The sequence below is a fragment of the Micromonospora sp. DT68 genome (assembly GCF_049847245.1).
GTDB lineage: Bacteria > Actinomycetota > Actinomycetes > Mycobacteriales > Micromonosporaceae > Micromonospora > Micromonospora profundi.
Genome location: NZ_JBNCNZ010000015.1, coordinates 1 through 115,343, shown reverse-complemented (window position 1 = coordinate 115,343; position 115,343 = coordinate 1). Strand labels below are relative to the sequence as shown.

At 71.1% G+C, this 115,343-nt stretch carries 88 protein-coding genes and 1 pseudogene (1 of these 89 running past the window's edge); 55 read left to right on the top strand and 34 right to left on the bottom strand.

Annotated features, from left to right (window positions below; genetic code table 11):
- On the bottom strand, positions 1-1,605 hold the 5' portion of the coding sequence (locus ACPXB1_RS24015; RefSeq protein ID WP_425735802.1) for an LLM class flavin-dependent oxidoreductase. The gene continues 699 nt to the left of window position 1, outside the view; the window shows 1,605 of its 2,304 coding nt (coding positions 1-1,605); it begins with the start codon at positions 1,603-1,605; its stop codon lies off the left edge, out of view.
- A 170-nt stretch (positions 1,606-1,775) separates the two neighbouring features.
- Here ACPXB1_RS24015 and ACPXB1_RS24010 point away from each other — a divergent pair, with 170 nt between their 5' ends.
- A complete protein-coding gene (locus ACPXB1_RS24010; RefSeq protein ID WP_355593357.1) occupies positions 1,776-2,306 on the top strand; it encodes a MarR family winged helix-turn-helix transcriptional regulator in 531 nt (176 codons plus the stop codon).
- A gap of 111 nt (positions 2,307-2,417) precedes the next feature.
- Here ACPXB1_RS24010 and ACPXB1_RS24005 read toward each other — a convergent pair whose 3' ends face one another.
- The 3 genes from ACPXB1_RS24005 to ACPXB1_RS23995 form a co-directional block, all read right to left on the bottom strand.
- Positions 2,418-3,245, bottom strand: a complete 828-nt coding sequence (locus tag ACPXB1_RS24005; RefSeq protein WP_355593359.1) for an SAM-dependent methyltransferase — start codon at positions 3,243-3,245, stop codon at positions 2,418-2,420.
- Positions 3,246-3,402: 157 nt separating this feature from the next.
- Positions 3,403-4,062, bottom strand: coding sequence for a response regulator transcription factor (locus tag ACPXB1_RS24000; RefSeq protein WP_355593361.1), 660 nt, complete (start codon positions 4,060-4,062; stop codon positions 3,403-3,405).
- Positions 4,050-5,342: a sensor histidine kinase gene (locus tag ACPXB1_RS23995; RefSeq protein WP_355593363.1), complete on the bottom strand. Its 1,293-nt coding sequence runs from the start codon at positions 5,340-5,342 to the stop codon at positions 4,050-4,052. The genes ACPXB1_RS24000 and ACPXB1_RS23995 overlap by 13 nt, the downstream gene beginning before the upstream one ends.
- A gap of 163 nt (positions 5,343-5,505) precedes the next feature.
- On the opposite strand from ACPXB1_RS23995, the gene ACPXB1_RS23990 reads away from it, so the two are divergent.
- From ACPXB1_RS23990 to gdhA, 5 genes are all read left to right on the top strand, one after another.
- Positions 5,506-5,736 (top strand): hypothetical protein, encoded by a 231-nt coding sequence (locus ACPXB1_RS23990; RefSeq protein ID WP_355593365.1) that lies wholly within the window; start codon positions 5,506-5,508, stop codon positions 5,734-5,736.
- A gap of 123 nt (positions 5,737-5,859) precedes the next feature.
- Positions 5,860-7,716, top strand: a complete 1,857-nt coding sequence (locus tag ACPXB1_RS23985; RefSeq protein ID WP_425735801.1) for a methylmalonyl-CoA mutase family protein — start codon at positions 5,860-5,862, stop codon at positions 7,714-7,716.
- Entirely contained in the window at positions 7,716-9,941 is a 2,226-nt protein-coding gene (gene scpA, locus ACPXB1_RS23980; RefSeq protein WP_355593369.1) for a methylmalonyl-CoA mutase, read from the top strand. The genes ACPXB1_RS23985 and scpA overlap by 1 nt, the downstream gene beginning before the upstream one ends.
- Positions 9,942-9,952: 11 nt before the next feature.
- Positions 9,953-10,960 (top strand): methylmalonyl Co-A mutase-associated GTPase MeaB, encoded by a 1,008-nt coding sequence (gene meaB / locus ACPXB1_RS23975; RefSeq protein ID WP_355628193.1) that lies wholly within the window; start codon positions 9,953-9,955, stop codon positions 10,958-10,960.
- Between the two features lie 280 nt (positions 10,961-11,240).
- The gene (gene gdhA / locus ACPXB1_RS23970; RefSeq protein WP_425735800.1) at positions 11,241-12,587 is read left to right on the top strand and encodes an NADP-specific glutamate dehydrogenase; all 1,347 of its coding nucleotides are present in this window, start codon (positions 11,241-11,243) and stop codon (positions 12,585-12,587) included.
- 79 nt (positions 12,588-12,666) lie between these two features.
- On the opposite strand, the gene ACPXB1_RS23965 is transcribed toward gdhA, so the two are convergent.
- Both ACPXB1_RS23965 and ACPXB1_RS23960 read right to left on the bottom strand, forming a co-directional pair.
- The gene (locus tag ACPXB1_RS23965) at positions 12,667-14,817 is read right to left on the bottom strand and encodes an MMPL family transporter (protein WP_355593454.1); all 2,151 of its coding nucleotides are present in this window, start codon (positions 14,815-14,817) and stop codon (positions 12,667-12,669) included.
- 179 nt (positions 14,818-14,996) lie between these two features.
- On the bottom strand, positions 14,997-15,434 hold the full coding sequence (locus ACPXB1_RS23960; protein WP_355593373.1) for an acyl-CoA thioesterase: 438 nt from the start codon (positions 15,432-15,434) through the stop codon (positions 14,997-14,999).
- Positions 15,435-15,944: 510 nt separating this feature from the next.
- Here ACPXB1_RS23960 and ACPXB1_RS23955 point away from each other — a divergent pair.
- The gene (locus ACPXB1_RS23955) at positions 15,945-17,267 is read left to right on the top strand and encodes a BTAD domain-containing putative transcriptional regulator (RefSeq protein ID WP_425735799.1); all 1,323 of its coding nucleotides are present in this window, start codon (positions 15,945-15,947) and stop codon (positions 17,265-17,267) included.
- 41 nt (positions 17,268-17,308) lie between these two features.
- Here ACPXB1_RS23955 and ACPXB1_RS23950 read toward each other — a convergent pair whose 3' ends face one another.
- The gene (locus ACPXB1_RS23950; protein WP_355593377.1) at positions 17,309-17,884 is read right to left on the bottom strand and encodes a sigma-70 family RNA polymerase sigma factor; all 576 of its coding nucleotides are present in this window, start codon (positions 17,882-17,884) and stop codon (positions 17,309-17,311) included.
- Between the two features lie 314 nt (positions 17,885-18,198).
- Between ACPXB1_RS23950 and ACPXB1_RS23945 the strand changes: the two genes are divergently transcribed.
- Entirely contained in the window at positions 18,199-19,380 is a 1,182-nt protein-coding gene (locus ACPXB1_RS23945) for a cytochrome P450 family protein (RefSeq protein ID WP_425735798.1), read from the top strand.
- Positions 19,381-19,614: 234 nt separating this feature from the next.
- Here ACPXB1_RS23945 and ACPXB1_RS23940 read toward each other — a convergent pair whose 3' ends face one another.
- The 6 genes from ACPXB1_RS23940 to ACPXB1_RS23915 form a co-directional block, all read right to left on the bottom strand.
- Positions 19,615-20,208, bottom strand: a complete 594-nt coding sequence (locus ACPXB1_RS23940) for a sigma-70 family RNA polymerase sigma factor (protein WP_425735797.1) — start codon at positions 20,206-20,208, stop codon at positions 19,615-19,617.
- 202 nt (positions 20,209-20,410) lie between these two features.
- Positions 20,411-21,097, bottom strand: coding sequence for an ABC transporter ATP-binding protein (locus tag ACPXB1_RS23935; protein WP_425735796.1), 687 nt, complete (start codon positions 21,095-21,097; stop codon positions 20,411-20,413).
- On the bottom strand, positions 21,094-22,098 hold the full coding sequence (locus tag ACPXB1_RS23930) for an ABC transporter ATP-binding protein (RefSeq protein WP_425735795.1): 1,005 nt from the start codon (positions 22,096-22,098) through the stop codon (positions 21,094-21,096). The genes ACPXB1_RS23935 and ACPXB1_RS23930 overlap by 4 nt, the downstream gene beginning before the upstream one ends.
- Positions 22,095-22,973, bottom strand: a complete 879-nt coding sequence (locus tag ACPXB1_RS23925) for an ABC transporter permease (RefSeq protein ID WP_425735794.1) — start codon at positions 22,971-22,973, stop codon at positions 22,095-22,097. The genes ACPXB1_RS23930 and ACPXB1_RS23925 overlap by 4 nt, the downstream gene beginning before the upstream one ends.
- Entirely contained in the window at positions 22,966-23,958 is a 993-nt protein-coding gene (locus tag ACPXB1_RS23920; protein WP_425735793.1) for an ABC transporter permease, read from the bottom strand. Before ACPXB1_RS23920 ends, ACPXB1_RS23925 begins: the two co-directional genes overlap by 8 nt.
- Positions 23,955-25,544, bottom strand: a complete 1,590-nt coding sequence (locus tag ACPXB1_RS23915) for an ABC transporter substrate-binding protein (RefSeq protein WP_425735816.1) — start codon at positions 25,542-25,544, stop codon at positions 23,955-23,957. Before ACPXB1_RS23915 ends, ACPXB1_RS23920 begins: the two co-directional genes overlap by 4 nt.
- Before the next feature lie 819 nt (positions 25,545-26,363).
- Between ACPXB1_RS23915 and ACPXB1_RS23910 the strand changes: the two genes are divergently transcribed.
- From ACPXB1_RS23910 to ACPXB1_RS23880, 7 genes are all read left to right on the top strand, one after another.
- Complete coding sequence (locus ACPXB1_RS23910) at positions 26,364-29,243, top strand: ATP-binding protein (RefSeq protein ID WP_425735792.1); 2,880 nt, start codon at positions 26,364-26,366, stop codon at positions 29,241-29,243.
- A gap of 151 nt (positions 29,244-29,394) precedes the next feature.
- Positions 29,395-30,423 (top strand): hypothetical protein, encoded by a 1,029-nt coding sequence (locus ACPXB1_RS23905; protein WP_355593394.1) that lies wholly within the window; start codon positions 29,395-29,397, stop codon positions 30,421-30,423.
- 132 nt (positions 30,424-30,555) lie between these two features.
- Complete coding sequence (locus ACPXB1_RS23900) at positions 30,556-32,826, top strand: TOMM precursor leader peptide-binding protein (protein WP_355593396.1); 2,271 nt, start codon at positions 30,556-30,558, stop codon at positions 32,824-32,826.
- A gap of 52 nt (positions 32,827-32,878) precedes the next feature.
- Entirely contained in the window at positions 32,879-34,330 is a 1,452-nt protein-coding gene (locus ACPXB1_RS23895; RefSeq protein ID WP_053660825.1) for a SagB family peptide dehydrogenase, read from the top strand.
- Positions 34,327-35,136, top strand: coding sequence for an HlyD family efflux transporter periplasmic adaptor subunit (locus tag ACPXB1_RS23890; RefSeq protein WP_053660823.1), 810 nt, complete (start codon positions 34,327-34,329; stop codon positions 35,134-35,136). Before ACPXB1_RS23895 ends, ACPXB1_RS23890 begins: the two co-directional genes overlap by 4 nt.
- Positions 35,133-37,316 carry an NHLP family bacteriocin export ABC transporter peptidase/permease/ATPase subunit gene (locus tag ACPXB1_RS23885; protein ID WP_053660821.1) on the top strand — a complete coding sequence of 728 codons (2,184 nt, stop codon included), beginning with the start codon at positions 35,133-35,135 and terminating at the stop codon, positions 37,314-37,316. The genes ACPXB1_RS23890 and ACPXB1_RS23885 overlap by 4 nt, the downstream gene beginning before the upstream one ends.
- A gap of 26 nt (positions 37,317-37,342) precedes the next feature.
- On the top strand, positions 37,343-40,375 hold the full coding sequence (locus tag ACPXB1_RS23880) for an ATP-binding cassette domain-containing protein (RefSeq protein ID WP_197281668.1): 3,033 nt from the start codon (positions 37,343-37,345) through the stop codon (positions 40,373-40,375).
- A 7-nt stretch (positions 40,376-40,382) separates the two neighbouring features.
- Here ACPXB1_RS23880 and ACPXB1_RS23875 read toward each other — a convergent pair whose 3' ends face one another.
- Positions 40,383-41,129: a MerR family transcriptional regulator gene (locus ACPXB1_RS23875; protein WP_053660819.1), complete on the bottom strand. Its 747-nt coding sequence runs from the start codon at positions 41,127-41,129 to the stop codon at positions 40,383-40,385.
- Between the two features lie 368 nt (positions 41,130-41,497).
- On the opposite strand from ACPXB1_RS23875, the gene ACPXB1_RS23870 reads away from it, so the two are divergent.
- The 12 genes from ACPXB1_RS23870 (at position 41,498) to ACPXB1_RS23815 (ending at position 59,990) form a co-directional block, all read left to right on the top strand.
- Positions 41,498-41,860, top strand: a complete 363-nt coding sequence (locus ACPXB1_RS23870; RefSeq protein ID WP_053660817.1) for a hypothetical protein — start codon at positions 41,498-41,500, stop codon at positions 41,858-41,860.
- A gap of 149 nt (positions 41,861-42,009) precedes the next feature.
- Positions 42,010-42,384, top strand: a complete 375-nt coding sequence (locus ACPXB1_RS23865; protein ID WP_053660815.1) for a class IIb bacteriocin, lactobin A/cerein 7B family — start codon at positions 42,010-42,012, stop codon at positions 42,382-42,384.
- Positions 42,385-42,411: 27 nt separating this feature from the next.
- On the top strand, positions 42,412-43,578 hold the full coding sequence (locus ACPXB1_RS23860; RefSeq protein ID WP_082377719.1) for a YcaO-like family protein: 1,167 nt from the start codon (positions 42,412-42,414) through the stop codon (positions 43,576-43,578).
- A complete protein-coding gene (locus ACPXB1_RS23855) occupies positions 43,571-44,968 on the top strand; it encodes a TfuA-like protein (RefSeq protein WP_355593403.1) in 1,398 nt (465 codons plus the stop codon). Before ACPXB1_RS23860 ends, ACPXB1_RS23855 begins: the two co-directional genes overlap by 8 nt.
- 10 nt (positions 44,969-44,978) lie before the next feature.
- A complete protein-coding gene (locus ACPXB1_RS23850) occupies positions 44,979-47,105 on the top strand; it encodes a B12-binding domain-containing radical SAM protein (RefSeq protein WP_053660809.1) in 2,127 nt (708 codons plus the stop codon).
- A gap of 472 nt (positions 47,106-47,577) precedes the next feature.
- Positions 47,578-48,720 (top strand): fatty acid desaturase family protein, encoded by a 1,143-nt coding sequence (locus tag ACPXB1_RS23845; protein WP_053660807.1) that lies wholly within the window; start codon positions 47,578-47,580, stop codon positions 48,718-48,720.
- Positions 48,717-49,724 carry a proline dehydrogenase family protein gene (locus tag ACPXB1_RS23840; protein ID WP_053660805.1) on the top strand — a complete coding sequence of 336 codons (1,008 nt, stop codon included), beginning with the start codon at positions 48,717-48,719 and terminating at the stop codon, positions 49,722-49,724. Before ACPXB1_RS23845 ends, ACPXB1_RS23840 begins: the two co-directional genes overlap by 4 nt.
- Before the next feature lie 49 nt (positions 49,725-49,773).
- Positions 49,774-51,948 (top strand): aminotransferase class III-fold pyridoxal phosphate-dependent enzyme, encoded by a 2,175-nt coding sequence (locus tag ACPXB1_RS23835; protein WP_157553022.1) that lies wholly within the window; start codon positions 49,774-49,776, stop codon positions 51,946-51,948.
- Positions 51,945-52,388, top strand: coding sequence for a nuclear transport factor 2 family protein (locus ACPXB1_RS23830; RefSeq protein WP_053660801.1), 444 nt, complete (start codon positions 51,945-51,947; stop codon positions 52,386-52,388). The genes ACPXB1_RS23835 and ACPXB1_RS23830 overlap by 4 nt, the downstream gene beginning before the upstream one ends.
- A 12-nt stretch (positions 52,389-52,400) precedes the next feature.
- Entirely contained in the window at positions 52,401-58,529 is a 6,129-nt protein-coding gene (locus ACPXB1_RS23825; protein WP_425735791.1) for an amino acid adenylation domain-containing protein, read from the top strand.
- Positions 58,526-59,764 carry a cytochrome P450 gene (locus tag ACPXB1_RS23820; protein ID WP_053660796.1) on the top strand — a complete coding sequence of 413 codons (1,239 nt, stop codon included), beginning with the start codon at positions 58,526-58,528 and terminating at the stop codon, positions 59,762-59,764. Before ACPXB1_RS23825 ends, ACPXB1_RS23820 begins: the two co-directional genes overlap by 4 nt.
- 28 nt (positions 59,765-59,792) lie before the next feature.
- A complete protein-coding gene (locus ACPXB1_RS23815) occupies positions 59,793-59,990 on the top strand; it encodes a ferredoxin (RefSeq protein WP_053660984.1) in 198 nt (65 codons plus the stop codon).
- A 15-nt stretch (positions 59,991-60,005) separates the two neighbouring features.
- On the opposite strand, the gene ACPXB1_RS23810 is transcribed toward ACPXB1_RS23815, so the two are convergent.
- The 5 genes from ACPXB1_RS23810 to ACPXB1_RS23790 all read right to left on the bottom strand — a co-directional run bounded on the left by ACPXB1_RS23810 (position 60,006) and on the right by ACPXB1_RS23790 (position 64,835).
- Positions 60,006-60,794, bottom strand: a complete 789-nt coding sequence (locus tag ACPXB1_RS23810) for an NAD-dependent epimerase/dehydratase family protein (RefSeq protein WP_053660794.1) — start codon at positions 60,792-60,794, stop codon at positions 60,006-60,008.
- Positions 60,706-61,128, bottom strand: coding sequence for a response regulator transcription factor (locus ACPXB1_RS23805; RefSeq protein WP_197281667.1), 423 nt, complete (start codon positions 61,126-61,128; stop codon positions 60,706-60,708). Before ACPXB1_RS23805 ends, ACPXB1_RS23810 begins: the two co-directional genes overlap by 89 nt.
- 79 nt (positions 61,129-61,207) lie before the next feature.
- On the bottom strand, positions 61,208-62,371 hold the full coding sequence (locus ACPXB1_RS23800; protein ID WP_053660792.1) for an aminotransferase class V-fold PLP-dependent enzyme: 1,164 nt from the start codon (positions 62,369-62,371) through the stop codon (positions 61,208-61,210).
- Positions 62,368-63,612 (bottom strand): MFS transporter, encoded by a 1,245-nt coding sequence (locus ACPXB1_RS23795; RefSeq protein ID WP_053660790.1) that lies wholly within the window; start codon positions 63,610-63,612, stop codon positions 62,368-62,370. The genes ACPXB1_RS23800 and ACPXB1_RS23795 overlap by 4 nt, the downstream gene beginning before the upstream one ends.
- Complete coding sequence (locus ACPXB1_RS23790) at positions 63,609-64,835, bottom strand: ATP-grasp domain-containing protein (protein WP_231640234.1); 1,227 nt, start codon at positions 64,833-64,835, stop codon at positions 63,609-63,611. Before ACPXB1_RS23790 ends, ACPXB1_RS23795 begins: the two co-directional genes overlap by 4 nt.
- 194 nt (positions 64,836-65,029) lie before the next feature.
- Here ACPXB1_RS23790 and ACPXB1_RS23785 point away from each other — a divergent pair, with 194 nt between their 5' ends.
- The 4 genes from ACPXB1_RS23785 to hisC all read left to right on the top strand — a co-directional run bounded on the left by ACPXB1_RS23785 (position 65,030) and on the right by hisC (position 69,480).
- Entirely contained in the window at positions 65,030-65,899 is an 870-nt protein-coding gene (locus tag ACPXB1_RS23785) for a LysR family transcriptional regulator (protein WP_231640233.1), read from the top strand.
- Between the two features lie 340 nt (positions 65,900-66,239).
- On the top strand, positions 66,240-67,139 hold the full coding sequence (locus ACPXB1_RS23780; protein ID WP_053660783.1) for a TauD/TfdA dioxygenase family protein: 900 nt from the start codon (positions 66,240-66,242) through the stop codon (positions 67,137-67,139).
- Entirely contained in the window at positions 67,136-68,431 is a 1,296-nt protein-coding gene (locus tag ACPXB1_RS23775) for an ATP-grasp domain-containing protein (protein WP_231640232.1), read from the top strand. Before ACPXB1_RS23780 ends, ACPXB1_RS23775 begins: the two co-directional genes overlap by 4 nt.
- The gene (hisC, locus tag ACPXB1_RS23770) at positions 68,428-69,480 is read left to right on the top strand and encodes a histidinol-phosphate transaminase (RefSeq protein WP_053660780.1); all 1,053 of its coding nucleotides are present in this window, start codon (positions 68,428-68,430) and stop codon (positions 69,478-69,480) included. Before ACPXB1_RS23775 ends, hisC begins: the two co-directional genes overlap by 4 nt.
- Before the next feature lie 12 nt (positions 69,481-69,492).
- On the opposite strand, the gene ACPXB1_RS23765 is transcribed toward hisC, so the two are convergent.
- The 4 genes from ACPXB1_RS23765 to ACPXB1_RS23750 form a co-directional block, all read right to left on the bottom strand.
- The gene (locus ACPXB1_RS23765; RefSeq protein ID WP_197281676.1) at positions 69,493-70,875 is read right to left on the bottom strand and encodes an FAD-binding oxidoreductase; all 1,383 of its coding nucleotides are present in this window, start codon (positions 70,873-70,875) and stop codon (positions 69,493-69,495) included.
- 112 nt (positions 70,876-70,987) lie between these two features.
- On the bottom strand, positions 70,988-72,358 hold the full coding sequence (locus tag ACPXB1_RS23760; protein WP_053660776.1) for an aminotransferase class III-fold pyridoxal phosphate-dependent enzyme: 1,371 nt from the start codon (positions 72,356-72,358) through the stop codon (positions 70,988-70,990).
- Positions 72,355-73,554: an aminotransferase class III-fold pyridoxal phosphate-dependent enzyme gene (locus tag ACPXB1_RS23755; RefSeq protein ID WP_197281666.1), complete on the bottom strand. Its 1,200-nt coding sequence runs from the start codon at positions 73,552-73,554 to the stop codon at positions 72,355-72,357. Before ACPXB1_RS23755 ends, ACPXB1_RS23760 begins: the two co-directional genes overlap by 4 nt.
- Positions 73,555-73,772: 218 nt before the next feature.
- The gene (locus ACPXB1_RS23750) at positions 73,773-74,363 is read right to left on the bottom strand and encodes a dihydrofolate reductase family protein (protein ID WP_053660772.1); all 591 of its coding nucleotides are present in this window, start codon (positions 74,361-74,363) and stop codon (positions 73,773-73,775) included.
- Positions 74,364-74,590: 227 nt separating this feature from the next.
- Here ACPXB1_RS23750 and ACPXB1_RS23745 point away from each other — a divergent pair, with 227 nt between their 5' ends.
- From ACPXB1_RS23745 to ACPXB1_RS23700, 10 genes are all read left to right on the top strand, one after another.
- Complete coding sequence (locus ACPXB1_RS23745) at positions 74,591-76,051, top strand: AMP-binding protein (RefSeq protein ID WP_197281665.1); 1,461 nt, start codon at positions 74,591-74,593, stop codon at positions 76,049-76,051.
- Positions 76,048-76,308, top strand: a complete 261-nt coding sequence (locus tag ACPXB1_RS23740) for an acyl carrier protein (protein ID WP_053660767.1) — start codon at positions 76,048-76,050, stop codon at positions 76,306-76,308. Before ACPXB1_RS23745 ends, ACPXB1_RS23740 begins: the two co-directional genes overlap by 4 nt.
- Positions 76,309-76,326: 18 nt before the next feature.
- A complete protein-coding gene (locus ACPXB1_RS23735) occupies positions 76,327-76,704 on the top strand; it encodes an ectoine synthase (RefSeq protein ID WP_053660765.1) in 378 nt (125 codons plus the stop codon).
- A 12-nt stretch (positions 76,705-76,716) separates the two neighbouring features.
- Positions 76,717-77,898, top strand: a complete 1,182-nt coding sequence (locus ACPXB1_RS23730; protein ID WP_053660763.1) for an acyl-CoA dehydrogenase family protein — start codon at positions 76,717-76,719, stop codon at positions 77,896-77,898.
- On the top strand, positions 77,895-78,608 hold the full coding sequence (locus tag ACPXB1_RS23725; protein WP_053660761.1) for a transglutaminase-like domain-containing protein: 714 nt from the start codon (positions 77,895-77,897) through the stop codon (positions 78,606-78,608). The genes ACPXB1_RS23730 and ACPXB1_RS23725 overlap by 4 nt, the downstream gene beginning before the upstream one ends.
- Positions 78,580-79,950 carry a TrpB-like pyridoxal phosphate-dependent enzyme gene (locus ACPXB1_RS23720; RefSeq protein WP_053660759.1) on the top strand — a complete coding sequence of 457 codons (1,371 nt, stop codon included), beginning with the start codon at positions 78,580-78,582 and terminating at the stop codon, positions 79,948-79,950. Before ACPXB1_RS23725 ends, ACPXB1_RS23720 begins: the two co-directional genes overlap by 29 nt.
- Positions 79,947-80,936, top strand: a complete 990-nt coding sequence (locus tag ACPXB1_RS23715) for a DMT family transporter (RefSeq protein ID WP_053660757.1) — start codon at positions 79,947-79,949, stop codon at positions 80,934-80,936. Before ACPXB1_RS23720 ends, ACPXB1_RS23715 begins: the two co-directional genes overlap by 4 nt.
- Complete coding sequence (locus ACPXB1_RS23710) at positions 80,936-82,168, top strand: ATP-grasp domain-containing protein (RefSeq protein WP_053660755.1); 1,233 nt, start codon at positions 80,936-80,938, stop codon at positions 82,166-82,168. Before ACPXB1_RS23715 ends, ACPXB1_RS23710 begins: the two co-directional genes overlap by 1 nt.
- Positions 82,169-82,211: 43 nt before the next feature.
- Positions 82,212-82,721: a hypothetical protein gene (locus tag ACPXB1_RS23705; RefSeq protein WP_053660753.1), complete on the top strand. Its 510-nt coding sequence runs from the start codon at positions 82,212-82,214 to the stop codon at positions 82,719-82,721.
- Between the two features lie 164 nt (positions 82,722-82,885).
- A complete protein-coding gene (locus tag ACPXB1_RS23700) occupies positions 82,886-83,557 on the top strand; it encodes a TetR/AcrR family transcriptional regulator (RefSeq protein ID WP_053660751.1) in 672 nt (223 codons plus the stop codon).
- Positions 83,558-83,609: 52 nt separating this feature from the next.
- Here the strand turns inward: ACPXB1_RS23700 and ACPXB1_RS23695 are convergent, their stop codons facing one another.
- Both ACPXB1_RS23695 and ACPXB1_RS23690 read right to left on the bottom strand, forming a co-directional pair.
- Entirely contained in the window at positions 83,610-84,626 is a 1,017-nt protein-coding gene (locus tag ACPXB1_RS23695) for an alcohol dehydrogenase catalytic domain-containing protein (RefSeq protein WP_053660749.1), read from the bottom strand.
- Between the two features lie 42 nt (positions 84,627-84,668).
- On the bottom strand, positions 84,669-85,907 hold the full coding sequence (locus tag ACPXB1_RS23690) for a cytochrome P450 family protein (RefSeq protein WP_053660747.1): 1,239 nt from the start codon (positions 85,905-85,907) through the stop codon (positions 84,669-84,671).
- Between the two features lie 413 nt (positions 85,908-86,320).
- Between ACPXB1_RS23690 and ACPXB1_RS23685 the strand changes: the two genes are divergently transcribed.
- The 5 genes from ACPXB1_RS23685 (at position 86,321) to ACPXB1_RS23665 (ending at position 91,834) form a co-directional block, all read left to right on the top strand.
- Positions 86,321-86,725 (top strand): SgcJ/EcaC family oxidoreductase, encoded by a 405-nt coding sequence (locus ACPXB1_RS23685; protein WP_053660982.1) that lies wholly within the window; start codon positions 86,321-86,323, stop codon positions 86,723-86,725.
- Positions 86,726-86,758: 33 nt separating this feature from the next.
- Positions 86,759-88,126, top strand: a complete 1,368-nt coding sequence (locus tag ACPXB1_RS23680) for an FAD-dependent oxidoreductase (RefSeq protein ID WP_053660745.1) — start codon at positions 86,759-86,761, stop codon at positions 88,124-88,126.
- A 16-nt stretch (positions 88,127-88,142) separates the two neighbouring features.
- Entirely contained in the window at positions 88,143-89,300 is a 1,158-nt protein-coding gene (locus ACPXB1_RS23675; protein ID WP_053660743.1) for an epoxide hydrolase family protein, read from the top strand.
- Positions 89,301-89,438: 138 nt separating this feature from the next.
- Positions 89,439-90,965, top strand: a complete 1,527-nt coding sequence (locus ACPXB1_RS23670; protein WP_157553019.1) for an FAD-binding oxidoreductase — start codon at positions 89,439-89,441, stop codon at positions 90,963-90,965.
- Positions 90,966-91,060: 95 nt separating this feature from the next.
- A complete protein-coding gene (locus tag ACPXB1_RS23665) occupies positions 91,061-91,834 on the top strand; it encodes an SDR family oxidoreductase (RefSeq protein ID WP_053660741.1) in 774 nt (257 codons plus the stop codon).
- A 197-nt stretch (positions 91,835-92,031) separates the two neighbouring features.
- Here ACPXB1_RS23665 and ACPXB1_RS23660 read toward each other — a convergent pair whose 3' ends face one another.
- The 4 genes from ACPXB1_RS23660 to ACPXB1_RS23645 all read right to left on the bottom strand — a co-directional run bounded on the left by ACPXB1_RS23660 (position 92,032) and on the right by ACPXB1_RS23645 (position 98,584).
- Positions 92,032-93,285 (bottom strand): acyltransferase family protein, encoded by a 1,254-nt coding sequence (locus ACPXB1_RS23660; protein ID WP_053660740.1) that lies wholly within the window; start codon positions 93,283-93,285, stop codon positions 92,032-92,034.
- Between the two features lie 365 nt (positions 93,286-93,650).
- Positions 93,651-95,231, bottom strand: coding sequence for an MFS transporter (locus tag ACPXB1_RS23655; protein WP_053660738.1), 1,581 nt, complete (start codon positions 95,229-95,231; stop codon positions 93,651-93,653).
- Between the two features lie 201 nt (positions 95,232-95,432).
- A complete protein-coding gene (locus ACPXB1_RS23650; RefSeq protein WP_053660735.1) occupies positions 95,433-97,034 on the bottom strand; it encodes a 4-hydroxyphenylacetate 3-hydroxylase family protein in 1,602 nt (533 codons plus the stop codon).
- A 173-nt stretch (positions 97,035-97,207) separates the two neighbouring features.
- A complete protein-coding gene (locus ACPXB1_RS23645; protein WP_053660733.1) occupies positions 97,208-98,584 on the bottom strand; it encodes a condensation domain-containing protein in 1,377 nt (458 codons plus the stop codon).
- A gap of 401 nt (positions 98,585-98,985) precedes the next feature.
- Between ACPXB1_RS23645 and ACPXB1_RS23640 the strand changes: the two genes are divergently transcribed.
- The 9 genes and pseudogenes from ACPXB1_RS23640 (at position 98,986) to ACPXB1_RS23600 (ending at position 109,462) form a co-directional block, all read left to right on the top strand.
- Positions 98,986-100,224 (top strand): acyl-CoA dehydrogenase family protein, encoded by a 1,239-nt coding sequence (locus ACPXB1_RS23640; protein ID WP_053660731.1) that lies wholly within the window; start codon positions 98,986-98,988, stop codon positions 100,222-100,224.
- Positions 100,225-100,273: 49 nt separating this feature from the next.
- Positions 100,274-101,662, top strand: a complete 1,389-nt coding sequence (locus ACPXB1_RS23635; protein ID WP_082377734.1) for an FAD-binding oxidoreductase — start codon at positions 100,274-100,276, stop codon at positions 101,660-101,662.
- Positions 101,663-101,795: 133 nt separating this feature from the next.
- Complete coding sequence (locus ACPXB1_RS23630; RefSeq protein WP_053660728.1) at positions 101,796-103,532, top strand: non-ribosomal peptide synthetase; 1,737 nt, start codon at positions 101,796-101,798, stop codon at positions 103,530-103,532.
- 29 nt (positions 103,533-103,561) lie between these two features.
- Positions 103,562-103,777, top strand: coding sequence for an MbtH family protein (locus ACPXB1_RS23625; RefSeq protein WP_053660976.1), 216 nt, complete (start codon positions 103,562-103,564; stop codon positions 103,775-103,777).
- Positions 103,778-103,814: 37 nt separating this feature from the next.
- Positions 103,815-104,891: pseudogene (gene pdhA, locus ACPXB1_RS23620) on the top strand (pyruvate dehydrogenase (acetyl-transferring) E1 component subunit alpha); the annotation flags it as partial.
- A 93-nt stretch (positions 104,892-104,984) separates the two neighbouring features.
- Entirely contained in the window at positions 104,985-105,938 is a 954-nt protein-coding gene (locus ACPXB1_RS23615; RefSeq protein WP_255353061.1) for an alpha-ketoacid dehydrogenase subunit beta, read from the top strand.
- A 2-nt stretch (positions 105,939-105,940) separates the two neighbouring features.
- Positions 105,941-107,290 (top strand): dihydrolipoamide acetyltransferase family protein, encoded by a 1,350-nt coding sequence (locus ACPXB1_RS23610; RefSeq protein WP_197281664.1) that lies wholly within the window; start codon positions 105,941-105,943, stop codon positions 107,288-107,290.
- The gene (locus ACPXB1_RS23605; RefSeq protein ID WP_355593439.1) at positions 107,284-107,979 is read left to right on the top strand and encodes a hypothetical protein; all 696 of its coding nucleotides are present in this window, start codon (positions 107,284-107,286) and stop codon (positions 107,977-107,979) included. Before ACPXB1_RS23610 ends, ACPXB1_RS23605 begins: the two co-directional genes overlap by 7 nt.
- A gap of 139 nt (positions 107,980-108,118) precedes the next feature.
- A complete protein-coding gene (locus tag ACPXB1_RS23600; protein WP_053660724.1) occupies positions 108,119-109,462 on the top strand; it encodes an extracellular solute-binding protein in 1,344 nt (447 codons plus the stop codon).
- Between the two features lie 251 nt (positions 109,463-109,713).
- Here ACPXB1_RS23600 and aroH read toward each other — a convergent pair whose 3' ends face one another.
- The 5 genes from aroH to ACPXB1_RS23575 all read right to left on the bottom strand — a co-directional run bounded on the left by aroH (position 109,714) and on the right by ACPXB1_RS23575 (position 115,202).
- The gene (aroH, locus tag ACPXB1_RS23595; protein WP_053660722.1) at positions 109,714-110,124 is read right to left on the bottom strand and encodes a chorismate mutase; all 411 of its coding nucleotides are present in this window, start codon (positions 110,122-110,124) and stop codon (positions 109,714-109,716) included.
- Positions 110,125-110,233: 109 nt separating this feature from the next.
- Positions 110,234-111,031, bottom strand: coding sequence for a TIGR03084 family metal-binding protein (locus ACPXB1_RS23590; RefSeq protein WP_053660720.1), 798 nt, complete (start codon positions 111,029-111,031; stop codon positions 110,234-110,236).
- 73 nt (positions 111,032-111,104) lie between these two features.
- On the bottom strand, positions 111,105-112,322 hold the full coding sequence (locus ACPXB1_RS23585; protein ID WP_053660718.1) for an acyl-CoA dehydrogenase family protein: 1,218 nt from the start codon (positions 112,320-112,322) through the stop codon (positions 111,105-111,107).
- 91 nt (positions 112,323-112,413) lie between these two features.
- Positions 112,414-114,144 carry a DHA2 family efflux MFS transporter permease subunit gene (locus tag ACPXB1_RS23580; RefSeq protein ID WP_053660716.1) on the bottom strand — a complete coding sequence of 577 codons (1,731 nt, stop codon included), beginning with the start codon at positions 114,142-114,144 and terminating at the stop codon, positions 112,414-112,416.
- The gene (locus tag ACPXB1_RS23575) at positions 114,141-115,202 is read right to left on the bottom strand and encodes a carboxymuconolactone decarboxylase family protein (protein ID WP_231640231.1); all 1,062 of its coding nucleotides are present in this window, start codon (positions 115,200-115,202) and stop codon (positions 114,141-114,143) included. Before ACPXB1_RS23575 ends, ACPXB1_RS23580 begins: the two co-directional genes overlap by 4 nt.
- Positions 115,203-115,343 lie beyond the last annotated feature (141 nt).

Sequence of the window (115,343 nt, the reverse complement as noted above, 5' to 3'; positions counted from 1 at the left end):
GGCGGCGTCGCTCGCGTCGACAGTGAGCTGCGCGAAGACGACATCGCCGACCTCGTACGCCTCCAGTTCCAGTGCGGTGACCACGCCGAAGTTGCCGCCGGCGCCGCGGATCGCCCAGAACAGGTCGGGGTGGTGCTCGGCGTCAGCCCGGACCAGTGTGGCGTCCGCCGTGACGATCTCGGCGGCGACGACGTGGTCGATGGTCAGCCCGTACCTGCGGACGAGGTACCCGATGCCGGCGGTGGTCGCGAGGCCGCCGACGCCGACGTCGCCGTAGTCACCCGAGCTCATCGCCAGGCCGTACGGGGCGAGCGCCTGGGCGACGTGCCCCCAGCGGGCACCCGTCTCCAGCCGGATCCGGCGGGTGGCCCGGTCGAGCACCTCCACCTTGTTCATCCCCGACATGTCGATCACGATCCCGCCGTCGTTCGTCGACCGGCCGCTGATGCCGTGGCCGCCGCTGCGCACCGACAGCGGTACGTCCTGCGTCCGCCCGTACGCCACCGCATCCACCACGTCAGCGGCGTTGGCCGGGCGGATCACCAGGGCTGGCGCACCCTGCCGGATGTAGCTGTGGCGCACACGCTCGTACTGCGGGTCGCCGGGCTCAACGGCCTTGGCGGCCAGGGACTCGGGCAGTGCGTCGTAGTCGACGCCGGGCTGGCGTCTGGCGAGGGCGACGGCCGACCGGACCGGTCCCGGTTCGGTGTGATGTCCCGTGCGCTCCTTGGCGACGGCCTCGCGCAGCGCGGGGGCGATCTCCTGCCCGAAGGTCTGGATGAGTAGTGGGTCGTCGCGGCCGATCAGGAAGGAGCTGAACCCCTCTTCGAGGACCAGCGGAAGGAGTTGGTCGACCCACTGCTCGGGTGGACCCTGGAGGAAGCCACGGTTGTGCGACGACGCGCTGACCTGGAACAGGTTGAGCAGTCGCCGGATCTCGCGTGGATCCCGGCCCGCCTCGACCGCCGCCTCGTCGATGAGCCGGTTGGCGGTGACCCGGTCCGGCGACCGGAGGTACTCCAGGGTCGGCAGCCAGCCGTCGGCCTTCTGGCCGGTCAGTTTCAGCATCTTCGGCTGGTAGGCGCCGAGCCAGATGCCGATGTCGTGCGCCGGTGTCGGGCCGCGCTGCATGCCGGGGATCGGATAGTACGTCCCGTCGCGGCGCAGCGGCTCCGACGTGTCTTCCCATACGCCACGCAGGACGTCGATCGCTTCGCGCAGCGCCGCGACGCCCTGGCCGGCGGTCAGTCGGCGCCCACCCATGCCCTCGATCCCGTCCCAGAAGGCGCCGGCGCCGAGGCCGAGTTCGAACCGGCCGTGGGAGAGCCGGTCCAGGCTCGCCGCGGCGCGGGCCAGGACTGCGGGCGGACGCAGCGGCAGGTTCAGGACGTTTGCGGAGACGCGGAGCCGCTCGGTGCGGGCGGCCACCCAGCTGAGCAGGGTCCACGTGTCGAGGAAGTCCGGGTTGTACGGGTGGTCCTGGAAGGTGGCGAGATCCAGCCCTGCTGCCTCGGTCAGCTCGGCCAGCGCCATCACCTGGTCGGGATCCCGGGCGCTGGGCGTCAGGAACGTCCCGAACAGAAGTTCATGGCCGTAATCAGGCATTTCCCATCCGATCCTCGATGACTGTTGTGGGACACATCGTTTGCCCGACGCATCTTATGCTGCACAACATATCCTCGAAGTGGCGCATTCCCCTCGACATGGGCCGCCACGGCCATGGTCTGACGGGACAAACAGTGTTTGATCAACACATCGGCTGTTAGCATCGGGGGATGCCTGACGCCGGTGACGACTGCGAGCTGGCAGCCGACCGCCGACGTGGTTCGAACTTCGGCTGGTCCCTGGGAATGGTGCTGCGCCGCTGGCATGACCACGTCGAGGAGGCGTTGAAGGACCTGCCGCACGGCAGCCGCGGCTACCACATCCTGGCCGTGGTCGTCCACGAAGAGGTGCCCACGCAGGGCGCTCTGGCGGCCCGCCTGGTGATCGACCGCAGCGTCCTGACCTACGTCATCGACGATCTGGAGAACGCCGGTCTCATCGAGCGGCAGTTGGACCCACGGGACCGGCGCGCCCGTCGGATCGTGGCCACCGAACGCGGACGCCAGGCACTCGTCGAGGCCGAACGTCGGGTGGCCCACGCCGAGGACCAGGTGTTGGGCGGACTGCCCGAGGACCAGCGGGACGCTTTCCGCGACTTCGCCGAGCGCGCCGCCGAGGCCATCCACACCGCCGCACCGGGGACAGACCCCTGCGCGGCGGTGACCAGCGTCCTACCTCCGGCGCAGCAGCCCGCCTCCTGACGTCACACCGCCCGGCCGATGGGCACCGCCGCCCAGGCGCGGCGGTGGCTGGGCGCGGCGGTGACGGAACGCCGAACGTCGGCAGGTGCGTCCCGCCGACCGGCGGATGTCCTACGGCTTGCGGGCCAGGAGACCGACGAAGGTGTGGTAGGTGTCGGTCTGGAGGGGAGCGGCAGCGTCCGGCTCCGGACGCCACTCGGCCAGCGGCACCAGCCCCGGCTCCAGCACCGTCAGGCCGTCGGCGAAGGCGAGGATCTCCTCGTCGGTGCGCCAGCGGCCGGTGCCCAGCGACTCGTTGAAGACCCGCTCGACCTCGCGGGCCTTCCGGGAGCCTTCCGGGTCGCGCTCACCCGGGTCACGGAAGTGCGAGATCGCCACGTAACTGCCGGAGGGAAGCGCGTCGATCAACGCCGCCGCGATCGCTCGCGGGTCCTCGTCGTCACCGACGTGGTGCAGGATCGCGAAGAGCAGCAACCCGACCGGCCTGTCGAAATCGAGGAACCGACGTACGTCGGGATCGTCGAGGATCTGCTGCGGCGACCGGACGTCCGCCTGGATCACCGTCGCGGTGCCCTCGGCGGCGAGCAGCGCACGCCCGTGCGCCAGGACGATCGGGTCATTGTCCACATACACCACCCGTGCCTTCGGGTTGTGCTCGATGGCGACCTCGTGGACGTTGCCCTGGGTGGGCAGCCCCGATCCGATGTCGAGGAACTGGTCGATGCCCGCCTCGGTGACGAGGAAGCGGATCACCCGACGCAGGAAGGCCCGGTTCGCCTGACCGGCCGCCGGACCGTCCGGAGTGATCCGTAGAGCGTGCTCGGCGACCTTCCGGTCGGCCTCGAAGTTGTCCTTGCCGCCCAGGAAGAAGTCATAGACCCTGGCCACGCTGGGGATGTTCGGGTCGATGCCGGGCGGTGCCGCCTCGTCGCGGGTCACAGACGTCTCCATTCAGAACGGATCAGCGCCGGCCGGAATCTGCTGACGACTCCGGCGTTGCGGCGAGTGTAGCGATAGGGAAGGTTGGATTTCCGCCCCGACTGGTACCGCTCCCAGCGAACCCGCCCGTCACCAGCACATTCATCGCGCCGATGTACTACATCCGGCGCTCAGTGTCCTTCAGATACCGCAGGACCGCCGTCACCCGCCGGTCGGCCCGGTCGTCCGGTGCGAGGCCGAGCTTGGCGAAGATGCTGCGGATGTGCTTGTGCACGGCCCCTTCGGTGACGAACAGCCGCTCCGCGATAGCCGTGTTGCCCAGCCCTTCCGCCATCAGGGTGAGCACGTCGCGTTCCCGTGCGCTGAGCCGGCTCAGGGTGCTGTCGAAGCGGCTGCGGGCGAACAGTTGGGCGACCACCTCCGGGTCGATGGCCGTGCCGCCCCCGGCGACACGATGCAGCGCGCCGAGGAACTCCTCGACCCGACCCACCCGCTCCTTGAGCAGGTAGCCGAGCCGTACCGCGCCCTCGGCCAGAAGGTCGGTGGCGAACGCCTGCTCCACGTACGCCGAAAGGACGAGCACCGCGAGGTCGGGGTTGCGGCGGCGGGCCTCGACGGCTGCCACGATGCCCTCGTCGGTGTGGGTGGGCGGCATCCGGACGTCGACGATCGCCACGTCGGGTCGGAATTCGTCCACAGCGGACAAGAACGTGTCCGGTGAGTCGGTGGTGGCGACCACGTCGAGCCCTTCGGCCCGCAGCAGCAGGGCCAGCCCTTCCCGCAGCAGGGCGTCGTCCTCGGCTATCACGATCCGCACGGCAGCTCCACGATTATCGTTGTCGGCCCACCGGGTGGGCTGGTCAGTGTGAACCGGCCGTCATGGGCTCCGACCCGCCGGCGGATGCCGCCGATCCCCGAGCCGTGGCCCTCGTCGGCACCGCCACGGCCATCATCGGACACCGACAGGCGCAGCCGGCCGGCGCTGAGGCCGACAGTGACCGCCGCCTCGCTGGCACCGCTGTGCCGGGCCACGTTAGTCAGCGCCTCCGCCACCACGAAGTACGCCGTCGCCTCGACCGACGCGGCGCATCGGCCCGGCAGGTCGACCTCCACGGTGCACGGCACGGCGGAGCCGGCAGCCAGGCCGTGCAGCGCACCGGCGAGCCCACGATCGTCGAGCACCGGCGGCAGGATCCCGCGCGCCACGGTACGGAGTTCCGCGAGCGCCAACTCGGCGGCGTCCTGCGCCCGGTCCAGTACCTCCGCCAGCTGCGCCGGGTCACGGGCCAGCGCGCGTCGTGCCGCGCCGAGCAGCACGGTGACCGCGACCAGCCGGTTCTGTGCCCCGTCGTGCAGGGAACGCTCGATGCGGCGCAGCTCGACCGCGTGCGCGTCGAGCGCGCCCGCGCGGGTGGCGGTCAGCTCGGCGATGCGCAGCGACATGTCGACGTCGCGCGGCGGTGCCAGCAACCGTCGTCCCGGCAGCGCCTGGAGGTTGGCCATCCGCGGACCGAGCGCGACGGCCACGGCGAGCCAACCGACGCCGATCAACGCGACGACGAGCGCGTCGAGCAGCCCGTCGATCCTCCAGTAGATGAAGCCGGGGCCGCCCATGTCGGGGGGCAGCATCCAGAAGTACAGGGGGAACACGAAATTCTGTACGGCGGTGAGCGGCAGCGACAGCCCCACAGCGCCCAGCACGAACCCGAACGTGCCATGGGTGGCCACGAACGCGCACTCGCGGCGCACCCACGGGTCGCGCAGGGCGGCGCGCAGTCCGGTGGGAACCGGAGGCGGCATGGGCAGGTCGAACGCCCACCGCGACAGTCTGGCGCGTTCCCGGTCGGCGGCCCAGCGCACGACCTTCAACACCGACGGGACCACCACCAGACCGACGCCGACCACGCACGCGAGCGCCACCACTGACAACAGCAGGAACGCCGTCAGCGCCAGGATCGACGTACCGAGGCCGCCGACGAGGTGCTCGAGAGCGTCGACAGATATCCGTACGCGCTCCCGGAGGTATTGGCGCACCGTGTGCCCGCGCTCCGGTCGGGCCGGCCCCCGCACTGTGGCGCCGGCGTCTTCGCCCTGCATGTGCGCACCTCCCCGGCAGACGATAGGCGACCGAATGCGGATCCGGCCTCGTCGGAGCGCGTTAGTACAGCCTGCTGTACCTCGGTTGGCCCGGTGGCTGGATCGTCGTTGATTGGTCTTCGGCATAGCGTTGCCACCATCAACCACCACTGAGGGAGTAGTCATGACAGACCACAACCGCACCGCCGCTGCCGCGACCGCCGGCACGTCCGACAGCGCGGACCAACGCAAGCTGCTGCGTCCCGTGCTGTGGCTGGTGTTGATCGTCAGCGCCGTCATCAACGGGTCCATGTCGATCGCGGGTCAGAACCTCTTCGTCAGCGGCGGGTTCGGACTGATCGCCCTGGCCGCCGCTGTCGGGCTCGTCGTGCATCACTACCGGCACCGCACGTAGGCCCGAAGGTGCGTGAGCAGGCACAACACCATCGTCAGCCGTCGACGGACGGCCTCCCCGAGGGGCAGTTGATGTCGTCACATCCGCGGTGCGGTGACGCTCGGCTGCCTCTACCATCCCGGCATGACGGTGCCGTCAGAGACGCTTCCCCTCGCTTCCGATTTCCCTGCCGCCACGCGTGAGCAGTGGCAACGGTTGGCGCTGGGGGTGCTGCGCAAAGCCGGCCTTGCCGGTGAGGACACCCCGGCCGACGCGGTCGAGGATCTGTTGGCCCACCACGGCTACGACGACGTGACGTTGGCGCCGCTGTACACGGCCGAGGATCCGACGCCGATGCCCGGGCCCCCGGGGCTGTTTCCGTACACCAGGGGTGCCCGGGCGGCCGGCGCGGTGCCGGCCGGGTGGGACATCCGGCAGCGGCACGCCGACCCGGACCCGAAGGTCACCGCCGAGGCCGTCGGCGCGGACCTGGAGAACGGTGCCACCTCCCTGTGGCTGGTGCTCGGCGGGGACGGCATGTCGCCGGCCGGGTTGCCGACCGCGCTGGACGGTGTCTACCTGGACCTGGCCGGGGTCGTGCTGGACGCCGGTGCCGCCGCCGTCGAGGCGGTGCCGGAGTGGTTCGCGTTGCTCAACCAGCGGCAGGTGCCGCCGGCCGAGGTGCGCGGCAACCTCGGTGTGGACCCGCTCGGGTGGCGGGCGCGCACCGGGCAGCGGTGGGAGGGCCCGGTGGACGAGTGGGCCCGCGCCTGCGCCGCCGAGTTCCCGGGGCTGCGTGCGCTGACTGTCGACGCGACGGCCTTCCACGACGCGGGTGCCTCCGACGCGCAGGAACTCGGCTGCGCCATCGCGACCGGCGTCGCCTACCTGCGGGATCTCACAACGGCGGGGCTGGGCGTGCCGGCCGCGTTCGGCCAGCTGGAGTTCCGGTACGCGGCCACCGCCGACCAGTTCGCCACTATCGCGAAGCTGCGGGCGGCCCGCCGGCTGTGGGCACGGGTGGCACAGGTGAGCGGCGTGCCGGAGCACGGCGCGCAACGCCAGCACGCTGTCACCTCCACGGCCATGATGACCGCCCGCGATCCGTGGGTGAACATGCTGCGTACCACGCTTGCCTGCTTCGCCGCAGGCGTGGGTGGCGCAGACGCCGTGACAGTGCAGCCGTTCGACCACTGCCTGGGACTGCCGGACGGCTTCGCCCGCCGGATCGCCCGCAACACCCAGTCGCTGCTGCTGGAGGAGGCGAACGTCGGTCGGGTGATCGACCCGGCCGGCGGCTCGTGGTACGTCGAGCGGTACACCGAGGAGTTGGCGCGGGCAGCGTGGACGTGGTTCACCGAGATCGAGCGGGCCGGCGGGATGGCTGCGGCGCTGGACAGCGGCCTGGTCGCCGATCGGCTGGCCGCGACCTGGCAGCGTCGGGCCGACAACCTGGCGCATCGCCGGGATCCGCTGACCGGGGTCAGCGAGTTTCCCCACCTGGGGGAGCGGTTGCCGGCCCGCCGGCCCGCGCCGGCGCCGCCGGGTGGCGGGTTGCCCCGACACCGGTACGCGCAGGCGTACGAGTCGCTGCGGGACCGGGCGGACGCCCACACGGCGGCCACGGAAGCGCGGCCCACTGTCTTCCTCGCCACGCTGGGGCCAGCGGCCGCGCACAACGCCCGCGCCGGGTTCGCCGCCAACCTCTTCGCCGCCGGTGGGATCGCGACCGTCCGGCCGCCGGTCGGAACCGACGATCCGGCCCGTCTGGCCGCCGAGTTCACCGCCAGCGGCGCCCGCGTGGCGTGCCTGTGCTCTACCGACCGGCTGTACGCGCAGTCGGCGGAGGCGGTGGCGCAGGCGTTGATCGACGCGGGCGCGGACCGGGTGTGGCTCGCCGGCAAACCGGCCGACCACTCCGGCGTGCACGGCTACCTGTACGCGGGCTGCGACGTGGTCGCGGTGCTGGAGACGACGCTTGACGACCTGGGGGTGGCGTGATGGGCGTGGGGATTCCCGACTTCTCCGAGGTCGAGCTGGGCGGGCCGGCCACCGCTGCCGACGCCGATCTGGGCCGGTGGCGGGACGCGGTGCGCGCCGAGACCGGCGGTGACCCGCAGGCGCTGACCTGGCAGACGCCTGAGGGCATCGACGTCGCCCCGCTGCACACGGCTGCCGACCGGGACGGGCTGGACTTCCTCGGCACGTTCCCGGGCATCGCGCCGTACCTGCGTGGCCCGTACCCCACCATGTACACCACGCAGCCGTGGACAGTCCGCCAGTACGCGGGATTCTCCACCGCGCAGGAGTCGAACGCGTTCTACCGGCGCAACCTGGCCGCCGGTCAGAAGGGGTTGTCGGTCGCCTTCGACCTGCCGACCCACCGCGGCTACGACTCCGACCACCCGCGGGTCGCCGGGGACGTGGGCATGGCCGGGGTGGCGATCGACTCCATCTACGACATGCGGCAGCTCTTCGACGGCATCCCACTGGACCGGATGAGCGTGTCGATGACCATGAACGGCGCCGTGCTGCCGGTGCTGGCGCTGTACATCGTGGCGGCCGAGGAGCAGGGGGTGGCGCCGGAGCAGCTCTCCGGCACCATCCAGAACGACATCCTCAAGGAGTTCATGGTCCGCAACACCTACATCTATCCGCCGCAGCCGTCGATGCGGATCATCTCCGACATCTTCGCCTTCACCTCGGAGCGGATGCCCCGGTTCAACTCGATCTCCATCTCCGGCTACCACATCCAGGAAGCCGGGGCGACCGCCGACCTGGAGCTCGCGTACACACTCGCCGACGGCGTGGAGTACCTGCGGGCGGGGCGGGACGCCGGCTTGGACATCGACGCGTTCGCGCCCCGGCTGTCGTTCTTCTGGGCGATCGGGATGAACTTCTTCATGGAGGTGGCGAAGCTGCGGGCGGCGCGGCTGCTGTGGGCCCGTCTGGTGCGCGACTTCCAGCCGAAGAACCCGAAGTCGTTGAGCCTGCGGGCGCACTGCCAGACCTCCGGCTGGTCGCTCACCGCCCAGGACGTGTTCAACAACGTGGTCCGCACCTGCGTCGAGGCGATGGCCGCCACGCAGGGGCACACCCAGTCCCTGCACACGAACGCGCTGGACGAGGCGCTGGCGTTGCCTACCGACTTCTCCGCGCGTATCGCCCGCAACACCCAGCTGGTGCTCCAGCAGGAGTCCGGCACCACGCGGGTCATCGACCCGTGGGGCGGCAGCGCCTACGTGGAGCGGCTCACCCACGATCTGGCCGCCCGCGCCTGGAAGCACATCCAGGAGGTGGAGGCTGCCGGTGGGATGGCCCAGGCCATCGACGAGGGCATCCCCAAGCTGCGGATCGAGGAGGCCGCCGCGCGTACGCAGGCGCGTATCGACTCCGGCCGGCAGCCGGTGATCGGGGTCAACAAGTACCGTCCGGACGCCGACGAGCCGATCGACGTACTCAAGGTCGACAACCGGTCGGTACGCGCGCAGCAGGTGGAGAAGCTGCGCCGGCTGCGCGCGGAGCGCGACGAGCAGACCTGCGTGGCGGCCCTGGACGCGTTGACCCGGGCGGCAGGTGCCGCGCTCGACGGCACGCGGGGGCCGGGTCTGGAGGGCAACCTGCTCGCCCTGGCGGTGGACGCCGCGCGCGCGAAGGCAACGGTGGGGGAGATCTCCGACGCGTTGGAGAAGGTGTACGGGCGGCACGCCGCGCAGATCCGTACCATCTCCGGCGTGTACCGGGACGAGGCCGGCGCTGTCTCGGCCATCGAGAGCGTCCGCGCCGCCACTGCGGAGTTCGCCGTCGCCGAGGGCCGCCAGCCGCGCATCCTGGTGGCCAAGATGGGCCAGGACGGCCACGACCGGGGTCAGAAGGTGATCGCCACGGCGTTCGCCGACCTGGGCTTCGACGTCGACGTGGGTCCGCTGTTCCAGACCCCCGCCGAGGTGGCCCGTCAGGCGGTCGAGGCCGACGTGCACATCGTCGGGGTGTCCAGCCTCGCCGCCGGGCACCTCACGCTCGTGCCGGCGCTGCGCGATGAACTGGCAGCGCTCGACCGCGACGACATCATGATCATCGTTGGTGGCGTGATCCCGCCGCAGGACTTCGACGCGTTGCGGGCGGCCGGCGCGGCGGCGATCTTCCCGCCCGGCACCGTGATCGCCGAGGCGGCCCGGGAGCTGCTCACCGAGCTGTCCCGGCGGCTCGGCCACCCGGACGCGTGAGCGGCGCCGCGATGCGCACCCCGCCGGTCGAGGCGTACGTCGACGGGGTGCGTGCAGGCTCGCGGGCGTGGATCGCGCGGGCCATCACCCTCGTCGAGTCGACCCGACCCGACCACCGCAGGGCGGCGCAGGGGCTGTTGGCCGCGCTCACCCAGTACGCCGGAGGTGCCCGCCGCATCGGCATCACCGGTGTACCCGGGGTCGGCAAGTCCACGTTCATCGACGCGCTCGGCTGCCGGCTGACCGGAGACGGACACCGGGTGGCGGTGCTCGCCGTCGACCCGTCGTCCACCCGCACCGGCGGGAGCATCCTCGGCGACAAGACCCGCATGGCCCGCCTCGCCGTCGACCCGGCCGCGTTCGTACGGCCCTCGCCGACGGCCGGCACGCTCGGTGGCGTCGCCAAGGCCACCCGGGAGGCGATAGTGGTGGTCGAGGCTGCCGGGTACGACGTGGTCCTGGTCGAGACCGTCGGCGTCGGCCAGTCCGAGACCACTGTCGCCGAGATGGTCGACTCGTTCCTGCTGCTCACCCTCGCCCGCACCGGCGACCAGTTGCAGGGCATCAAGAAGGGCGTGCTGGAACTCGCCGACGTCATCGCCGTCAACAAGGCCGACGGGCCGCACGAGACCGACGCGCGCCGGGCCGCCCGGGAGTTGGCAGGCGCGTTGCGGCTGCTGCATACGGCCGACAGCGGCTGGCAGCCGCCGGTGGTCACGTGCAGCGCCCTGGAGGAGACCGGCCTCGACGAGCTGTGGCAGCAGATCCGCCACCACCAGGACACCCTGGCAGCCTCCGGCGAGCTGGCCGAGCGGCGGCGACGCCAGCAGATCGGCTGGGTCTGGGCGATGGTGCGGTCCGAACTCCTCGACCGACTCCGCAGTCATCCCACGGTGCGAGCCCTCGCCCCGCAGATCGAACGGGACGTTCTCGCCGGGACTCTCACCCCGGCGGTCGCCGCCGAGCGGCTGCTTGCCGGGTTCTCCGATCCGTCAGTCACACCGGACCTCGTCGACTGAACCGCAGGTCGCGGCACACCCATCACCTGGGCAACCCGCGTAGCCGACGGCCTACCAGCAACTGGGAATGCCAGACTGAACGACTACGAAGCGCCGGCAGGGCAGGGTCAGTGAGGGGACCCGTTCTGCCGAAGCTTCCCGCTCAACGCGCCGAAGCAGTCGCGCCGGGGGAGGTCGTTGCTCACGCAACGACGCTCTTGTCGCGGTAGTGCCGTATGGGTGACTCGTGGGTCTCCGGGCGTGGGGCAGACCGGGCCATGGTTGCACATGAGGAGAAATAGTGCTGATACAGGACAAGCTCGAATCGATCTTCACGTCCGTGGTGCGACGCAACCCTGGGGAGGGCGAGTTCCACCAGGCGGTGCGGGAGGTGCTCGACAGTGTGGCGCCAGCCCTGAAGAGGCATCCCGAGTACGCCGAAGCGAAGATCATCGAGCGGATCTGCGAACCGGAACGGCAGATCATCTTCCGGGTGCCGTGGGAGGACGATCGCGGTGAGGTCCACATCAACCGCGGCTTCCGGGTGGAGTTCAACAGCGCCCTCGGGCCGTACAAGGGTGGTCTTCGCTTCCACCCGTCGGTCTACCTGGGGATCGTGAAGTTCCTCGGCTTCGAACAACTGTTCAAGAACGCGTTGACAGGCATGCCGATCGGCGGTGGCAAGGGCGGGTCGGACTTCGACCCGAAGGGCCGGTCGGATCGGGAGGTGATGCGGTTCTGTCAGTCGTTCATGACCGAGCTGTATCGGCACATCGGCGAGTACACCGACGTGCCGGCAGGCGACATCGGAGTCGGTGGGCGGGAGATCGGCTACCTGTTCGGGCAGTACAAGCGGATCACCAACCGGTACGAGTCCGCGGTGCTGACCGGCAAGGCCCTCAGCTACGGCGGTGCCCAGGTACGCCGGGAGGCCACCGGCTACGGCGCGGTGTTCTTCGCCGAGGAGATGCTGCGCGCTGACGGCGGCGACAGCCTCGACGGCAAGCGGGTGGTGGTCTCCGGCTCGGGCAACGTGGCGATCTACGCGATCGAAAAGGTCCACCAGCTCGGCGGCACCGTTGTGGCCTGCTCGGACTCCTCCGGCTACATCCACGACCCGAAGGGAATCAACATCGAGGTGCTCAAGCACCTCAAGGAGGTTCGCCGGGCACGGATCGACGAGTACGTCGAGGCGTACCCGCACGCCACGTTCGTCGCCGGCCGCCCGATCTGGGAAGTGCCCTGCCAGGTGGCGATCCCCTGCGCGACCCAGAACGAACTCACGGGCACCGACGCGCTCAGCCTCATCGCGGGTGGCTGCACCACAGTGGTGGAGGGGGCCAACATGCCCACCACCCCGGAGGCGGTACGGAACTTCACCGAAGCCGGCGTGCGGTTCGCGCCAGGTAAGGCGGCCAACGCCGGCGGAGTCGCGGCAAGTGCGCTGGAGATGCAGCAGAACGCCAGCCGCGACTCGTGGACCTTCGAGTATTCCGAGCAGCGGCTACGGGACGTCATGCAGACCATCCACGCCCGCTGCCACGCCACCGCCGACGAGTACGGAATGCCCGGCAACTACGTCGCCGGCGCCAACATCGACGGCTTCCGGCTCGTCGCCGAGGCGATGCTCGCCCACGGCCTCATCTGAGGCGTCGACACGGCCGTACCCGGCGTGGCGCTTCACCGTCCCGAGGGCTGTTGCCCCCGGGACGGTGAAGGGCCCCGGATCAGCGGGCGTTCACCGGCTCCGTTGGAAGGCTCGCCTCGGTCGCCGCATCCTCGGTAGCCAGCGCGTCGGGGGTGACCCGGCCCCGACCGAGGGTCGGCAGCAGCCGGTCCAGCCACCCCGGCAGCCACCAGTTGGCCCTGCCGAAGAGCATCATGGTCGCCGGCACCAGGACGAGCCGGACGATGGTGGCGTCGAGGGCGACCGCGGTGGCCAGCCCGACACCGATCATCTTCGTGACGATGTCGGTGTTCGTCATGAACCCCGCGAACACCACCACCATGATCAACGCTGCGGCGGTGATGGTCCGGGCGGTGGCGGCCAGACCACGCACCACACTCTGGAACGGGTCGCCGGTGGCCAGCCACTCCTCCCTGATCCGGGAGAGCAGGAACACCTCGTAGTCCATGGAGAGCCCGAACAGGACAGCGAAGAGCAGCAGCGGAACCCAGGTCGAGACCGGCACCGGTCGGTCGACACCGAGCAACTGACTGCCCCAGCCCCACTGGAAGACCATTGTCAGCACCCCGTACGCGGCGGCGACGCTGAGCAGGTTGACAAGCGCTGCCTTGATCGGCACCAGGATGCTGCGGAACACGACAGTCAGCAGGATCAGCGACAGACCGACAACCACGCCGACCACCAGCCACAGCCGCTCGGCCAGCAGGTCCGCGATGTCGGCGAAGACAGCCGTGACACCGGTGACCTCCGCGCCGTCCGGCAACACGTCCGCGCGGAGCCTGTCCACAAGCTCACTGGATCGCTCGTCCTGCGGGCTGAACGCCAACTGCACGGTCAGCACTGACGCCGTGGCGTCGGGCGCCACGACCGGCTGTGAGACCGTAGAGACCCCCGGCACCGCAGCGATCCTGTCCCGCAACGCCGGCAGGGAGTCCTGCGGCACCACTGTCAGGTCCACTGCCACCACGAGCGGGGCGTACGCACCGGGCCCGAATTCGGCGGCGATGAGGTCGTACGCCCGCCGGACGGTGTTCTCGGTGGGCTGGCTGCCCGCGTCCTGGGGCCAGGTCCGCATTGTCAGCGCGGGGGCACCGAGCAGAAGCAGCACCGCGAGGGCGAGCAGGGCCCAACCGGCGGGACGTCGTCCCACCCGTTGCGCCCAGCGGACGGTCATCGGCGGCCGTCGCCGCGGCTCGGTGTCGACGACTCGCCGCCGCCGACGGCTGATGATCCGCCGGCCGCTCATCGCGCACAGCGCCGGCACCAGCGTGATCGCCGCCGTCATCACCGTCGCCACGACGACGGCTGTGGCGTATCCGTAGGTCCGGTACGCGGCCAGGCCGGAGAAGACCAACCCGAACAGGGACAGCAGCACGACCGCGCCGGCGACCAGGATGGACCGGCCTGCGGTGGCGGTGGCCCGGGCTGCCGCCGCCCGTGGTTCCAGACCGGCCCGTAGCCCTTCGATGTGCCGGGTCACCAGCAGCAGGGCGTAGTCGATGCCGACACCCAGGCCCACCATCGCGGCGGCGGTCGGCGCTGTGGTGCCGATGTTCGTGAGCGCGGCCAGCAGCAGGATTCCCGACGAGCCGATGCCGAGCCCGATCAGCGCCGCGATGATCGGCAGTCCGGCCGCCACCACCGAGCCGAAGGCGATGATCAGGATGACGAGCGCGATCAGCACGCCGACCAGTTCGCCAGTGTGACTGCTGGTCTTCTCACCCTCCGGCACCTGACCCGCGTACTCCACCTGAAGGCCCGCGTCTCGCGCCGGCCCGGTGGCGGCACGCAGTTGGTCCATGGCGTCGGCGTCGAGGTCGGTCACCGGCACGGTGTAGCGGACGTCGATGAGCGCGGTGTCGCCGTCGGTGGACCTCTGAGCCGGGCCGGCCACGCCGACCCGCTCCACGACGCGCAGCGCGTCGACCACCCGGTCCAGCAGCGCCGGATCCAGTTGGCCGCCGTCCGGGTCGTGCACCACCACCCGCGCCTCGGTGCCGGACAGGCCGGGGAACCGCTCCCGGAGCAGATCCGTGCCGGCCTGCGACGAGGTGCCGGGTACGTCGTAGTCGTCGCGGGGCGTGCCACCGACGGTGCCGGCCAACCCGAGGGCCAGCACCAGGACGGCGACCCAGGCGGAAACGGTCAGCCAGGGCCGCGCGGCGCAGATGGCGCCGATCCGGTGAAGCATCCGGTTCACCGGCGGAACCTTCCCGCGTCGGGCTTCAGAGCGCAGTCGCCCGCCAACATGTCCAGAATCGGAATCAACCTCATGCCATTGCCGACGGGCCACGCCCCGGCACGTTCACCGACCGGTCCACCGAATTCGCCGCCGCGCCGCCCGGCCGCTGAAGGGGACCGTCGAGGGCATCAACGCTGTTCGGTGAGCGGCAGGTCGACGATGGACGGTTCACGGAGAAACCTGCGCCAGACGGCGGCAGCGTTGTCGACGAGCTTGCGCTCGGTGAGGTTCATCAAGCCGGTCAGGCTTGTCACCTCGGCGGCCACAGTGCCGTCGGAGCGGCGGATTGTCGACTGGACGACCTTCACGATCTTCGGCGACGGGTACTCGAAGCGCGTCTCGACGTCGATTTCGTCACCGAGCATGAGTTCGCGCCGGTACTTGATGGAGACGTCCAGTTCCACAGGCCCGAAACCGGCCGCGGCGAGCTTCCTGACCGAGAGTCCCGCCTGGGCGAGTGCGGACCATCGGGCGTGCACGGCGTAGTTGAGGTACTGGGAGCCGCGAACGTGCCCGTTCGAATCGATGTCGTCGCTGCGGATGATGATGTGTGTCGAGTGCGGCACGGGCGTCTCCATCGTCGGGGTGGCATCGAGTGAAGCCCTCTGACCTGTGCTGACGGGCGCGAGGCAGCAGGGTTCAATGGGGACGCCATCTGGCCCGGCCTCGTCGTGCTGGTACGCGGCGGCCACCTGGGCCGTTCGCACCGACGGGGGTTCAGCGGCCGAGTCGGGTTCGGCCGGCGCTACACTGGCCCAGCTTGAGCCGATGCGGCCCGTCCGATATGAGGTGGGTCAGGGCTCGCTTGTGCGGATCGGGGCCGGCCGGGTTCAACCGCGCCGAGTGCGGCGGACGAGGAGCAACATCGTGGTTGCCCCGGTCTGTGTCGCCCGCTGCCGTCCGGGACGCCCGTGTGCCGCAGTGGGGCGGTCGGTGCGGCGGGCCGGGCAGCGGCTCAGAGCCGACAAGATGGATCGGCCCGGAAACGGGAACCAGGACGGTGCCGTCGACAGGTCGTAGCCGCTGAAGGCGACCTGTCGCAACGTGTGTGCGCCTACGAGCAGGAAGGTACATCCGTGGTTGACGACGGTGACAGTTCTCCGCCGTTGCTGTTCGAGGTCCTCGGCCCGATCAGAGTGCGGCGTCACGGCCAGGAGCTCGACCTGGGCCCCCGTCAGCAGCGGTTGATCCTGGCCCTCCTGCTCGCCCGTGGCGGTCAGCCGGTGGGTACCGGGGAAGTGATCTCCATGTTGTGGGGCAGCAGCCCGCCGACGAGTGCCGTCAACATCGTCCATCGGTATGTGGGTGATCTGCGCCGTCTGTTCGAGCCGGACATCAGGCCCCGGGCCAGGGGGCGCTGGCTTGCTTCCGACGCCGCCGGCTATCGCATCCTCGTGGACGAGCACAACCTTGATCTGCTGTCCTTTCGCCAGCTCGCGCTGCAGGCCCGCGCGGCGGTTGCCGCTGGGCAGCCGGATGCCGCGATGGCGGCCTACACCAAGGCACTGGAACTGTGGCGGGGACCGTGTGCGGGCGCACCGGAGTTGCTGGCGGAGCAGTTCGAGGCGTTCAACGCCGTCGACCAGGAATGCACAGGGGTCGCCAGTGATGCCGCCGATCTGTCACTCCTGCTGAACGGCGGTCGCTCCCTGCTGTGCACGTTGCGGCGCGTGGCAACGTGCCACCTCTTCGACGAGCGGCTCCAGGCCAGACTGATGATGGTGCTGTCCGGCGCCGGTCAGCAGGCGGAGGCCATCGCCCGCTATCACCTGCTCCGCCGCAAGCTGCGGGAGGAGCTTGGAGTCGACCCTGGCCCCGAGCTTCAGTCGGCGTACCGTCGGGTGCTCCAGCAGAGTTCCCCGCCGGAGAGCGAGAGACGTCAACGGACCTCCACCCCGGAACGACATCGCGAGGTGGCTCCGCCCGATCGAGGGCTGCAATCCCGCTACGACGGTGTGACCCATACCGCGTCGATCACTGTGGGCGCCGAGGACATCGGCCCCAACGGGCACGTCCGCAGCTCGAGATATCTCGACTATGCGATCCGGGCCCGCTGGGCGGCGCTCGCCGATGCCGGTCTGTCGATCAAGGAGTTGGCGTCGGCTGGCGTGGGGCCCGTGGAGCTGGACGTGTCGATCAAGTTCCTGCGCGAGCTGGTTCTCGGTGACGAGATCGATGTCGTGACCCGTTTCGAATATCCTTCTCCGAAGATCGTTCGACTCGTCCAGTCACTGTTCCGGCGCTCCGATGGGGTGCTGGCTGCCATCGTGACGAGCGTTACCGGGCTCATGGACATCGCGGAACGGCGGTTGGTCGACAACGCGGCCGAGGTGTGGGCGGACTTCCTGCAAGACCTCGCCGTTGTCGATCTCGCCGATTCGGAACTCGACAAGGCGTGACGGCGGTACGGGTCGGAATTGCCGCCCGCCCGGCAGGTGATTCAACCTCTCAGCGCGTCGCGGAGAAGCTTCATTGCGTAGTGCGCACGCGATTTGACGGTGCCGACGGGAATGTCGAGTTGCGTGGCGGTTTCCTCAAGGGAATGCCCCTTCACGTGCAACTCGACGAGGACGGCTCGGTGGGACGAACTCAGCTCGGCGATTGCCTGCTGGAGCGTCAGCTTGGCGATCACCGCTTCCGCGGCCTCGTTCCCGGAACCGGCGGGTTCGGTGTCGAAGAGGGTGACCTCCGTCGGTCGTGACTGCCGCTTCCGGTAGGCGTCGATGGCCAGCCGGCGGCCCACGGTGAACAGCCAGCGACGTTGCGACTCGGGCTCGGTCGGCACCGCGTCGATGCTGCGCCAGGCCCGCAGCATCGTCTCCTGGACCAGGTCCTCGGCGGTGTGGGCGGCGTCCGACGACACCAGGCCCCGCAGGAAACGCAGCAGGGCACGGCCATTGTTTCGGTGGATTTCCTGGAGGCAACCCTCGGCGCGGCATGCTGGCGATTCCGCGTCGGTCGGATCGCGCTCGCGGTCGAGCTTCTCGGTGCCCCTGATCGCAGTCGCGGTGGTCATGGTGAGTCCCCCCAAAGCAGTTCCAGCGGTTCGGGGCGCAAGGCTATTGGGGGTTAGTGCAAACCTACTTAATTGCCAGTTACTTCGTTGTGAGTGGCCAGCGGGGCGCATTTTCAGTGCGCGTGGCGGCTGTTCATCCACTATTCATGGACTGTTTCCGAGGCTGTCGGGAGCGTTGTCCTGCCTGACGTGCGCCGGGCGGGAAGGTTCAGCCGCGGTCGGCGGCGGCGCCTCGACGGATGCCGGACCTGCCTGAACTCGTCGACGTCCACCACGTCGACACAGGTATGGAGTCTCAAACTCAGCAACCATCGGTGCAGGAGCCCTTCCTGGGCTTCTTCCGGGGTGATGTGCACAGCGAACTGGCCGGATACCGTGAGCGACGGCCGGTCGCGCCCCTGCGACTGCCCGACGGGCGGACCGGTTGGCTTCTGACCCGTTACGACGACGTGCGTGAGGCTCTGGCCGATCCCCGCCTCGTCAAGGACGGCCTGTTGTCCCCGCTCGGGTTCCGTCCGCAGCTGCCTCCCGACATCTACGCCGCTACCGCACAGAACATGCTCACCGTGGACCCTCCGGACCACACCCGCCTGCGCCGACTGCTCCAGGGCGCCTTCACCGCCCGTCGTATCGAAGGTCTCACGCCCGCCATCACCGCCACCGCCGACCAGCTGATCGACGACCTCGCCACGCCAGGACCGCACGACCTCATTGAGGAATTCGCCCTCCCGCTCCCGATCACTGTCATTTCCGAGCTGCTCGGTGTCCCAGCGGACGATCGGGGCAGCTTCATGGAGTCGGCGAATGTCATCGTCTCGGGTCCGAGCCGCTTCCACGAGCTGCCGGGCGCGATGACCGGGATGATCGGTTACATCCGTGACCTGGTCGCCACCAAGCGCCGGCATCCCGGCGACGATCTGACCTCAGCCCTGATCGCCGAGCGGGACAGTGGCGACCGGCTCACGGAGGACGAACTTGTCTCGACGGTGTACCTGCTGCTGCTTGCCGGATACGACACAACGGCGAACCTCATCGGAAACGCTGCCTGGCTGCTACTCGACGATCGAGCGCGGTGGGATGAGGTCCGCGCGGACCCGGACCGGTTGCGGCAGGCCATCGAAGAGGCGCTGCGCTACGAGAGCCCCGTACAACTAGGGACCCACCGCCTGGCCGTCGAAGACGTCACCTACGGCGATCAGGTAATCCCGGCCGGATCGACTGTTCTGCTGTCCATCCTGGCCGCTCACCGTGACGGCAGTCAGTACGCCGAGCCCGGCGCATTCGAGCCGGCACGCGAGCGGAGCCCACACCTCGCCTTCGGCCACGGCATCCACCACTGCCTCGGCGCGCCACTCGCCCGCCTGGAGGCACGGGTCGCCCTCACCACGCTTGTGTCGCGTATGCCTGAGCTGCGCCTGGTCGACGGATTCACCCCCCGGTGGCGGGCCAGCGCGTTGATGCACGGGCTGGAGGATGTGCTCGTGACGTCGAGCTGAGGACCTGCGCTGACAGCGCTGCCCGCCGGGGAGTTCGTCACCTCACACCCGCGAACGGATGCCCCGAACCCGCGTTGGTCAAGGTATGCCCACGCTCCTTGCCATCGCGGCTGTCTGGACCCTACGGACCGCAGGCTTCATCTGGTGGCACCTCGTTGTCCGGCACCTGCGCGCCCATAGGGTTCCAGGCGGAGAGGCGTCGGCGGCCCACCGAACGCGCATGTCGGAGACGCGTCACCGGCCGACCATGACATCGGCCGGTGACGCGTCGGTCGGTGCATCCTCGACAAACGGTCGCGGGTAGTTTGCCGGACCCGCCAGATCCGGATACATCCCTTGCAGCGCCCGCAGGGCGTAGTAAGCGCGAGTCGTGATGGTGGCCGTGGAGACAGCGAGCGCGGCGGCGGCGTCGGCCACCGAATAACCGCGCAGGTAGATGAGGTCGATCACGACCCGGTGCTTGGGTATGAGCCGGCGTACGCCCTCGGCCACCACCATCGCGTTGACCACCTGCTCGGCGTGGTCGTCGATCACCGCAGCCGGCACCGCGCCGGCCCGGAGAGCTCCGGCCGGCCGAGGGCAGGCCCGAGCCGTGACGATGGCCCGCACGACGTCCAGTAGCCAGGCTCGGACGGTGTCCCTTGATCCGTTCAGGCTGTCCGGATGCCGCCACGCGTGGACCAGGGCTTCCTGCACGATGTCCTCGGCCTCCGCGTGGTCGCGTGTCAGCTGGCCGGCGTACGCCAGGATCGCCCGGCCGTGTTGCTGCCAGATGTTCCTGACCAGAGCCTCGCCCGCCGCCTCGCGGTGGTCGGTGTGCCGCCTCATCGATGCCCTTCCTCTGCTGCGGCGCGCCGTTGCGCCCCCGTCAACTTCGACGGCCAGGGAGGGTCAAGATTCAGGTGGGCCCACCTGAATATCGCTCTGCGTGACCTCTCAAGCTCTCAGCATGACCCATGTCACACGAGGCTGTCAGGTGTCGGCGGCGACGCGCCGCCGCTTCACTTACGGTCCGTCGAGGTGCCGCAGCCTAGGCTCCGGCACCTGCTGTCGCCGTGCCGGCCAGGTCGACGATCCGGTCGGCCCAACGGTCCATCAGGGTCTGGTCGTGGGTGATTGCCAGTACGCCTGCGCGCTGGGTCCGCTGGTAGTCGCGGATGACGGCGGCGACGTGCGCCTGCGTCGAGGCGTCGAGCATCGCCGTGGCTTCGTCGCAGAGCAGGTAGTCGGGACGGTGCACGAGGGCACGAGCGAGGCAGGCGCGTTGCAGTTGCCCGTCGGACACCGCGTGTGGCCGCCGGCCGCGCAGGTCCGAGGTGAGGCCGACCAGGTCGGCGAGTTCGGCCACCCGTTCGCGGACGACCGGTTCGGGCGTACGGGTGGCGCGCAGCGGTTCGGCGATCAGGTCGGTGATGCTCAGTCGGGGGTCGGCGGCGGCGCGGGGGCTCTGGAAGAGGGCGGCGACGCGGGTCCGTACGGCGACCGGCACGGAGTAGCGGACGGCGTCGACGGGGGTGCCGTCGATGCTGACCCGGCCGCGGTCCGGACGGTGCAGAAGTGCCAGCACTCGTACCAGTGTCGACTTGCCACTGCCGGACGGGCCGCGCAGCCCGACGGTCTCGCCCCGATCGATCCGCAGCGTGGCGTTGTCGAGCACGACCTGACGGCCGTACCCGACTGTCACCTCGTCGGCCAGCAGGTGCTGCGCGCTTGTCACGTGACGGCTCCGGTGGGGATGGGGTGGTGGCATGCGACAGTGCCGCCACCGGCGGCCGGTGTCGGTAGCGGCCGGGTCGCGCACTCGTCGGCGCGGCGTGGGCAGCGGGGTGCGAACGCGCATCCCGGGGGCAGGGCGGTGAGCATCGGCGGGTCGCCCGGCACCGGCCGGAAGGCCCGGTCCGGCAGGGCGTCGAGCAGCGCCGAAGCGTAGGGGTGGGCCGGTGCGGTGAACAGGTGGTCGGTGTCCCGGTGCTCCACGACGCGGCTGGCGTACATGACGGCGACGGTGTCGGCGACCCGGCGCGCGGCGGCCAGGTCGTGGGTGATGAGCACGACTGCCGCGCCGTTGTCGCAGCGGCGGCGCAGCAGGTCGAGGGTGTGGTCCACCAACGGCCGGTCCAGCCCGGTGGTGGGCTCGTCGGCGATGAGCAGCGACGGATCCGGTGCCAGCGCGAGCGCGGTTACCAGACGCTGTGCCATGCCGCCGGACAGTTCGTGGGGATAGCGGTCCAGGTCCGCCGGGTCGAGCCCGACGTCGGCCGCGAGCCGGTCGGCGTCCTGGCGGTCCCGGCCGTGCGCCCGCAGCGTCTCGGCGAGCAGCCGTCGCCCGGTGCGCACCGGGTTCAGGGCGGTGGCCGGGCTCTGCGGGACCAGCCCGACCCGTCGACCGCGTACCTTGCGGGCCAGGTGGCGCTGGCCGCAGGTGACGAGGTCGACGGGGTCGGTGTCGGGGTCGTGCAGCACAGCGTGGCCGGTGACGGTGGCGTTGCCGGGCAGCAGACCGAGCAGGGCGTGGGCCAGGACGGACTTGCCGCAGCCGGACTCGCCGACGACTGCCAGTAGTTCGCCGGCCCGTACGGTGAGGCTGAGGTCGCTGACGGCGCGCACGGTGGCATCGCGGAGCCGGAACTGGACGCCGAGACCGTCCACGGCGAGCAGTGGTCGACCGAGGGCGTTGCGGGGAGGTGCCGGGGCGGCGGCCGATTCGGTTGTGGTCACAGGTGCAGCTCCGCTCGGACCCGGGGATCGAGGCGGTCGCGCCAGCGGGCGGCGAGGACCGCGATGGCGAGGGTGACGACGACGATTACCGCGCCCGGGGCCAGGCTTGCCCACCAGGCGCCGGTCAGCAGCGACCCCTGACCGTCGTTGATCATGTTGCCCAGTGAGGCGAGGTGCGGCGGCAGGCCGAGGCCGAGGAACGACAGCGCGGTCTCGTGCCACACCGCGTGCGGGATCATGAGGGTGGTGGCCAGCGCGAGCCGGGGCAGGACATGTGGCAGCAGGTGCCGCAGCAGGACCCTGCGCCGGCTGGCGCCGCCGCTGATGGCGGCGTCGACGAACGGTCGGGTACGAAGGCTCAGCAGCTCGGATCGGACGATGCGGGCTGTGGAGAGCCAGTGGGTGAGGCCGACCGAGGCGATCACCGCGCCGAGGCTGGGACGCAGCATCGCGACGATGAAGATGCCCAGCAGCAGGTGCGGCATCGCGGCGATGGTGTCCACGATCCGCATCAGGACCCGATCGACAGGGCCGCCGAGCGTGCCGGCGATCCCGCCGACCACGCCGCCGAGGACTGTGGCGACGAGCGCGGCGACCGCACCGACGAGCAGCGAGACCCGCAACCCGTAGACGGCCCGGTGTGCCACGTCCCGGCCGAGGTCGTCGGTGCCCGCGAGGTGGGTCCAGGACGGCGCCAGCCGGGTCTGGTCCAGCGCCACAGCGCTCTGGTCGAGCGGCCAGACGAGCGGGGCCAGGAGCGAACCGGCGACGGCCACGAGCAGGATGAGACCGGCCGCCACGACACCGACCTGGCCGGGACGCGGCCGGAACCGGGCCATCCGGAGCACCGATGGTCGGGCAGCGAGGTCAGTCATCGAGTCGTACCCTCGGGTCGGCCGCGGCGTAGGCGAGGTCGGTCGCGAGATTCGCGGCCAGCACCACGGCGGTGGTGACGAGCGTGATCGCCGCCAACAGCGGGAAGTCGCTGCCGAGCGCGGCGGCGACCGTGACGGCACCCAGCCCCGGCAGCGAGAAGACGGTCTCGACAAGCACCGCACCACCGACCAGTTCCGGCAGGTGGGTGCCGATCAGGGTGAGGAACGGCAGCAACGCCGTCCGCAGGGCGTGCCCGAACAGCACGATCCGGCCAGGCAACCCTCGCGCCCGCGCCGCGAGCACGTGGTCGTCGCGCAGGCTCTCCGCGACCGCGTCCCGGACGAACAGCACGAACCACGGCGCCTGGGACACCGTCAGCACACCGACCGGCAGGATCAGGTGCCACGCCACGTCGGACCACGACGTGCCGGTGGCGGCCACGTCGGTGAGCCCGCCGGCCGGCAACCACCCCAGGGCCAACGCGAACACGGCGATCGCGGCCAGGCCCAGCCAGAAGACCGGCATCGACTGCACCGCGTAGGCGGCCGTCCGCAACGCCCTGTCGAACAGCCCACCCCGCCGGTACGCGGCCAACGAGCCCAGCAGCAGGCTCCCGACCAGGACCAGGGCCAGCGCCACGCCGATCAGCAGCAGCGTCCAGCCGGCCCGAGCGGCGAGCACCGATACGACCGGCTCGTGCCGGCTTGTCGACCAGCCCAGGTCGCCCTGCACGAGGTTGCCGATCCAGCGCAGATACTGCACCGGCAGCGGATCATCGACGCCCCAGTTGGCGCGGATCTGTGCCAGGTTCTCCTCGCTTGTGGTGAAGGCCGCCGCGCCCGCGTACTGCTTGGCCGGGTCGATCGGCGACGCCGCGCCGAGGGCGAACATCCCGATGCTTGTCGCGAAGAGCACCGGCACGGCGACCAGGAGTCGACGCCGGACCACCGCCCCTGCGCCGGCCAGTCGTCCGGATCGGGTCACGAGCGGGTCCAGGTGTCGATGTTCCACCAGATGCTGTTCGCCACGCCGTGCTCGTGCGGCTCGACGCGGGGAGTCACGCCCTGGACCGAGGCCTTCAGCACGTAGGTGTGCCGCAGGTAGGTGAGGAACAGCCACGGTACGTCCGTGGCCAACTGCTGCTGGAACCGCGCGTACGCGGCTTTGCGGCTGGCCGGGTCGTACTGGTCGCGGCCGTCCTGTAGCGCCCGGTCCACCACCTCCGAGCGGTACGAGCCGGGGTTGAAGTAGCCCTGCCCCGCGAACCGCGAGCCGAACAGCTTGTACGAGACGAAGTCCGGGTCGTACGGCGTGCCGTACCCCATCAGCAGGGCGTCGGACTTCATCCGCGGGTCGATGGCGTCCCAGGTGAGCCCTGCCGGGGTGACCTCGATGCCGATCTTCTTCGCGTCGGCGGTCACCGCCAGGGCGAGGTCCTTTCGGAGTGTGTCGCTCGCCGGGTACATCAACGTGAACCGGGCCGGACGGCCGTCCTTGACGCGTACGCCGCCCGGGCCGGGGGTCCAGCCGGCCGCGTCGAGCAGCGCACCCGCTGCCGCCGTGTCGGCTGTCGGCTTGCCGATGATCGAGGGCTCGGCGAACTCGGAGGTCGGGGGGATCGGACCGAACGCCGGTTCGCCAGCGCCGCCGAGGATGCCGGACACCATCGCGGACCGGTCCACTGCCAGGTTGAGCGCCCGGCGGACCGCCGGGTCGGCAAGGACCGGGTTGCCCGACGGCAGCATCACGCCGCGGTAGTCGGCGGTCGGCACCCGCTGCACCTGGTACGCGGCGTCGGTGTCGAAAACGGAAGCGAGCTTCGGCGGCAACTCGGCCGCGTCGAACTCGCCGGCACGCATCCGCTGGGCGCGTACGTTGTCGTCGGCGACGAACGCGACAACCAAGCGGTCGTTCGCCGGCCGGCCGCCGAAGTAGCGCTCGTTGGCAGTGAGCACCAGCCGGTCACCAGGTGTCCAGGAGTCGACCCGGTAGGGCCCGGTTCCGACCGGTTTCCGGTTGAACCCTGAGGTGTTGATGTCCTGGCCGCTGAGCAGCTTGGCCGGCACGATGCCGAGGGTGAGCCGCTGGAGGAACGGCGCGTACGGGTAGCGCAGCCTGAACACGACAGTCGCCGGATCGGGTGCGGTCACCGACTCGACCATGTCCAGGTCGGAACGCAGCGTCGAGTCGACCTTCGGATCGAGGACGGCCTGGTAGGTGAAGACGACGTCCTGTGCGCTCAACACGGTGCCGTCGTGGAACTGCACGCCGTCGCGCAGTTTCGCGGTGACCGTCCGCCCGTCGGCTGACAGCATCGGCAGGTCCGCTGCCAGGCCGGCGACGAGCCGGTTGTCGGCGGCCCGGGCGACGAGGCCGTCGAAGATCAGCGAGGCGCCGTCGACGCCGTAGTTGAGTACCGGGTTCAACGCGTCCGGCTCGTCGGAGGTCGCCACGACAAGCGTCGTGCCGCCGGAGGAACCGTCGGGGGTGCTCGGGGCCGAGCAGGCGGCGAGGAGGAGTGCCCCCGTGGCCGCGGTCGACGCCACGAGGCGTCGGAGGATCGGACGCATCCGGGTCACAGAAAGGCTCCTGCGGTCTGGGAGATCATTAGGTGTGTCGGCGCAGCTCCGAGCGCCGCAACCTTTGTTGATCACGGTGGCACAGTTGCAAGTCTTTGGCAATTGCCGCAGTTGCGCATCACAGTCGGCGTGGCCGAGAGGTGGCGGCGCCGGCGCGTATGCCAGTGGCCCGGCGGTCGATGTGCCGAGTGGCTCGGAAATCGTGGGCCGCTCGACACTCCTCCGATCGTTTGCGTAAGCCGGCTACCTGCGGTTGTCCTTCATCACCACTCTTGTGCGCTGGCCCCCGGATGCACTGCTCGCTCGTCGAGGATCGACCGAGGGCGGCGAATTCTGATCCGGATCTCTGGCCGTCGCCGACACGCCCTTGCGGAAGCCTTGCCGTAGCGGCGCGGAAGCCTTGCCGTAGCGGCTCGGAGGGGTCAGGCGAAGGCACGACAGAGAATCGACCGCTTCGACGTTCTTATAGGCGCTCATGACTATTGACATCAGGGTGCGATCGACCTTCGGGGATCATCCATTCTGCCTCCAGCTCAGGTGTCAAGGGTCCCAGCGGCGGGCTCGACCTCGTCGGTGGGCCTGTCGTCCCGTAGGGGAGGGTGATTTATTGGCTTTCAGGGATATGGTTCCGTCCGTCAGGTGACCGGCACCTTCTTGCAGGTTGTGGTGCGATGTCGGAATGAACGCCCGCCCCGATGCCGCCTGGTCGAATAAGGGCTGGTGACATCACGTAATTCGACATTGGACGATGCTCCGGTATAGTGCGGCCAATCCCCTTTTGACAGTGCCGGAAAGCGGCTGATCTGCGTGATGACACCTGGGCTGGGAAATGCGTCGACAGACCCGCGCTTCGTAGGGCGGCGACAACAGTTGGCGCGTATCCAGAGGGCCCAGGCCGCAGTGCTGAGACACAGCCGGCAGATGGTCTGCGAGGTCGTCGGCGAGCCGGGCATCGGCAAGACCCGGTTCGTCCGCGAGGCCCTGGACCGGTGCGTCCCCACCGTCCCCTGGGCCATCGGGACCTGCGCGCCGGATGAGCGAGGTGTCCCCTTCCACGTGTTCCGGCACGCCTTCACGGAGGGGTACCCGCCCCGGCCCGGGTTGGGTGCCCGGTCGTCCGCCGGGGAGGCGTGGCCGGAGCCCGTCGCCCCGGTGCCACCGGCGTCGGCACGGGCGTCGGACGCCCGCCGGTTCCGGACCTACCAGTTGGCCCGCCGCCTGATCGGTGTGGCGGCCCACGACGGTCTGGTGCTGGTCCTCGACGACCTGCACTGGGCGGACGCACCCTCCGCCGGGCTGATCGCCCACCTGCTGCGGTATCCGGTGCCCGCCCCGCTGCTGCTCGTGCTCGTCTACCGCCCACGGCAGATGGCGACCCCGATGCCGTTCGGCCCACCGGATCCCGACGGACAGGCCGACGCCGTACCAACCGCACACGACCGGATCGAACTGCGCCCCCTCGACCTCGCCGAGGTCGCACTTCTGCACCCCGACGTCGCCCAGCCGGAGTTGCGCGTCCGATACGACCTGACCGGTGGCAACCCTGGTTACCTGGCGGCGTTGCCGGGCGGTCCCGACTCGGCAGGCACCGGCCCGAACCCGGAAGTACCCGGTGCCCGACTGTCCGACACGGCGATGGCGGTGCTGCGGCGCGAGTGGGTGGCCCTGCCGCCCGTCGAGCTGGCCTGCCTGCGGGCCGGGGCGATTGTCGACACGCCCTTCGCCGCGGACCTGCTCGCCGAGGTCGCGCAGGTCCCGACGCCACTGGCGGTCGAGGCCGGCTGGCGGCTGGCCCGGCTCGACCTGATCCGCCGCGTCCCGGGCACCGGCCGGTTCGCCTTCCGGCACCCGGTGCTGCGGATGGCGGTCGCCCAGGACACCGACCCGGCATGGCGGGTGGACGCCTGCGCGCGGGTGCTCACAGCGCTTGTCGATCGCGGCGCGCCACCTGCGGACCGGGCCCGCTACGCCGAGCGCCTGCTCGCCCTTCCCAATAGCCGCTGGGCCGAACGTTGCGTCGACGTGCTCTGTCGGGCCGCTGAGGATATCCGGGGCGAGACACCGGACCTTGCCATCCGCTGGCTGCGGCTGGCGTTGCGGGCGCTGCGGCCGACGGCCAGCTCGGCACAGCGTCGCCGCGAGGTGTCACTCGCGCTGGCCCAGATCACCGGGGAGGCGGGCAACCTGGCCGAGAGCAGGGCCCTGCTCCAGGAGATCGTGCCGCTGTTTCCCGCCGACCAGCAGGGGCGACGGGCTCGGGTCGTAGCCCTCTGGGCGCGCGTGGAACGCCTGCTCGGCAACTACGCGGAGGCGGCGGCGATCAGCCGGCGCGAGCTGGCCGCCCTGCCGGCCGGCACCGGCCCCACCGGCGGCTACCGCCTCGCCGCCGAGATCGGCGCCGCCGGCATCCTGGCCGGTCGCCCCCTGCCCGGCCTCCCCGACGCGCTCGGCGGCGATCCCGGCGGCTCCGGTGTGGACCGGGCCGGTCTGCTGGCCATCCGGAGCCTTGCCGCCGCGCACGACGGCGCACTCGACGAGGCGCGGAGCCTGCTCGATGCCGGCGCCCGGATCGTCGACGCACTGCCGGACCGGGACATGCGGGGCCACCCCGACTGCTTCACCGCGCTCGGCCTTACCGAGTTGTACCTCGAACAGCAGGCCGACGCCGCGCGGCACCTCGACCGAGGGCTGACCCTCGTCCGCGCCTCGCACCGCGACGACGGGCTGTGCCTGCTGCTGCTCGGTCGCAGCCAGGTGGCCTATTACGGCGGCCAGCTGACCACCGCCATCGGCTTGGCCACCGAGGCGGGCATCGTCGCGCGGCGCATCGGCAGTCGCCACCTGCTGAGCTTCGCCCTGGCGTTCGAGGCGGAGGCGACAGCGTGGCGTGGTGGTCCTCGCGACGACGACCGGGCGGTGGCACTGGCCCGCACTGCGGTCGGGATCGCCCCCGACATCGCCACCTGGTGCGGTCGTACCGCAGTGCTGGCGCTGGCGACCGCGGCACTGCTGTCGGGGGATCCCGCGACCTGTGTCGAGCTGGTGCACTCGGCAGGCGGCGACAACCGGCTGAGTCGACTCCAGAGCACCCTCCGGCCGATGTGGTACGAGCTGCTGTGCGCCGCCGCGCTCGCCGCGGGTGACGTGGCCGACGCGGAACGGCAGGCGCAGCGGGCGATGGCCGAGGCGGATCAGATCGGTCTCGCCGGGCAGCGGGGATTCGCCGAGTCGGCGTACGGCGAGGTGCTGTTGGCCCGTGGTGAGATCCCGGCGGCGCTGCTGCATCTGGAGACGGCGGGCGACCTGTTCCGGGCCGGCGGGATGGTGCTACGGCGCAGCCTCGCGCTCGCCTCCCTGGCCCGGGCCGCCGAAGCCGCGGACCAGGCCGGCACGGCGGCGCGCGCCCGCCGCCGTGCGCTGGAGCTGGCCGGCTGGTGCGGGACGGAACGGGTCGGCCTGCGGCTGGCCCGCCCGGTCGGCCCGCGCGAGGTCGCCGCCCTGACCGATCGGGAATGGCACATCGCCCGGCTGGCGGCGACCGGTGCCACCAGCCGACTGATCGGGCGGCAGCTGAACATCAGCCCGCGCACTGTGGAGGCGCACCTCACCCGGATCTACCGCAAGGCGGGCGTCGCCTCCCGGTCGGCTCTGGTCGCCTGGGTCGCCCGGCTCGATGACACCGATCGGTGACCACGATCCAGGCCGGATGACGTCGTTCGGTGCAACGCCGACGGGCCGGGCAGCACGAGGCCGCGCCGCCACCGGCCTGGCCCGTCGGCCGCTCACATACTCGACTCCATCGGGCGCGATTCCCGTGCACCGGTGGTGGATGGAGGACGAGATGCTGGGCAGAAGATCCGTCAGGAGCCCGCGTATCCTCGCCGCGCCGGTGCCGGCGATGCCGTTCGCCACCGCTGTGGCGGCGGCGCTGCTCGTGCTTACCGGCTGTGGTGGCGAGCCGGTGGACGCGGCCCCGTCGGCGCCCGACGGTTCGACCGTCTTCGGCAGGGACCGGGCGGCGTTGGTGCTCACGGCCTTCGACCAGGCCGACTCGGCAGCCTCGGTGGCCGGCGACGTCGAGGCGCTGAAAACCCAGGAGGTGCCGCCCGCGCTGGACCTCAGCATCGCCGCGGTTCGCCGGTCGGCCTACAACCAGCGCCCGCAGCCGTCGTTCCAGCACATCAACCCGGTCTTCGCGGTGCCGCCCGGCGACCCGGCCTGCTTCCTGGCCACCGCCACCCTCAAGCTCGTCGGCTCCGAGCTCGCCCCCACCGACGTCAGCCAGTTCGTGCTCGACGCCGACGGCCACTGGAAGCTCAGCCACAACGTCCAGGTCACCCAACCGTCGCTTGTGGTCGCCCGGAGCATCGACGGTAGGCCGGCCACCGAGGGCGGCACCGCCCTGGACGAGACCAGCCGCCGCGCCCTCGCCGCCGAGGTGTTCGCCCGCAGCATCGGATCCACGACGAGCAACCGTGCCCTCGTCGCGTCGAGTCCGCTGCTCGACGGCCAGTTCGCTGGCGGCTGGGAGGTCTACGGGCAGCAACTCGCCGGCGTCGGCGCGGCGGTGCAGCGCACGATGGACAAGGCCGAATGGTCGGACTGCGCGGTAGCGGTGCAGGCCGGCACGCTGACGTTCCTGACGATCCACGCAACCGACACGTTGCGCCCGGCGCCCGGCGGCCCGGCCACCGTCCAGATGGTGCCGCAGAGCCCGGATTTGATCGCCACGGGCCACCGCGAGGCGGTACGCGGGAAGTCGATCCGGGTCACCCGGGTGGAGACCTTCCTGATGCTCGTACCGGCGCAGACCACCGGAGCTTCGGTGCTGGGGCTCAACGACACCGCGTTGACAGTCACCCCCAGCTGACCGGCCGTGCGCCGCACCGCCGACGGCAGAAACCGGTGGCATCACTCGGGATCGGAGCGGCGGACCCCCACGATGGCAGTAGCCGTGATCGCCGGCGGGGCCGCGGTCCGGCCACCAGGCTCGGGAGGAACCATGTGGCGTCCGCGCTTCCGATCGGACTACGTGCCGGTGCGGCTGCCCGACGGGCCGCTCGTGGTGCTGGGGGAGACCCGCAGCCTTCTCGTCGACGATCCGGTCGCCGCCGACCTGGCCGACCAGCTCGACGGCGCCGCGCCGCTTGCCGACGTGCTGGCCCGGCTGGCCACGAGGCATCCGGTCGCCGCCGTCGCCGCAGCCCTCGCCCGGCTGCGCGACCACGGCCTGCTGGTGTCCGGCCCGGCGCACACCTCGCCGGCCGAGGCCGCCGGCTGGGACGCCCGGGGTGTTCCGCCCGAGGCAGGGCGGCGGTGGATGGCCGGAGGGCCGGTGACAATCGTCGACCTCGGGGCGCCCCGGGCGGCCGAGACCGCCGACGCGCTGCGCGCCCTCGGGCTCGCCGTGACGGTGGTCGGGCCGGACGACCCCGACCCGGGCACCGCCCAGCTGCTGGTCCTGCCGTCGTCAATGCTGGACCCACGGCTGGCCCTGATCAACGAACGGCACCTGGCCGCCAGCCGTCCGTGGACCCTCGCCCGGCCGCACGGCAACGTCGTCTTCCTCGGCCCGCACCTGGTGCCCGGCCGCACCGGCTGCTGGGCCTGCCTGCGGCAACGCTGGCAGGAAAACGAGCAGGTGAACGCGTACCTCGGCGGGCAGGCCCTGGCCGGTCCGCTGCCGCAGCCCGGTCGGGCGGTCCTGCCCGGCCTGGCCACAATGGCCGCCGGGCTGCTCGCCGCCGAACTCGCCGTGCTTGCCGTGCGGGGCACCTCGCCCCGCCTCACCGGCCGCATGGTCGCCCTGGACACCCGGGACCTGAGCACCGAAAGCCACCAGCTGGTACGACAGCCACAGTGCCCCGCCTGCGGCGACCCGGACCTCGTCGGTAAGGCCGAGCCACGCATCGACCTGCCACCCAGCGGCGCCCAACCCAGCCGCGCCGGGGAATCCCGCACCCGGGAACCCGCCGAGACGTACGCCGCGCTCGCCCACCACGTCAGCCGGTATCTCGGCGTGGTGAGTCGGCTGACCTCCCTGGAGGCTTCTGACAACGGCGTCACCCACACCTACTCGGCCGGGCACAACTTCGCCCAACCCCGCCAGCTCGCCGCTCTGCGCCGCAACCTGCGCGGGCAGAGCGGCGGCAAGGGCCGGACCGACCTTCAGGCCCGGATGAGCGCCATCGGGGAGGCGGTGGAGCGCTACTGCGGGGTGTGGCGCGGCGACCGCCCGGTGCACCGGGCCACCTACCGGCAACTCGGTCCGGACCGCGCGGTGCACCTGCGGGAGTTGCTGCTGTTCTCCGACCGTCAGTACGCCGACCGGGACCGGCTCAACCGCGACCTGGGGCACCTGCACCGCATTCCCCGCCCGCTGCCGGACGACGTGGAACTGGACTGGACCACTGGCTGGTCACTGTCCCGGCAGGCACCGCGCGAACTGCCCGCCGCGTACTGCTGGTACGGGCATCCGGAGCTGACCGGCCTCGGCGTGTGCTCGGCCGACTCGAACGGCTGCGCGGCCGGCGGCACCCTGTCCGAGGCGATCGTGCAGGGCTTCTGCGAACTCGTCGAGCGCGACAGCGTGGCCCTGTGGTGGTACCACCGCTCACGGATGCCGGGAGTGGACCTCGCCTCGTTCGGCGACCCGTGGACCGCCGCCTGCGTCGACCATCACGCGACCGCCCTCGGCCGCGAGCTGTGGGCCCTGGACCTGACCGCCGACCTCGGCGTACCCGCGTTCGCGGCGGTGTCCCGGCGCACCGACGGAGGGCCGGAGGACGTCCTTGTCGGCTTCGGCGCGCACCTTGACGCGCGGGTGGCGCTGACCCGGGCGCTCACCGAGGTGAACCAGTTCCTGCCCGCCGTCTCCGGGCCGACCTCCGCGCGCAACCGGTACGGCGTCGACGATCCGGACACCGAGCGCTGGTTCGGCACCGTGCGGGTGGTCGACCAGCAGTGGCTGTCGCCCGACCCGACCCGGCCGCCGCGCACCGCCGCGGACCATCCGGCGCTCACCACCGGCGACGTCGGGGACGACGTACGACGTTGTGTACTCCGCGCCGAGCGGGCCGGCCTGGAGGTGATCGTCGTCGACCAGTCCCGTCCGGATGTCGACCTGGCGGTGGTGAAGGTCGTCGTGCCGGGCCTGCGGCACTTCTGGCGTCGGCTCGGGCCGGGCCGGCTGTGGGACGTGCCGGCCCGCCTCGGCCGGGACCCGATCGCCGCCGACGAGGCGTCGGCCAATCCGCTGAACGTCTTCTTCTAGCGAGGGATGCGCAGATGACGAGCATGGTGGACCCGGTCGGTCGGCGGTCGTCGTGAGCGGCTCCGTCGGCGGTCCGCCGATCCAGGACGCCTACCGGCTGCGCCGCGACGCGGAACTGTGCCTCGGCGAGGACGGCTCGCTGACCCTGCGGCAGACCCGTTTCCAGCTCACCCTGGAGCGGCCCGGCATCGGCCGTCGGGCGCTGCTGCTGCGGCTCGCCGCCGACTGGGTGAGCGATGTCGAGGTCGGTCGACTGATCAGCGGCCTGGAGGGGGAGAACCGTGTGCTGCCGGCGCAGTTGCTGCTGCGCCGGCTGCTCGCCCACTCCTGGCTGGAACGTCGTGTCCAGGCCGACGACCGGCCGCTGCTCGACCTGGTGCCCACCGGCCTGGGTCGGGGCAGCCTGCCGGACAGCCGCCCGCACACCCCGGGCGTCCGCTACCGGCTCTCCCGCTTCGCCACCCTCCAGCACGAACGGGGCATGCTCGTGGCCGCGTCGCCGCTGAGCACCCTCACCGTCGGCTGCGCCGACGCCGCCGTCGGCGCGGTGCTCGCCGCCGCGGTTCCGGGCGTCGGACCCGACACGGTGGCCCGCACGCTCGGCGTGTCGCCGGAGGCCGCCGGCCGGGTGCTCGACGAGTGTGCCACCGCCCGGATCCTGGTCACCGACGCCGAGTTCGAGGCCGAGCGCGACGACGCGCCACTTGCCTACTGGTCGCCGGAGGAGCTGCGGCTGCACCACCGCTCCCGCGCCGGCCGGCACGCGCTGCCGGTGGGCGGCACCTACCGGATGCGGGAACGTTTCGCCCCGCAACCGCTGCGCCGCCCGTACGAAGGGGGCCGGGTGGTCGAACTGCCGCTGCCGGACCTCGCGACGATCGCCAAGGAGGATCCCGCGTTCAGTCAGGTCGTCGCGGACCGGCGCACAGTGCGCGAACACGACGACGCGGCACCGCTGCCCCTGGAACGGCTTGCGGAATTCCTGCACCGGTCGCAGCACACCACTGCCGTCGGGGAGGCCGGCGGGCAGGAGATCGGCCACCGGCCCTACCCGGGCGGCGGCGGGGTCTACGAACTGGAGATCTATCCGCTGGTCGCCCGTTGCGCCGGCCTCGACAGCGGGCTCTACCACTACGACGCGGTCGGGCACCGGCTGGAGCCGGTCGCGGCCTGGGCAGCTGCCGCCGACCGGCTGCTGGCGTACGCCAGGGCGGCCGGCGCCATGCCCCGGCCGCCGCAGATCGTCCTGGTGGTCACCGCCCGGGTCCAGCGGCTCATGTGGAAGTACGAAGGGATGAGCTACGCCATGATTCTCAAGGACGCTGGTGTGCTGACCCAGCAGATGTATCTCGTCGCCACCGCCATGGGCCTGGCGCCGTGCGCCCTCGGCGCCGGGGACTCCCAGGCGTTCGCCGAGTTGTCCGGGCTCGACCCTCTGGTCGAGCCGAGCGTGGCCGACTTCCTGCTCGGTTCGCGGTGCGCCGCAGCGGGGGAACGGCAATGAAGTTCCGGCGGCAGGCGCTGCGCCAGCTGGAGGCGCCCGAGCAACTGGACCGGGCGGTGCGGCTGACCACGGTGCCGAACTGGCTGGCCACCACAGCGCTCGTCATAGTCGTTGTCGCCGCGGGCGTCTGGTCGGTGCGCACTGTCGTCCCGCGGACCGTCGAGGCGGCCGGCGTGCTTATCCACTCCAACGGGATCTCCGCACTCGACGCGCTCGACAGCGGACAGGTCACAAAGGTGTGGGCGGCACCGCACCAGCGGGTGGCGAAGGGCACGCCCCTCTACAGCCTGCGCACGATGGACGGCAAGGTGCGTGTGGAGAACGCGCCGGGTGACGCGTACGTCGTGGCCTGGCTGGTCTCCGAGGGCGAAATCGTCACCCCGGGTACGCACCTGGCCGACCTGGAACGCCTCGACACCGCCGGGGACGCGTTGCAGGCCGTCGTGTACGCCCCCGCCGTGGCCGCGCCGCTGCTGCAACCCGGCGTACCCGTCGAGGTGGCCGCCGCCGCGGCGCCGCGCAACGTGTTCGGCACCCTGGCCGGCCAGGTCATCACTGTCGGCGCCTTCCCGGAGACGGAGGCTTCGCTGCGCGCCTTCCTGGGCACCGGGCCGGACGTCCGGCGGCTGCTGGCCGACGGCAGCGTGGTCCGGGTGACCGTCGCCCTGGAACCCGACCCGGCAGCCCTGGGCGGACTGCGCTGGACCAAGTCCCCGCCGCCGTTCCAGCTCAACTCGGCAAGCGAGGTCACCGCCTGGTTCACAGTGGACCAGGAGCACCCGATCGACTGGTTGCTGCGGCGATGAGCGCGCCGCCGATCGCCGCTGCCGGCGCACCTGAGCTGCCCAGGATCCGGCGTCGACGGGTCCGCACGCCCACACTGATCCAGATGGAGGCGGTGGAGTGCGGGGCCGCCGCGCTCGGGATCCTGCTCGCCCACCACGGTCGCCACGTGCCACTGGAGGAACTGCGCCGGGTGTGCGGAGTGAGCCGGGACGGCTCCACCGCGGCGACGGTCCTCAAGGGCGCCCGCCGGTACGGGATGGTGGCAAAGGGCTTCCAGATGGACCTGGCCGGCCTGGCCACCGTGGCGCTGCCGGCGGTGCTGTTCTGGCGCTTCGAGCACTTCGTGGTGCTGGAAGGGCTCGGCCGGAAGGTCCACATCAACGACCCGGCCACCGGTCCCCGCGCGGTGAGCTGGGAGGAGTTCGACGGCGCGTTCACCGGCATCGTGCTCACCATGCAGCCCGGTCCGGAGTTCCGGTCGGGCGGCACCCGCTACCGTCTGCTCCGGGCGTTGGCGCAGCGGTGGCGCGGTCCGGGTTCGGCGATCGCGCAGATGCTGCTGCTCGGGCTGCTGATCGCGGTGGTCGGTCTGACCATCCCGGTGATGGCCCAGGTCTTCGTCGACCGGGTGCTGTTGCAGGAGGATCGGGCCGCCCTCGCCGGTCTGGTGGCGGCGGTGGCGGTAGCCACAGTGCTTACCTTCCTGGCCAGCCTGCTCCAGCAACGCCTGACCGTACGCGCGGAGACTGCGCTTGCCCTGAGCAGCGCCGCACGGTTCTTCCGACATCTGCTGCGGCTGCCGCCGAATTTCTTCGACCAGCGGCAGGCCGCCGACCTCAGCCAGCGGGTCCGTGGCAACGAGGTGGTCGCCGAGGTGCTCACCCGCCGTGCGGCCACCACAGTTGTCGACACCGGGCTGGTGCTGGCGTACGGGGCGCTGCTCTGCCAGTACGACCTGCTGCTGGGGCTGTGCGCCGTGGTCCTCGCCGGGCTGAACGTCAGTGTGCTGCGCTATGTCGCCTCGACCCGGTCGATCGCCGTCGCGGGGCTCCAGGCGGACCGCAGCAAGCTGGTGACGACCGTCTACACCACGGTCCAGATGATCGAGACGGTGAAGGCAGGCGGTGAAGAGGAACGCGCCGTGGCCCGGTTCGCGGCACGCCACGCCACAGTCGCCACCCGCCAGCAGCGGCTGGGGGTGCCCACTGCGGTGCTCTCCGTCCTGCCGGCGTTCCTCGCCTCGGGGACCGCAGCGGTGCTGTTGGGGCTTGGCAGCCGGCAGGTAGCGGCGGAGGCGATGAGCGTCGGTGTGCTGGTCGGCATGCAGAGCCTCGCCATCGCGATGAACCGGCCGTTGGGCAACCTGACCGCGCTGGGCTCGCGCCTTCAGGACATGAGCGCCGACCTCAACCGACTGCGCGACGTGGAGCAGTACCCGCTGCCGTCGGCCGAGGACCGACCTGCCGGACCGTTGGCGCCAATGGAGGGGCACCTGCGCATCGAGGAGGTCACCTTCGGCTACAACCCGCTGGGCCGTCCACTGCTGGAGAACTTCAGTCTGGACCTGCCGCCGGGTGCCCGGGTGGCGCTCGTCGGCCGTTCCGGCAGTGGCAAGTCGACGGTGGGCCGACTGGTCGCCGGGCTCTACCGCCCGTGGACCGGCCGGGTCACTGTCGACGGCGTCGAACGGACGGGGACCGACGACGGCCTGTGGGCGGCCACCGTCGCCATCGTGGACCAGGACCTGCGGCTGTTCGAGGGGACAGTCCGGGACAACGTCACGATGTGGGACCTCACTGTCGCAGACGAGGACGTCGTCACCGCGCTCACCGACGCGTGTCTGTACGACGAGGTGGCGGCCCGCCCGGGTGGCCTGGCCAGCCCGGTACGGGAGAACGCCCGCAACTTCTCCGGCGGGCAGCGGCAGCGGCTGGAGATCGCCCGCGCGCTCGTCCGCAACCCTCGGGTGCTGGTGCTCGACGAGGCCACGAGCGCGCTGGACGCCGAGACCGAACGCCGCATCGACATGCACCTGCGCCGTCGGGGGGCCACCTGTCTCATCGTGGCGCACCGCCTGTCCACGGTCCGCGACTGCGACCTGATCGTCGTCCTCGACGGCGGTCGGGAGGTGGAGCGCGGCACCCACGAGCAACTTGTCGCCCGGGACGGGGCGTACGCACGCCTGGTCCGGGACCACTGACCCCCGACGAATCCGAGGAGACGCTGATGACCGACGCGGTGGAAGATCCCCCGACCGGCGGCCTGATCGGCTTCTGCGGCGACGGCGTACGCCAGGTCTGTCGCCTGGACGGCCCGGTGGCGGGATGGTTGGTGACCGGCGGCGAGGCCGACCTGTTCGCGGTGCGCCGGGCCGGGATGAGCCCGTCTCGTCGCCACCATGTGGCCCGGCTGCCCGCAGGTGGCCTGGTGCCGACGTCCACGGCGATCGGCGCGTGGCAGTTGATCCTGGTGCCGCTGCCCGGCACGGAGCTGCGTGGGCTGCCCCGGCGTCACCTGTCCCTGCTGGAGCGGCACGTCCGGCTCGACCGTCCGGTGGACGAGGGGCCGCCGTCGCGGGCGCGAACGGCTGCGATGGAGCTTGTCGCGGCGGTGGACCTGGTGCTTGTCACCGTCGCGGATGCGTTGCGTCGGGGGCAGGCGCCCCGGGAGGCGTCCACCCTGCGCGGGCGCGAGATCGTGTCGCTGGCGCAGGGCAGCGCCCTCACCTCCACCGGCGGCGCCTGGTGGCTGCGCAGCGCGGGCGGGCAGCTGCGACGCAACGACGGTGGCCCGGTGGAGATGTCGGGGGAGCGGGAGCTGCTGCTGGTCGCCGAGCGGGACTGGGTGGTGGCCGAGTCGCCGTGCGCGGTGGAGAGCCACAGCAGTTGGGACCTGCTGGTCGGTGGTCAACTCCGGACGGCTGTCGACCAGCACGTGGCCCGACTGCTGCGGATGGTGGAGGCCCGCATCGAGGAGGCTGACGCGGCCCTCCTGAGCGCTGTGGAGCGGCGGCGGCAGATCGACGCCGCGGTGCTCGCCGCGGCGGCCCGCCGGTCGATCGGGGTGATCGGCGCGGGTGGGGCGGTGCCGGTTCCGGACATCGAGACCGGCTTCGACAGGTACGAGCGGGCGGCCGCTGTGGTCCGGGTGGTCACCGAGGGAATGGGCGCGCCGGTGAACGAGCCGGCGGACCGCAGCCGCGCGCCGCTGTCCGACCGCGCGGCGGTGCACGCGGTGTCCCGGGCGTCCAGCCTGTTCCTGCGCGAGGTGCGGCTGCCGGAGCGGTGGTGGCGGCGCGACCTGGGGCCGATTGTCGGGTGGCGGGTCGGCGACGACCCGGAGCGGGCCGTCGCGGTGCCGCTGCTGTTCCGCCGGGGCCGCTACCACCACGTCGACCCGGACACCCGGGCCCACCGTCCGGTCGACGCGACGACGGCCGCGACGTACGCCGCCGAGGCGACCCAGGTGCAGGCGCCACTGCCACCCACGGCCCGGATGCGGCACCTGCTGCGGGCCGGGCTCGTCGGTGCGTCCCGCGACCTGCGTGGGCTGCTGTTCGCCGCCGCCTGCGTGGCCGTGTTGGGCCTCGGCGTGCCGTTGGCCACCGGCGAGGTGCTCGGCCAGTTGGCCCGCAAGGGCGAGGTGGACGGCCTGTTCGGGTTCCTCGCCCTGATGCTCAGCGCCGCGGTCGTCGCGGTGCTCGTCGGCGTGGTGCAGAACCTGCGGCTGCTGCGGTTGGACGGGCGGTTGCAGTCCGGCGCGCAGCTGGCGATCTGGGACCGGCTCATGCGGCTGCCGGCCCGGTTCTTCACCGGGCGCAGCAGCGGTGAGATCGCCAACTCGATGCTGGGGATCTCGTTCGTCGGTGAAGCGCTGAGCGCTTTGCTGCCGCAGCTCGTCTCGGCCGGCGCGACAGTGCTTGTGGTCCTCGGCATGCTCCTGGTGGTCGAGCCCGTGCTCGGCCTGTGGGGGGCGGGGATCGTCGCGGTCACCATGCTGACCTTCGGCGCGTTCGCCGTGCTGATCGTCCGTCAGCAGCGGTCGGCGCTTCCGGCCGAGCACCGGGCTGCGGCGATGACCAACCAGCTGCTGGGCGGCATCATCAAGATCAAGGTTGCGTCCGCCGAGGCCCGCGCCCACGCCCGGTGGTCCGAGGTGGCCGCCACGGCCCGGGCGGCGCTGCAACGGGTCCGGCAGAGCCAGGCCGGCCTGGTCGCCTTCGCCACAGTGCTGCCGGTCGCCGGTCAACTGGTCCTGTTCGCCGTGCTGATGGGGCCGCTCGCCGGCAGGGTCGCGCCTGCCGACTTCTTCATCCTCAACGTCGCCTTCGCCATGCTGCTCGGCGCGCTGCTCGTCCTGGTGTCGGGCGGGGTCGAGGTGATCGCGGCGGTGCCCCGGCTGGGCAGCCTCCGGGCGATCCTGCGCGCCGACCCCGAGGCGCGGCCGGACCGGGTGGATCCGGGCGAGCTGCGCGGCGAGGTGGCGCTGCACCGGCTCACCTTCGCCTACCAGACGGACGAGCCGCCTGTGCTCGTCGACATCGACCTGCACGTCCGCCCGGGCGAGTTCGTTGCCATCGTCGGACCGAGCGGCTGCGGAAAGTCCACACTGCTGCGGCTGCTGCTCGGCTTCGAACGCCAGCAGCAGGGCGCTGTGCTCTACGACGGCCAGGACCTCTCCGAACTCGACGTACACGCGGTCCGCCGGCAGTGTGGCGTGGTCCTCCAGGACGGCCAGCTCTTCGCCGGCTCGGTACGGGACAACATCTGCGGCGCCGGCAGCTTCCCGCTGGACCAGGTCTGGGAGGCGGCGCGGATGGCCGGCCTCGCCGACGACCTGGAGGCGCTGCCGATGGGGATGAGCACGATGGTGCCGTTCGGCGGTGGCACGCTGTCGGTCGGGCAGCGCCAGCGGGTGCTCATCGCCCGCGCGCTGGCGCCCCGGCCCCGGATCATCTTCCTCGACGAGGCCACGAGCGCCCTGGACAACCGCACCCAGGAGGTCGTCACCCGCAGCACCGCCGCCCTTGCCGCGACCCGCGTGGTAATCGCCCACCGGCTGTCCACGGTCCGTGCGGCGGACACCATAGTGGTCCTCGACGCGGGCCGGATCGTCCAGCGCGGCACCTACGACGAGTTGATGGACCAACCCGAGGGACTGTTTCACAGGTTGGCGAGGCGGCAACTTGTGGAGCAGCCGGAAACCTCCGACGCGGTGGTGGAGAGCCGGCAGCCGGACGGGCAGCCCGCGACGAGCTGACGGAGGGTCAGCCGTTGTCGATGACCGAGCCGTCCTCCAGGCACACGTCCGTGTCGAGGTGGTTCTCCAGCAGCTCCGCGACGTGCGCCTCCGCCTGGTTCTCCACGGCGAGCCGGAACGCCTCGGCGAGCACGCTGACCACACCCTGGGTCAGCAGCAGGGTTTCCCTGTCGAGGTCGGCCCAGGACGACCGGGCGCCGCCGCGTACGACTTCCGGCGCCAGGGCCAGCAGTCGCGCCGTGACGGCGGCGACCAACTCGTCGGCCACCGGCCGGAGGCTGTCCAGCACCTCGCTGAGGGTCTGCAACGCCGGCACCGTGCCCACCCGTACCCGGTGCAGGTCCAGGGCGGCGCGCAGCGGGCGTGGCCGTACGGTGCGGACCGTGCCGTCGGTGGTGCGTCCGATCACGCCGTGCCGGGTCAGCGCGTGGGCCAGCGCGGGACGGTCGGCGGTCAGGCGTTGCAGCATCGCGGTCAGCCCGTCGGGCGCCTCGTCGCTGGGCCGGACCCCGAGCATCGCCTCGATGGAGACCAGGTTGAAGCCCTGCCGTTGCAGGGCGAGGATCGCGTCCAGCCGGCGGACGTGCGAGTCGTCGTAGAGGGCGGCCCGGCCGTGCCGCACCGGCGGCGGCAGCAACCGCCGCGCCTGGTGCGCGCGGATGTTGCGCGCCGACATCCCGACCTTGCGGGCAAGTTCCTCCACGCTGTACCCGGCCGGGCCGCCGGGCGTCGTCGTCACCTCGTCGATGGTCACGGTCGCCTCCGGGGAGCACTCGGTGACGGAACATCCACCTGTCGAACCGCTGTTGCGGCGAGCGGTCGACGATCGCAGCGTATGTGCGGGAAGCGGGCGGGTGACAGTCGAGGAATTACTACTTGTCGATGGTGGCATGAGTCATTAGAATCCCCGATCCGCCGTACGTCGCTGATTCCCAATTACCCGGCTTTCGCCGCAGCGCGACAGTTTCGCGGCCACATTCGATGAAATTCCCACGCGTTGCGTGGCCCGGATCGACAGGTGGCCCACGATGAAGCGAAATCGGCGGCCCGGAACCTCCCGCGCTGCCTCTCGCCGCCGCTTTGAAGTCGCCGCTGGCGGCCGGCCACCGAAGGGAGCAGGGCATGACACCTGTCGATCGAGCGGTCTTCGTGGCCGCGTACAGCCGGCTCGTCGCCGACGTCTGGGCCGACCCCGTCAAGGAGCAGGCGCTCGACCGGGACCCGCGGGCGTTCCTCGCCGGCTACGGACTTCAACTGCCCGAAGACGTGCAGGTACGGGTGGTCCGGGACGTCGCCGACACCGACCCTGACCTGGAGGTGCAGATCGAGTCGTGGGAGCGCGCGGGCACCACCGGCGCCTTCGTGCTCTTCGTGCCGTCGCTGTTGCCGGTGGCCCAGTCGGAGCTGGCCGAGGACGAGTTGGACAGCGTCGTGGCGGGCCTGGACCCCAGCTGCGCCTGCTGCTGCCCGTGCTGCTGCACCTGACACCGATGTCTGCCGCCCGCAGGCTGGCGCGGCAGATTCTGATGGCACTCAGATGGAAATCCTTGATTGCCGAACCTCGATCTTTCTAGCGTTCTCACCACGGCAATTAACCGACCGTCCCACAGTGATCCCCGAGGAAGGACCGAACGATGAGCAACGACGATCAGGAATATGGCGCGAGGTTCGTGACCAAGTACTCGGAACTCGTCACCGCGGTGTGGCGCAGCGACGAGGAACTGCAACGCCTCCTCGCCGACCCGACCGGCTACGCGACCGCCGCAGGCCTGCCGGTGGCCGCCGGAGCCACGGTCGAGGTCGACCGCGCCCAGCCCGCCACGCTCTACACCAAGGAGCAGATCGTCGACGACTGGGCCGGCACGCCCGGCCGGCACGTGCTGCACGTACCCGAGGTGCCGCTCGTCGACCTCAACGAGCTGACCGAGGCCGAGCTGGAGTCGGTCGCCGGTGGCGTCGCCCCCGTCGCCGACAACAACGTCAACATCATCGCCGTCCTCATCCTCTGACGTTCCCACCCCCCACCGGGAGCCTCGATGACTGACATGACCGAGACCATCGCGTTCCGATCCGGCACCTACCGGACGGCCACCGTGGAGCAGACCTGGGAACGGGTCGGTGGCATGCTCGACCGGTTCCGGATCACCCGGGTCGCCGACATCACCCGGCTCGACGAGATCGGCCTACCGGTGCACGTCGCCTACCGGCCCGTCGGAGCCACAATGGCGGTGAGCGTCGGCACCGGTGCCACGGCGACGCAGTCCCGGGTCAGCGCGGTGATGGAGAGCATCGAGTCCTGGCATGCCGAGAACCTCCGGCCGGGGACCGTGGTCCGGTCCCCGGCCGAGGCGCTCGACCTGCCGTACGACATCCGGTGGCTGCACCTGGCGGAACGGTCGCCCCTGACCTCCGCCGTCGAACTCGACTGGGTGGCCGGCCGCGGGCTGCTGACCGGCGCGCGTTGCCTGGTGCCCCGCGCCACAATCGAACTGGACTTCACCATCCGGCGTGGCTGGGACCGCGCCCTGTTCACTCCCAGCAGCAACGGGTTGGCCACCGGCAACACCTTCGCCGAGGCCAGCCTGCACGCCCTGCTGGAGGTCGTCGAGCGGGACTGCATCGCCCCGTACTGCACCTCGCCGTTGGACGAGCGCACCTACACCGACCCGGGCACCGCCACGAACGCGATGACCCGCACCGTGCACGACGCGCTGGTGCGCGCCGGCTGCTGGGTGGAGGTCTGCGACATCACGAACGCGGTAGGTGTGCCCTGCTATGCCGCCTCGATCTGGTCGCCGGACCTGCCTGTCACCTTCGGCGGCTTCGGCTGCCACCTGGACCCGGAGATCGCCGTCGGGCGGGCCATGTCGGAGGCGGCCCAGTCGCGGCTGGTAATGGTCTCCGGAGCCCGCGACGACATCGACGCCACCGCGTACCACGACGTCGGTGCGCCGCCGGTGCCGCCGCCCACCGTCGATCGGCCGGTCCGGCCGGTCCGCCGGGACCTCCCGCCGGCCGGAGACGTGACCCAGGTGCTGCGCGAGCTGGCGTCGCGGGTGCAGCGGATCACCGGCGTCGAGCCGTTCAGCGTCGACCTGACCCACGACGAGATCGGCATTCCGGTGAGCAAGGTGTTCGCCCCCGGCCTGCGGATGTTCGACGAGCGGGCCCTGAGTACCCGACCAGGAGTGCCCCGTGACTGACGTCGTCTTCATCGGTCCGAGCCTGCCGGCGGACGAGGTCGCCCGGCTGCTGCCCGACGCGGTGGTGCTGCCGCCCGTCGCGCACGGCGACCTGCTCCGCCTGGACGTCGGACCCGGCGACCGGGTCCTCGTCATCGACGGGTTCTTCCTGCAACACCCGCCGGTACGCCACCGGGAGATCCTCGACCTGCTCGACCGTGGGGTGACAGTGGCCGGCGCCGCAAGCATGGGTGCGCTGCGCGCCGCCGAGCTGTGGCCGTTCGGGATGCGTGGTGTAGGCGAGGTGTTCCAGCTCTACCGCGACGGCGTCGTCACCGGCGACGACGAGGTGGCAGTGGTGCACGGGCCCGCCGACGAGGGCCACCGCACGTTGAGCGAGCCGCTTGTCAACATCCGGGTCGCGCTGCGCCGCGCCGTCGTCGACGGGGTGCTCAGCGACGCCGAAGCCGGGCTGCTGCTGGACCTGTGCCGGGACCTGCCCTTCCGGCGGCGGTCGTACCGCGCGCTGGAGCGCACCGCGCCGCCCGAGGCGGCGCCCGTTGTGGACCGTTTCCTGACGTGGCACCGGCGCGACCCCTCCGACGCCAAGGGCGCCGACGCGCGACTGCTGCTGTCGATGGCCGCGGACAACGCGCCCGAGCTGTGCCCGGCGCACGACGGCGACCAGCCGATCGACAATCTGCACACCCGCTTCATGGACAGCTGGCGATCACGGTTCGCCGGGGCTTCTGTCGGCGGGCACTGGGTAAGCGACCGGGAGGCCGCGGCGGCACTGATGCTGCTGCACCCTGAGACGCCGACCTGGCATCGACGCAGCGTGCTGGCCGGGCTGGCCGCTGTCGACATCGCCGACCCGACGGCCGAGGAGCGCGCCCACGAGGTGGCCCGTCAGCGAGGACTGACCGCAGCGGGCTCCCACGGCTGGGACTGGCTCACCGACCGGGAACGGGGCCTCGACGATCGCGAGGCGGTGCTGCGGATGCTGGTGCGAGCGTTCGGCACCACGCCGTACCGCAGCCTGGCGCTGTGGATGGTCGCGGCGCCGCTGCGTACCCCGGCGCTGCTCGCCGCCGCGCGGCAGGTCGCGGCGATCGCCGCGTCGCTGAACGAGACAGTCGTTCCGCGTACGACGGGACACCGCCGCCCGGGTGGTCGGCTCCACTTCCGCACCGAGGTCATCGACGCGTGTTTCGCCAGTCTGTGGGGCTGTGACGTCGACGGGCTGGAAGCGGCGGCGTGGGACCGGGGCTTCGTCGACCTGTCGGCGTTCCGGTACGCCGCCGAACCGTTCGTGGCGTACGTCAAGGCATTCGGCGCCCCGCGGCTGCCGGCGGTGGCGCAGCGCGTGCAGGAGGAAACCCTTGCCGGTTCCGCGGCCCGGGTCAGCTGAGGAGGCGTCGATGAGCGGCACGGTGAAGGCGGCACTGATCTACCCCCCGCTTACCGATCCCACCTCGGGATACCACTCCCTGAACTATCTCGACTCGTACGCGCGGGCGCAGGGTCACCGGCCGGCGGACATCATCGACGCCAACATCGAGGCGTTCCACCACTCCCACACCCCGTCGGCGTACGAGTGGCTGCGGCGGGAGCTGTCCCGGCTCTCGATCGACGACCTCAGCGGCCCGGACGCGCTGATGGCCCGGGCGAACCAGCTCGGCCTGCCCGACCCCGACCCGGAGCGGCTGCGCCGGTCGATCGGGGTCCTACAGGATCCGACACTGTTCTACGACTACGGGCACTACCAGGACGCCGTCGAGGGCGTGATCTCCTGGATGGACGCGCTCGGCGCCGTCGGGTTCCCCGGGCAGTTCCGCGCCGGTTTCCGGCTGCAACCGCCGCCGATGATCTCGATCGGTTCGGTGGCCGCGCTTACCGACGAGGCGATGCTCGCCCGGCTCAACAGGCCCTTCCAGCCGTACTACGAGGACGTGTTGATCCCACGGCTGGCCGCCGCTGGGCACCAGGTGATCGGGATCAGCGCCACCTACCAGTGGCAGCTACCGTTCGCGCTCTGGATCGCGCGGCTCGTCCGCCGGGCCTGCCCGGACGCCTTCCTCGTCGCCGGTGGCACGGAGATCTCGGACGTCTGGAAGTGCGCAAGCAAACCCGAGTACGTCTTCCAGGTGCTTGCCGACTTCGACGCGATAGTGGTCGGCGAGGGGGAGAGCGCGTACACGGAGATCCTGGACGCGGTGGCGGCCGGGACGCTGCCGGCGGGGCACCCCAACGTCCGACTGCACCCGAAGTACGGCCGCCAGCGCCAGTTGCCCCTGCGCTACGAGCGCCTGGCGCAGATGCCGGTCCCGGACTTCTCCGGCCTGCCCTGGGACCTCTACCTCAGCCCGGAGCGGTTCGTCTACTATTCGCCGACCCGGGGCTGCTACTGGAACAAGTGCACGTTCTGCGACTACGGCCTGAACACCGACGGCCCCACCAGCCCGTGGCGGCAGGACACGGTGGACAAGATGATCACCGACGTCACGGAGCTGTCGAAGTTCGCCAAGTTCATCTACTTCTCGGTGGACGTGCTCGCGCCCGCGACGATCCTGCGCTTCGCCGAGCAGGCAGTCGAGCGAGGGCTGGACTTTCGCTGGGGCGCCGAGATCCGGTTGGAGAAGTACTGGTCGGACGAGCGCTGCGAGCTGTTGCGGCGCAGCGGCTGTGTCGCCATCTCGGTCGGCTTCGAGTCCGGCAACCAGCGCATCCTGGACCTGATCGACAAGGGCACCAAGCCGGAGCAGGTACGGCGCACCATGACCGCGATGACCAAGGCCAACATCGGTGTGCAGATGATGGGCTTCACCGGGTTTCCCACCGAGACCCGCGAAGAGGCGTTGGACAGCATCACGTTCCTGCGCGACAACCCGGACCTGTGGACCCTCGGCGGGCTCGGAGACTTCATGCTGACCCCGGGCGCGATCGTCGCGAAGGAGCCGGAGCGGTTCGGCCTCACGAACGTGCGGCCGGTGGAGGGCTCGGACATCGTCCGGGTCCTCCAGTACGACGAGCCGGTGACCGAGGCGGCGCAGGCCGAGGTCGCCCAGGCCAAGGCCGGTCTCAACCCCGGGCACTACCACCGTCCGTGGCTGGGCAGCACCGACACCCCGCACACGTTCTTCTACCACGACCGCTACGGCACGGCGGTGCGCGGCGTGCTCGCCAATGACCGGGTCCGACACGACGGCGACGACGAGACCGAGTTCCTCGCCAACGGTTCCTTCGTGGACCACGACGACGAGCAGGTCCGAGAGGCGTACCGGCGGATGCGGTCGGACGACCAGGACGGCGTCCCCGGCGACCTGCCGGCGGACCGGCACCTGTTCCGCCGGGCCGACGGCCAGGTGTTCGCGCTCAACCGCAGCAGCCGGCTGTTCCTGGATCTCTTCACCGCGCCGCTCACCCTCGCCGAGGCGCAGCGTCGGCTGTGGATCGTCGAACGGACGGTCGCGGACCGGGTGTGGCGGACCTTCATCGAGCAGCGGCTGATCCGTCGGCATCGGCTCCCGGCCGAGCCGGGGCTGTGACCCGAACGCTTGTGACACGACCGCTGGTGACCCGACCGCTGGTGACACGACACGCGCGCCCGTCGACCCGGGCCTGACCTGCCGACCTGCCTTCGAGATGGGGCGTTTCCGCCTCCGGCGCGTCGACTCGCCGGGGCCGGGGCGGTCGTGCTCACCGACGCACCGCTGCCGCGGCGACGGCACAAATCGACCGACATTACAGTGACATACGTCACAGTCCTTGTCCCAAGCATGGGTTTAGCTGCTGGTGGCAGCAAGTATTCGAGCCGTCTCTTTCGGTGATCGGACTTTAGTACAGTACCGACCCCCTGACGCGGCGTACATGCTGACCAAGAGCAATGTAAATGCCGAGATGCTGTTGTGACCGGCCTGCGCCGGTTCTTGTTTCGGCACCCCTGCTCTGGCTGTAGTCGGATCTCCAGGGGCATCCTCGCCGGCATTCTTTGCCGCGCTTGCTAATCGGGAGTGAGTAATGCCAGTCGACCTTGCTCGTGAGCCTGCTTTGTCAGGTCATGTTGACTTCGATTTCTCCAACATCGAAGCCGGAGTCCGAAAGGAGTTGCGGCAGTTGTGCAAGCTGGACAACTACCACGCTCCGCTCGCCATACTCACCGACTTCGCAGTGATCGCCTTCTCTGTCTATCTATGTCTGGGTCTGTCCTGGTGGTTCTATCCGATATCCGCGATCCTGATCGGTTCCACGCAGCGGGGATTCGTCAACCTGCTGCACGAGTCGTCACACAAGGTGCTCGCCCGCAACCAGAAGCTCAACCTGATACTCGGCACGATCTTCTCCGGCTATCTCGTGCTCCACCTGTACAACCCGTACCGGAACACGCACATCGGCTACCACCACCGCTACCTGGGCGATCCCGAGAAGGATCCCGACTACTCGTTCCACGTCGAGTGCGGCCTGTACGACCACCGAGAATCCGATGTGGTCTTCTTCGGCAAGAACATCCTGCTGAGCATCCTCGGCTTCCGCACACCGCAGTACATCAAGTACGTCATCGACGACCGCATCTTCTGCAAGATGCCGCAGGCGAAGGTCTCCATGCCTATCTCGCTGCGTGCGGAGCGTCTCATCATCGTCGCCCAGTGGCTCGCCATCGTCGGTATCGCATTCGCGTTCGGATGGGCAACTCTTATATTGCTCTTCTGGTTCGTGCCCATGTTCACGACCGCCATCGCCATCGGTTGGCTGACGGAGCTCGCTGAGCATTACCCGCTGCCCGAGAGCGAAGAAAAGCAGGTCCTCATGACCCGCAACCGGCACGGCTGGGCCATCGAGAACTTTCTGCTCGGACGGCACCACGACAACTACCACCTCGTGCACCACCTCAACACGGGTGTGCCGTTCTGGAATATGAAGAATGCGCACGCCGCCCTGCTCAAGGACAAGGCATACGCGGGTTGGGACAGCATGTGGGCCGGCATCGTCACCCGGCCGCCGGGGCAGGGAAACAAGGAGACGTTGATCAGCTACGCCTCGAAGTACCGCAGATGGCGGCGCGAAGGCGGGGATCCGGCGACGGCGTCCACGACCTTCGCCGAGGTACTGGCCATGAAGCACGCCACCCAGCGTGCCGCTGAGCTTGAAGGTGCGACCCGATGACGATCACGAACCTCACCACGGACGGACGCGACATGAGCATTGTGGAGCCTGACCTGCGGTCTGCCACCGCCGCCCTGAAGGTTCTGGCGGCCGGCCTGTCCTACCGAACCGCGTTCGCGGAGAGCGCCCTGCTGCGGGAGACGCTCTGGCCCGCGGCCAGCCGCTACATCGTCGCGCAGGACCGCGCGGGCCTTCTCCGCCGACTGCCGATTCTCGCCGAGGCCGGCTACGCCGTCGGTGTCGAGGTCGTCGGCGAGGAGGCCCAGGACGCCGCGGAGATCCAGGGCGTCGTGGCCGAGTACGAGGCGCTCATAAGCGAATCCAGCGAGGCGTTGAGCCAACCCGTACAGCTCGGCTTCGACCTGTCCAACGTGGGCGCTCTCATCTCACCGGAGATGGCGTACGAGAACACGGCCCGCCTACTGGAGGCAGCTGCCACCAAGGGCATGGACATCATCATCAGCATGGAGAACTCCACATTCGTGGACGGGATCCTCGACGTGTTCCGGCAACTGGCCGGTAAGTACGACAACGTCGGCCTGACCCTCCAGGCGCACCTGCACCGCACGGCCGACGACATCGAGTCGCTCGCCGACACGGGCGCCAAGTTCCGCCTGGTCAAGGGTGTCTACCGGGAGTCGCCCGACGTGGCGCTGCCCCGCGGACCAGAACTCGACGAACGATACGTAACCCTCCTCGAACGACTGACCACCCTCCAGAGCCGGGTCACCTGCGCCTCGCAGGACCCCGCCGTGCACGATCTCGCCGCTCGTCGCGGGCTGCTCAGCCGCGTCGAGGAGGTGGAGATGCTGCACGGCGTACGGCCCGATCTCCTCCGCAGCCTGCGCGACCAGGGTGTGCCCGTCCGGGTCGCCACCGTGTACGGCGAGAACTGGTGGCTGCACTTCCTGCACCGCCTCGCCGAGTACCCGCCGAACGTCCTCACCGCCCTGGCAGACCTGCACGATCCGCGCCGGATCGAGTTCGGTCGTGACTACCGCTGACGAGCGCACGGCGGCGGTCCTCGGCCGCACCGACGAGGAAAGGATGCCCGTGTCTACCTCGACTCACCGGGACGCAACCGACCGGAGCCGGGGGATCGGTCCGGAGACCCGGCAGATCCTCACCGACCTGATCCGGGAGAAGTACCCGATTTTCGTCATGCCGTCGTGGTTCGTCACCACCGAGGCGGCGCAGGTGGGCCACCTGCTGAGCGCGGCGGTGGGGGAGCTCACCCGCCGAGACCCGGCGCGGCGGCACCGCACGTTCTTCGCCAACTCGGGCCTCGAGGCGCTGCACGGTGCGGTCAAGTTGCTCCGCCACCACGGGCTCGACCGGGCGCACCAGCATGGCGGCCGGGTCGTCGTGCTGGATCCGGACCCCATGCTGGCCCGCCGGTTCGATCCGCTGGACGCCGGCCCGGCGAGAGCCCTGGTGCCCGGCGTCGTGGTGGTCGACACGGCCGCCGAGTTGGAGCGCCTGCTCCGAGACGGTGAGCACTGCGGGGTCATCCTCCGGGACACCGCACTCGACGAGGCCCAGGCCGGTCGCCTCGCCGTCGAGTGCCGGCGGCGCGGCGTCCCGATCGCACTCGACCTCGGCACCTTCGACTTCACCCGGGCGCGTTCTCCGCTCGCCGAGGCGGTGGAGCCCGATCTCGTCCTCGTCGGTGGGTCCCTGACGGACCACGAGGTGCCGTTCGGGGCGGTCGTCGGCACTACCGAACTCTTCGCGGTCTGGTCGGGGAAGCGCGCCTTCCTGCACTCGAACACCTACGGCGGCAATTCGCTCGCGATGCGCAAGGTCATGGCCGTGCTGCACCGCAGGTGGTCGGCCGACGCCCCGGTCCGCAGGGCGTCCGAGGAACTAGCCCGAGACTGGGGGCGAACCCTGCGCGCCTACGCCGAGCACGTCAATCCGGGCACGGCGGAACTGCACCGCAAGACGTACGGGGCGCTGCACGTCGTACGCGCCTCGGGTTCGCGGCTGACCGTGCAGCTGGACTCCGGGCGCCGCGTCGAGGTGCTTGACGGGCTCTGCGGCGCGGGCCTGGGCGTCAACGGGCACAACCCGGACGACCTGGTCAGCGACGTGCTGGATCGACACGACGACGACGTGGACTACGTCGCTCGGTTGGAGGAGGTGCTGGCCGCGGAGACGGGGCTGGCCCGATCCTTTCCCGCCGTCAGCGGCGCGTCCGCCGTGGAGAACGGCGTCACCCTCGCCATGCTCGCCCGACCGCGCACCGGCCGGATGATCGTCTTCCGGCACAACTACGGCGGCAAGACTTTGGTCTCGCTGCTCGCGACAGCGGCGGAACGCACCAGGGAGCCCTTCGGGCCGCTCTACGACAACGTGCGATATCTCGACCCCTTCGGCCCGGACGTCGTCAGCGAGTTTCAGGCGGAACTCGCCACCGGGGACGTGGGTCTCGTCTGGATCGAGATCGTGCACGGCAGCTCCGACGCGTACGAGCCCATCCCCGACGAGCTGCTCGCCGTCGTGGCCCGGGAGCGTACGACCCACGGCTTCCTGGTCGGGGTCGACGAGGTGCTGACGTCGTTCTACCGGTGTGGCCGCCGGTTCGCCTTCCAGGGCCGGCTGCCCGAGGTGGACATCGTGTCGTTGTCGAAGGCACTGAGCTACGGCTGTTTTCCGACCGGCGCCACGATGGTGTCCGAGTCGGTGTACCAGCAGGCCCGCCGGAGCGCACCGGACCTCGTGGACGACCTGCGCAACCGCCACGCCGACCAGTTCGGGGCACACGTCGCGCTGCACGCCGTCGCCCAGGTCGATCGCCTCGGACTACCGAGCCGGACCGAGGCGCTCGCCGCCGTCGTGGCCACTGGCATCGACACCCTGCCCCGGCGATCCAGGAGCATCGGCCGTCGGTTCGTGGTCGGGCTGATGGGACGTCTGGAGGTGCTACCACCTCGCCTGATGCGCCGGTTCGTACGCCAGGACGGCGACGCGCTGACGACGATGACCATGCTGTGGTGGATCCTCCACGCCCGGGTGTTCGTCGTCTACGACCTCTTCCTCCTTCCCACGATCGCCAGCACGGCCGAGGCCCGGTACTTCGCGAGCCGCGTCACCGAGCTGGCCGCGACAAGCCCGTACACGATGCTGCGGCAGGTCGGCGCGCTCGTCGTGCGGGAACGCCTCGCCGCCCTTCGTGGCCGCCGCCGACCGGACGTCGAGCACCTACCGCTGAGGAGCGGCACATGAACGATCAGCCCGAGGCCGTGGTGCGTCGTTTCTTCGACCTCTTCGACAAGGGGGACCTTCCTGCGATCAAAGGGCTGCTCGACCCGGAGTTCGAGTGGATCTACCACGGGCCGCCGTCGCTACCGTGGGCAGGCGTCTACCACGGGGAGGTCGGATTCGACCGGTTCTTCGAGATCGTCCGGGGCCTGATCCGGGTTCGCGAGTGTGTGCCGTACCGGTTCATCGCCGCCGGCGACGAGGTGGTCGTCCTCGGGGTGAGCCGCACCGACGTGATCGCCAACGGCGCCGAGTACGAGGCGCAGTGGATGAACGTCTTCACGGTCCGCGACGGGCTGATCGTCCGCTACCTGGACCTCTACGACACGGCCACTGTGGTCGAAGCCCTCCAGAAGAGCGCCGGACCGACTGACAGCGGTCCCCGTCAGCAGCGTCCCGCCTAGGAGGTCGGAGCGATGCCGACGGACGGCGGCACCGGTGCCGTGAGCATTCCGGAAGCATTCGACCAGGTCCTGCGTACGTCGCCGGAGCGGGTAGCGCTGCGCTGCGGCGCGGACGCGTTGACCTACCGGGACCTCGACGTGTGCGCACACCGGGTGGCCCGGGACCTGGTCCACCGGATCGCCCCCGAGGACCTCGTCGCGGTCTGCGCGACGGTGTCGCCCCAGGTCGTCGCAGCCCTGCTCGGCGTCCTGCGTGCCGGCGGGGCGTACCTGCCGTTGGACCCCGGGCTGCCGGATGCGCGGCTGGCAATGATGCTCGCCGACAGCGGAGTACGGCACGTCCTCGTGCGCTCGCCGGACGCGGAGCGGATCCGGCGGCTGGCCCCGCCGGGGATCGACGTGCTGGCGATCGACGACCAGTACGGCCCGACGGTCGCCGACCGGGTGGCCGGCACCCGCGACCTTCCAAAGCTGGGCGGGACGGCTCTCGCGTACGCCATGTACACCTCCGGCAGCACGGGCCGGCCGAAGGCGGTGCTCATCGAGCACGTCTCGGTCGTGGCGCTGGCACGTCACGACCGGTTGGGCATACGGCCGCAGGACGTGCTGTTGCAACTGGCGCCGCTGACCGTCGACCCGTCGGTGTTCGAGATCTGGGGCGCACTGCTCAACGGCGCCACTCTCGTACTGCCGCCCGACCCTCGTCCGAGCCTGCACCAGATCGCCGACCTGCTGGTGCGGTACGAGATCACCGTGCTGCGGTTAGCGGCACCGCTGCTGGCGATGGTCGTCGACCATCACCGCGCTGCGTTGCGCGGGCTTCGGCTTCTCGTGTCCGGCGGCGACCGGGCGTCGGTGCGGGCGGTCCGCGAGGTCCTGGCCACGGTGCCGGATTGCACGGTCGTCAACGGCTACGGACCCACCGAAGCGACCGTCTACGCCACCTGGCACCCGATGACCCGCTACGACGAGGCGTGGCCGTCGGTGCCGATCGGAACGCCGTTGTTCGGCGGTCCGGCCCTCGTGCTCGACGAGCAGCTCAGACCCGTGCCACCGGGCCAGGTGGGGGAGTTGTGCGTACAGGGGCCGGGGTTGGCGCGCGGTTATCTGCGGGACCCGGGCAAGACCGCAGCGTGTTTCGTACCGCATCCGTCGCGCCAGGGCCAACGGGTCTACCGCACCGGCGACCGGGTCCGGCTGCTCCCCGACGGAAACCTCGAATACCTCGGTCGCGGGGACGACCAGATCAAGGTGCGCGGCTACCGCGTCGAACTCGGCGAGGTGGAACGCGCGCTCGACGACCACCCGTCGGTTCGTGAGGCCGCGGTGGTCATGGTGTCGGCAGTCCCCGCCGGCCGCCTCACCGCGTTCGTCGTGCCGGTGCCGGGGGCGCACCTCGCCCCGGCCGAGGTGCGGGCCCGACTCGCAGCCGTCCTGCCCGGCCACATGGTCCCGTCGGCGGTGACCGTCGTCGGGGCGCTGCCCCGCACGGCCAACGGCAAGACCGACCGGCAACGGCTCGCCGCCCTCGGCGCGGTGCCCGCTGCCGGCGTTCCGAGCGGCGATGCCGAGATGACCGGAGCGCAGCGGATGATCGGCGCCATCTGGGCGCGTGTCCTGGGCCAGCAGGTGGTCGGGGCCGACGACACCCTCCTCGGTCTCGGCGGCGACTCGCTCGCGGCACTGGAGATCCTGGCCCACCTCCGGCGTGAGTGTGGTGTGTCGCTGTCCCTCGCGGACCTCATGGAGGGCTCCACCGTCCGCGACGTGGCACGCCGCGTCGCGCAGGGCAGCGGCTCGCCGACCACCCGCCTGGCACCAGGTGCGAGCGTGCGGGTGCCCTTGTTGCCGAGCCAGGAGGGCGTCTGGTTCGAGGATCGGCTGGCCGGCGCGGGCCGGTACAACATCGGCCGGACCTTCGTCGTCCGCGGCACACTCGACGAGCCCGGCCTGCGGCGTGCCATCCGCGCGCTCGCCGACCGCCAGCAGGCCGTGAGGACCGTCATCGCGCATGACGCGGACGGGCTGTGGCAGGTCAGCGCCGCCGACGGCGGCCCCGCCGTCACCCTTAGCGACCTGCGGCACCTGCCGTTCGACGAGGCGCGACAGGCAGCACAGACCCGGATCGACGCCGCCGCCGCGCGCCAGGTCGAGCTGGGCGAGCCCCTCGTCCGCATCGAGGTGCTCCGCCTCGCCGACGACAAGTGGATGGTCGACGTCAACCTCCACCACCTCGTCGCGGACGACTGGTCGTGCGGCATCTTCTTCCTCGAGCTGGCCACGCTCTACGAGAACCGGGAGCACCTCGACGAATCCCCGCTGCCACCGTTGGAGTTCCAGTTCGCCGACCACGTACGCCGCGAGCGCCGCCGACAGGCCGAGCGACGCGCGGAGGTCGCCGAGACACTGCGCCGCCGGTTCGCCGGTTACCCGGGGCCGTTCGAACTGCCCACCGACCTGGCGAGGCCCGCAGCGCCGACCGGAAACGGTGACCTGGTCCGCCTCGAACTCGACGCCGAGCTGACCGCCGCTGCCGCCGCCGCTGCCCGACAGCACGGCGTGAGCCGGTTCATGCTCGCGCTCGCCGCCGTCCACGTCGTCCTGTCCCGCTACGCCGAGCGGGACGACCTCGCCCTCGGAGTGCCCGTCGCCGGCCGGGATGTCCCGGGCAGCGACCGCCTCATCGGCTACTTCGTCACCATGTCGCTCGCCCGCATCAACCCTCCGCCGGACGCCACGGTCGCCGATCTGTTGCGGCACGTTCGTGAGGTCTGCCTGGAGCTGTACGGGCAGGAGGGCGTGCCGACGCACACCGTTGCCGAGGACGTCGGCCTCGGCGGTGCGCCGCTGTTCCAAGCGGTCGTCAACTACCAGCAGCGGTCGAGCGGCACGCTACGGCTGGGTGCCGCCCAGGTCACCGCCGTGCCGCCACCGCCCCGAAGGACCGCCAAGTTCGACCTGTCCTTCGGCTTTCGGGAACTCGGTGACCGGGTCGCCGTCGAGGTCGAGTTCAACACGGACCTGTTCCGCGCCGACACCGTCCGGCAACTCGGCGAGCACCTGTCGAACGCGCTCCGGTGGCTGAGCGCGCACCCGACCGACCCCCTCCGGCAGGCGCGACTCGCCGGACCAACCGAGTTCGCGGCGCTTGCCGTCGGCGGCCAGGTGCCCGCCGTCGACGCCGCCCCGGGCCCGCTGCACGAGTTGGTGCGCGCCCAGGCCCGCCGAGGGCCGGACCGGATCGCCGTGGTGGGCGACCAGGAGACGCTGACCTACCGGGAGCTGGACGAGCGCAGCGACCGCGTCGCGGCGGGACTGCGCGCGGCAGGGCTGCGCCCCGGCTCGTACGTCGCGGTCTGCCTGGAGCGGTCGCCGGAGCTGTTGGTCGCCCTGCTCGCTGTCCTGAAGGCCGGTGCGGCCTACGTCCCGCTGGACCCGTCGCATCCGCGCGACCGGTTGACACGGATGATTGTCGACGCGCAGGTGGCCCTCGTCCTTTCCGGAAAGGGCCTCGTCGAGCAGCTCTTCGGTGCCGAACCCCTCGGCGCCCCCACTGTCGACATCCGGCAGTTGCAGGAGTTCGCCGGCCCGGACGCCAGCCCGCTTCCTACCGGCGTGGGCGACGCCGACACCCCCGCCTACGTCATCTACACCTCGGGCAGCACCGGCCGCCCGAGGGGAGTGGTCGTCACACACGCGGCAGTGGTCAACACCCTGTACGGCAACCTGCGGCGGCATCCGTTCCGGCCCGACGACATCTGGCTGCAGACGACCTCGCCCGGCTTCGACGTCGCCGCGTACGAGCAGTTCATGCCGCTGCTCTGCGGTGCCACCCTGGTCTACTGCTCCGACGAGCACCGCGCCGACCGGGGCGCCTTCACCCGGTTCGTCGCGCGCAACGGCATCACGGTCCTCGTCTGCGTACCCTCCTTTCTCCGGGCGCTGGCGCGTCCCAACCTGCCGTCGCTACGGATCCTCCTGGTGGCGGGTGAACCCGCCGACGAGCGCGACACACGCCACTACTCCGCCACCACCGTGGTGATCAACGGCTACGGCCCGACGGAGGCGGCGATCCTGGCCACCACCCACCAGGTGCTTCCCGACGATCTTCGGACCCGGGTTCCGATCGGGCGACCGCTGCCCGGAACGTCGGCCTTCGTGCTCGACCGGTTCGGCCAGCTCGCCGCCGTCGGGGTGCCGGGGGAGCTGTGCTTGGGCGGCGCGGGTCTGGCCGTCGGCTACTGGAACGACCCGGCGGCGACGGAAGCCCGGTTCGGCGTCGTTCCTGCCGTCGGCGGTCAGCGGCTCTACCGCACGGGGGATCGGGTGCGCTGGCTGCCCGACGGCAATCTGGACTTCCTCGGGCGCCTCGACGACCAGGTGAAGCTGCGTGGCTTCCGGATCGAACCGGCCGAGATCGAGACGGTGCTCGCCAGCCACCCGGACGTCGCCGAGGCCGCCGTGGTGCTGGCCGGCGAAGGAGACGACGCCGAACTCGTGGCCTTCGTCGTCGGACAGGTCGCCTCCGACACGCTGCGCGCCTTCGTGGCGCGCAGGCTTCCCCGCTACATGATCCCGGCGGCGTTCATGGCCGTGCCACAGATTCCGACGAACGGCAACGGCAAGACCGACCGCAGGGAACTCGCCCGCCGTGCCGCAGAGCGCACCGACCGACCCGGCGGGGAACAGCACCGGGCCGCCGCTGAGGGGCCGATGCCGGCCGTCCCGACCCTGTCCACGACGGCGCGCGTGGTCGCCGCCCTCTGGCGCGAGATCCTGCACACCGAGGTGAGATCGCTCGACGACGACTTCTTCGACGTCGGCGGGCACTCGCTGCGCCTGATCCGACTGCTCACCCGGATCGAGGAGGTCACCGGCGTCTCCATCGACATCAGGGATTTCCTCGCAGAGCCCACGGTCGGTGCCGTGGTCAGCCGGATCGAGGGCCGCCGGGAGGGGGTAGCCGTCGCGAGCGCCCAGGCGGTGCCGGAGGAGTCAGCCCTGCTCGACCCCTCGTGGCGCTTCCGGGGCACCCCTGCCGTACCTCCGCGGAACGTGCTGCTCACCGGCGCCACCGGACTGGTCGGGATGTTCGTTCTCGCGGAACTGCTCCGGCACACCGACGCCGAGGTGCGCTGTCTGGTCCGAGCCACCTCGCAACGGGAGGGCAGACGGCGGCTCCAGGAGGTCGCCGACCGGTACCTGGTCGCCCTGGACGTCGCGAATCCACGACTCACGGTGGACGTCGGGAACCTCGCGGCGCCTGCCCTGGGCGCGACCGCGGCTACCTGGGAGGCGCTCACGGACGTCGACGCCATCGTGCACGCCGGCGCACGGGTACACCACCTGTCACCGTATTCGGTGAACGCGCCCACAAACGTGCGTGGGACCGCCGAACTCCTCCGCCTGCTCGATGCGGGGCGCGCGAAGCGTCTGCACCACCTCTCGACGACCGCGGTGTTCGCCGACGGCCCTGCACGCCAGGTCGACGAGTGGTCCTCCACAGCCGACGAGCGGCACTCGCCCGCACGCGGGTACTCGGCGAGCAAGTGGGCGGCCGAGCGCCTGATCGCCAGGGCGTCCACACAGGGCGCCGAGTCGGTGGTGTACCGGCTGGGTCGGGTTTTCGGCGACACCGTCCACGGTGCCGTCAACGTCGACGACATGTTCTGCCGCCTGCTGCTTACCGCCAGGCGGTTGGGGTGCTATCCGACCGGCGCTGCGGCCCGCGCCGACCTGCTGCCCGTGGACGTCGCCGCGCGGGCGGTGGTCAGCGGGGTGCTTGACGACGCACCGATGCCGGTGCAGCACCTCCACCAGCGCTACGGCGTCGACCTCGGTGCCTTCATGGCGGTCCATGACCGGATGTTCGGCACGACGTCGTCCGCGGTGCCGCTAAGCGTGTGGGTCGACCGGATCCGTGCGGCTGCGGCTGGTGGCACCGAGTTGCCCGCCCTGCCCTATCTGCACCATCTGGGCGACGACGGCGTTCGAGGCGGGGCGCGACTCGACAGCGACGCCACCGTGCGGGACCTCAACCGTCGCGGCGTCACCCTGCCTGCCTTCGGCCCGGACCTGATCGAGAAGTGCTGGGGGTACCTGCACGGCCAGGGACATCTTCAGGACGAAGGAGTGGAATGACCCCTGTCCAGCCTGACGCGACCGCTGCGGTCGCCGAATCGGCCGACCATCCGACGTACCCGATGAGCCGTGGCTGCCCGTTCGACCCGCCACCGGCTGCCAGCGCGCTCCGCGCGGTCGGCCCCCGACGCGTCACGATCTGGGACGGCAGCCACCCGTGGCTCTTCACCCGGTATGACGACGTACGCGTGGTGCTCTCCGACCCCCGGTTCAGTGCCGACAAGTCACGGCCCGGCTTTCCGCTGTCCAGTGGCGTGGCGGCGGCGGAGGTGAATGTCGGCGCCACGATGCTCGTCATGGACGGGCAGGAGCACGCCGCCAACCGGCGGATGCTGATGCCCGAGTTCACCGTCCGACGCAGCGAGGAACGTCGCGCACAGATCACCCGAGTGGTCGACGGCCACCTTGACGCGCTGATCTCCGCCGGGAGTCCGAGCGACTTCGTCGCGACGGTGGCGCTGCCCACCGCGTTGTCGGTGATCTGTGAGCTGCTCGGCGTGCCGCACGAGGACGCGGAGTTCGTCCGGAGCCGCACGGCCACCATGGGTATGGTGGGCTTGACGCTGGCGGAGGCCACCGCGGCACGCGGCGAGATCTTCGACTACCTTGTCGCGCTCATCGGCGAGCGTGACCGGCGACCACGGGAAGACCTGATCAGCCGGTTGACGGCGCGGCACGTGCGCAGCGGGTCCGTGACCCGCGAGGTGCTCGCGGCGATGGCGTTGCTGGTGCTGACGGCGGGCCACGACACCGCCGCGAACATGATGTCCCTCGGTGTTCTCGCCTTGACGCAGCATCCCGAGCAGTTCGCGTACCTCCGTCGCGACCAGACACCGGCGACCGTGTCGCGGGTGACTGATGAACTGCTGCGCTACCTCACTGTGGTGCAGCGCGGCATCCGGCGGATCGCCACCACGGACGTGGAGGTCAACGGACACCGGGTCCGTGCCGGTGAGGGCGTCATCGCCGCAATCGACGTGGCGAACCGGGACGGTGACCATTTCCTTCAGGGTGACGAACTCGACGTCACCGCGCCGGCCCGTCACCATCTCGCCTTCGGGTACGGCAGCCACCAGTGCATCGGGCAGGCGCTGGCCCGAATCGAGTTGGAGGCGGTGTATGGCGGCGTCGCCCGGCGCACGCCGGGGCTGCGGCTCGCGACACCGCTGGAGGCCGTCCGGTTCAAATCAGACATGGCCGTGTACGGCGTGCACGAGTTGTTGGTGACGTGGTGAACCGACTCTGTCCCCGGAGGTTGTGGAGATGCGGGTAAGTGTGGATGCCGGCGCGTGCGTCGGAGCAGGTCTCTGTGTGCTGACGGCTCCCGAGGTCTTCGACCAGGATCCGGAGGACGGCATCGCGACCGTACGTGCCCAGGACCTCTCCGCCGACTCGGTGGAGGCTGTGCGGGAGGCGAGGTCCGTCTGCCCGGTGGAGGCGATCGAGTTGCGGGAGGAGTGACGGGACGAGCTGGCGCTACATGTTCCGTAGCGTGTAGGGGGCCGACGCGTATTCGCCGCCCTGCACGTCGTCCCCCTCGGCTGGGTCGTCGCCGTATCCGTGCCGCGCGGCGTTGTCGACGGGCCGGTAGCCGATCGCCGCCCATCCGGCGTCGTCCCAGAATCGCTTGGCGTTGTCCGAGACCGCGTACAGGGTGCGGAAGCCCGGATCGGGCGCGGTCAGGGAGGCCAGGATGAAACCGGTACAGTCGCGTGGGCTGAGCCAGGTCGCCGCGTGGCGCGGCTCGGTCGGGGCCGACTCCATACTGCCGATGCGCAGGCAGACCACCTGTGTGTCGAACTTGTCGTGGTACAGACGACCGAGCGCCTCGATCCCCGCCTTGCTGACGCCGTAGAGGCCGTCGGGACGCACCGGCCAGTCCGGGTGCACCAACTCGTCAGCCGGATAGAAGCCGGTGATCCGGTTGCTGCTGGCCAGCACGACGCGACGCAGGCGATGTCGACGAGCGGCCTCCAGCACGTGGTACGTGCCAAGCACGTTGACGTTCAGCAGATCGGCCAGTGGGGCCTCGTCGGCGATACCGCCGAGGTGCACCACGCAGTCGACGTCCTCCAGAGCCGCGACGACGGCGTCCGGATCGCGTAGGTCGACAATCCGTGCCGTCTCGGTGGGGCCCGCGTCGGAGATCGGCTGCTCGTCGAGGAGGACGAGCCGGTCAGCGTGCTCGGCCAGAACCGGGCGAACCACCGTTCCGATAGCGCCGGCCGCGCCTGTCAACGCGACTGTCCCCAGGGTCCTGGCCATGGATCCATCCTGTCAGGTTGGTGCCGGCGGGGCCGCCGACTCCCGGCGGTGTCGCGGGAGGTGTGGCCGGTGGAGCCGACTGTTGGCTGTCGGCGGCCTCACTTGTCAACAGCGTGATGCAGGCGACGATGCCGACCTTGAGCCGAGACTCCAGACCGAGCTTCGCCATGATCTCGGTGACATGGTGTTTGACGGTGCGTTCGGAGATCGTGAGATTACGGGCCACCTCGGCGTTCGCCATCCCGCACCCGAGGGCGTAGAAGACGTCCTTCTCCCGCTCGGTCAAGAGGTTGAGCCTGCTCGTCGCCTCTTCGAGGACGGTCGTGACTGTCAATCTGTACTCGGTCAGAACCAATGGAACCCCCGTGATTCAGATGCGACTGTGGGTCAGAGCCGTGCCACCTGTGCCGAACTCACCGGGTCACGTCGGCGAGAGCGGTCACCAGTCTCTCGACATCGGCTGGGGTGGTCCCGCGGCCCATGGAGATCCGAAGGAAGTCGTCGGCGCCCCGGTCGAGCGCGAACAACGGCGTGTGCGCACCGTGACCCACCCAGGCCCTGATGCCCTGCTCCGCAAGGCGGGCGTAGATGTCGGCGACCGGCAGCCGCTCGCTTGTCACCGAGACGATTCCCGACCTCCGGCTGGCCTGACCGAGCCGGGTGAGGCCCGGCATGGCGGAGACCTCCCTCTCCAGTACCGCGAAAAGGTCCCGCGATCGCTGGGCTTCCACCGGATCGAGGGCACGGTGCTCCTCGACGGCAACGCCCAGCCCCGCCCACACGGCGATGTTCCGTTCGGCCAGCTCGAAGCTCGACGCGTCGCTGATCAGCGCCTTCGTGTCCAGTGCTGCCGAGACCGTCATGGCGTGCACGTCCAGCACGGCCGGCGAGGCGACGGCGCGGTACTTGTCGGAGATGTGCGCGAAGCCGGTGCCCCGGGGGCCACACAGGAACTTGCGGCCCGCGCCGGTGTAGACGTCCGATCCGATCGACGCCACGTCGACATCGACGTTGCCGACCGCCTGGCACCCGTCGACCACGAACAGCGCGCGGGATCCCCGGACGATCGCGCCGATCCCGGCGACGTCGACCACCACCCCGCAGCAGGAGGGCAGGTGTGACACCGAGACGAGGGCGACGTCGTCGTTGAGATGCTTCGCGATCCAGTCGAGGTCGACGTCGCCCTGCGGGGTGCACGGCATGACGACGATGTCGATGCCGACACGTCGGCGCAGCTCGGCGAGGTGGAACAGGTTGCCGACGTAGTCGTACTCCGACACCCAGACCACGTCGCCCGCGGCCAGCGGAAGGTTTCCCACAAGGGTCGTCCAGGCACGGGTCGCGTTGTCGAAGAGGGCGACACCGGACGGCTCAGCGCCGAGCAGGCCGGCGAGACCGGCACGTGCCGCCGCGACAAGCCCTTCGCCGTGTGCCGCCTCAGCCTCGTAGGGACCCGAGGACGCCTCAAGCTCCAGGTACTGTCGGATGGCGTCGGTCACCGCCGGTGACGGTACGCCGGCACCGGCGACGTTGAAATGCAGCGGATCGGCCCCGGCGGTTGACGACACGGCGTTCATCGGCTTGTCCCTTCCAGGGTGGCCGGCACCACCTCATCGCTCGTCCACAGGTGTTTCACGGAGCTCAACGCCGCCACCGAGATCATGCCGAGGGCGACGACGCCGGCCACCACCGCCCAGGAGACCCGGGCGTCGGTCGCCGCGAGGAGCGGGAGGAACAGCAGAGGGGCCGCCAGCACACCGACGTTCACACCGGCGGCGTACAGGCCGATGTTGCGAGCCTTCAGGGCGGCCGGTGAGACAGCGCTGACGTGGTCCAGCATGGCCGGGAAGACGATCATCTCGCCGACGGTCCACCAGGCGGTGCCAAGCAGCAGCATCCAGGGATTCGCCCCGAAGCCCATCAGGCCGAAACCCACGAGCGCGCAGGCGTAACCGGCCAGCAGCGTCGTGCGGCGCCGCCAGTGGTTCATGAGATGGTTGAGGCCGATCTCGCAGGTGATGACCAGCAGCGCGTTCACCGCGAAGATGGCGCTCACCCACACCGCCGGGCTGCCGAGATTTTGGATCACGTACGCGCTGATGATGGTGGGCGGCAACGCGTAGGCGAGATGGATCGGCATGATCGAGGCGAAGAAGGACCAGAACCTCACCTCACTGCCGCGCCGGTCATGGCTCGGCGCGTCGTCGACCGCCTCTGCGGCCGGGGTGACCACGCTCTGCTGGATCCCGGCGAGCTTGGCGCGGGCCAGGATGCCGGCGGCGATCAGGTAGCCGACGGCGGTGCCCCAGATCAGCAAGCTCGGAGACACGTTGAACAGCACGCCCGCGAGCACCGGGCCGATGCCCATGCCCACGTTCACCGCCAGCCGCACGGCGGCGAAGGCGAACCGCCGCTGCGAATCCGGCATGATCATCGCGACAAGCGTGTACGAGACAGGATTGATCAGCTCGTAGCAGAAGCCCCAGGCGGCAGTCACCGCTACCAGCGGCCACATGCCCGGCATCACGGCCACCACGACGACCGACACCGCGACGCCGATCATGCCGAGCACCGCGACTCTGCGCTCCGACAGCCGTCTGCTCAGCTGGCTGACGACCAGGTCGGCCACCAGCGCGCCCACGCCGAACGCGCCGATCACCAGGCCGACGCCGGCCGGAGACAGCTCTTCGCGGGTGACCGCCAGGTAGGCCCCGTAGAACGGGAAGAGCATCACCGAGCTGCGCGCCACCGCGACGGAGATGAGGAGGCCGCGGATGGGCCGAAGACTGGCGAGGTTCTCCCGAAGGGTCGGCCTCATGTGTCGAGGCCGTACACGGACTCCCGGATGTCGTCGACAGCACGATAGTCACGTTCGAGGGACGCCTCGTCGGTCGCCGTCATGAAGACCCGCAGCGGGCTGGTCAGCAGATCGCGGGTGGGGACGAGGACGTCCCCGGGCTTGCGCTTGACCGTCAGCTCCACCACCGACGGCAGCTCCCGGATCCGGCGCACCGCGTCGTCGTTGATCGAGGTGATCCGGCCGGACAGCTCGGTAGGCGTGTTGAAGACGATGGCGGGCTGCCGCCGCTGATAGACCTTGCCCCCGTACTCGTCGAGGAACCGGTCGGTGTCGGCGTACGCCAGCGCGGTGAGATCCGCCTGGTTGCCGCCGAGGCAGAGGTCGTGGAAGCCGGGGTGCATGTTGCCGTTGAGCCGTGCTCCGACCTCCACGATGGCCGGACCGTCGGCGCGCATGATGACCTCGGAGTGCGCCGGGCCGTTCTGGATCCCCAGCGCGTCGAGCACCTTCCGCGTGTACGCGATCAGCGGGCCGCACACCGGATCGTCGGCGTTCATCAGCACATCGCGGTTGTAGATCGGCTTGCCGTTGGGCAGGAGCTGCTTGTCGTAGCGCCAGACGCCGCACACATACGCGTGACCGTCCGCGCTCACCGTGTCGACGATGTACTCGGTGCCCTCCAGGTAGCTCTGGACCAGCACCTGTTGGTTGGGTATGTCGAAGATGTCCTTGGATTCGAGGATCGACCTGAAGGCGTTGCGGAGGTCGGCCTCGTCGCGGCAGACGAACACGCCGTCCGTCGACGCCGAGGAGAGGGGCTTGGTGACGCACGGCCAGTGGCCACCGGTGTTCGCCCATTCGAGGGCCTGCTCGACGTCGCTGGTAAGCGTCTGGTCGGCCGTGACGAGGCCGGCGGCACGCACCACCTCGATCATGTCGTACTTGTTGCGTCGCGCGGACGACAGCGCCGAACCGTTGGTCCGGAGGCCGAGCACCTCGCTGAGCCGGTCGGCGAGAGGAACGCCGGGCTCCTGACCCGCCACCACGAACAGCGGCGAGATCTTCTCCAGATCCTTTACCGCTGTCTCTTCGTTGTCGTACACGAGAAAGTCTTCGTAGCTGTCCCGTGCGGGCGCCAGCATGCTCGGCATTAGCTCCGGGGTGCTCTGCAGGTGGAATACCGCGACGCCGAGGCGACGAAAGGCGCTGGGGAGGAAGTTACCCGTGCTGTAGGCATCCACCAACACACCTGTAGGACGTTTCACCGCTGATTCCCCTCGACTAATTTCGGCGTCCCAAAGGCCGAACAACAGGTTCGCGCACGTGGGCAGGCGTAGTGATCGGCCTCGGTGGTGATACTTCCACGGCCCCCGGGATCGGCGCGCCCCAAGATATCGCTATGGGGATAGACATCGTCTATTGTCGTACCGTGGTCATGACGCTCCAGTCCGTGCGCGCCTTCGTGGCCGTGGCGGGACAGGGATCCTTCGGTGAGGCGGCCCGCCTGTTGCAGGTGAGCCAACCGACCGTGAGCGCCGCTGTCGCCCGGCTGGAAGCCCACGCCGGCACCAAGCTGTTCCAGCGCGAGCTGGGTGGGGTGTCACTGACCGAGCGGGGGCTGCGGGTCCTGTCCCGGGCCGAGCAACTCGTGCACGTCGCCGACGAGCTGGAAGGCATTCTGCTCGACGACGAACCCCACGGCCTCACCCTCGGGTTCATGGGGGAGGCCGCCTCGTCGGTGACCGGGCAGATCGTCCGGATCGCCCAGCAGCGTCTCGGTCGCCCGGTCGAGCTGCGGCGGTTCGACTTCGACGACCCCAGTTGCGGGCTCGCCTCGGACACGACTGACCTGGCGATCATCTGGCCGCCACTCACGGCCGAGGACCTGGAACAACTGGTCGTGACCACGGATCGGCGAGCGATCGCCCTGCCGGTCACCGACCCGCTGGCCGGCCGTGAGGAGGTGCGGCCGGACGAGCTCGGCGACCGCCACTGGGTCGTGCCGCGCTCACCGGACGCGGCCTGGAACGCCTTCCGGCATCCCCAGATCCTCGATGTGACCCCGCTCGGAACGGTCAGCTCCGGGTCGCTGGAGGAGACCCTCGAACTCGTGTCGGCCGGCGCCGGCGTCGCGTTGCTCTCGGAGAGCACGGAGCAGCACTACGCGCGGGCGGGCGTCGTGATCGTGCCGCTGGCGGGAGACCTCCAGTGCACAGCGGCGCTGGCCTGGAAGCGACCCAACGAGCGACCCGTCGTCGCCGACATCGTCGCCGACATCCGTGCGATGAAACTGCCGCGGCGCTGATTGTGCCGGCTCCCACGGAATCCGATCGCCGACGATCGGCATAGGGTCGGGTACGGCGTTGACAGGACCACCGGAAGTGGGCAAAGCTTCGTCTATTGGCTCGACCGGCAAGCGCGTCACTCAACGGCCGGTGTGCCCGTGCCGACGGGTGGATCGGTGCGGCGGAGTGGCGGCGGCGGGAGTTGCGACTCCCCGGTGACCGGGTGGCCCCTACCGGCCCGACGGCGACGATTTGGCATTCAGTGCGGTCAATGTGGACGCCTGTGCGCCGGCACGCCTGGTCGACTGCCACCGCAGCACGTCCAGCTCGCGTCGAAGGCCGCGACCATCGGAGGCAGCAATGCACAAGAGACAGTTGACGTCGTTCATCGGCGTGGAATACACCGATCTGACCTACCGGGACCTTGAGCGCGGCGCGGTCTTCGACGATCTCACGGCCAGCCTGCACGACTCTGAGCTGGTGGTCGTCCGTGGCCTCGACCTCACCCCGCAGCAGCAGATCGCGCTGGCCTCACGACTCGGTGACCCGGTGCCGTTCATGCTGGCCGAGTACCGGCACCCGGAGTTCGCGCAGATCCTCGTCTCGTCGAACGAGGTGAAGGGGAACCGGCCGGTCGGCATCCCCCGGGTCGGCAACTTCTGGCACCAGGATTCGTCCTTCGCCCAGGACCCCGCTCCCTACACGATGCTGCACGGTGTCCGAGTGCCCGCAACCAGCGGCCACACCCTCTTCGCCAGCGCATTCGACGTGTACGACCGTCTGCCCACCGACTGGAAGCAGTTGCTGGAGGGTCGGACCGGCCGGCACACGCTCACCAAGCAGCAGCGGATCGGCGCCGAGCACGTCGGGCTCTCGATCGCGGAGATGAAGGCCCTCGTTGCGGTGCAGTACCCGGCGGTGGAGCACCCCGTGGTCCGTACCGACCCGCACACCGGCCGCCGATATCTCTACGCGAGCCGGGAGTACATGGACTCCGTTGTCGGGTTCGACGCCAACCAGAACGAGGCGTTCTTCGACCTCGTCGACGCCCTGGTGCAGGACCCCGACCACGTGTACGTCCACCGGTGGACACCGAACGACCTCCTGATCTGGCGGACCGCGACGACCTACCACGTCGCCACGGAGGTGGAGCCCGGGGTGTCCCGGACCGTGCATCGCGTCAGCATCGCGGCCGGCGCCAAAACGCCCCGGCCGGTCGGAGCTGAGGGCGCCGAGCGCAGCTCGGAGGCGATGGTATGAGCATGCCGGCGGGCGGCACCGGGTTGTTCGCCGTCGTGGACGGCTACTCCGCCGGGAGGTTCCTCCCGGCAGCGTTCGCCCGTGCCGGAGCGGCCGTCCTGCACGTTCAGAGCACACCCCGGTGGCTCACCTGCACGCCGGCTCCCGACCTGAGCCCATACGTCGGCAACATCGTGCACGACGGCGTGGAGCGCACCGCCGCGCGGCTCGCCGAGATGGGCGTCGCCGGGATCATCGCCGGGCAGGAGAGCGGCGTACCGGTCGCCGACCAGCTCGCGGAACGACTTGGTCTCGCCGGCAACGGCACCCGGCTGTCCCTGGCCCGACGCGACAAGTTCCACATGACCGAGGCACTGCGCGCTGCGGGCATCCGGTGCGCGCGACAGTGGAAGTCCGACGATGCCGCGCAACTCGCCGCCCTGGCGACGGCCGACGGGTCCTTCCCGTACGTGGTGAAGCCGCTGAGTTCGGCGTCGAGCGACGGGGTCGCCATCTGCCGAACCGCCGACCAGGTCAGGGCTGCTGCGACCCGGATCCTCGGCACGACCAACCTCTTCGAGCAGCCCAATGCCGAGGTGCTCATGCAGTCGTACCTCGACGGCGTCGAATACATCGTGGACGTCGTGCTACACGACGGCGTACGGCACGTGTGCGGGATCTGGCGGTACGACAAGCCGCTGCGCGACGGCCGCCGGCTCTACGACAAGGACGTCCTGCTCGCGCCGGACCAGGCGCCGGTGGCTGATCTGATCCGCTACGTGGACACCGTCCTGCCCGCGCTCGACATCCGGCACGGTGCCGCGCACGCGGAGGTCATCATGACCGCGGACGGCCCGGCGCTGGTGGAGGTGGGTGCGCGTCTCAACGGCAACATGGACCCCGAGTTCCACGATCTGTGCCTCGGCGGCAACCAGGCCGACCTCACCGCGCTCTCCTTCGTGCGGCCCGACGAGTTCGTCCGGCTCCACGGCGGGACCGTGTACCAGCGGCGGCGCGCGGCCCTGGTCTACAACGCCGAGACGAGCGCGACCGGCACGGTCGAGGCGGTCGACGAGGAGGTCCTGGCGAGCATCGCGGCACTGCCAACGGTCCGCCTGGTGGTGCCCAAACTACGCCCCGGTGATCGGATGCTCCCCACGGTGGACCTGCTCACCAGCACCCTTCGGGTGTACTTCGCAGGCGACTCCGACGCCGACGTGCTCGCCGACTACCGGCGGGTCGTCGCCATGAGGAACGCGGTGTACCGGCTCACCGATCCTGTCCCACACGCCTCGCTGAGCGGCGCGCGGTGAGCGTCACCATCCGCGCCGACCTGGCCGCGCTCCCGCCGTACGTCATTCCCCGGCAACCGCCGGGTGCCGTCCTGCTCAACAGCAACGAGTCGCCGGTCGCCCCACCCGACGCGGTCGTCACCGCAGTGGCTGCTGCCGCCGCCGCGATGCACCGCTACCCCGACTGGACGTCGTCGGAGTTGGTCGACCGGTTGTCGCACTCGCTGACGGTGGACCCGTCCCGCATCGCGGTCGGCTGCGGATCGGTGAGCCTGTGCCAGCAACTGCTTCAGGCGGTCTGCGGGCCCGGTGACGAAGTGGTGCACGCGTGGCGGTCCTTCGAGGCGTACCCCGTCCTCGCCCGGATCGTCGGGGCGACGTCGGTCGCCGTTCCGCTCGACGCCGACCAACGACACGACCTGACCGCGATGCTCGCGGCGATCACGCCGGCCACCCGCGTCGTGTTCGTCTGCAACCCCAACAACCCGACCGGTACGGCGGTCTCGCGCGACGCCCTCCGCGACTTCCTGCACGCCGTACCTCCGGATGTCCTCGTCGTGATCGACGAGGCGTACCGGGAGTTCGGCACCGACCCGGACCTGCCCGACGGCCTGGAGTTCGCGGCGACCCACGACAACGTGGCAGTGCTACGAACGTTCTCGAAGGCGCACCGCCTGGCCGGCGTCCGCATCGGGTACTGCGTGGCAGCGCCGCTGGTGGCGGAAGGGGTGCGCAAGGTGGGCATTCCGTTCGGAGTCAGCCGGCTGGCCGAGGCGGCGGCGATCGCGGCACTCGACAACGAGGACGCGATCCGTGTTCTGTGCCGGGAGACCACGCGGGAACGGACGCGGGTGTCGGAGGCGCTGGCGCGCCTCGGCTACGCGACGGTGCCGTCACAGGCCAACTTCCTGTGGTTGCCCCTGGGACCGAGGGCGGTCGAGTTCGGCGAGCACTGCGCGGCGGGGAAGGTGATCGTACGGGTGTTCCCGGGAGACGGCGCGCGGGTCACGATCGGCGCGCCCGAGGAGAACGACGCGTTCCTGCGGGCGACCGAGGGCTTCCGGCCGTAGCGGCTGAGCCCGTCAGTGTCGGGGCAGGAACATCGCCCCCGGATTGAACAGCCCGTGCGGGTCGAAGGTCTCCTTGAGCTGGTGGTGCACCCGCAGGCCGACATCGCCCAACTCCCGCGCCAGCCATTCGCGCTTGATCCGCCCGACGCCATGTTCTCCGGTGATGGTCCCACCCAGCGCCAGGCCGAGTTCGAGGATGCGGTCGAACGCCTGCCGCGCTCGGTCGGACTCACCGGGGACCGTGGGGTCGAACATGATGGTGGGATGCATGTTGCCGTCGGCGGCATGTCCCACTACCGCCACCGGCAGGCCGAGTTCCGTGCCGATCCGGGCGCAGCCGCTGATCAGGTCGGCGATTCGTGTCCGGGGCACGGCCACGTCCTCGGTGAGACAGTGGCCCTGGCTCTCGAGCGCGGTCAGCGACACCCTGCGGGCCTGCAGGAGGAGGTTGCCCTCCGCCAGATCCTGAGTCGAGTGGGTGGTCGTGGCACCGGCGTCTTGACAGATCCGTGTGATGGTCGCCAGCTCGCGCTCCGACGCCGACCCGCCCGAGTCGGACTGGCACAGCAGCAGGGCCTGGCAGCCCGGCGTACCGATCTCACACTTCAGGTACGCCTCCACGGCGCGGATCGAGATGGCATCCATGATCTCCATGAGAGAGGGGATGACGCCCGCCCGCACGACGCCGATGACTGCCTCGCCCGCCGCTTCGGTGGACTCGAACGCGGCAACAAGGGTGCCGGGTGCCTGCGGCAGCGGACGAAGCGCCACCGTGGCCTCTGTGATGATGCCCAGCGTGCCCTCGCTGCCCACGAAGAGCCGGGTCAGGTCGTACCCGGCCACCCCCTTCACGGTGCGACGGCCGGTGCGCAGCAGACTGCCGTCGGCCAACACGACCTGTAGCCCGAGGACGTGGTCCGTGGTCACGCCGTACTTCACGCAGCACAGTCCGCCGGCGTTGGTGGCCAGGTTGCCGCCGATCGTGCACCAGTCGAAGCTCGACGGGTCGGGTGGGTAGAACAATCCATGGGCTGCGGCGGCGGTGCGGAGATCCATGTTGACCACCCCCGCTTGCACGACTGCCAACCGGTTCGCCGGGTCGACCTCCAGGATGCTGTCGAGCTTCGTCATGACCAGCACGACGCAGCCGTCGATCGCGTTCGCCGCGCCGGTCAGGCCGCTGCCCGCCCCGCGCGGCACGATCGGCACGCCGGCATCGGCGCACAGCCGGACACATGCCTGGATCTTCGTGACGTCCGCGGGGAACACCACAGCCAACGGGACTCCCGACGGCGCCAGGGGCATCATGTCCCGCGCGTACGGTTGTGTGGTCTGCGGGTCCGTCACCACGGCAGCGACGCCAAGCTCAGCCCGGAGGGAATTCACGAGGGTCATTGTCACTGGGGCAGCCTATTACGCCGGCAGTGCCGAAGCCGCCGGCCGCGCGGCTCAATTCGAGTCCACAGTGGATGACTTGCCGTCGGCGGGGGGTGAGACGACCGACGGATCACCAGGGCAGGCGGAACGACAGCCCGATCAACCGACGGACCCGGGCGGCGTGCCGCCCGTACTGGCGACGCAGGAGCCAGGTCGTCACTGTGGTCATGAGCCGGGAACGCCGATCCAGGTCGGCGAGCACCTCCTCGGTGGTCGCCAGAACCCTGTCGATCTCCTCGTCGGTGCACGTCAGTGGAGGATAGAGGCGCAGAACCGGCCGGCGGATCTCCTCGCTCAGCGAGAACCCGGCGTGAATGCCCCGCATCGCAAGACCCACGGTGAGCATCAACTCCACCGCCGGATTGCGGGTGCGCAGCCCGGCCATCAGGCCGATGGCGGGCGCGTCGAGCACGTGCCGAGGGTGGCGGCGGACGATCTCGGCCAGGCCCCGCCCGAACCGCGCGCCGAGCGCGGCGGCGCGGGCGGGCAGGTCGCGCTCGCGTACCTCGATGATGGTCGCGACGGCGGCGGCGACCGCCAGCGCGGAGGAGCAACTGTCGGCGGCGAGCAGCCTGTCGTCGTACTCGGGGTGACGGCGGGCGTCCTCGACGACCTGCCCGCTCAGCGCGCACACCGCCACCGGCACGGTGCCGCCGGTGAGCGACTTCGACAGCAGCATGATGTCCGGCGTGACCCCGTCGTGGTCGACGGCGAACATCCGCCCGGTCCGCCCGAACCCGGTCTGGATCTCGTCGGCCACCAGAAGCGTGCCGGTGTCGGCGCAGGCGCGGGCGACGGTGGCAAGGTAGCCGGCCGGAGGCACGGTCAGGTAACCGCCGCCGAGGACCGGTTCGACGATCACCGCGGCGACGGATCCGTCGGCTAGCGCGGCCTCGACGGCGGCGGCGTTTCCGTACGGCAGCACGACGACCTCACCGCCGAGCGGCTCGAACTGCAGGCGTTGGTGCCGCTGGCCGAGCACCGGCATCGAGCCGAGGGTCTTGCCGTGGTAGCCGCCCTCCAGCACCACGATGCGGGGCCGCTCCGGCCGGGCCAGCCGGACCGCGCGCAGCGCCGTCTCGGTGACGTCGGCCCCGGAGCAGCCGAGCGCGAAGTGCGCCAGCCCGCTGGGCAGCACCTCACGCAGCAACAGGCACAACTCGGCGGTGGCGGGGTGGACCGCGCCGGGCGGTACGTTCGGCGCCGCGTACAGGGCGTCCAGCACGGCGGCGCGGACCCGGGGGTTGCCGTGGCCGACCAGGAACACGCCGAAGCTGCCGGCCAGGTCGAGCGCCTCCGCGCCGTCCTCCGACCAGACCCGGGTCCCGTCGGCGTGCCCCTCGATCGGGCGTCCGGAGCCCGCGAGCATCGCCGCCGCGGTGGGATTCCAGTGTCGACCGAGGGCGGCGAGCACGTCCTCGCGGGTGTCCACAGTGGTCATGACGCCACCTCCTGCGGGGTCAGGGTGGCCGTGGCGGCGGCCACCCGGTTCAGCAGTTCGTCGATGTCCGACGGGTGGGCGGTCAGCGGCGGTAGCACGCCTATCACCGCACCGGTGGGCGATCGGGTCAGTACCCGCTTCCGCGCCAGGCCCCGGTGCAGGGCAGCGGCGGTCTCCGGCGAGTCGGTGCGTACCCAGATCAGCGAGCCGTCCGCGCCGATTGCCCGCACCGGCCCTCGGTCGTCGGCGAGCCCGCCGAGGATCCGGAGGGCAACGGCCTCCACATCCCGTTGCCGGGCCGGCAGATCCTCGTCCCGGACGACGGAGAGCACGGCGGCGATCGCGGCGGCCGACAGCGGGTTCGCGCCGAAGGTGGAGCCCTGTACGGTCGGGTTGCGCCGGCCGTACACCCGGTCGTAGCGGGCCCGGCTGGTGATCATGCAACCGACCGGCACGGCGTCGGCGCCCAGTGACTCACCGAGCACCACCGCGTCGGGCCGGATGGGCAGCAGGTCGCTGGCCAGGCCCGCGCCGACCCGGGCCGGGCCGGTCACCCGCTCGTCGAGGACCAGCAGGGCGTCCGTCTCGTCGCAGGCCGTCCGGAGACGACGCCACCACGACACCGGCAGATCGGCCAGGGCACGACCGGGCCCGGCCGGCGCCAGCACGACCGCGGCGATCGAGTCGTCGACCAGGTCGACCAGGTCGGCCGCGCGGTCCGCCGACACGGTGACCGGGCTCAGCGGCGCGTCCCCGGTCAGCGCCGAGCCGACGGTGAGCGAGAGCCCGTGGCTGAGGCTGCCGTGGCCGACGCCGCGGATCCCGAGCATCCGACGCCGACGCGGGTGTGTGCCCTTGGCGAGCTTGACGGCGGCGTCGAGGGCCTCCGCGCCGCTGTTGCACAGGTACGACAGGGTGAGCGGGTCCGGTGCCAGCGCGTCGAGCGCGGTGACCGCCTCGGCCAGCGGGCGGCTGACGAACACCCGGCTGGACAACGCCACCCGCCGCAGTTGCGCCGCGATCCGGGCGGTCACCGCCGGGTGCCCGGGGCCGAACCCGCCGGTGGCCGCGTCGAGCCACTCGGTGCCGTCCGCGGCGTACAGCCGGGCACCGACCTGCCGGCGTACGACCGGGCCTGCGTCGGTCGCGCCGAGCAGGCAACCGGCGACCACCCGGGCGGGTTGTGCCGGTGTCACCGCGTGCTCCACGGCACCGGTCGCGGGGCGTGCCGGGGTCGGCCGGCGCGGACCGAGCCACGCAATGGGGGAACGGTCACGGGAACCGCCTCGCCTTCGTCCGTCGTCGGGATTTCGGTACGGCGGAATCCAGCATGCGGCGGTGCGGCGGTCGTCGTCTTCGTTCAGATTGCGGTCCTGCCCGGGCGAGGATCGCGCCCTGGGCAGGAACCGGCGGGTCAGGACTGCGGTGCGGCGTCCCGGCGAACCCGGTAGCGCAGGTGGGTCACGTACGGGGACTCGACCGTGGCGAGGCGCTCCAGCTCGATGCGCTCGTCACCCAGGTGTTCGAAGAGGCGGCGGCCCGCGCCGAGGAGCACGGGCGCGAGTTGGATGCGGATCTCGTCGACCAGGCCGGCCGCGAGGAAGTGCTGACCGACCTCCGCGCCCATCAGGCGGACGTCGCGCTCACCGGCGGCGGCGGTGGCGCGGTCGAAGGCGTCGCGGACCTCGGTGACGAAGGTGAACGTGCCGCTCTTCTCGACCCGTTCGGCGAGCGGGTCGTGGGTCAGCACGAAGCAGGGCACCGCGTAGGGGGTGTTGTTCCAGACGTTGATGCCGACGTCGAACGTGCGCCGGCCGAGCACCACCGCGCCGGTGGTCGTCGACATCTCGCGTTCGATCTCGGCGTCCACCTCGCTGGTCGAGGTGTTGAAGAGCCACTCGTGCAGGCGGAGACCGCCCTCACCCATCGGGTGTTCGACGCTCACGTTGGGGCCGGCCATGAAGCCGTCAAGCGACATCGTGACATCCAGCAGAACTCGCGCCATTCCAGCCCTTCCTGAGTGGACGCGACAGCGTCCGAGCACCGACATGTAGTGGACACCGTACACATTCATATGGTGAGGTACCAGCGTGTCACGCCGGCGTTCCGTCGGAGCGGCTTCCCGTCGATGGGATAGCGCATTTTCAAAGATGCACGGGCGCTGCGGCGGCCCCGAAGATCGGTGCGCCGGAACGGTCGGGGGTGATGGCCGTCGGCACAGGGGAGAGGGGGGTGGCGGTGTCTGTTGCGTCCCGTGTCCAGGCGCAGGCGATCCGGACGCCGTCAGCGCCTGCGTTGCGCTGGCAGGACCGGTCCGTCACGTACACCGAGTTGCGGGAGCTCGCCGCGAAGGCGGCGGCGCACCTGACCGGCGTGCCGACCGGCGGCGCTCCGGTGGCGCTGCGCGCCGACAAGTCACCGGAGACCGTGGCGGCCGTACTGGCCTGCCTCACCGTGGAGCAGCCGGTGCTCCTGCTCTCCACCGACCTCGGTCCGCAGGTCTTCGACGCGCTTGTCGCCGAGGCGGGTTGCGCGGCGGTCATCTCGGTCGACGGGGCCGACCTGCGTGTCCGGCCCGTGTCGGCGCCGCCGCAGGCGCCCGCGCTCCCGCCGGACACCTGCCTGCTGCTCACCACCTCGGGCTCCACCGGGCTGCCCAAGATCGTGCCGCTGCCCGCCGCCGGCATCGGCCGGTTCGTCGACTGGGCGGCCGCCCAGTTCGGCCTGACCGAGGGCACCCGGGTGCTCAACTACGCGCCGCTCAACTTCGATCTCTGCCTGCTGGACGTCTGGGCGACCCTGTGCCACGGCGGCGAGGTGGTGCTTGTCGACCCTGCCCGGGCGGTCCAGCCACGGTACCTGCTGAAGCTGTTCGCCGACGCGCGGCCGGAGGTCGTCCAAGCCGTACCGATGTTGTTCCGTCTTCTCACCGAGGCGAGTGACGGGCGATCGTTCCCGGAGGTTCGGCACGTCCTGCTTACCGGCGACCACACCCCACGTCGAGTCCGCGCCGGCCTGCCGTCGATGTTTCCCGGGGCGGCCCTGCACAACGTGTACGGCTGCACCGAGACCAACGACAGCTTCCTCTATACCTTCGGCCCGCAGCAGGCCGTCGAGGACGACCCGCTGCCCCTGGGCAGGCCGATCCCCGGGGTGGAGGCCGCAGTGGTCGACCACGGTGCGGTGGTGACCGGACCGGGCACCGGCGAGCTTGTCGTGGCGACGCCGTTCCAGGCCGACGGCTACCTCGGCGACGCGGCGCCCGGCGGCCGGTTCTTCCGCCGCGTCACCGACTCCGGCGAGCGGACGTGGTACCGGACCGGGGACCTGGTCCGTCGGGCCCCGGACGGCCGACTGACGTTGATCGGCCGCAACGACCTGCAGGTGAAGGTCCGCGGCGTACGGGTCAACGTCGAGGAGATCGAGCGGGTCATCCAGGCCCACGAGGGTGTGGTGGAGGCGGTCGTCGTACCGCTGCCCGACCCGGGCGCCGGCACCCGACTGCACGCCGTCGTACGCACCGTCCACAGCGGGCCGAGCGGCCTCGCCCTGCGTACACACTGCGCCGCCCGGCTCACCCGGGTGGCCATCCCCGACGCGTTCCGACTGGTGGACGAGCCGCTGCCGGTCGGGCCGACTGACAAGGTCGACCGCCACCGAGTCCGTGACCACCTGATGAGGGAGCTGTTGTGAGCCTTGCCGACGAGATAACACGGTACGTGGTGTCGGAGTACCTGCCCGGCACCGCCCCGGAGGAGCTGGACCCTTCCTACGACCTGATCGACACGGGCGTGGTGGACAGCCTGCGGCTGCTCCAGCTCATTGCCTGGCTCGGCGAGCGCTACCGGATCCCGATCGACGACATGGACATCTCCCCGGAGAACTTCCAGTCGGTCGCCGCCATGACGGCGTTCGTCATCACCGCCCGAGACCACGCTGCCATCAGCTGACCCACGAGGACTGGACTGATGATCGTTCGTACCAGGGAACGGATCGAGGCGGTGGAGTGGGGCAACGGCCTCAGCTATCGCTTCATTCTCGAGGCCGACAACATGGGCTTCACCGTGTGCCACACCGTCGTGCGCGCCGGGACGAAATCACAGCTGGCGTACCGTCGCCACCTGGAGGCCTGTTACTGCATCGGCGGCCGTGGGTGGGTGCAGACCGCCGACGGCTCCCAGAGCTGGGAGCTGCGAGCGGGCGTGCTGTACGCGCTCGACCAGCACGACGCCCACTTCCTCATCGCCGCACCGGAGAGCGACCTGGAGTTGGTCAGCATCTTCAACCCCCCACTGATCGGTCCGGAGCGGCACAACCTGGACTCCGCCGAATTCTCGGAGTACTGAGGCGGCCAGGGGATGCGATGGAACGACGAGCAGCGGGCGTTGCGCGACGCGGCCGAGCAGGCCGGCCGGGCGGTCGGAGCAGACCATCTGGAGCGCGACGCCCGCGGGGAGTTCTCCTGGGACGGCTGGAAGCGGCTGCGGGAGACCGGGCTGTTCGGCCTGCCCTTTCCCGAAGGTCACGGCGGTCTCGGCCGTGACCTGCCCACCACAATGTACGTCCTGGAAGGACTGGGCTACGCCTGCCGGGACGCCGGTCTGATCTTCTCCGCCTGCACCCACCTGGTCAGCACCGGCGTCCCGTTGCACCGCTTCGGCCGCGCGGCCCTGCGGGAGCGCTACCTCCCGCAGATCGTGGCGGGCACGATGATCGGTGCCCACGCCATCACCGAGCCGGCCGGCGGCTCCGACGTGACCAACATGGCCACCACGGCCGTCGCCGAGGACGACCACTTCGTTCTCACCGGCAGCAAGGCGTTCGTCAGCAACGGTCCCATCGCCGACCTGGTGGTCGTGTACGCGCGGACCGGCCGTCCCGGCAGCGCTGCCGCCGTGACGGCGTTCCTGGTGCGCTCCGACTCACCCGGCCTCCAGGTCGGCGGGCCGGTCGGAAAGATGGGGCTGCGTACGTCGCCGCTGTCCGAGTTGTTCCTCGACGGCGTGCGGGTGCCCCGGGACCACGTGGTCGGCTCGGTCGGCGCGGGGCTGCTGGTGCTCGACGCGGTGATGCGGTGGGAGATCCTGTGCGGCTTCGCCGGAGTGCTCGGCGAGATGCAGCACCGCCTGGAGCGGTGCGTCGAGTACGCCCGCACGCGGACCCAGTTCGGTGCGGCCATCGGGTCCTACCAGTCGGTGTCGAACCGGCTCGTCGACATGCGCATCGACCTGGAGACCTCCCGCAAGTGGCTGTACGACACCGCCGAGCGGATGGCGGCCGGCGAGAACGTCGCGACCGACGTGGCCATCACCAAGCTGGTCGTCAGCGAGAGCAACGTGCGATCCGCCCTCGCCGCCGTGCAGGTCTTCGGGGGCTACGGCTACACCACCGAGTACGGGCTGGAGAAGGACCTGCGTAACGCGGTGTCGGGAACCATCTATTCCGGCACCTCCGAGATTCAGCGCCAGCGGGTCGCCGCCCTCATGGGGCTGGGCCGGACAGCACCGGCGCGGAGCACGACTGGGGAGCGTGAGGCATGAGCGGCACCGATCCCGCGCTGGTCCGGGCCACCGAGTTCCTGGACCACGAGTCGCCCACGGTGCGGCGGTTCGTCGCCGACGCGCTGGGCGACGACACGGACGGCACGGACATCGACAAGGCGGTCCGCCTGTACTACGCCGTCCGCGACGGCATCCGGTACGAGGTCTACGGCGCCGACCTGTCCCGCCGCGGGCTCACCGCCAGCGGGGTGATCGAGCGCGGCTTCGGGTTCTGCGTACACAAGTCGATCCTGTACGCCGCGGCGCTGCGGGCAGTCGGGGTGCCCAGCCGGATCGTCTACGGCGACGTCCGGAACCACCTGGCCTCGCCCCGGTTGCGCGAACTCGTCGGTGGCGACATCTTCCGCTTCCACAGCCTGACCTCGGTCCATCTCAACGGCGCCTGGGTCAAGGCCACACCGGTGTTCAACAAGCTGCTCTGCAAGCTCTACCGGATCAAGCCGCTGGACTTCGACGGGCTGTCCGACAGCCTCTACCACCCCTTCGACGAGCAGGGCCGGCAGCACATGGAGTTCCTGCGCATGCGGGGCGAGTTCGACGACGTCCCCTACGACCTCGTGGTGGGCGGCATCCGGTCGGCCCATCCGCTGCTGTTCGCCAACTCGCACACGACGGCCGCCGGCTCGCTGGTGGCCGAGGCAACGACACAGGAGGACTCCCGTGCTGGAGAGAACCAAGTTCCTGCTTGACGAGAAGGACATCCCGACCACCTGGTACAACCTGGCGGCCGACCTGAAGGGTGGCCCGCTGGCACCGGCGCTCAACCCGGCGACGGGAGCGCCTCTGTCCCGGGACGAGATGGCGCACACAATGCCCGAGCCGCTCATCGAGCAGGAGACGGGCAGCGAGCGGGAGTACGAGATCCCGGAGCCGGTCCGGCAGATCTACGCGCTGTGGCGGCCGTCCCCACTGGTGCGGGCCCGTCGGCTGGAACGGGCACTGGGCACCCCGGCGCGTATCTACTACAAGTACGAGGGCGTCGCGCCTACCGGCAGCCACAAGCCGAACACGGGCATCCCGCAGGCGTACTACAACAAGATGGCCGGCAAGACGGGGCTGGTCACCGAGACCGGGGCCGGGCAGTGGGGCAGCGCCACGGCGTTGAGCGCCTCCTTCTTCGACATGACCGCGAAGGTCTACATGGTGCGGGTCAGCTTCCAGCAGAAGCCGTACCGGCGGGCGTTGATGGAGACCTACGGCGCGGTCTGCGTACCGAGCCCGAGCGAGGAGACGGCGGTGGGCCGGGCGATCCTCGCCGAGCACCCCGACTCGCCGGGCAGCCTGGGCATCGCCACCTCGGAGGCTCTGGAGGCGTTCGCCGCGGACCCGTCGCTCGGGTACGTCCTCGGCAGCGCGGCCAACCACGTGCTGCTGCACCAGACCGTCATCGGGCAGGAGGCGATCCGTCAGTTCGCGCTTGCCGACGACTACCCCGACGTCGTGATCGGTTGCGCAGGCGGTGGCAGCAACCTCGCCGGGCTGGCCTTCCCGTTCATCGGTGAGCAGTTGCGGGGCGGCCGACCGGTACGGGTGCTGGCTGTCGAGCCTGCGGCCTGCCCGACGATGACCCGCGGCGTGGTGGCCTACGACTACGCCGACACGGGCCGGCTGGGGCCGTTGTTCCGGATGCACACCCTGGGCCACGAGTTCGTTCCGCCGCCGGTGCACGCGGGCGGCCTGCGGGCCCACGGCATCGGCCCGATGATCACCCGGACGGTGGAGGACGGGCTGATCGAGCCGGTGGCTGTGGCGCAGACCCGCTGCTTCGAGGCGGGCGTGCAGTTCGCCCGCGCCGAGGGCATCCTGCCGGCACCCGAGTCCACCCACGCGGTCCGGGCGGCGGTCGACGAGGCGATCCGCTGCCGGGAGGAGGGCACCGCGCAGACCATCTTGTTCAACCTCTCCGGTCACGGCCACTTCGACCTGGTCGCCTACCAGAAGTACTTCGCGGGTGACCTGGAGGACGACGCGTTGGACTCCGAGACGCTTGCACTCGCCGCAGCGAGCATTCCCCGGACGGTGGCTGTATGACGGCGGTCGCCAGCCGGCGGACGAACCAAGGCATTCTGGTGCTGTTGCTCTTCGCCGCGATGTCCGCCCTGGTGGACGTCTACGCCGGCAACCAGCTCCAGAAGGTCGACACGCTGAGTCTGGCGGCCGTCTCGTTCACCCTGTGCGGGATCTTCTTCGTCGGTCTGGACCTCGCCCGTCGGGGCCCCGCAGCGACCTTCGCGCCGCTGCGGACCCGACGGTACGACGTCATCGCGATCAACGTCTCCACCGCGGTGACCTGGCTGTCGCTGCTGTTCGCGCTGAAGTACCTGGAGCCGGCGGTGGTGAACGTCGTGGGCCTGGCGGTCGGGCCGGTGCTCACCGTGATGATGGGTCCGCTGCTGCGCCGGGGCAGCAGCGTGCTGGGCGCCGAGGTCGCCGTCTCGGTGGCCATCTGCGGCTTCCTCGCCCTGCTGGTGTGGGCATCGGTGACCGGGCGCAGCGGGGTCGGTGACGTCGGCGTCGGCGCGGCGGTGATCGGGCTCGCACTGACCCTGGTCTGTGGGGTGACCTCCACCGCCAACGTCATCTATTCCAAGCGGCTCAGTGACGCCGGGCTGGACCCGCAGTCGGTCCTCGCTGTGCGTTTCTTCCTCATGATGGTGACGACCTGGGGGTTCGTGCTGGTCGGTGACCCGAGCAAGCTGCCGCCGGCCCTCCTGCCCGGGCTGGTCGTCGCGGTGATCGGTGTCGGACTGCCCATGTACCTCATCCAGGTGGGGATCAAGCACACCGAGCCGATCACCGCCTCGTTGATCTCCGCGCTCTCCCCGCCGATGGCTTTCCTGCTGCAACTGCCGGACGAGCGCCTGCGTCCCTCGCCCCTCACGTTGGTCGGCGTGGTGGGGATAACCGTGCTGGTCGGCCTCGGAGTGCTCGCCCGGGGCCGGCACGAACGGCGACCCCGATCCACGCCACTGGTGCCGGCCGGTGTGCCGGCCCGGACCGAATCAGGGAGTTTGTAATGCGAGCAGCCATCGTCGACGCGAGCGGCATCGGAAAGTTCCTGCCCGCCGCCCTCGCCCGCTACGGCGTGGAGGTCGTGCACGTCCAGTCGGGCAGCCCCGACATCCACCTGCCGTACGAGCCGGGTGGCTTCGAGCACGACATCGCGCACGACGGCGACCTGGCAGCGACCGCGGCCCGGCTGAGGGAGCTGGGCGTCGAGTTCGTGGTGCCCGGCACCGAGTCGGGTGTGCTGCTGGCCGAGGCGCTGTCGTCGGCGCTCGGCACCCCGGGCAACGGCATGAGCCGGCCGCAGGCCCGGCGGGACAAGCACGAGATGGCCGAGGCGGTTCGCGCCGCGGGTCTGGCCACCGCGCGCAGCATCGCCACCGGCTCCGTCGACGAGCTGGTCGCCTGGGCGCAGGACCTGGGGGAGTGGCCCGTGGTGGTCAAGCCCCGGGCCAGCGCCGGGACCGACAATGTGGCCGTCTGCCGGACGCCGGCAGAGGTGCGCGCGGCCGCCGATCGCGTGCTGAGCAGCACCGACCGGTACAGCGCCCGCAACGACACGGTGCTGGGCCAGGAATTCCTGCACGGCGACGAGCATTTCGTCAATACGGTCAGCCGCAACGGGGTGCACCACCTCGTGGAGGTCTGGTGCTACCACAAGCGCCAGCTCGACAGCGGCGCGCTGATGTACGACTACGAGGAGCCGGTGTCGCCGGACGACCCGGTGGTCGAGCAGTTGGTGACGTACGTGCGGGCGGTGCTGGACGCCCTGGAGGTGCGCAACGGCGCCGGGCACACCGAGGTCATGCTGACCAAGGAGGGGCCGGTGCTGGTCGAGGCCGCCGGTCGGGCGGGTGGCTCCCACGTGCCGGCCATCGTCTCCCGGTGTCTCGGTACCGACCAGATCGACTGTCTGGCCCGGTCGATCGCCCGACCGCAGGACCTGCTCACCGGCGCGCTGCCGTCGTACCGGCTGCTCAGCCGGCTCCGGTACGTGACGCTGATCAACCCACGTTCCGGTGTCGCGCCCACCGGAGAGCGCCTGGAGCGCATCCGTTCCCTGGATTCCTTCCTGGAGCTGGTGCTGACCGCCCAGGAGGGTGCTCCGATCGGGCCGACCGTCGACCTGGCCACGTCCCCCGGCTACGTCTACCTCAGCTCGCCCGACGTCGAGCAGGTGGAGGCCGACTACCAGCGACTCAGGAGGTGGGAGGAGGAAGACCTGTACGCCCTCGGCAGCTGATCCCCGACATGTTCGCAACGACAAGTGAGGCGGTAGCGGTTCCGTGACCCAGACGATTTCCCACCTTGACGACCTGGCCGAGTACCCGAGCGACTGGAAGCACCAGGACAAGCAGATCTTCCCCGGCGAGAACCTGGCTGTGCCCGGCGGGTATCTCAAGTGGTACGACATTCGCCTGGCCGACCAGGAGGCCACGCCCGAGGTCAGCGACGAGGCGCGCGCCTTCCTGCGGGCCGAGGTCGAGGCCGGGCGGCTGGAGTTTCGCAAAGAGATCGGCTTCGTGATGCTGCACCGTGACGGTGCGAAGTACTTCATGCTGGTCTGCGTGTGGCGGGACAAGACCGAGATGTGGCAGGGCCTCTACTACAAGGACCAGGAGGGCTTCCTGCCGTACCCGCCGAAGCCGGGCTTCCTGCGGCCGACCCAGGAGGTCGTGGAGCTGGACTGCACCTCGCACGAACGCCGTGGGTGGTCGCGCTACCTGCAGTCCAACCGGGACGCGGCGGCGAAGCAGGCGTACATCGACGACGCCTGCACGGGCCAGCTGATCTGAGTCGATCCGGATGCCCGCCAGCGCGAGGCGCTGGCGGGCATCCGTCTGTCCGGGGCCGGTCCGCGCCGGGGCGGCGTCGGGCGGCGCGGTTACGCTCAGGGAGTTTCGGAGTGCCGGCTCACGGCGGTCCACCTGCTTGTGTACGGTGTCCACATGGAGCGACGATGACTGGTCTGCGCGCCGAACAGCCGGGCCCGGAGACCGGGTCACCAGGCCAGCGACGCAGCACCTACCGGCACGGCGACCTGCGCCGGGCCCTGCTCGAAGCGGGCCTGGAGATGGCCCGGGCCGGCGGACCGGACGCGGTCGTGCTGCGGGAGGCGACCCGCCGGGCGGGGGTGGCGCCCAACGCCGCCTACCGGCACTTCGCCGACCGCGACGCCCTGCTGCACGCGGTGTGCTCCTCGGCCCAGTCCGCGCTGGCGATCGCGATCGAGACGGAACTCGCGGCCGTACCCGCCGACGGTGACCCGGTGGCCCAGGCCCGGGCACACCTGCGCGCCGTCGGCACCGGCTACCTGCGCTTCGCGCGAGCCGAGCCGGGGCTGTTCCGCACCGCCGTCTCGGTGCCCGCGGACCTGACCACCGCCACCAGCCCGGACAAGGGCGGGCACAGTGGGCACAGCCCGTTCGCGCTACTTGCCGGTGCCCTGGACCAACTCGTGGAGGTGGGTGCCCTGCCGGCGCGGCGGCGACCCCAGGCCGAGTTCCTGGCCTGGTCCGCCGTCCACGGCCTGGCGACGCTGCTCATCGACGGGCCGTTGCGCAGTGTGGACGACGCCGAAGCCGCCCACGTCGGGCAACTGTTGCTGGACATGGTGGAGAAGGGGCTGTGACGGCGACGCCGGCCGACCCGGTGGGGTCGACCGGCGCGCGGGCCGTCGGGTGTCAGTAGGTGACGACGGCGCGGAACCGGACGTCGCCCGAGGCGACCCGGTCGACAGCCGCGGCGACCTGCTCCGCCTCGAAGGGCTCCACCATCGGGGTCACCGCCCCCTGGGCGGCCATCTCCAGCGCCTGCACCAGGTACGGCAGGCCGTTGTGGGTCGCACCGAGCACGCGGTGGTTCTGCGCGAAGAACTGCCGGCTCGGGTCGATGGTGAACGAGCCGGCGGGGTCGATTGTCGCCAGCACCATCCGGCCGTTGACCCGCAGACCCGACAGGGCCTGCGCGGCGGCGGCGTACGACGTGCCGGTGACCACTATGACGTCGGCGCCGCCGGCGTCCCGCAGGTCGTCGCCGTCGGTGAGCACCAGGTCGGCCCCGAGCTTGCGGATCAGGTCGTGCTTGTCCGCGCTGCGGGTCATCGCGATGGTCTCGAACCCGCAGGCCCGGGAGAACTGCACGGCCAGGTGACCCAGCCCGCCGATGCCGAGCACCGCCACCCGCTCGTGCGGCTGCGGATCGGCGGCCCGCAGCGCCGACCACGCCGTGTAGCCGGCGCAGAGCATCGGGGCGGCCTGCTCGTACGGGAGCCCCGCAGGCAGCAGGACCGTGCTGGCCGCCGGCACCGCGATGAACTCGGCGTGCCCGCCCTGACGGGTCATTCCGGTCATCGCGGGGGCCACGCAGTTCATGCCCGACTGGCCGGTCAACGGCAGGTGCAGGCGGCAGTAGGCGCAGGTGCCGCAGGTGCCCTGCACCCAGGTCGCGCCGACCCGGTCACCCACCTGACGCGACGTCACGCCCGGCCCCACCTCGACCACCTCACCGGCGGGCTCGTGCCCGGCGATCATCGGATCGAGCGGCGGGTACGGATACGTGCCGTCGGTGAGCCACACGTCGTTGCCGCACACCCCGCTGGCCCTGACCCGGATCAGCACCTCCCCAGGACCCGGTTGGGGCGTCGGCACCTCGCGCAGTTCCCACCGCTGCTTCACACCCGGTACGACCGCGGCTTTCATCACTGGACCACCTCTTCGGGCTCGTCGGGACACTGGTGACGGTCAGGCCGCCGCCGGCACCGCGGCGGTGAGCCGCACGGGCAACTCCGCGACGCCGTTCATGATGAAGGTGACCTGCGGCTCGATCTGCTCCGGCGGAAGGCCGAGCGCCAGATCCGGGAAGCGCTCGAAGAGCGCCGGCAACGCGATCGACGCCTCCAGCAGGGCGAGCTGGTTGCCGATGCACCGGTACATCCCGTAGCCGAAGGACAGGTGCGTCTTGTCGGCGCGGGTCACGTCGTACCGGTCGGCGGTCGCGCCGTGCACCTGCGGGTCGCGTCCGATGGCCGCGAAGTTGATCAGCACGGGCTCGCCGCGCGGGATGGTGACGCCGGCGATCGTGACATCCTCCAGCGGGAACCGGAACGGCAGGTGCGCGACCGGCGCCTCCGCCCGCAGCGTCTCCTCGATGACGTCGCCCCAGGGCACCGCCCCGCTCCGCACCAGAGCCAGTTGGTCGGGTCGGGTCAGCAGCGCCCGTACGGTGTTGGCGATCAGGTTCATCACCGGCTCCGTGCCGGTGGCGAGCATCAGGTGCAGGGTGCCCATCAGCTCGCCCTCGTTGAGCCGGGAACCGTCCTCCTCCTGCGCCGAAAGCAGGTCGCTTGTGAGGTCGTCGCCGGGTGCCGCGCGCTTGGCGTCCACGAAGTCCTGCAGGTCCTGGTGCCACTGGGCGACGTTGGCCGCCGCTTCCTCGGGACTGATTGTGGTGTCCACGTTGACCTCACCGCCGCGCAGAATCTGCGCCCTGGACTCCTCGGGCACCCCGAACAGGTCGCAGATGACCCGCGCCGGCAGCGGGTGCGCGTACCGCCGCTTGAGGTCGACGACCTCGCCGGACGGTGTGGCGGCGAGGTCGTCGAGCAGTTCGCGTACCGCCTGGTGCACCTGGGGGCGCAGCGCCTCCACCCGGCGGGGGGTGAACGCCTTCGCGGTCAGCCGGCGCAGCCGGGCGTGGTCGGGGCCGTAGCTGGTGGTCATGTTCTCCATCAGCACCCAGCCGATCAGCGGAAAGTCGTCGCCGATGTGGCCCTCGGTGTACGCGCGCCAGTGTCGGCGCGGGTCCTTGGACAGACGCGGGTCCGCCATGGCTTCGCGGGCTGCCTCCTGCCCGGTGATGGACCATGCGGGAACCCCGCCCGGCAGGACGATCCGAGAGACCGGCCCGTTGGCGCGGATGCGGGCGCCCTCGCCGTGGATGTCCCTGCCACTGGGGTCGATGATCACAGCCTGACCGGTCATGCGAAACCTCCGGGAGAAATGGGGACCGTCGACCACCGACATCGTGCGCGGAGTGGTTCCGCACGTATCGGTTGGTCGGCGATTAATTGATTATTCGGCCCCGAACAATGGGCGGCTTCAGCAGCGCTGTGCCCGCTCGACTGTAACCAGCAGGCGCCGTGATCCAGTTATTCAAAATTGCCGCACCGGGTGCGGAGGCGCCATCGTGCCGCCGCCCCGGAGCAGTTCGGCGGGCCGGTCGAACGGACCGCAATCCAGGAGGTGCCACCGCGCATCCGCAGGTGCCAGGCTCCCAGTGGTCGGACCGCCGGCAGGTACCGGCGCGTACCGACCGCGTCACGGCGCCGGCCAGACCGGATCTCATCGCGGCCCTGCCGTCGCCTTTTTGCGCAGTCGTCGACAAGGAGAAGAACATGCCGGTAAACCAGTTCAGCGTTGCCGAGGAAGCCGTCGCCGTACCGTCGCGGATAGTCGCGGCATGGGAGAAGAACGACGGCGACGCATTCGCCGACACGTTCACCGAGGACGGCACGATGATCCTGCCGGGTGACGTGTTCCTGACCGGCCGGGAGCAGATCCGGGCCTTCATGCGGCAGGCGTACGCCGGCCCGTACAGCGGCACGCGGGTCTTCGGCGAGCCGCTGTCGGTCCGCGCGGTCGGCGAGGACGTCGTCGTGGTGGTGACCCGCGGCGGCGTGCTCGCCCCGGGCGAGACCGAGGTCGCGCCCGAGCGCACCATCCGGGCCACCTGGGTGATCGGCCGCGAGGACGGGCAGTGGCTGGTCGCCGCCTACCAGAACACCCCCGTCGGCGCCTGAGCCACGGGTCGCGAGAGCAGAGAGGGGGCCGCGATGGCTAACCGTGTCGGTGACCGGGTCGTGGTGCTCGGCGGCAGCATGGCCGGCCTGCTGGCCGCCCGGGTGCTGTCCGAGTCGTTTTCCGAGGTGATCCTCGTCGACCGCGACGAGTTGACCGGGGTGGAGGGGGTCCGGCGCGGTGTGCCGCACGGCGGTCACGCGCACGGACTGGTGGCCCGGGGGCAGCAGATCCTGGAGGCGCAGTTTCCAGGGCTGACCACCGAGCTCATCGACGCGGGTGTCACGCCGGGGGACTTCAGCGGCGGGATCCGCTGGTATTTCAACGGCCGGCGGGTCCGCTCGGGGCACACCGGCCTGCTGTCCGTGCCGGCGACCCGGCCGGTGCTGGAGTTCCACGTCCGCCAGCGGGTCCAGAAAATCGACAACGTCACCTTCCTGGAGCGGCACGACATCCTCGACCTGGTCACCACCGCGGACCGCAGCGCGGTCACCGGCGTGCGGGTGCGCTCCGGTGACGACCAGGCCGAGCGGGTGCTCGACGCCGATCTCGTCCTGGACACGACCGGACGTGGTTCCCGGACCCCGGCGTGGCTGGCGGAGCTGGGCTACGCCAGGCCGCCGGAGCAGCGGGTCAAGGTGGGCCTTGCCTACACGACCCGGCACTACCGGTTGTCGGACGACCCGTTCGGTAAGGAGATCGCGGTCATCCCGATCGCGACGCCCAGCCACCCGCGCGGCGGCTTCTTCTACCGCCTGCCGGGGCCGGGCAACCGGGTGGAGCTTTCGCTCACGGGGGTGCTGGGGGACCACCCGCCCACCGACCCGGAGGGCTTCCTGGCCTTCGTCCGGTCGCTGCCCGCGACCGAGATCTACGAGGCGGTCAAGAACGCCGAGCCCATCGACGACCCGGTCACGTTCCAGTTCCCGGCCAGCGTGTGGCGTCACTACGAGCAGCTCGACCGGTTCCCCGAGCGCCTGCTGGTGATGGGCGACGCGGTGTGCAGCTTCAACCCGGTGTACGGCCAGGGCATGACGGTGGCGGCGCTGGAGTCACTGGTGCTGCGCGACCACCTGCGCCGGGGTGGCCTGCCGCAGGCCGCGGCGTTCTTCCGGGACATCGCCACCACAGTGGCCGTGCCGTGGGGCTTCTCCGCCGGTGCCGACCTCGGCTACGCCGGGGTGGAGGGTCACCGGACGCTCCAGGTCCGGCTGGCCAACGCGTACGTGTCCCGCCTGCACGACGGCGCCGCCCACGACGCCCATCTGACCAACGCCTTCATCCGGGCCGCCGGCCTGATCGACCCGCCGTCGGCGCTGATGCGCCCCGGCACCGCGGCCCGCGTCCTGTGGCAGGCCGTACGGCGGCGGCTGCCCCTGCCGTCGCGCCCCCGGACCGTCTGACCGCGAGAGGTGACCCATGCGTCCGTTCCGCATCGACATACCGCAGGCAGCCCTCGACGACCTGCGCCTGCGGCTCGACCACACCCGGTGGCCCGGCGAGCTGCCCGACGTGGGTTGGCGCCGCGGCGTCCCGCTTGACTACCTGCGGGAGCTGGCCGGCTACTGGCGCGACGGCTACGACTGGCGGGCCGCCGAGGCCCGGCTGAACCAGATCCCGCAGTTCGTCACGGACATCGACGGTGTGGACGTCCATTTCCTGCACGTCCGGTCGCCGGAGCCGACCGCCGTGCCGATGGTGCTCACCCACGGCTGGCCGGGCTCGTTCCTGGAGTTCCTCGACGTCATCGGGCCGCTCACCGACCCGGCGGCCCACGGCGGCGATGCCCGCGACGCCTTCCACCTGGTCATCCCCTCGATGCCCGGCTACGGCTTCTCCAGCGCGCCGCGGGAGACCGGCTGGAACATCGACCGGGTCGCCCGGACCTGGGCGGAGCTGATGCGCCGGCTCGGCTACGACCGTTACGTGGCGCAGGGCGGCGACTGGGGCTCGCCGGTGTCGCTCAAACTCGGTCTCGCCGACCCCGACCACGTCCTCGGAGTGCACGTCAACATGCTGGCGACGTTCCCGCCGCAGGACCCGGCCGCATTCGAGGGGTTGCCGGCGGAGGACCTGGCCCGACTGGAGTTCGCGGCGCACTTTGAGCAGGACGGCGCCGGCTGGCGCAAGATCCAGTCGACCCGCCCGCAGACCCTGGCGTACGCCCTGACCGACTCGCCGGTCGGTCAGCTCGCGTGGATCGTGGAGAAGTTCTGGGAGTGGAGCGAGTCCACCAAGGGACCCGAGGACGCCGCGGACCGCGACTGGCTGCTCACCAACGCCTCGCTGTACTGGCTGACCGGCACTGCCGGCTCCAGCGCCCAGCTCTACTACGAGTCCAACCGGCTCGACGAGGAGTTCGTCGGCACCTGGGCCGGCCCGTGGCCGCTGCGGGCGCCGGTCGGGGTGGCGGTGTTCCCGCACGACGCCGTGCGCCCGATCCGCCGGTGGGCCGAGGCGATCCTGCCCACGTTGGCCCGGTGGACGGAGTTCGACAGGGGCGGGCACTTCGCCGCCCTGGAGCAGCCCCAACTGTTCGTCGGTGACGTACGGGAGTTCGTCCGACCGCTGCGGTGACCAGCACCGGAGGCGCCCGGGCACGCACCGGGCGCCTCCGGTCGTCGCGCCCGGCGCAGAGCGCACGTCCAGAGATGCCCCACCGATCGGCCCCGTGCCACGGTCGGTGGACCGCGAACGCCTACCGGAGGGAGTTCCATGACCATGACCGATCGACCCGGCACGATTGCCGGCGCCGCCACCGTCACCCCCGACGACCCGCGCTACGAGAACCTGCTCGACGCCTACAACCACCGGTTCGTGGCCCGGCCGGAGGTCATCCGGGTGCCGACGTCGACGGAGCAGGTCGTCGAGGCGGTCCAGGCCGCGGTGACAGCCGGCAAGCGGATCGTGGTGCGCAGCGGCGGGCACTGCTTCGAGAACTTCAGCGCCCTGCCCGATACGCAGGTGCTGCTCGACCTGTCCCAGCTCGACGACATCTCGTACGACGAGCGGCTTCGCGCCGTGTCGATCGGTGGTGGGGCGAAGCTGGGTCACGTCTACCGGGCGCTGTTCACGCGCTGGGGTGTCACGGTGCCGGCCGGCACCTGCTTCGAGGTGGGCGTGGGCGGGCACTTCTCGGCCGGCGGCTACGGCCACCTGTCCCGCCGCGACGGTCTCGTGGTCGACCACCTGTACGCCGTCGAGGTGGTCGTGGTCGACGACGAGGGCCGGGCGCAGGCGGTGGTTGCCACCCGCGAGCCCGACGACCCGCACCACGATCTGTGGTGGGCCCACACCGGGGCGGGGGGCGGCAGTTTCGGCGTCATCACCCGCTACTGGATGCGTAGCCCGGACGCGACGTCCGACGAGCCGGAGGCGGTCCTGCCGAAGGCGCCGGCCCGGATGCGGCGGCGGGACGTCATGTGGTCGTGGGAGACGATGACCGAGTCGGCGCTCACCACCCTGATCCGCAACTACTGCACCTGGTACGAGCGCAACAGCGCCCCGGACTCCCCGTACGCCCACATGTGGACGAACCTCATCGTCATGCACCGATCGGCGCCGATGTTCGTGATGACCGCGGTGATCGACGAGTCGGTTCCGGGCAGCGACAAGCTGCTCGACGCCCAGCTCGAAGCGATGTGCGCGGGCAGCGGTGTGGAGCCGAGTATGACGGTCGACCAGGTGATGCCGTGGATGAGTGAGTGGATGCCGTCGTACAGCTGGCCCAACGACCCGAAGGGTCGGTACAAGAACAAGGCGGCCTACCTGCGTCGCGGTCTGACCGACCGGCAACTCGCGGCGGTGTGGCGGCACCTGACCCGGGACGACTACGCCAACCCCAGCGCCTGCATCCTGCTCACCGGGTTCGGCGGTCGGGTGGGCGCGGTCGCGCCGGACGCCACCGCCATGCCGCAGCGGGATTCGATCCTCAAGGCCATGTGCAGTGCCGGTATGTGGCAGGACGCCGCCGAGGACGACGTCCACATCGGTTGGGTACGCGAGTTCTACCGAGACCTGTTCGCCGAGACCGGCGGGGTGCCGGTCTGCGACGACCGGACGGACGGCTCCTACATCGGCTACCCGGACGTCGACCTCGCCGACCCCGCCTGGAACACGTCGGGTGTGCCCTGGCAGGAGCTGTACTACAAGGGCAACTACCCCCGCCTGCAGGCGGTGAAGCGGCGCTACGACCCGGGTGACGTGTTCCGGCACGGCCTCTCCGTCGAGCTGCCGGCCTGACCCGTCCACCCGCCCGCCCGCCGTGGGCGGGCGGTGCGCCGGTCGGCCGGTCGACGGCCGGCCGCGTCCCGTCCCGATTTCGTGAGGAGCCGAGCATGTTGCAGGACAAGGTTGTGGTGGTTTCCGGCGTCGGGCCCGGTCTGGGTCGCGCGATCGCCGTGCAGAGCGCCCGCCGGGGCGCCGACGTGGTGCTGGCCGCGCGGAGCGAGTCGGTGCTCGCCGAGGTGGCCGAGGAGGTCGAGAAGGAGGGTCGGAGGGCGTTGGCGGTGCCTACCGACATCACCGACGAGGCGTCGGTCGCCGCCCTGGTCGAGGCCACTGTGGGCACCCTCGGCCGGGTGGACGCGGTGGTCAACAACGCCTTCGCCAATCCGCCCCTGGTCGGGCTGGACGACGTCGACTTCGACGCGGTCCGCGCCGGCTTCGAAACGAACGTCTTCGGCGCGCTGCGGGTGACCCGGCTCTTCGCTCCGGCCCTGGAGGAGAGCGCCGGCTCGGTGGTGATGGTGAACTCCAGTGTCATCCGCGAGTCCAAGCCCTTGTTCGGGGCGTACAAGATGTCGAAGGCGAGCCTGTTGGCCCTGGCCCAGACGCTCTCCGCCGAGCTGGGTCCGCGCGGCATCAGGGTGAACACGGTGGCGCCGGGCTACATCTGGGCCGACGCCCTGCGTGGCTGGTTCGCGCACCTGGCGGGCGAGCGCGGCGTATCCGTGCAGGACGTGTACGACGAGGTGGCCGCGAACATCGACCTGCGCCGCCTGCCCGAGGCGGACGCCGTCGCCGACGCGGTGGTGTTCCTCATGTCCGACCTGGCTCGGGCGGTCAGCGGCCAGTGCCTCGACGTCAACGGTGGCGAGCACCACCACTGAGCCCAGCGCTCGGCGAACGGCCAGGTTCCCCCCGGGGGCCTGGCCGTTCGCCGTGTTCGCCGGCACGGTCCGGTCTGCGGGACCGGCCGCTTCCGGGGCCGTCCCGGTCGGGTCGGGCGGGGCGCGGGCAGACCTCCGCCCCGGGTCATCCGTCGGTGGACGGAGCCCCGGGGCGGAGGCGGCGTACGAAGAGGGGGTCAGGCGCCGGTGGAGGTGGACGCCGGTGGGTTCACCGACGACCCGGCGGGTGCGGGCGAGGTGGGCTGGGCGGCTGGATCGGTGGGGGCGGCGCCGACGGGGTGTCCGCTGCGACGCGGACGGGAGAAGTGCTGCATCATCGGCCGTTCGACGAACGCGTACATCAGCCAGGACAGCAGCACGCAGAGGGCGAGCACGGCCAGGATGAACAGCACCGCCAGCGGCGTGCTGAGCGCCTTGCGTTCGTAGGCGCCCCAACCCGCCCACTGGCCGGCGAGCGCGCCGTGGGTGTTGAAGAGGATGAACAGGTGGATCAGGAAGAAGGCGTAGGAGATCTCACCGAGCCACACCATCGGCCGGCTGCCGGTCGCGGTGCGTCGGCCCTCGTCGTCGGCGACGGCCAGGGCGGCGATGAGCAGGCCCATCGGCACCAGGTAGAGCGCCGAGACGTAGTACGCCGAGTAGGGCGGGAGGACCATGACGGACAGGACGTACGCGGCGACGGTCAGCAGGGCCATCGGCAGCGCGCCGATCCGCGGGAACCGGCCGGCCAGGACGATCTTGGCCAGGATCATGCCGGCGACGAACTCGAACAGGCGCATCGGCGGGAAGAAGTAGCTGATCCACAGCACCGGCCAGGAGTCGGGACCGGCGAAGGGGCTCTTCGGGGTGGCGGGCAGGAACTGCGCGACGACGAGCGGGAGGACCACCGACGCGACTGCGATTCCCGCGAACCAGGCCCAGAGCCGCCGCGGTCGCAGCTGGCCCACCAGCAGGATCAGCAGCGGGAAGCTGATGTAGAACAGCAACTCGACCGAGAGCGACCAGGTGACCCCGTTGATCGAGTACACGATGTAGTCGGAGCTGGGCATCCACGCCTGGATGAGGAAGAGGTTGGCAAACGCCTCGGGTGCCATCAGCGGCACCCCGGCTGCCAGTAGCAGGCCGAGGGAGGCCAGGTAGGCCACGACGTGGTTCGGGACGATCTTGAAGAACCGCCGCCGGTAGAACAACCCGACGGTGTCGTCGCGCCGGGCGACCCAGGTCAGCACGAAACCGCTGAGGATGAAGAAGAAGGAGACGCCCATCTGGCCGGCGTTCTCGACGGCCGTGACGTACCCCTTCTGCACCGACGCGTTGGCGAAGATGCCCAGGTGCTGCACGTGGTTGATGAAGACCAGGAGGGCGGCGAGGAACCGCAGCCCGGTCAGGGAGGGAAGCCGGGTGGGTCTGACGTCCTGTCCAGCTGTCATGGGAGGCTACCTTCGGGAGCGGGATGGATGGCGAACCGCGTCACCGCTCCTGGCGTACGACCTCGCAGCTCCCGTTCGTCAGCGCTGCCGGCGAGGACCGCTCGACGCCAGTTCCGGTCGATGCGGCTGACTGGTTGCTGAAAACTAGCAACGAGGTCACTGACCGCACGTCTTTCAGATTGCGCACCTTGCGCGGGGGCGGATACCCGCCGCGCCGCATTCCCGCCGCGAGCGACGCGCCCGGCGCCGAGCACCAAAAATGGGCCGGTGGAGTGCGTGTTCACACTCCACCGGCCCGCAGTCCGGCGGCGGCTGACCGGGGGGACCTCAGCCGTGCACGCCGGAAGGCTCGTGCCCGATCACACTTACGCGGTCGCCGGTTCCTCCGCGGGGGTCGGCTCGCTCGCCACGGTCTCCTTGTCGCGCTGCCGCATCGTGACGGCGATAAGGATGGTGCACACCACGAAGATGGCGACACCGATCGCCGCCGCCACGTTGAGCCCGGTGGTGAACGCCTCCCGGGCAGCGTCGAGCAACTGCGCGGCGGGCCCGGCCGGCAGCCCGTCGGCCACGGCCGTGGCACCGGCGATCGTCTCCCTGGCGACCGCCGATTCGTCCGCCGACAACCCGGCCGGCACGGCGTCACTCATCTGGCCGCGGTAGATCGCGGCGCCCACCGTGCCCAGCACCGCCATGCCGAGGGTGCCGCCCAGGTTGAGGCTGGTCTCGGACATCGCGGCTGCGGAACCGGCCCGCTCCGGCGGCACCGAGCCCATGATCAGACCGGTGCCGAGGGCGACAAGCGGCCCGTCGCCCAGGAAGATGAGCACGATGCCGAGCACCACGACGACCAATCCGCCGGTCGCGTCCACAAGGGTCATGAGCACGAAGCCGAGCGTCGACATGGCGAGGCCGACGGAGATCACGGTGCCCTGCTTGATCCGCCGGACGAGGACCGGCGCGAGCATCGTGCCGACCGCGATCGAGATGCCCATCGGGGCCAGTGACAGGCCGGACTCGCCCGGAGTCAGGCCGGCGACGCTCTGCACGTACTGGCTGCTGAGCAGGCCGAGACCGGCCATCGCGGCGCCGGTGAACAGCATCGCGGACAGCAGGACGGTGAAGGACCGGTTCTGGAACAGGCTCAGGTCCAGCAGCGGAGACTCCAGGCGGCGCTGCCGCTGGGCGAAGACGACGGCGAAGATCAGGCCGACGACGATGGCGGTGGTCGGCACGAGCGGCTCGGCGCCGGAGTGCACCGCCAACTCCTTCATGCCGTAGATGATCGGCAGGATGGCGGCGAGCGAGAGCGCGACGCTCACCAGGTCGAGACGCCCGGCGCCCGGGCTGCGGTACTCGGGCAGCAGCACCGGACCGACCAGCAGCAGGATCAGCATCACCGGCACGCCGAGCAGGAAGACCGAACCCCACCAGAAGTGCTCCAGCAGGAGGCCGCCGACGACGGGGCCGAGGGCCGAGCCGACGAACTGGCAGGTGGCCCAGGTGGCGATGGCGAACCCGCGTTGCTTGGCGTCCGCGAACATGTTCATGATCAGAGCCAGTGTGGACGGCATGAGCGTGGCGCCCGCGATGCCCATCGCCGCACGGGCGAGGATGAGCATCTCCGCGCTCGTGGAGTAGGCGGCCAGCACCGACGCGGCGGTGAACGCGACAGCACCCACCAGCAGCAACAGGCGCCTGCCGACCCGGTCTCCGAGGGTGCCCATGGTGATCAGCCAGCCGGCGAGCATGAAGCCGTAGACGTCGGTGATCCACAACTGCTGCGTGCCGGAGACCGCGAGGTCGGCACTGAGCTTCGGCAACGCCAGGATCAGGACGCCGTTGTCGATGGCCACCAGCAGCGTGGGCAGGGCCAGCGCAGCCAACCCCAACCACTGTCGGCGTCCTGCCCGCTGGCCCACGGCCGTCAGGGTCGCATCGTGCATGGGAGTTCCTTCCTCGTTCCCAGGGCTGTCTCGGGGCTCGTCCGGGCGCTGGGCGCCAGCGGGACGTCCGCATCTTGTGGACACCGTCCACAAGATGCGGACGATCGTACGCCATGGATGGCGCGGATGGTGCTGATGTCGTCACTCGGTGCGTCGCGTCGCGCGACGGCGGTCCGCGTGGTCCTCCGACCGCGCTCGGCGTCACCCACCGCCGCGCGCCAGGTGCGCCCGGACGTCCTCCATCGACGACAGGTCGGGCACCGTCCAGCCATCCAGGTCGTACTCGTCCAGGCAGGACTCGACGAACGCCTTGTAGCCGTCGAGCTGCCCGTCGGCCACCTGGCCGAGCAGCAGCTCCACCCGGGTGTTCTCGTGGTTGCCGGCGTAGTTGCGCTCGTACAACTCGTGCCGACCCGCGAACTCGGTGCCCACCGCGTCCCAGAGCAGCTTCATCACCTTCACCCGCTCCACCGCGTCCGTGCCGTTCGAGCCGCGCAGGTACCGGTCGAGGTAGGGGCGGACATCGGGGTTGCGGAAGTCGTCCGCCGCAGAGTTGACGTAGATCAGGCCGCTGGCCACGTCCTGCTGGATGATCTCGCGGACCCGCGGATACCCGATCTGCATGAACCAGCGGTACGCCATGCCGTACTGCGGGTTGGGCAGCACCGCGCCGTTACGCCAGGGCACCGGATTGCGCGCGGCGGCGTCGGACAGACCCCAGAACAGGTTGCGCCAGGCAAGTACCTCACCCAGCCGGGCCTGCACGCCCCGGAAGTCCTGGGTGCCGGTGATCTCCAGGGCCTTGGCCAGCAACCCGGCGATGAACTCCAACTTGACGGCCAGCCGGGTGCAGCCGTGGAAGGTGAACCGTTCGACGAACCCCGACCGGCCGGCGAATGTCTGCACCTTGCCGATGTCGCCGTAGACGAAGACGTTCTCCCAGGGGATCAGCACCTTGTCCAGCACGAGGATCGTGTCGTTCTCGTCCAGCCGGGACGAGAGGGGATAGTCGAACGGACTGCCCATCGCCGCGGCGGCTGCCCCGTACGACGGGCGGCAGATCAGTTTCACCCCGGCCGCGTCCATCGGGACTGTCGCCACCAGGGCGAACTCCTTCTTCTTGATCGGCAGACCGTAGTGCGCCACGAAGTTGTAGTGGCTAAGCGCGGAACCCGTGGCCACCACCTTCGCCCCGCTCACCACCACCCCGGCGTCGGTCTCCCGCTCCACGTGGATGAACACGTCGGCGATCTCGTCCACCGGGCGGTTGCGGTCCACCGGCGGGTGCACGATGGCGTGGTTCCAGAACAGCACCCGCTCCTGCGACTCCCGGTACCAGCGGCGGGCGTTGTCGGCGAACGGGTCGTAGAAGTCGGCGTTGGCGCCCAGCGTGCCGAGGAACGACGCCTTGTAGTCGGGGCTGCGCCCCATCCACCCGTAGCTCATCCGGGCCCACGCCGCGATGGCCCGTTGCGCGCCCACCAGATCCTCCGCGCTGTGCGGGGTGGTGAAGAAGCGATGTGTCCAGCCGTCGCTGCCGCTGTCGGTCGGCCCGGTCAGCTCGGCGCGGTGTTGCGGATCATGCAGCGCGTCGTACAGGCGGGCGGTCATCCGGACCGGGTTGCGGAACGCCGGGTGCGTGGTCACGTCGCGGACCCGGTCACCGTACAGATAGATCTCCCGGGAGTCGCGGATGCTCTCCACGTACTCGTCGCCGGTGAGCGGGCGGGTGGACCGGCGGGCCGTGCCGCCGTCCGGCTCCGGGCCGGGGGCCGTCGAGCGCGCCTGGGCGGCCTGGGTCATCGGGCACCTCCTGCGTCGTACTCCACTCGCGCGCGGGCGCCCGCCGACGCCACGATCCGGGCGGGTGGGAAACGTCGGAGAGTGCGCGGCCGTCGTCGGGCGGCCGGAGTGGAGGTTGTCCTCATCCTGGCAGCGGTCCCGGCCGCCACGGGTCTTCTCGATTGCGGCATCGGTCAGGCCGAACGCAGCGGGCCGTCGGCCGCCGACACGACCTCGGCCAGCACCTCGCGGTAGCCGCGGACCAACTCGATGATCGTGCGCTCGTCGTAGAGGTTGCTGTTGTACTGCACGCTGCCCACCACGTCCCCGGCCGGATCGAGGTTGAGCGTCCACAGTGCGCCGTTCGGCACGTCCGAACCGACCTGCTGGGAGAGCAGGCGTCGACGCATCTCCGTCCAGACGAGGTCGCCCACCCACTCGTCGTCGAGCACGAAGGGGAACGGGAAGACCTGGAACACGCAGGCCGCGCCGTCGTCGCCCATCACCGGGAGCATCAGCTCGGGGGCCTCGGCGGCGATCTGCGGGAACGGCAGGTCGTGGCCGTAGCCGTCCAGGCAGGACCGTCGTACGCGGGCCACGACGTCGAGGAACGTCCGGCAGCCCTCGAACCGGGTACGCAGTGGCAGCAGGTTGAAGAACGGGCCCACGGTGTAGGTGAACCGGTCGTCGGCGCGGCCGGGCGAGAACGTCGGCACCACGACGTCGTCCGCGCCGGTCCGTCGTCTCACCAGCACCGTGAAGGCCGCCAGCAGCACCATGAACGGAGTGCTGCGGGTGGCCCGGGCCACGTGGAGCGCCGGTGCGACAAGCGACGAGTCGATGAGGAACCGGTACACGGCGGTGGACTCCGGCAGGCCGGTCGACTTGGGCCGGTCCGTGGGCACCGCGAAGATCCGCGCCTCGCGCAGCTCGTCGCGCCAGTACCGCCGGGCGGGCTCCGCCGACTCCGCAGGCAGCGACCGCTGCCATCGTGCGTACTCCCGGTAGGGGGTGGTGGGCGGCAGGTCGTGGCCCGGGTGTCCGCGTCGGGCGGCGTACCGGTCGGCCAGGTCGCGGGCGAGGACGCGCACCGACCAGCCGTCGGTCGCCGTGTGGTGCACGACGACGGCCAGCAGGGCGTCGTCGTCGTCGAAGCGGATCAGGGTGGCGCGCAGCAGCGGCAGCCGGCCGACCGGCAACTCGCCGGACTCGATCTCGTTGAGCAGCTCCTCCACCCGCAGCTCCCGGGCCTCGGCGTCGAGGCCACGCTCCTCGCGTTCGTCCAGGTCGGGCAGGACGGCGGCGAAGATCTCCTGGTGCGGCTGGGTTTCGTCGCGGACGATCCGGGTCCGCAGGGTCTCGTGGCGGACGACCAGGTCACCCAGGGCCGAACGCAGCGTCGGGCCGTCCACCCGCCCGCGCAGCCGCCAGCCGTGCACGATGTGGTTGTGCGGGCCGAACGGGCCCTCCTCGTCGCCGCGGTCGAAACCGCAGAGGAACTCCTGGTTGTACGACAGCGGAATGCCGCTGAGCAGTGGGCGGCCGGTGGTCACGCTTGGCGCGGTGTCCATCCTGAGGGGCTCCTTCGGTGCGGGGCCCGGGCTCGGCGGGCCTGCGGGGGCCTGCGGGGGAATCCAGCCGACACCGCCTGTGGTGGCGGTCGGCGCGGCCCGACGGCCGGGCGCGCGCCGGCACGGCCGTGGTGACCGCGATCGACGCTACCGGCAGCCCGGGGACGCCCCTTCTCTCAGCGTGCGCAGCGCCGCCGGGCGACCCGGACGGCGGTGCGGTCGCACCCTCGGTCGGCATCGGCGGCGTTGTCCGGCCCCTGCGGCAGACCGCAACCCGGAAGGTGACCGTCCGGCCGGCGCGGTGTGACGCTGGCCGGGCCGCGGACCGGCGGCAGGGCGACCGTCCGCGCCACCCGGCGCGGCGGACGCGACGAGGATCGACGGTGAAGGAGCGTGCTGCCATGGCGGTCGTCAGGGAGCAGGCCGGGTCGGTGCCCGCCTCGTCGCCGGAGCCCGTCCCGAGTCCCACCGAACTGCTCGAACGCGCCCGGGAGCTGGCCCCGCTGCTGGTCCAGCGGCAGGCCGAAACCGAAGACCGCACCTTCTACGCCTCGGACGTGCACGCCCGGTTCCAGCGCGCCGGGTTCCACCGGATGCTGGTGCCGCGCCGCTACGGCGGCTACGAGACAGACATCGGCACCTTCCTCGCCGTGGTTACCGAACTGGCCCGGGCCTGCCCGTCGACCGGCTGGATGTACTGCCTCGGCGCCACCCACGCGGTCGCCGTGGCGACCCTGTTCGACGAGCCCGCCCAGGCGGAACTCTTCGCCGGCGGCGACTTCGTCTGCCCGGCGACGATCGTTCCCTCCGGCACCGCACGCCGAGGCCCGGACGGGCGCTGGAGGGTCACCGGCACCTGGAACTACTGCTCCGGCGCGCCGTACGGCACGCACTTCCTCGGGCACGCGCTGGCCGAGCCGACCGACGGTGGGCCGCCTCGACCGGTGCTGTTCGTGGCACCCCGGCAGCAGTGGCGGCGACTCGACGACTGGGGCGGGCAGCTCGGACTGCGGGGCAGCGGATCGCACAGCATCACCGTCGACGCCGACCTGCCCGCGAGGTTCGTCCTCCCGGACACCCACCTCAGTGAGGTCGACGTGAGCGCAGGCACGCCCGGCCGGACGCTGCACGGCAACCCGCAGTACGGAGGCGGCCCGATCAGCTTCATGGTGTTCGAGGTGGCCGCACTCGCCATCGGCATGGCGTACGGCGCGCTGGACGTCTACGGCGAGCTGATGCGGTCGCGGCGGACCGCATTCCCGCCGGTCGTCGGCCGCGCGGAGGACCCCGACTACCAGATCTGGTACGGCGAGGCCACCGGCATGATCGCGACGGCCGAGGCCGCTCTGCGCGACGCGGTCCGCCAGTGGAACGCGCTCTGCGCCGCCGGACCAGAGGCATTCACCCGGGAGCAGGATCTGCGCCTGGCCACCATCTGCCGACAGGTGATCCGGCTGTGCTGGCAGGCCGTCGAGCGGCACCTGTTCCCGACGGCCGGTTCGAGCGCGGTACGCCACGGTGAGCGTCTGGAACGGATCTGGCGCGACATGTCCATGCTGCACACCCACGCGGGCTTCGCCGTCTTCCTTCCCACCCGGGCCACCCGCGAGTACACCCGGGCCCACTTCGCGGTGGGCTGACACCCCGCGTCGCCGGCCACCGGCGCGCCGGAACCCCCTGGAGGCTGTGGTGACCAATGTCGGTGAGGTGGACGGGCTGACGCTGTTCCCGGCGGACGCCGGATACCGGGCCGCCGTCGAGGTGTTCAACCTTGCGGCTCCCGTACGCCCGGCAGCCGCCGTGACCGCCCGCACGGTCGGGCAGGTGCGCGCCGCGATCCTGGACGCGCGCCGCCGCGGCTGGCACGTTCGTGTGCACTCGACGGGCCACGGCAGCGCCGCCGCGCGGCCGGTCGACGGCGGCCTGCTGATACGCACCCGCCTGACCGGCGGGGTGTCGATCGACCCGCTGGCGCGGGTGGCCCGGGTGCCGGCGGGCACCCGGTGGGGCGAGGTGGCGCAGGCCGCCGCCGCGTACGGGCTCGCCGCGCCGCACGGTTCCTCGCCCACCGTCGGCGTCGTCGGCTATCTGCTGCGCGGCGGAGTCAGTTTCTACGGCCGGCAGGTGGGCCTGGCGGGGAACCGGGTCCGGGCTGTGGAACTGGTCACCGCCGACGGGGAGTACCGCCGCGTGGACGCGGACAACGATCCGGAGCTGTTCCACGCCCTGCGCGGTGGTGGCGGTGGATTCGGCGTGGTCACCGCCGTCGAGGTCGCGCTGCATCCGGTGGCCGCCGTGGTGACCGGCGCGGCGTTCTGGCCGGCGGCCCACGCGCCCGCCCTGCTGGACGCGTGGCGAGGCTGGACCCGGCACGCACCGGACCGGGCGACGACCACGTTTCGGGTGATGAACCTGCCGGCCATCGAGGGGGTGATCCCGTCTGCCCTGTCCGCCGGAACAGTGGTGTGCGTCGACGGCGCGGTGCTCGCGGCCACCGCCGACGAGCTGCCCGACGCCCAGCGGGTGGCCGACGAGCTGCTCGGTCCGCTGCGCGCCGTGGCGCCGACAATCCAGGACAGCTGGACCACCGCCGGGCCGATCGACGTGCTCGCCACCCACCTGGACCCGGCCGAGCCGGTGCCGCTTGTCGGCGACCACATGCTGCTCGACGAGCTGGACGAATCCGGTGCGGCGGCGTTCCTGGCCTCGGTGGGGCCGGACTCCGGTTCCCCCCTGATCAACGCCGAGCTGCGTCAACTCGGAGGGGCACTGGCCGTGCCCGACCCGGACGGCGGCATCCTCGACCATCTCCCCGCCCGCTACGCCTACGTCAGCGGGGGCATGCCGTTCGGTTTGGTGACGGTCGACGACATCCGTGGGCACTGCGCGACCGTGCGCCGGACGCTGACGCCCTGGAACACCGGGCGTACGGCACCTACCTTCGTCGAGACCGTCGACCAGCCGCAGCTGCACCTGGACGCCGACCAGGTCGCCGTGGTCGACCGGGTCCGCCGCCGGGTCGACCCGGACGATCTGTTTCGCCTCGACGTCGCACCGAACGCGTCAGCGGTGCGCTGATCAGAATCCGCCACCGCGCCCGCCCCGTCAGGGCAATTCGGGAGATGTCTCCCGGTGATCCAGGTGGGACGCTTTCTGCAAGTCGGAACACCAATTCGCGCCATTGAAAACTGTCGGGGAAAAGAGGTGCGTGATGCGATTCACCTCCATTCAGGAACGTTTCGCCGCGCAGGTGCTGCGGACGCCGGACGCCATTGCGGTCGTCGACGGCCAGCGCCGCGTCAGCTACCGGGAACTGGACGCCGAGGCCGACCGCCTGGCCGCCCGCCTGGCGGACCGGGGCGCGCGCCCGCAGACCCCGGTGGCGGTGCTGCTGGAGCGCTCGGCCGACGTGGTGGTCGCGTTCCTCGCGACGCTCCGGGTGGGCGCCGCCTATCTGCCGCTGCACCTGGCCCATCCCGACGAGCGGATCCGTCAGATCCTCGACCGCTCCGGTGCCACGTTGGCGCTCACCCACGCCGCCACCGCGGACCGCCCGCTGCCCATCGGGATCCGCACGCTGCGCGTCGACGGAACCAGCGAAGCCGGCGCGCCGCCAGCGGTCCCGGCGCGACCCGACGGCGTCGCGTACGTCATGTACACCTCGGGATCGACGGGGCAGCCCAAGGGCGTCGCGGTGACCCACCGGGGGGTGCTCGACCTGGTGGCCGACCCGTGCTGGGACAGCGGCCGGCACGACGTCGTGCCGATGCTCGCACCGCACGCGTTCAGCGTGTCCACATACGAGGTGTGGGTGCCGCTGCTGCGCGGCGGCCGGGTCGTGGTCGCCCCGCCCGGGGTGCCGGATCCCGCGACCCTGCGGCGGCTGATCCGCGACCACGGCGTCACCGGGTTGCACCTGACCGCAGGGCTGTTCCGGGTCCTCGCCGACGAGGACCCGACCTGCCTGAGCGGGGCACGCGAGGTGCTCACCGGTGGCGACGTCGTCTCGGCCGAGGCGGTGCGCGGGGTCCTGGAACACTGCCCCGACCTCACCGTCCGCGCCACGTACGGCCAGACCGAGGCCACCCTGTTCACGATGCACGCGCCGATGACGGCCTCCACGCCGCCGTCCGGCGCGGTGCCCATGGGCAGCCCGCTGCACGGGGTCGGGCACCGGGTGCTCGACGAGCGGCTGGCGCCGGTGCCGGACGGTGTGGTCGGCGAGCTCTACCTTTCCGGTGAACGCCTGGCCCGGGGCTACCCCGACGCTCCCGACCTCACCGCGGAGAGCTTCGTCGCCGACCCGTACGGCCCGCCGGGGCAGCGGATGTTCCGCACCGGGGACCTGGTCCGCCGGGACGCCGACGGCGTGCTGCACTTCTGCGGCCGGGCCAACGACCAGGTCAAGATCCGCGGTTTCCGGGTCGAGTTGGCAGAGGTGGAGGCGGCCCTGGAGACGCACCCCTCGGTGGCGCACGCCGCGGTCCTCGCGGTGCCGGCGCCGGGCGGTGATCGCCGGCTGGTGGGCTTCGTGGTCCCGGCCGGCGATCCCGTCGACACCGCCGACCTCACCGTGCACGTCGGCCGCCGGCTGCCCGACTACATGACACCCTCGGTCGTCGTGACGCTGGACCGGCTTCCGCTCACCTCCAACGGCAAGGTCGACCGCCGTGCGTTGCCGGTGCCGGAGCTGACCGCTCCGGCCTCCGGCCGCGCGCCGGCCACCGAGCGGGAGCGGGCACTGTGCGAGATCTTCGCCGACGTGTTGGGCATGCCGCAGGTCGGTCCGGACGACAGCTTCTTCGACCTGGGCGGGCAGTCCCTGCAGGCAATGAGGCTTGTCAGTCGGATCCGCTCGGTGCTGGGTCTGGAGGTCACGATCGACGTGGTCTTCGACGCGCCCAGCCCTGCCGCGCTGGCGCGGCACCTGGACCCGGTCGCGGCCTGACCCTTGCGAACCTGAGCCGGGAGAGCATGATGACCAACCCTTTCGACGTCTCCGACGCCATCTTCTCCGTGCTGGTCAACCCGGGCGGCGAGTTGTCGCTGTGGCCGTACCCGATCGACGTCCCGCCCGGGTGGACGGCCGTGCACGGTCCGACGGACCGCGCGACCTGCCGGGCGTACGTCTGCTCGCACGGGGTCGATCCGTGGCCCGGCGGCCAGCCCCGGAACCGCGACCATCCGGCCTGAACCCGCCGCCGGCCGGTTCCCTGAGGAGGAGTGGCACATGACCATCGACCCCCTGCCCGAGACACCGACGGGCGAGGCGCCCGCGCCCGAGCCGGACCTCGTCCAGCTACTCACCCCCGACGGTGACCGGGTGGAGCATCCGGACTACCGACTCGACGTGTCCACCGAGGACCTCCGCGGCCTGTACCGCGACCTGCTGCTGGTGCGCCGCCTCGACGCCGAGGCGCTCGCCCTGGCCCGCCAGGGTGAGCTGGGCGCCTGGCCCTCCCTGCTCGGCCAGGAGGCCGCGCAGGTCGGCTCCGCGCGCGCACTTACCGCCCTGGACATGGTCTTCCCCACCTACCGCGACCACGGCGTCGCCTGGTGCCGGGGAGTACCACCGGCGGACGTGCTGGCCTCGTTCCGCGGCGTCGCGCACTCGGGCTGGGACCACGCCGCCCACCGACTGCATCCGTACGCCATCGTCATCGGCAGCCACGCGTTGCACGCCACCGGCTATGCGATGGGAATCCAGCGCGACGGCGTCGACGAGGCCGCCATCGTCTACTTCGGCGACGGCGCCACCAGCGAGGGCGACGTCAACGAGGCGTTCGTGTGGTCCGCGGCGCAGAACGCGCCGGTCGTGTTCTTCTGCCAGAACAACCAGTGGGCCATCTCGGTGCCGACCGAGAAGCAGTCGCGGGTGCCGTTGTACCGGCGGGCCGCCGGCTTCGGTTTTCCCGGCATCCGGGTGGACGGCAACGACGTGCTTGCCTGCCTGGCTGTCACCCGGGCCGCGATGGAGAACGCCCGGTCCGGCCAGGGGCCGACGTTGATCGAGGCGGTCACCTACCGGATGGGACCGCACACCACCTCCGACGACCCCACCCGCTACCGGGAGCAGGCGGAGCTGGAACGGTGGCGGCTGCGCGACCCGATCACCCGGGTCCGCGCTCACCTCACCCGTACCGGAGCCGCCGACCCGGCCTTCTTCGCAGACGTCGACGCCGAGGTCGACGCGCGGGGCGCGGAGCTGCGCCGGCGATGCCTGGACCTGGCCGAGCCGGCCCCGGACGTCATCTGGTCGCACGTGTACGCCGTCGGGCACCAGCAGCTCGCCGACGAGGTGCGGGCCGACCGGCCGGATGCCGTGGCGGAGCCGCCGCCCCGCGCCGTCGTCGTCGAACCGCCGCCCCCGGTCGCCGGGCACACCACGCGCACGTGGGCGCTGTCGCGAGCCATCAACGAGGGCCTGCGCAAGGCGATGGAGCAGGACCCGGCGGTGTTGGTGATGGGCGAGGACGTCGGTCGGCTGGGCGGGGTGTTCCGGGTCACCGACGGTCTGCAGAAGGACTTCGGGGAGAGCCGGGTGCTCGACACCCCGCTGGCCGAGTCCGGCATCGTGGGTACCGCGATCGGGCTGGCGCTCCGTGGCTACCGGCCGGTCTGCGAGATCCAGTTCGACGGGTTCGTCTTCCCGGCGTTCAACCAGATCACCACCCAGCTCGCCCGGCTGCGGGCCCGGACCTCCGGCCGGATCGCGCTTCCGGTCGTGGTGCGGGTGCCCTTCGGCGGCGGGGTGGGTGCTCCGGAGCATCACGGCGAGTCGCCGGAGGCGTACTTCACCCACACGCCCGGGTTGCGCGTGGTCACCTGCGCGAGCCCCGGCGACGCGTACGCCCTGATCCAGCAGGCCATCGCCTGCCCGGACCCGGTGATCTTCTTCGAGCCGAAGCGCCGTTACTGGGAACGGGGACCTGTCGACACGGACCTCGGACGGGCGCTGCCGTTCGACCGGGCGGCAGTGGTCCGCCCCGGGCGGGACGTCACAGTCCTCACGTACGGGCCGATGGTGAAGACCTGCCTGGAGGCTGCGGAGGCGTCCCCGACGTCTCTGGAGGTCATCGACATCCGTTCGCTCAATCCGCTGGACGAGGAGACGGTGCTGGCCTCGGTGCGGCGTACCGGCCGCTGCCTCGTGGTGCACGAGGCGCCGGTGTTCAGCGGGTTCGGCGCCGAGTTGGCGGCCCGCGTCGCACAACGCTGCTTCTACCACCTGGAGGCCCCGGTGGAGCGGCTCGGCTCCTACTCCGCGCCGTATCCGCCGTCGCGGACCGAGAGCCACTACCTGCCCGGCGTCGACCGCATCCTGGCCGCGGTGGACCGGATGACCGCGGAGTGACAATGGGCGAGCTACGGCACTTCAACCTTCCGGACGTGGGCGAGGGCCTGACCGAGGCGGAGATCCTCACCTGGCGGGTACGGCCCGGGGACACGGTAGCCATCAACCAGATCCTGATCGAGATCGAGACCGCGAAGGCGGCGGTCGAGCTGCCCAGCCCGTTTGCGGGCCGCGTCGCCGAGCTGCTGGTGGCCGAGGGCGACACGGTGCCCGTCGGCACGCCGCTGATCGCCGTCGCCGTCAGCGTCGACTCCGCCGAGATGGACGCCACTTCGGCCGGACCGGCCACGTCGGTCGAGCCGGCCACCGCGCCCGTCGGGCTGGCCGCGTCCCGCGCGTCCGCGCCGGTCGGGGCGGTCGAGCTGGCCGCTGCCGACCCGGCCGAAGACCGCGCGGAGCTCGTCGGCGCCGGCTCGCACCGCGCGCCCGCCCTGGTCGGCTACGGCTTCACCCCGGGTGGGGAAGCCGGCCCCGGTGAGCAGCGCGCCCACCGGCCCCGGCCGTCGGTCGCGCCCGGCGGCAACGCGGTGCAGGCCACACCGCCGGCCCGGCGGCTGGCCCGTGACCTCGGCGTCGACCTGGGTACGGTCGCCGGCACCGGCCCGGCGGGGGCGATCACCCGCGACGACATCAGGCGCGCTGTCGCGCCCGGCACGCCGACGCGCATCCCCGTCCGTGGCGTACGCCGATCGACCGCCGACGCGATGACCCAGGTGGCGGCCACCGTGCCGCACGTGACCACCTGGGTGCAGACCGACGTCACCGCGACCGTCGAGGCGGTGGCCCGGCTGCGCGAGATGCCCGAGTTCCAGCAGCGGCGGGTCAGCCCTCTCCTGTTCGTGGCGAGGGCCCTGCTGCTCGCTGTGGAGCGGCGACCAATGATCAACGCCTGGTGGGACGAGCCCGCCCGGGAGATCGTCCTGCGCGACCACGTCCACCTCGGCATCGCCGTGGCGACCGAGCGCGGGCTGCTCGTACCCAAGGTGAAGGACGCCCACGCGCTGCGGCTGCCGGCGCTCGCCGCGGCGATCGAGAACCAGGTGGACACCGCGCGCGCCGGGCGGTCCACCCCCTCCGACCTGACCGGCGGCACCATCACCATCACCAACACCGGAGTGTTCGGAGTGGACGGTGGCACGCCCCTCACCAACGTCGGTGAGTCGGCGATCCTCGCGGTGGGCCAGATCCGCGACATGCCGTGGGTGCACGAGGGCGCGCTCGCCGTACGCAAGGTCACCACGTTGGCGCTCTCATTCGACCACCGCGTGGTCGACGGCGACCTCGCCTCCGGTGTGCTGCGCGACGTCGCCGACCTGCTCGCCGACCCGGTCCGGATGCTGGCCCGGTGTTGACCGTGAGCGGGCCGACGCGGTGGCTGCGGGTCGAACCCCGCTACGGCGGGCCGCCCGGTGCGGGCAACGGCGGCTGGACGTGCGGTCTGGTCGCCGCCGCCCTGCCCGCGCCGCCGCCGGTGCCGGAGGTGACGCTGCACAGCCCCGCCCCGCTACACGTGCCGCTGGCGTTACGCGGGGGCACCTCGGGAGCCGTCCTGCACACCTCGGGTGGCCGGCTGGTCGCCACTGTCGTACCCAGGGGGGAGGACATCCCCGCGGTGCCGCCGGCCCCCCTCGACGCCGCCGACGGGTGGGTGGCCCGGCACGGGGCGCACCACCTGCCCACCTGCTTCGTCTGCGGCCCCCGGCGTCCGGACGGCCTGCGGATCCGGCCCCGGCGGACGCCAGACGGCGGTATCGCCGCCACCGTGGTGCTGCCGGTCGACGGGGTGCCGGCCCGGCTCGCCGTGTGGGCGGCGCTGGACTGCCCGGGCGGGTGGACCGTGATCAAGGCTGGTCGGACCCACCTGTTGGGTCGGCTGGCGGTCGTCGTCGACCGTCTGCCCGGGGCCGGCGACGTGTGCCTCGTGGTCGGCCGGGCCGTCCGCGTCGAGGGTCGCAAGGCGTTGGTGCGCACCACGCTGTACGGCGCCGACGGAGCGGTGGCCGCCCGTGCGGAGGCCACCTGGGTGTCGGTCGGGCGGTGAGGCCCGCACCGCACGCACAGAGATGCGACTCCGCCCGGCCGACCCGAATCATGACTCAGGAACGAGCGAATTCCGTAAATGCCGAAACGGCGGGGGCGGACGCAGTGCACAACTGTCCTCGGAAGGGAGAACGACAGCGATGAGCGGCAGAACCGTCGTGGAGTTCTGGCTCCATTACTACAACACGCCACATTTCCTGGATCAGACCCGGGAAATGGCGGCAAGCTTCAACGCCCGGCATCCCGAGTACGAGGTCGTCGTCACCGGACACGACTTCCACGACCTGCCGCGGGTGGTGGCCGAGGCCGCCGACCGGGGTGTCGCGCCGGCGGTGGCCCAGATCTACCTCACCGCCACCCAGGAGGCACGTGACATGGTGGACACGGCGGGTCAGCCGCTGTTCACCTCGGTCACCCGCGCGATCGCCGGCCGGCGGGAGATCCTGGGCGAGGCGGTAGTGCTCGACGACGTCCTGCCGCGGGTCCGCGACTTCTACACGGTCGACGGTGATCTCGCCTCGATGCCGACCCTGGCGTCCACCGCCCTGCTGTACGCCAACACCACGATGCTCGCCGCCGCAGGCGTCACCTCCGTCCCGTCCACCTGGGCCGAGGTGGCGGCGGCGTGCAAGTCGGTGGCCGCCCTGCCCGACGGCCCGGAGTACGCCATCACCTGGCCCAACCACGGCTGGATCTTCCAACAGGCGATCGCCCAGCAGGGCGGCCTGTTGGCCGACCACGACAACGGCCGGTCCGGACGGGCCCGCACGGTCGACCTGTCCTCCCCGGAGATGCTCGCGTTCGTCGGCTGGTGGCGACAGCTGCACCGGGACGGCTACTTCCTCTACACCGAGGACATGGACCCGAGCACCTGCTGGGGTGGCACCTTCATGGCGTTCGCCGAGCAGCGGGCCGCGCTCACCGTCAGCTCCTCGGTGGCCGCGCCGCACCTGGTGCAAGCCGGCCGGGACGGTGGCTTCGACGTGGTTGCCGCCCGACTGCCGCACAACGAGGCGGCGCCGTACGTGGGCAACCTGATCGGCGGGGACTCCCTCTGGCTCACCGCAGGCCTCGACCCGGCGGTGCAGGACGGCGCCCTGGCGTTCATGCAGTACCTCAACAGCCCGCGCAACGCGGCCGACCGGCACCGGGTCAGCGGCTACCTGCCGATCACCCTCAGCGCTGTGGACCTGCTGGAGCGGGAGGGCTGGTTCGCGCAGAACCCGCACGCCCGCGTCGGTGTCGACCAGCTCGCCGCGTCCGGGTCTTCGCCGGCCGCCCGGGGCGCGCTCTTCGGCGACTTCGGCGGCATGCAGGACGTGAACGCGCGAGCCATGCACGACGTGCTCCTGCACGACGCCGACCCGGCCGAGCGCTTCACCCAGGCGACCGAGGAGGCGCAGCGACTCCTCGACGAGTACAACGCCCACTGCGTCGCCGCCGACGGCACCCGCCGCAACCCGCCCTGCCTGCGCGTCTCCTGATCTCCACCCACCGGTCGCCCCCGGCGGGCCCCCCCCCCCGGCCCCCCCAGGGGGGGGTGGGGGAAAAAAAAAAAACCACCCCCACCCCCATGCCCCCCCCCCCCCCCCCCCCGCCCCCCCCCCCCCCCCCCCCCCCCCCCCCCCCCGCCCCCCCCCCCCCCCCCCCGCCCCCCCCCCCCCCCCCCCCCCCCCCCCCCCCCGACTGTGCTCCCAGCACCCGCGCCGCGGCGCGCGGCGCGGGTGAGGTGGGTTCAGGCGAGGGTAGGCAGATCGGGGCGTAGTGCTGCCGCTCCGCCGAGATAGACGTGCAGGAGGCCGTCGCGCGGGCGGTCGGTGTGCACGTGTGCCAGCAGCCGGATGATCCGGGGCGGGGCATCGGGTACGCCGATCTCGGTGGCGCACAGCAGGGGCACGTCGTGCAGGCCCATCCGGCGGGCAGCCGTGGCCGGAAAGGCGGTGCGCAGGTCCGGAGTGACGGTGAACAGGACGCTGATCAGGTCGTCCCCGGTCAGCCCGTTGCGTTCGAGGACTGCGGTGAGCAGCTCGACGGTGGCCTGCGCGATGTCATCAGGGCTGTCGCGGGGCACCTGCACGGCGCCGCGTAGCGCCCGTACCGTCGGCCTGGTCTCGGGTCCGGTCGGACCGCTGCGGCGCGCGGACACGGATTCTCCTCTCCACGCCGGCCGTTGCACGCCGGCGTCGCCAGGGGCCGTCAGGACGGCGCCCGGCTCCGAGCGGAACCGGGCGCCGTGACGGGCGGGATCGAGGCGGTCAGTCGCCGACGGTGAACTGGCCGGGAGTGCGGCCGGCTCCGGCCGGGCCCCGGTACGCCTGGGCGATGTTCAGCCACTGGTCGGCGTCCGGTCCGCTGGCCACCAGGGACAGGTCCTGGCGGTGCCGCCGGCGGGTCACCAGGAGGCAGAAGTCCGCGGCGGGCCCGCTGATCCGCTGCTCCGCGTCGGCGGGCCCGAACTCCCACTGCTGCCCGGACGGGCCGGTGAGCGACCAGTGGAACTGCACGTCCGGCGTGGACAGGCCGCGGGCCTGGTAGCCGAAGTCCCACGTGCGGACGGCGAATCCGACGAGGTGACCGATCCGGTCGGTGTACTGCCGACGTACCGCCAGAGCGTCGGCGATGTCCTGGCCGTGACCGAACAGCTCCATCATGCCGGCGGCGGCCAGCACCGGGGCCGGCAGTGGCCGGACCAGCCAGGGCACCATCTCACCGGCCGGCACCGCGGCGAGTGCCTTTTCGGCGGTGGCGCGTTCGGCACGCCACCGGTCGAGCAGGGTCGCCGGTGGCTCGGCGAGGTACGGCGCCATCGCGGCGTCGACGTTGGCGTCGAAGTCGCTGCTGAGGCGGGCGGTCATCGCCCGGAAGACCTCGGGCTCGGCCGCCGCCGTCCCCGCGAGTCGGAACGTCGCCGCGAGGTGGGCGATCTGGTGGGCGATGGTCCAGCCGGGGGCGGGGGTGGGGCGCGACCATTCGGCCGGGTCGAGGTCGGCGACGAGACGGTCGATGTCGTCGCCTTCGGCCGTGAGGTCGGAAATGACGTCCTGCTGGGTCACGGGTCGGTCCTTCCGCTCGTCGGGCAGGGACGGTGGCCTCGGCGGGTCGGTCCGGTCGAGGCCACCCGGCCCGTCACAGATAGAGGGTGTTGGGTTCCAGGCCGCAGGCGATCCGCCCGTACAGCTCGAGGTTGGTGTTGGGGTGCATGATGGCGTGCAGGTTGAGGGTCTGCACGTCCCTTTCGATGCGCTGGATCGGCACCGTGTTGTAGATCGACGAGCCGCCGCTGGCCGTGTTCAGGATGTCCACGGCCTCCTTGGTCCGCTGGCACGTCGCACCCAGGTCGAGCCGGGTACGGGCGCGCTCCTCCAGCGTCCACTGCTCGGACCGGGCGGCCTTGCCGTCCAGCCGGTCCGCCGCCCGGTAGGCGTGGAATTCGGCCTCGTCGAGTTTGGTCGTCGCCTCCGCTACCTGAAGGTGCGTCAGCGGCGCCTCCGCCTGACTTTCGTAGCTGGTGTAGGTGATCTTGCGGCCGGGCAGTCGCTCGAAGAAGGCGTCCCGTGCGGCGCGGCCGAGGCCCAACGCGGTGGCCCCGATGGTGGTGCAGGCGGTCGGCATGAACGGCGCCTGGAAGACCGGCGAGGAGGCGTTGAGGACCGACCGGTGGACGCCCTGCAGGACCGGGCCCATCGGTAGTACGCGCGCCTGCGGCACGAAGAGGTCCTTCGCCACGGTGGTCACGCTGCCCGAGCCGCGCAGACCGGCCGTGTGCCAGTCGTCGATGATCTCCAGCTCGGAGATCGGCACGGCAACCATGATCGGCTCGTACTCGCCGTTCGGGTGGGCCAGGACCGCCGCGTTGGTGTTCCACGAGCTCTGCTGGACGCCGCTGTTGAACGACCACTTGCCGTTGAGGACGATGCCGCCGTCGGCGGGTACGCCGACCGCGGACGGACTGAGGATGCCGCTGATCCGCACGTCCGGCACGGAGAAGATCTCGTCCTGCACCTCGTCGGGGAACAGGCCGGCCATCCAGGTGCTGATCGCCCAGACTGACAGGGTCCAGGACGTCGAGCCGTCGCCCCGGGCGATCTCGGCGATCACCTCCACGACGGTGCGCATGTCCGACTCGTAGCCGCCGTAGCGGGTGGGCACCCGCATCCGCAGCAGGCCGGCGTCGGTCAACGCCTCGATCGTGGTGTCGTGCAGGCGGCGGTTCTCCTCCTGCCAGAGGGCGTTCTTCTGAAGCAGCGGCGCAAGCTCGGCGGCGCGGCGCACGAGCTCCGCCCGGGGCGGGGCGTTGGTGAGATCCACAGAATGCTCCTTCGGGTCACGGCGTGGGCAGGACATGGTGCGGCGCGTCGATCGGCGGGCGGGACGGGTTTCGCGGGGAAGACGTGTGGCGGAGGAACCCGTGCCGGCCGGTGCGCGCCGATCCGCATCACGACCTTGGCACCGGGCCTGTTCCCGCCGCACCTTCCGACGTGCGGACGTGCCGGTGCGGTGCCGGTCGTCGACGATCGCGCTGGTCGCGGGTGGACGCACCGGCTGTGGACACGGCGACAGGGGGTACGACGGCGGGTGGCTGCGCGACCGTGGCCCGACGCCTGACGAACGCGGCGAGCACGGCGGCGCACAGCAGGACGACGGCGACCAGGGTGAGCGTCGCCCGCGCCGCCGGCAGGAAGGCGTCGGCGAACGCGTCCGCCGCCGCCGTCGAGAACCGCTGTGCCGGGCCGGCGGCGAGACCGGGCGGCGGACTCACCCCACCGTGCTGGCCCGCGCCCAGATTCAGTCCGTGCGCGGCGGCCCGTTCGAAGCCGTCCACGAAGGCGGGACGCAACTCCGGCGGCAGTTGCTCGGCGCGGGCGGTGACGCTGGCGTGCAGTCCGTCGACCAGCCGGTGCTGGAGCAGCGCGCCGGCGACCGCGGCACCGAGCACCCCGCCCACCTGACGCGCGGTGTTGAGCACGCCGGACGCCGCCCCGCCCAGCACTTGTGGTACGGCCCGCATCGCCTCGGTCGTGGTGGGTGCGATGGCCGCCCCCATCCCGACCCCCACCAGCATCAGCGGTAGCACGAACGTCGCCGGGGTGGCGTCCGTCCCCGGGACGACGGCCACCGCGAACACCCCGGCCGCGAACGCCGCCAGCCCGACCATCAGCAGGAGCCGACCGCCGACCCGGTCGGTGAGGCGACCGGCGACGGGGGCCACGGCGCTGAGTGTCAGCGTCCACGGCAGCGCGGTGACCCCGGCCAGCAGCGGGCTCATGCCGAGCAACGTCTGGGTCTCGATGACGAAGACCAGCAGGAAGCCGTAGAGCGCGAACGACGTGCTCATTGTGATGACGACCGCGACGGTGAAGGTACGGTCGCCGAACAGTCGGGTCGGCACCAGCGGTGCGCGGTGCCGGCGTTCCCAGCCGACGAAGACGAGCAGCATCACCACGCCGGCGACCAGGATCATCGGCACCGTCACGGCGCCGATCGCCGGACCCCAACTCAGTCGTTCGCCCTCGACCAGCGCGTAGGCGACGGCGACCAGACCGGCCGTGGCGAGCAGCACGCCGACCGGGTCGAAGCCGGACGGGCGGGGTGATCGCAGATCCGGCACCAGCCGTAGCGTGGCCACCACCCCGGCGACGCCGAGCGGAATGTTGATCAGGAAGATCCAGCGCCAGCCGAGGTCGGTCAGGAGCAGCCCGCCCAGCGTGGGTCCGCTGACCGCCGCCAGCCCGGCCACGGCGGTGAAGATGCCGAACGCGGCTCCCCGCCGGGCCGGCGGAAAGATAGCGGAGATGAGCACCAGCGCCTGGGGCAGCAGGGTGGCCGCCGCGAGACCCTGCACGGCCCGGGCGGCGATCAGCTCACCCGGGGTCCGCGCCGCCCCACACAGCAGGGAGGCCACCGCGAATCCGGCGAGTCCGGCGACGAACACCCGGCGCGGGCCCAGCAGGTCACCCAACCGGCCGGCGACGATGAGCAACGACGCCAGCGCCAGGAGGTAGGCGTTCAACACCCAGAGGATCTCGTCGATGCCGGTGTCGAGATCGCGCATGATCTGCGGTGCTGCGGTGTTGACGATGCTCGTGTCGAGCAGGATGAGGAAGTTGCCCAGGCACAGCACCGCCAGCGCGACCCACGGATTGCGCCGCGCGGCGGGCTCGCTCACCGGCCGGCCTCCTCGACCCGTGCCTCGGACACGGCGACCAGATCGGCGCGGAGCCGCAGCCCGACCTGCCGAGCGGCGGCCAGGCTCGCCCAGGACGTCAGGTCGATAAGCGTGGCGTCGGCCGGCTGCTGTTGCCGGAACGCCTCGACCTCCCGTTCGGTGACCCGATACGAGGCGAGCGCCGTCAACAGGGCCAACTCGCCGGCGGCCCGGTCGCCAGGTGGAAGCTCGGCGACAGCCTCGGTGATCCGGTGCCGTTCAGTTGGGCCGGGCGGCGCGGTGCCCCGGACCAGGTGGGTGAGCACCAGCGAGCGGACCCGGACCGGCACGCTGCGTTCTCCCGCCGCGTCGATCGCCGCCGTCCGGGCCACCGCGTCGGCGATGGTGGCGTGCCCGTCCGCCCACGCAAGGTCGGGTGGCGAGGCTTCCGGCGGCAGCGGCGGCAGAACGGTGCCGGGCACGACCCTCCGGCGGGCGAGCGGGCCGAGGAGCCGGGCGGCCATCCGGCGCGAGCGGTCCGCGCCGAGCCGGCGCATCGGCGCGGGCACCGGCGAGTCCGGCAGGAAGATGTTCACCATCCGGTTGAGATAGTGGAACGCGACGGCGACGCCGATCAGCTCCGCCGCGTCGGCCGGCGCGAACGGCGGGGTGGGGCGACCCTCGATCTGGCCGCTGGCCCGCGCCCACCGGGCCAGTGCCCTCGTCCCGGCGTCGGGGAGGTCGTCGATCCGGTCCGCCGCCAAGACCGCGGCGTCGCGGTCCGTTCCGGCCAGTCCGGTCAGTGCCGCGCCGTGTACGTCCACGCAGTACGGGCAGGCGTTGCCGACCGACACCGCCGCCGCGACGAGTTCCTTGGTCGCGCGGCTGACGGTCCCCTGGGCGAGCAGTGTCTCGCGCAGCAGGGACCAGCACGCGGCGAGCACGTCCGGTGCGGCGGCGTGCAGCGCGACAGGTGTGGCAAGCATGCCGAAATCCCGCTCCATCTGCCGGTACACAGTGCGCACGAGGCCGGTGGCCGCGTGCGGTGGCACCGGGGCGACGTAGCGGATCTGCCTCATCGCAGCGCCCCGAGTCGCCCGAGCGATCAGTAGAGCCATGGCGGTCCTCTCCTGTGCGGCGCGGGGGGGGGAAGGCGCCGGACCGGCGCCCCCGGGGGGGGGGGCGGGGGGGCCAGGGGCGAGGGGCGAGGGGCGAGGGGC

Excerpts from the sequence above, each read along its gene's own strand:
- ACPXB1_RS24010 (WP_355593357.1), top strand. The coding sequence starts at position 1,776 with ATGCCTGACGCCGGTGACGACTGCGAGCTGGCAGCCGACCGCCGACGT.
- ACPXB1_RS23995 (WP_355593363.1), bottom strand. The coding sequence starts at position 5,342 with ATGCAGGGCGAAGACGCCGGCGCCACAGTGCGGGGGCCGGCCCGACCG.
- ACPXB1_RS23990 (WP_355593365.1), top strand. The coding sequence starts at position 5,506 with ATGACAGACCACAACCGCACCGCCGCTGCCGCGACCGCCGGCACGTCC.
- ACPXB1_RS23985 (WP_425735801.1), top strand. The coding sequence starts at position 5,860 with ATGACGGTGCCGTCAGAGACGCTTCCCCTCGCTTCCGATTTCCCTGCC.
- scpA (WP_355593369.1), top strand. The coding sequence starts at position 7,716 with ATGGGCGTGGGGATTCCCGACTTCTCCGAGGTCGAGCTGGGCGGGCCG.
- meaB (WP_355628193.1), top strand. The coding sequence starts at position 9,953 with ATGCGCACCCCGCCGGTCGAGGCGTACGTCGACGGGGTGCGTGCAGGC.
- ACPXB1_RS23965 (WP_355593454.1), bottom strand. The coding sequence starts at position 14,817 with ATGCTTCACCGGATCGGCGCCATCTGCGCCGCGCGGCCCTGGCTGACC.
- ACPXB1_RS23950 (WP_355593377.1), bottom strand. The coding sequence starts at position 17,884 with ATGACCACCGCGACTGCGATCAGGGGCACCGAGAAGCTCGACCGCGAG.
- ACPXB1_RS23940 (WP_425735797.1), bottom strand. The coding sequence starts at position 20,208 with ATGAGGCGGCACACCGACCACCGCGAGGCGGCGGGCGAGGCTCTGGTC.
- ACPXB1_RS23925 (WP_425735794.1), bottom strand. The coding sequence starts at position 22,973 with ATGACTGACCTCGCTGCCCGACCATCGGTGCTCCGGATGGCCCGGTTC.
- ACPXB1_RS23915 (WP_425735816.1), bottom strand. The coding sequence starts at position 25,544 with ATGCGTCCGATCCTCCGACGCCTCGTGGCGTCGACCGCGGCCACGGGG.
- ACPXB1_RS23910 (WP_425735792.1), top strand. The coding sequence starts at position 26,364 with ATGACACCTGGGCTGGGAAATGCGTCGACAGACCCGCGCTTCGTAGGG.
- ACPXB1_RS23905 (WP_355593394.1), top strand. The coding sequence starts at position 29,395 with ATGCTGGGCAGAAGATCCGTCAGGAGCCCGCGTATCCTCGCCGCGCCG.
- ACPXB1_RS23900 (WP_355593396.1), top strand. The coding sequence starts at position 30,556 with ATGTGGCGTCCGCGCTTCCGATCGGACTACGTGCCGGTGCGGCTGCCC.
- ACPXB1_RS23890 (WP_053660823.1), top strand. The coding sequence starts at position 34,327 with ATGAAGTTCCGGCGGCAGGCGCTGCGCCAGCTGGAGGCGCCCGAGCAA.
- ACPXB1_RS23885 (WP_053660821.1), top strand. The coding sequence starts at position 35,133 with ATGAGCGCGCCGCCGATCGCCGCTGCCGGCGCACCTGAGCTGCCCAGG.
- ACPXB1_RS23880 (WP_197281668.1), top strand. The coding sequence starts at position 37,343 with ATGACCGACGCGGTGGAAGATCCCCCGACCGGCGGCCTGATCGGCTTC.
- ACPXB1_RS23870 (WP_053660817.1), top strand. The coding sequence starts at position 41,498 with ATGACACCTGTCGATCGAGCGGTCTTCGTGGCCGCGTACAGCCGGCTC.
- ACPXB1_RS23865 (WP_053660815.1), top strand. The coding sequence starts at position 42,010 with ATGAGCAACGACGATCAGGAATATGGCGCGAGGTTCGTGACCAAGTAC.
- ACPXB1_RS23860 (WP_082377719.1), top strand. The coding sequence starts at position 42,412 with ATGACTGACATGACCGAGACCATCGCGTTCCGATCCGGCACCTACCGG.
- ACPXB1_RS23850 (WP_053660809.1), top strand. The coding sequence starts at position 44,979 with ATGAGCGGCACGGTGAAGGCGGCACTGATCTACCCCCCGCTTACCGAT.
- ACPXB1_RS23845 (WP_053660807.1), top strand. The coding sequence starts at position 47,578 with ATGCCAGTCGACCTTGCTCGTGAGCCTGCTTTGTCAGGTCATGTTGAC.
- ACPXB1_RS23840 (WP_053660805.1), top strand. The coding sequence starts at position 48,717 with ATGACGATCACGAACCTCACCACGGACGGACGCGACATGAGCATTGTG.
- ACPXB1_RS23830 (WP_053660801.1), top strand. The coding sequence starts at position 51,945 with ATGAACGATCAGCCCGAGGCCGTGGTGCGTCGTTTCTTCGACCTCTTC.
- ACPXB1_RS23825 (WP_425735791.1), top strand. The coding sequence starts at position 52,401 with ATGCCGACGGACGGCGGCACCGGTGCCGTGAGCATTCCGGAAGCATTC.
- ACPXB1_RS23820 (WP_053660796.1), top strand. The coding sequence starts at position 58,526 with ATGACCCCTGTCCAGCCTGACGCGACCGCTGCGGTCGCCGAATCGGCC.
- ACPXB1_RS23815 (WP_053660984.1), top strand. The coding sequence starts at position 59,793 with ATGCGGGTAAGTGTGGATGCCGGCGCGTGCGTCGGAGCAGGTCTCTGT.
- ACPXB1_RS23810 (WP_053660794.1), bottom strand. The coding sequence starts at position 60,794 with ATGGCCAGGACCCTGGGGACAGTCGCGTTGACAGGCGCGGCCGGCGCT.
- ACPXB1_RS23800 (WP_053660792.1), bottom strand. The coding sequence starts at position 62,371 with ATGAACGCCGTGTCGTCAACCGCCGGGGCCGATCCGCTGCATTTCAAC.
- ACPXB1_RS23795 (WP_053660790.1), bottom strand. The coding sequence starts at position 63,612 with ATGAGGCCGACCCTTCGGGAGAACCTCGCCAGTCTTCGGCCCATCCGC.
- ACPXB1_RS23785 (WP_231640233.1), top strand. The coding sequence starts at position 65,030 with ATGACGCTCCAGTCCGTGCGCGCCTTCGTGGCCGTGGCGGGACAGGGA.
- ACPXB1_RS23780 (WP_053660783.1), top strand. The coding sequence starts at position 66,240 with ATGCACAAGAGACAGTTGACGTCGTTCATCGGCGTGGAATACACCGAT.
- ACPXB1_RS23775 (WP_231640232.1), top strand. The coding sequence starts at position 67,136 with ATGAGCATGCCGGCGGGCGGCACCGGGTTGTTCGCCGTCGTGGACGGC.
- ACPXB1_RS23765 (WP_197281676.1), bottom strand. The coding sequence starts at position 70,875 with ATGACCCTCGTGAATTCCCTCCGGGCTGAGCTTGGCGTCGCTGCCGTG.
- ACPXB1_RS23760 (WP_053660776.1), bottom strand. The coding sequence starts at position 72,358 with ATGACCACTGTGGACACCCGCGAGGACGTGCTCGCCGCCCTCGGTCGA.
- ACPXB1_RS23750 (WP_053660772.1), bottom strand. The coding sequence starts at position 74,363 with ATGGCGCGAGTTCTGCTGGATGTCACGATGTCGCTTGACGGCTTCATG.
- ACPXB1_RS23735 (WP_053660765.1), top strand. The coding sequence starts at position 76,327 with ATGATCGTTCGTACCAGGGAACGGATCGAGGCGGTGGAGTGGGGCAAC.
- ACPXB1_RS23730 (WP_053660763.1), top strand. The coding sequence starts at position 76,717 with ATGCGATGGAACGACGAGCAGCGGGCGTTGCGCGACGCGGCCGAGCAG.
- ACPXB1_RS23725 (WP_053660761.1), top strand. The coding sequence starts at position 77,895 with ATGAGCGGCACCGATCCCGCGCTGGTCCGGGCCACCGAGTTCCTGGAC.
- ACPXB1_RS23715 (WP_053660757.1), top strand. The coding sequence starts at position 79,947 with ATGACGGCGGTCGCCAGCCGGCGGACGAACCAAGGCATTCTGGTGCTG.
- ACPXB1_RS23710 (WP_053660755.1), top strand. The coding sequence starts at position 80,936 with ATGCGAGCAGCCATCGTCGACGCGAGCGGCATCGGAAAGTTCCTGCCC.
- ACPXB1_RS23700 (WP_053660751.1), top strand. The coding sequence starts at position 82,886 with ATGACTGGTCTGCGCGCCGAACAGCCGGGCCCGGAGACCGGGTCACCA.
- ACPXB1_RS23695 (WP_053660749.1), bottom strand. The coding sequence starts at position 84,626 with ATGAAAGCCGCGGTCGTACCGGGTGTGAAGCAGCGGTGGGAACTGCGC.
- ACPXB1_RS23690 (WP_053660747.1), bottom strand. The coding sequence starts at position 85,907 with ATGACCGGTCAGGCTGTGATCATCGACCCCAGTGGCAGGGACATCCAC.
- ACPXB1_RS23685 (WP_053660982.1), top strand. The coding sequence starts at position 86,321 with ATGCCGGTAAACCAGTTCAGCGTTGCCGAGGAAGCCGTCGCCGTACCG.
- ACPXB1_RS23680 (WP_053660745.1), top strand. The coding sequence starts at position 86,759 with ATGGCTAACCGTGTCGGTGACCGGGTCGTGGTGCTCGGCGGCAGCATG.
- ACPXB1_RS23675 (WP_053660743.1), top strand. The coding sequence starts at position 88,143 with ATGCGTCCGTTCCGCATCGACATACCGCAGGCAGCCCTCGACGACCTG.
- ACPXB1_RS23670 (WP_157553019.1), top strand. The coding sequence starts at position 89,439 with ATGACCATGACCGATCGACCCGGCACGATTGCCGGCGCCGCCACCGTC.
- ACPXB1_RS23665 (WP_053660741.1), top strand. The coding sequence starts at position 91,061 with ATGTTGCAGGACAAGGTTGTGGTGGTTTCCGGCGTCGGGCCCGGTCTG.
- ACPXB1_RS23660 (WP_053660740.1), bottom strand. The coding sequence starts at position 93,285 with ATGACAGCTGGACAGGACGTCAGACCCACCCGGCTTCCCTCCCTGACC.
- ACPXB1_RS23655 (WP_053660738.1), bottom strand. The coding sequence starts at position 95,231 with ATGCACGATGCGACCCTGACGGCCGTGGGCCAGCGGGCAGGACGCCGA.
- ACPXB1_RS23650 (WP_053660735.1), bottom strand. The coding sequence starts at position 97,034 with ATGACCCAGGCCGCCCAGGCGCGCTCGACGGCCCCCGGCCCGGAGCCG.
- ACPXB1_RS23645 (WP_053660733.1), bottom strand. The coding sequence starts at position 98,584 with ATGGACACCGCGCCAAGCGTGACCACCGGCCGCCCACTGCTCAGCGGC.
- ACPXB1_RS23640 (WP_053660731.1), top strand. The coding sequence starts at position 98,986 with ATGGCGGTCGTCAGGGAGCAGGCCGGGTCGGTGCCCGCCTCGTCGCCG.
- ACPXB1_RS23630 (WP_053660728.1), top strand. The coding sequence starts at position 101,796 with ATGCGATTCACCTCCATTCAGGAACGTTTCGCCGCGCAGGTGCTGCGG.
- ACPXB1_RS23625 (WP_053660976.1), top strand. The coding sequence starts at position 103,562 with ATGACCAACCCTTTCGACGTCTCCGACGCCATCTTCTCCGTGCTGGTC.
- ACPXB1_RS23610 (WP_197281664.1), top strand. The coding sequence starts at position 105,941 with ATGGGCGAGCTACGGCACTTCAACCTTCCGGACGTGGGCGAGGGCCTG.
- ACPXB1_RS23600 (WP_053660724.1), top strand. The coding sequence starts at position 108,119 with ATGAGCGGCAGAACCGTCGTGGAGTTCTGGCTCCATTACTACAACACG.
- ACPXB1_RS23585 (WP_053660718.1), bottom strand. The coding sequence starts at position 112,322 with ATGTCCTGCCCACGCCGTGACCCGAAGGAGCATTCTGTGGATCTCACC.
- ACPXB1_RS23575 (WP_231640231.1), bottom strand. The coding sequence starts at position 115,202 with ATGAGGCAGATCCGCTACGTCGCCCCGGTGCCACCGCACGCGGCCACC.